101 protein-coding genes, 10 pseudogenes and 1 riboswitch (1 of these 112 running past the window's edge) are annotated in these 115,343 nt (G+C 49.8%); of the genes and pseudogenes, 31 read left to right on the top strand and 80 right to left on the bottom strand.

Going from position 1 to position 115,343, the window contains the following annotated elements; genetic code table 11:
- Both PVOR_RS30140 and PVOR_RS07480 read left to right on the top strand, forming a co-directional pair.
- Positions 1–417 (top strand): annotated as a pseudogene (locus tag PVOR_RS30140) (glycerate kinase family protein) (it extends 775 nt beyond the left edge of the window).
- Positions 414–1,868 carry an SLC13 family permease gene (locus PVOR_RS07480; RefSeq protein ID WP_006208535.1) on the top strand — a complete coding sequence of 485 codons (1,455 nt, stop codon included), beginning with the start codon at positions 414–416 and terminating at the stop codon, positions 1,866–1,868. The pseudogene PVOR_RS30140 and the gene PVOR_RS07480 overlap by 4 nt, the downstream one beginning before the upstream one ends.
- A gap of 121 nt (positions 1,869–1,989) precedes the next feature.
- On the opposite strand, the gene PVOR_RS07475 is transcribed toward PVOR_RS07480, so the two are convergent.
- The 8 genes from PVOR_RS07475 to PVOR_RS07445 form a co-directional block, all read right to left on the bottom strand.
- A complete protein-coding gene (locus PVOR_RS07475; protein WP_006208534.1) occupies positions 1,990–3,948 on the bottom strand; it encodes a copper amine oxidase N-terminal domain-containing protein in 1,959 nt (652 codons plus the stop codon).
- Positions 3,949–4,472: 524 nt separating this feature from the next.
- Complete coding sequence (locus tag PVOR_RS30330) at positions 4,473–4,805, bottom strand: hypothetical protein (protein WP_138917776.1); 333 nt, start codon at positions 4,803–4,805, stop codon at positions 4,473–4,475.
- A gap of 63 nt (positions 4,806–4,868) precedes the next feature.
- Positions 4,869–5,210, bottom strand: coding sequence for a hypothetical protein (locus PVOR_RS07470; protein ID WP_006208531.1), 342 nt, complete (start codon positions 5,208–5,210; stop codon positions 4,869–4,871).
- Positions 5,211–5,262: 52 nt separating this feature from the next.
- The gene (locus tag PVOR_RS07465) at positions 5,263–7,518 is read right to left on the bottom strand and encodes an outer membrane protein assembly factor BamB family protein (RefSeq protein ID WP_234972814.1); all 2,256 of its coding nucleotides are present in this window, start codon (positions 7,516–7,518) and stop codon (positions 5,263–5,265) included.
- Positions 7,519–7,705: 187 nt separating this feature from the next.
- Positions 7,706–8,035: a hypothetical protein gene (locus PVOR_RS07460; RefSeq protein WP_006208529.1), complete on the bottom strand. Its 330-nt coding sequence runs from the start codon at positions 8,033–8,035 to the stop codon at positions 7,706–7,708.
- 217 nt (positions 8,036–8,252) lie between these two features.
- Complete coding sequence (locus tag PVOR_RS07455) at positions 8,253–9,461, bottom strand: sensor histidine kinase (protein WP_006208528.1); 1,209 nt, start codon at positions 9,459–9,461, stop codon at positions 8,253–8,255.
- A 30-nt stretch (positions 9,462–9,491) separates the two neighbouring features.
- Positions 9,492–10,184, bottom strand: a complete 693-nt coding sequence (locus tag PVOR_RS07450) for a response regulator transcription factor (protein ID WP_006208527.1) — start codon at positions 10,182–10,184, stop codon at positions 9,492–9,494.
- Between the two features lie 146 nt (positions 10,185–10,330).
- Entirely contained in the window at positions 10,331–11,515 is a 1,185-nt protein-coding gene (locus PVOR_RS07445) for an acyltransferase (RefSeq protein WP_006208526.1), read from the bottom strand.
- 232 nt (positions 11,516–11,747) lie between these two features.
- Between PVOR_RS07445 and PVOR_RS07440 the strand changes: the two genes are divergently transcribed.
- Entirely contained in the window at positions 11,748–12,494 is a 747-nt protein-coding gene (locus PVOR_RS07440; protein WP_006208525.1) for a class I SAM-dependent methyltransferase, read from the top strand.
- A 126-nt stretch (positions 12,495–12,620) separates the two neighbouring features.
- Here the strand turns inward: PVOR_RS07440 and PVOR_RS07435 are convergent, their stop codons facing one another.
- From PVOR_RS07435 to PVOR_RS07375, 13 genes and pseudogenes are all read right to left on the bottom strand, one after another.
- Positions 12,621–13,370: an SDR family NAD(P)-dependent oxidoreductase gene (locus PVOR_RS07435; RefSeq protein ID WP_006208524.1), complete on the bottom strand. Its 750-nt coding sequence runs from the start codon at positions 13,368–13,370 to the stop codon at positions 12,621–12,623.
- Between the two features lie 206 nt (positions 13,371–13,576).
- Complete coding sequence (locus PVOR_RS07430; RefSeq protein WP_006208523.1) at positions 13,577–14,065, bottom strand: cation:proton antiporter regulatory subunit; 489 nt, start codon at positions 14,063–14,065, stop codon at positions 13,577–13,579.
- Positions 14,066–14,146: 81 nt separating this feature from the next.
- Positions 14,147–15,368, bottom strand: a pseudogene (locus PVOR_RS07425) (cation:proton antiporter).
- A 365-nt stretch (positions 15,369–15,733) separates the two neighbouring features.
- Complete coding sequence (locus PVOR_RS07420; protein ID WP_006208520.1) at positions 15,734–16,336, bottom strand: response regulator transcription factor; 603 nt, start codon at positions 16,334–16,336, stop codon at positions 15,734–15,736.
- On the bottom strand, positions 16,333–17,466 hold the full coding sequence (locus tag PVOR_RS07415; protein WP_006208519.1) for a sensor histidine kinase: 1,134 nt from the start codon (positions 17,464–17,466) through the stop codon (positions 16,333–16,335). The genes PVOR_RS07420 and PVOR_RS07415 overlap by 4 nt, the downstream gene beginning before the upstream one ends.
- A gap of 34 nt (positions 17,467–17,500) precedes the next feature.
- Entirely contained in the window at positions 17,501–18,577 is a 1,077-nt protein-coding gene (locus PVOR_RS07410; RefSeq protein ID WP_006208518.1) for a fatty acid desaturase, read from the bottom strand.
- A gap of 128 nt (positions 18,578–18,705) precedes the next feature.
- Entirely contained in the window at positions 18,706–19,704 is a 999-nt protein-coding gene (locus PVOR_RS07405; RefSeq protein ID WP_006208517.1) for a Gfo/Idh/MocA family protein, read from the bottom strand.
- A 47-nt stretch (positions 19,705–19,751) separates the two neighbouring features.
- Positions 19,752–19,955: an acyl-CoA thioesterase gene (locus PVOR_RS31490; protein WP_006208516.1), complete on the bottom strand. Its 204-nt coding sequence runs from the start codon at positions 19,953–19,955 to the stop codon at positions 19,752–19,754.
- Positions 19,956–20,477: 522 nt separating this feature from the next.
- Positions 20,478–21,473 carry an ABC transporter permease gene (locus PVOR_RS07395; RefSeq protein ID WP_006208514.1) on the bottom strand — a complete coding sequence of 332 codons (996 nt, stop codon included), beginning with the start codon at positions 21,471–21,473 and terminating at the stop codon, positions 20,478–20,480.
- Positions 21,470–22,962 (bottom strand): annotated as a pseudogene (locus PVOR_RS07390) (sugar ABC transporter ATP-binding protein). The gene PVOR_RS07395 and the pseudogene PVOR_RS07390 overlap by 4 nt, the downstream one beginning before the upstream one ends.
- Positions 22,963–23,106: 144 nt before the next feature.
- Positions 23,107–24,228 carry a sugar ABC transporter substrate-binding protein gene (locus PVOR_RS07385; protein ID WP_006208513.1) on the bottom strand — a complete coding sequence of 374 codons (1,122 nt, stop codon included), beginning with the start codon at positions 24,226–24,228 and terminating at the stop codon, positions 23,107–23,109.
- Between the two features lie 340 nt (positions 24,229–24,568).
- Entirely contained in the window at positions 24,569–25,204 is a 636-nt protein-coding gene (locus tag PVOR_RS07380; protein ID WP_006208512.1) for an SGNH/GDSL hydrolase family protein, read from the bottom strand.
- A 583-nt stretch (positions 25,205–25,787) separates the two neighbouring features.
- On the bottom strand, positions 25,788–27,530 hold the full coding sequence (locus PVOR_RS07375) for an ABC transporter ATP-binding protein (RefSeq protein WP_006208511.1): 1,743 nt from the start codon (positions 27,528–27,530) through the stop codon (positions 25,788–25,790).
- Between the two features lie 147 nt (positions 27,531–27,677).
- On the opposite strand from PVOR_RS07375, the gene PVOR_RS07370 reads away from it, so the two are divergent.
- The 4 genes and pseudogenes from PVOR_RS07370 (at position 27,678) to PVOR_RS32470 (ending at position 32,869) form a co-directional block, all read left to right on the top strand.
- Positions 27,678–29,120, top strand: a complete 1,443-nt coding sequence (locus tag PVOR_RS07370) for an ABC transporter permease (protein WP_006208510.1) — start codon at positions 27,678–27,680, stop codon at positions 29,118–29,120.
- Positions 29,121–29,133: 13 nt separating this feature from the next.
- Complete coding sequence (locus PVOR_RS07365; RefSeq protein ID WP_006208509.1) at positions 29,134–30,642, top strand: ABC transporter permease; 1,509 nt, start codon at positions 29,134–29,136, stop codon at positions 30,640–30,642.
- A gap of 80 nt (positions 30,643–30,722) precedes the next feature.
- A pseudogene (locus PVOR_RS07360) lies at positions 30,723–32,548 on the top strand (ABC transporter substrate-binding protein).
- Between the two features lie 186 nt (positions 32,549–32,734).
- Positions 32,735–32,869, top strand: coding sequence for a hypothetical protein (locus PVOR_RS32470; RefSeq protein ID WP_255308628.1), 135 nt, complete (start codon positions 32,735–32,737; stop codon positions 32,867–32,869).
- Positions 32,870–32,959: 90 nt separating this feature from the next.
- Here the strand turns inward: PVOR_RS32470 and PVOR_RS29520 are convergent, their stop codons facing one another.
- The gene (locus tag PVOR_RS29520) at positions 32,960–33,148 is read right to left on the bottom strand and encodes a hypothetical protein (protein WP_083811665.1); all 189 of its coding nucleotides are present in this window, start codon (positions 33,146–33,148) and stop codon (positions 32,960–32,962) included.
- A 66-nt stretch (positions 33,149–33,214) separates the two neighbouring features.
- Here PVOR_RS29520 and PVOR_RS07355 point away from each other — a divergent pair, with 66 nt between their 5' ends.
- Positions 33,215–33,439: a hypothetical protein gene (locus PVOR_RS07355; RefSeq protein ID WP_006208508.1), complete on the top strand. Its 225-nt coding sequence runs from the start codon at positions 33,215–33,217 to the stop codon at positions 33,437–33,439.
- A 106-nt stretch (positions 33,440–33,545) separates the two neighbouring features.
- Here PVOR_RS07355 and PVOR_RS07350 read toward each other — a convergent pair whose 3' ends face one another.
- On the bottom strand, positions 33,546–33,977 hold the full coding sequence (locus tag PVOR_RS07350; protein ID WP_006208507.1) for a VOC family protein: 432 nt from the start codon (positions 33,975–33,977) through the stop codon (positions 33,546–33,548).
- Between the two features lie 92 nt (positions 33,978–34,069).
- Positions 34,070–34,951: a putative RNA methyltransferase gene (locus PVOR_RS07345; RefSeq protein WP_327196521.1), complete on the bottom strand. Its 882-nt coding sequence runs from the start codon at positions 34,949–34,951 to the stop codon at positions 34,070–34,072.
- A gap of 467 nt (positions 34,952–35,418) precedes the next feature.
- Between PVOR_RS07345 and PVOR_RS07340 the strand changes: the two genes are divergently transcribed.
- The 3 genes from PVOR_RS07340 to PVOR_RS07330 all read left to right on the top strand — a co-directional run bounded on the left by PVOR_RS07340 (position 35,419) and on the right by PVOR_RS07330 (position 37,787).
- Positions 35,419–35,928, top strand: a complete 510-nt coding sequence (locus tag PVOR_RS07340; protein WP_228030064.1) for a DUF6773 family protein — start codon at positions 35,419–35,421, stop codon at positions 35,926–35,928.
- 22 nt (positions 35,929–35,950) lie between these two features.
- A complete protein-coding gene (locus PVOR_RS07335; RefSeq protein WP_006208504.1) occupies positions 35,951–36,148 on the top strand; it encodes a helix-turn-helix transcriptional regulator in 198 nt (65 codons plus the stop codon).
- Between the two features lie 187 nt (positions 36,149–36,335).
- Positions 36,336–37,787: an erythromycin esterase family protein gene (locus tag PVOR_RS07330; RefSeq protein WP_006208503.1), complete on the top strand. Its 1,452-nt coding sequence runs from the start codon at positions 36,336–36,338 to the stop codon at positions 37,785–37,787.
- A 142-nt stretch (positions 37,788–37,929) separates the two neighbouring features.
- Here the strand turns inward: PVOR_RS07330 and PVOR_RS07325 are convergent, their stop codons facing one another.
- The 3 genes from PVOR_RS07325 to PVOR_RS07320 all read right to left on the bottom strand — a co-directional run bounded on the left by PVOR_RS07325 (position 37,930) and on the right by PVOR_RS07320 (position 39,250).
- Positions 37,930–38,469, bottom strand: a complete 540-nt coding sequence (locus PVOR_RS07325) for a DUF4097 family beta strand repeat-containing protein (RefSeq protein WP_234972800.1) — start codon at positions 38,467–38,469, stop codon at positions 37,930–37,932.
- A complete protein-coding gene (locus PVOR_RS31480; RefSeq protein WP_006208501.1) occupies positions 38,399–38,599 on the bottom strand; it encodes a hypothetical protein in 201 nt (66 codons plus the stop codon). Before PVOR_RS31480 ends, PVOR_RS07325 begins: the two co-directional genes overlap by 71 nt.
- Before the next feature lie 162 nt (positions 38,600–38,761).
- Positions 38,762–39,250, bottom strand: a complete 489-nt coding sequence (locus PVOR_RS07320) for a DinB family protein (RefSeq protein ID WP_006208500.1) — start codon at positions 39,248–39,250, stop codon at positions 38,762–38,764.
- Between the two features lie 116 nt (positions 39,251–39,366).
- Between PVOR_RS07320 and PVOR_RS07315 the strand changes: the two are divergent.
- Positions 39,367–40,315: pseudogene (locus tag PVOR_RS07315) on the top strand (helix-turn-helix transcriptional regulator).
- 711 nt (positions 40,316–41,026) lie between these two features.
- On the opposite strand, the gene PVOR_RS07310 reads toward PVOR_RS07315, so the two are convergent.
- Genes PVOR_RS07310 through PVOR_RS07275 form a run of 8 tightly spaced genes read right to left on the bottom strand, consistent with a single transcriptional unit; the run spans position 41,027 to position 49,237 of the window.
- Positions 41,027–42,190, bottom strand: coding sequence for an N-acetylglucosamine-6-phosphate deacetylase (locus tag PVOR_RS07310; protein WP_006208499.1), 1,164 nt, complete (start codon positions 42,188–42,190; stop codon positions 41,027–41,029).
- Complete coding sequence (locus PVOR_RS07305; protein ID WP_234972799.1) at positions 42,183–42,986, bottom strand: glucosamine-6-phosphate deaminase; 804 nt, start codon at positions 42,984–42,986, stop codon at positions 42,183–42,185. Before PVOR_RS07305 ends, PVOR_RS07310 begins: the two co-directional genes overlap by 8 nt.
- A gap of 2 nt (positions 42,987–42,988) precedes the next feature.
- Positions 42,989–44,017: a Gfo/Idh/MocA family protein gene (locus PVOR_RS07300; protein ID WP_006208497.1), complete on the bottom strand. Its 1,029-nt coding sequence runs from the start codon at positions 44,015–44,017 to the stop codon at positions 42,989–42,991.
- A 50-nt stretch (positions 44,018–44,067) separates the two neighbouring features.
- A complete protein-coding gene (locus PVOR_RS07295) occupies positions 44,068–45,078 on the bottom strand; it encodes a Gfo/Idh/MocA family protein (RefSeq protein ID WP_006208496.1) in 1,011 nt (336 codons plus the stop codon).
- Entirely contained in the window at positions 45,075–45,941 is an 867-nt protein-coding gene (locus PVOR_RS07290; protein WP_040680324.1) for a sugar phosphate isomerase/epimerase family protein, read from the bottom strand. Before PVOR_RS07290 ends, PVOR_RS07295 begins: the two co-directional genes overlap by 4 nt.
- 57 nt (positions 45,942–45,998) lie before the next feature.
- On the bottom strand, positions 45,999–46,823 hold the full coding sequence (locus tag PVOR_RS07285; protein WP_006208494.1) for a carbohydrate ABC transporter permease: 825 nt from the start codon (positions 46,821–46,823) through the stop codon (positions 45,999–46,001).
- Between the two features lie 57 nt (positions 46,824–46,880).
- Positions 46,881–47,846: a carbohydrate ABC transporter permease gene (locus tag PVOR_RS07280; RefSeq protein WP_006208493.1), complete on the bottom strand. Its 966-nt coding sequence runs from the start codon at positions 47,844–47,846 to the stop codon at positions 46,881–46,883.
- Between the two features lie 29 nt (positions 47,847–47,875).
- Complete coding sequence (locus PVOR_RS07275; protein WP_006208492.1) at positions 47,876–49,237, bottom strand: ABC transporter substrate-binding protein; 1,362 nt, start codon at positions 49,235–49,237, stop codon at positions 47,876–47,878.
- Between the two features lie 194 nt (positions 49,238–49,431).
- Between PVOR_RS07275 and PVOR_RS07270 the strand changes: the two genes are divergently transcribed.
- Complete coding sequence (locus PVOR_RS07270) at positions 49,432–51,300, top strand: sensor histidine kinase (RefSeq protein ID WP_006208491.1); 1,869 nt, start codon at positions 49,432–49,434, stop codon at positions 51,298–51,300.
- Positions 51,278–52,342 (top strand): response regulator transcription factor, encoded by a 1,065-nt coding sequence (locus PVOR_RS07265; RefSeq protein WP_006208490.1) that lies wholly within the window; start codon positions 51,278–51,280, stop codon positions 52,340–52,342. Before PVOR_RS07270 ends, PVOR_RS07265 begins: the two co-directional genes overlap by 23 nt.
- Positions 52,343–52,358: 16 nt before the next feature.
- Here the strand turns inward: PVOR_RS07265 and PVOR_RS07260 are convergent, their stop codons facing one another.
- Together PVOR_RS07260 and PVOR_RS07255 are read right to left on the bottom strand one after the other, a co-directional pair.
- Positions 52,359–52,571, bottom strand: a complete 213-nt coding sequence (locus PVOR_RS07260) for a hypothetical protein (RefSeq protein WP_006208489.1) — start codon at positions 52,569–52,571, stop codon at positions 52,359–52,361.
- A gap of 175 nt (positions 52,572–52,746) precedes the next feature.
- Positions 52,747–53,296: pseudogene (locus tag PVOR_RS07255) on the bottom strand (NAD(P)H-dependent oxidoreductase).
- A 249-nt stretch (positions 53,297–53,545) separates the two neighbouring features.
- Between PVOR_RS07255 and PVOR_RS07250 the strand changes: the two are divergent.
- The 4 genes from PVOR_RS07250 to PVOR_RS07235 all read left to right on the top strand — a co-directional run bounded on the left by PVOR_RS07250 (position 53,546) and on the right by PVOR_RS07235 (position 56,600).
- Positions 53,546–53,932 carry a winged helix-turn-helix transcriptional regulator gene (locus tag PVOR_RS07250; protein ID WP_006208486.1) on the top strand — a complete coding sequence of 129 codons (387 nt, stop codon included), beginning with the start codon at positions 53,546–53,548 and terminating at the stop codon, positions 53,930–53,932.
- 203 nt (positions 53,933–54,135) lie between these two features.
- Complete coding sequence (locus PVOR_RS07245) at positions 54,136–54,681, top strand: PadR family transcriptional regulator (protein ID WP_006208484.1); 546 nt, start codon at positions 54,136–54,138, stop codon at positions 54,679–54,681.
- Between the two features lie 42 nt (positions 54,682–54,723).
- Complete coding sequence (locus tag PVOR_RS07240) at positions 54,724–55,875, top strand: MFS transporter (protein ID WP_006208483.1); 1,152 nt, start codon at positions 54,724–54,726, stop codon at positions 55,873–55,875.
- A 98-nt stretch (positions 55,876–55,973) separates the two neighbouring features.
- Positions 55,974–56,600 carry a DUF3298 and DUF4163 domain-containing protein gene (locus PVOR_RS07235; protein WP_006208482.1) on the top strand — a complete coding sequence of 209 codons (627 nt, stop codon included), beginning with the start codon at positions 55,974–55,976 and terminating at the stop codon, positions 56,598–56,600.
- Positions 56,601–56,721: 121 nt separating this feature from the next.
- Here the strand turns inward: PVOR_RS07235 and htpG are convergent, their stop codons facing one another.
- The 7 genes from htpG to PVOR_RS07200 all read right to left on the bottom strand — a co-directional run bounded on the left by htpG (position 56,722) and on the right by PVOR_RS07200 (position 63,478).
- Positions 56,722–58,599, bottom strand: coding sequence for a molecular chaperone HtpG (gene htpG / locus PVOR_RS07230; RefSeq protein WP_006208481.1), 1,878 nt, complete (start codon positions 58,597–58,599; stop codon positions 56,722–56,724).
- A 254-nt stretch (positions 58,600–58,853) separates the two neighbouring features.
- Entirely contained in the window at positions 58,854–59,276 is a 423-nt protein-coding gene (locus tag PVOR_RS07225; RefSeq protein ID WP_234972798.1) for an MFS transporter, read from the bottom strand.
- A 107-nt stretch (positions 59,277–59,383) separates the two neighbouring features.
- Complete coding sequence (locus PVOR_RS07220; RefSeq protein ID WP_006208479.1) at positions 59,384–59,581, bottom strand: hypothetical protein; 198 nt, start codon at positions 59,579–59,581, stop codon at positions 59,384–59,386.
- Positions 59,582–59,600: 19 nt separating this feature from the next.
- Positions 59,601–60,809 (bottom strand): hypothetical protein, encoded by a 1,209-nt coding sequence (locus PVOR_RS07215; protein ID WP_006208478.1) that lies wholly within the window; start codon positions 60,807–60,809, stop codon positions 59,601–59,603.
- Positions 60,806–61,273, bottom strand: a complete 468-nt coding sequence (locus PVOR_RS07210) for an RNA polymerase sigma factor (RefSeq protein WP_006208477.1) — start codon at positions 61,271–61,273, stop codon at positions 60,806–60,808. The genes PVOR_RS07215 and PVOR_RS07210 overlap by 4 nt, the downstream gene beginning before the upstream one ends.
- A 594-nt stretch (positions 61,274–61,867) precedes the next feature.
- Positions 61,868–62,824 (bottom strand): NAD-dependent epimerase/dehydratase family protein, encoded by a 957-nt coding sequence (locus PVOR_RS07205; RefSeq protein WP_006208475.1) that lies wholly within the window; start codon positions 62,822–62,824, stop codon positions 61,868–61,870.
- A gap of 135 nt (positions 62,825–62,959) precedes the next feature.
- Positions 62,960–63,478 carry a TetR/AcrR family transcriptional regulator gene (locus PVOR_RS07200; protein ID WP_006208474.1) on the bottom strand — a complete coding sequence of 173 codons (519 nt, stop codon included), beginning with the start codon at positions 63,476–63,478 and terminating at the stop codon, positions 62,960–62,962.
- 341 nt (positions 63,479–63,819) lie between these two features.
- Between PVOR_RS07200 and PVOR_RS07195 the strand changes: the two are divergent.
- Both PVOR_RS07195 and PVOR_RS07190 read left to right on the top strand, forming a co-directional pair.
- Positions 63,820–64,107, top strand: a pseudogene (locus tag PVOR_RS07195) (TipAS antibiotic-recognition domain-containing protein); the annotation flags it as partial.
- Positions 64,108–64,264: 157 nt separating this feature from the next.
- On the top strand, positions 64,265–64,735 hold the full coding sequence (locus tag PVOR_RS07190) for a DinB family protein (protein WP_006208472.1): 471 nt from the start codon (positions 64,265–64,267) through the stop codon (positions 64,733–64,735).
- Positions 64,736–64,884: 149 nt separating this feature from the next.
- Here the strand turns inward: PVOR_RS07190 and PVOR_RS07185 are convergent, their stop codons facing one another.
- The 8 genes and pseudogenes from PVOR_RS07185 to PVOR_RS31470 form a co-directional block, all read right to left on the bottom strand.
- Positions 64,885–65,616: a nucleoside phosphorylase gene (locus tag PVOR_RS07185; RefSeq protein ID WP_006208471.1), complete on the bottom strand. Its 732-nt coding sequence runs from the start codon at positions 65,614–65,616 to the stop codon at positions 64,885–64,887.
- Position 65,617: 1 nt separating this feature from the next.
- Positions 65,618–66,292, bottom strand: a complete 675-nt coding sequence (locus PVOR_RS07180; RefSeq protein ID WP_006208470.1) for a sulfite oxidase-like oxidoreductase — start codon at positions 66,290–66,292, stop codon at positions 65,618–65,620.
- A gap of 90 nt (positions 66,293–66,382) precedes the next feature.
- Positions 66,383–67,307, bottom strand: a pseudogene (locus PVOR_RS07175) (ABC transporter permease).
- Positions 67,291–68,358 (bottom strand): ABC transporter permease, encoded by a 1,068-nt coding sequence (locus PVOR_RS07170; protein WP_006208469.1) that lies wholly within the window; start codon positions 68,356–68,358, stop codon positions 67,291–67,293. The pseudogene PVOR_RS07175 and the gene PVOR_RS07170 overlap by 17 nt, the downstream one beginning before the upstream one ends.
- Entirely contained in the window at positions 68,358–69,851 is a 1,494-nt protein-coding gene (locus PVOR_RS07165) for an ABC transporter ATP-binding protein (RefSeq protein ID WP_006208468.1), read from the bottom strand. The genes PVOR_RS07170 and PVOR_RS07165 overlap by 1 nt, the downstream gene beginning before the upstream one ends.
- 71 nt (positions 69,852–69,922) lie before the next feature.
- A pseudogene (locus PVOR_RS07160) lies at positions 69,923–70,967 on the bottom strand (BMP family protein).
- A 337-nt stretch (positions 70,968–71,304) separates the two neighbouring features.
- Positions 71,305–73,113, bottom strand: coding sequence for an S-layer homology domain-containing protein (locus PVOR_RS31475; protein WP_006208467.1), 1,809 nt, complete (start codon positions 73,111–73,113; stop codon positions 71,305–71,307).
- A gap of 99 nt (positions 73,114–73,212) precedes the next feature.
- A complete protein-coding gene (locus tag PVOR_RS31470; protein ID WP_006208466.1) occupies positions 73,213–75,216 on the bottom strand; it encodes an RCC1 domain-containing protein in 2,004 nt (667 codons plus the stop codon).
- A gap of 191 nt (positions 75,217–75,407) precedes the next feature.
- Here PVOR_RS31470 and PVOR_RS07145 point away from each other — a divergent pair, with 191 nt between their 5' ends.
- Positions 75,408–78,029 carry a LuxR C-terminal-related transcriptional regulator gene (locus PVOR_RS07145; RefSeq protein WP_006208465.1) on the top strand — a complete coding sequence of 874 codons (2,622 nt, stop codon included), beginning with the start codon at positions 75,408–75,410 and terminating at the stop codon, positions 78,027–78,029.
- Between the two features lie 87 nt (positions 78,030–78,116).
- Here the strand turns inward: PVOR_RS07145 and PVOR_RS07140 are convergent, their stop codons facing one another.
- The gene (locus PVOR_RS07140) at positions 78,117–79,469 is read right to left on the bottom strand and encodes an MATE family efflux transporter (RefSeq protein WP_006208464.1); all 1,353 of its coding nucleotides are present in this window, start codon (positions 79,467–79,469) and stop codon (positions 78,117–78,119) included.
- 476 nt (positions 79,470–79,945) lie between these two features.
- Between PVOR_RS07140 and PVOR_RS07135 the strand changes: the two genes are divergently transcribed.
- Positions 79,946–81,151, top strand: coding sequence for a chitinase (locus PVOR_RS07135; RefSeq protein ID WP_006208462.1), 1,206 nt, complete (start codon positions 79,946–79,948; stop codon positions 81,149–81,151).
- Between the two features lie 133 nt (positions 81,152–81,284).
- Here PVOR_RS07135 and PVOR_RS07130 read toward each other — a convergent pair whose 3' ends face one another.
- Positions 81,285–81,647 carry an MmcQ/YjbR family DNA-binding protein gene (locus PVOR_RS07130; protein ID WP_006208461.1) on the bottom strand — a complete coding sequence of 121 codons (363 nt, stop codon included), beginning with the start codon at positions 81,645–81,647 and terminating at the stop codon, positions 81,285–81,287.
- Between the two features lie 148 nt (positions 81,648–81,795).
- On the opposite strand from PVOR_RS07130, the gene PVOR_RS07125 reads away from it, so the two are divergent.
- From PVOR_RS07125 to PVOR_RS07115, 3 genes are all read left to right on the top strand, one after another.
- On the top strand, positions 81,796–82,185 hold the full coding sequence (locus PVOR_RS07125) for a hypothetical protein (RefSeq protein WP_006208460.1): 390 nt from the start codon (positions 81,796–81,798) through the stop codon (positions 82,183–82,185).
- 81 nt (positions 82,186–82,266) lie between these two features.
- On the top strand, positions 82,267–83,022 hold the full coding sequence (locus PVOR_RS07120; RefSeq protein ID WP_006208459.1) for a YheC/YheD family protein: 756 nt from the start codon (positions 82,267–82,269) through the stop codon (positions 83,020–83,022).
- A gap of 154 nt (positions 83,023–83,176) precedes the next feature.
- Positions 83,177–84,106, top strand: a complete 930-nt coding sequence (locus PVOR_RS07115) for a CAP domain-containing protein (protein WP_006208457.1) — start codon at positions 83,177–83,179, stop codon at positions 84,104–84,106.
- A 2-nt stretch (positions 84,107–84,108) separates the two neighbouring features.
- On the opposite strand, the gene PVOR_RS07110 is transcribed toward PVOR_RS07115, so the two are convergent.
- The 3 genes from PVOR_RS07110 to PVOR_RS07100 form a co-directional block, all read right to left on the bottom strand.
- A complete protein-coding gene (locus PVOR_RS07110; protein WP_006208456.1) occupies positions 84,109–84,612 on the bottom strand; it encodes a CYTH domain-containing protein in 504 nt (167 codons plus the stop codon).
- 125 nt (positions 84,613–84,737) lie between these two features.
- Positions 84,738–85,202 carry a DinB family protein gene (locus tag PVOR_RS07105; protein WP_006208455.1) on the bottom strand — a complete coding sequence of 155 codons (465 nt, stop codon included), beginning with the start codon at positions 85,200–85,202 and terminating at the stop codon, positions 84,738–84,740.
- A gap of 206 nt (positions 85,203–85,408) precedes the next feature.
- Positions 85,409–85,723: a hypothetical protein gene (locus PVOR_RS07100; protein ID WP_006208454.1), complete on the bottom strand. Its 315-nt coding sequence runs from the start codon at positions 85,721–85,723 to the stop codon at positions 85,409–85,411.
- Positions 85,724–85,990: 267 nt separating this feature from the next.
- Here PVOR_RS07100 and PVOR_RS07095 point away from each other — a divergent pair, with 267 nt between their 5' ends.
- The gene (locus PVOR_RS07095; protein ID WP_006208453.1) at positions 85,991–86,965 is read left to right on the top strand and encodes an aldo/keto reductase; all 975 of its coding nucleotides are present in this window, start codon (positions 85,991–85,993) and stop codon (positions 86,963–86,965) included.
- A gap of 75 nt (positions 86,966–87,040) precedes the next feature.
- Here PVOR_RS07095 and PVOR_RS07090 read toward each other — a convergent pair whose 3' ends face one another.
- Entirely contained in the window at positions 87,041–87,979 is a 939-nt protein-coding gene (locus tag PVOR_RS07090) for an aldo/keto reductase family protein (protein WP_006208452.1), read from the bottom strand.
- 160 nt (positions 87,980–88,139) lie between these two features.
- Here PVOR_RS07090 and PVOR_RS07085 point away from each other — a divergent pair, with 160 nt between their 5' ends.
- Positions 88,140–88,478: a winged helix-turn-helix transcriptional regulator gene (locus tag PVOR_RS07085; protein ID WP_036642884.1), complete on the top strand. Its 339-nt coding sequence runs from the start codon at positions 88,140–88,142 to the stop codon at positions 88,476–88,478.
- A gap of 91 nt (positions 88,479–88,569) precedes the next feature.
- On the opposite strand, the gene PVOR_RS07080 is transcribed toward PVOR_RS07085, so the two are convergent.
- The 9 genes from PVOR_RS07080 to PVOR_RS07040 form a co-directional block, all read right to left on the bottom strand.
- Positions 88,570–89,316: a MerR family transcriptional regulator gene (locus PVOR_RS07080; RefSeq protein WP_006208450.1), complete on the bottom strand. Its 747-nt coding sequence runs from the start codon at positions 89,314–89,316 to the stop codon at positions 88,570–88,572.
- A gap of 173 nt (positions 89,317–89,489) precedes the next feature.
- Positions 89,490–90,161, bottom strand: a complete 672-nt coding sequence (locus PVOR_RS07075) for a ThuA domain-containing protein (protein WP_006208449.1) — start codon at positions 90,159–90,161, stop codon at positions 89,490–89,492.
- A gap of 58 nt (positions 90,162–90,219) precedes the next feature.
- The gene (locus tag PVOR_RS07070) at positions 90,220–90,912 is read right to left on the bottom strand and encodes an SDR family NAD(P)-dependent oxidoreductase (protein WP_231888108.1); all 693 of its coding nucleotides are present in this window, start codon (positions 90,910–90,912) and stop codon (positions 90,220–90,222) included.
- Positions 90,913–90,953: 41 nt separating this feature from the next.
- Positions 90,954–91,487, bottom strand: coding sequence for a VOC family protein (locus PVOR_RS07065; RefSeq protein ID WP_006208447.1), 534 nt, complete (start codon positions 91,485–91,487; stop codon positions 90,954–90,956).
- A gap of 31 nt (positions 91,488–91,518) precedes the next feature.
- Positions 91,519–91,974: a VOC family protein gene (locus PVOR_RS07060; RefSeq protein ID WP_006208446.1), complete on the bottom strand. Its 456-nt coding sequence runs from the start codon at positions 91,972–91,974 to the stop codon at positions 91,519–91,521.
- A 61-nt stretch (positions 91,975–92,035) separates the two neighbouring features.
- Positions 92,036–92,920, bottom strand: a complete 885-nt coding sequence (locus PVOR_RS07055; protein ID WP_006208445.1) for a carbohydrate ABC transporter permease — start codon at positions 92,918–92,920, stop codon at positions 92,036–92,038.
- 18 nt (positions 92,921–92,938) lie between these two features.
- Positions 92,939–93,787 (bottom strand): carbohydrate ABC transporter permease, encoded by an 849-nt coding sequence (locus tag PVOR_RS07050; protein WP_006208444.1) that lies wholly within the window; start codon positions 93,785–93,787, stop codon positions 92,939–92,941.
- A gap of 86 nt (positions 93,788–93,873) precedes the next feature.
- Positions 93,874–95,202 carry an ABC transporter substrate-binding protein gene (locus PVOR_RS07045; protein ID WP_006208443.1) on the bottom strand — a complete coding sequence of 443 codons (1,329 nt, stop codon included), beginning with the start codon at positions 95,200–95,202 and terminating at the stop codon, positions 93,874–93,876.
- 203 nt (positions 95,203–95,405) lie between these two features.
- A complete protein-coding gene (locus PVOR_RS07040) occupies positions 95,406–96,449 on the bottom strand; it encodes a LacI family DNA-binding transcriptional regulator (RefSeq protein WP_006208442.1) in 1,044 nt (347 codons plus the stop codon).
- A 331-nt stretch (positions 96,450–96,780) separates the two neighbouring features.
- Between PVOR_RS07040 and PVOR_RS07035 the strand changes: the two genes are divergently transcribed.
- Positions 96,781–97,728: an LCP family protein gene (locus PVOR_RS07035; RefSeq protein WP_006208441.1), complete on the top strand. Its 948-nt coding sequence runs from the start codon at positions 96,781–96,783 to the stop codon at positions 97,726–97,728.
- A gap of 44 nt (positions 97,729–97,772) precedes the next feature.
- Here the strand turns inward: PVOR_RS07035 and PVOR_RS07030 are convergent, their stop codons facing one another.
- Positions 97,773–98,552, bottom strand: coding sequence for a helix-turn-helix transcriptional regulator (locus PVOR_RS07030; RefSeq protein ID WP_006208440.1), 780 nt, complete (start codon positions 98,550–98,552; stop codon positions 97,773–97,775).
- A gap of 154 nt (positions 98,553–98,706) precedes the next feature.
- On the opposite strand from PVOR_RS07030, the gene pyk reads away from it, so the two are divergent.
- Both pyk and PVOR_RS07020 read left to right on the top strand, forming a co-directional pair.
- Complete coding sequence (gene pyk, locus PVOR_RS07025) at positions 98,707–100,122, top strand: pyruvate kinase (RefSeq protein WP_006208439.1); 1,416 nt, start codon at positions 98,707–98,709, stop codon at positions 100,120–100,122.
- A 144-nt stretch (positions 100,123–100,266) separates the two neighbouring features.
- Entirely contained in the window at positions 100,267–101,481 is a 1,215-nt protein-coding gene (locus PVOR_RS07020; RefSeq protein ID WP_006208438.1) for an L-dopachrome tautomerase-related protein, read from the top strand.
- Between the two features lie 64 nt (positions 101,482–101,545).
- Here the strand turns inward: PVOR_RS07020 and PVOR_RS07015 are convergent, their stop codons facing one another.
- The 3 genes from PVOR_RS07015 to PVOR_RS07005 form a co-directional block, all read right to left on the bottom strand.
- Positions 101,546–103,438: a cyclic nucleotide-binding domain-containing protein gene (locus PVOR_RS07015; protein ID WP_006208437.1), complete on the bottom strand. Its 1,893-nt coding sequence runs from the start codon at positions 103,436–103,438 to the stop codon at positions 101,546–101,548.
- A 73-nt stretch (positions 103,439–103,511) separates the two neighbouring features.
- Positions 103,512–104,108 (bottom strand): hypothetical protein, encoded by a 597-nt coding sequence (locus PVOR_RS07010; RefSeq protein ID WP_006208436.1) that lies wholly within the window; start codon positions 104,106–104,108, stop codon positions 103,512–103,514.
- 976 nt (positions 104,109–105,084) lie between these two features.
- Positions 105,085–106,278, bottom strand: a complete 1,194-nt coding sequence (locus PVOR_RS07005) for a transcriptional regulator (RefSeq protein ID WP_138917775.1) — start codon at positions 106,276–106,278, stop codon at positions 105,085–105,087.
- 375 nt (positions 106,279–106,653) lie between these two features.
- Here PVOR_RS07005 and PVOR_RS07000 point away from each other — a divergent pair, with 375 nt between their 5' ends.
- Complete coding sequence (locus PVOR_RS07000; RefSeq protein WP_006208434.1) at positions 106,654–106,974, top strand: helix-turn-helix domain-containing protein; 321 nt, start codon at positions 106,654–106,656, stop codon at positions 106,972–106,974.
- A gap of 128 nt (positions 106,975–107,102) precedes the next feature.
- Here the strand turns inward: PVOR_RS07000 and PVOR_RS06995 are convergent, their stop codons facing one another.
- The 9 genes and pseudogenes from PVOR_RS06995 to tenA all read right to left on the bottom strand — a co-directional run bounded on the left by PVOR_RS06995 (position 107,103) and on the right by tenA (position 114,372).
- Positions 107,103–107,552 (bottom strand): hypothetical protein, encoded by a 450-nt coding sequence (locus PVOR_RS06995; protein WP_006208433.1) that lies wholly within the window; start codon positions 107,550–107,552, stop codon positions 107,103–107,105.
- 18 nt (positions 107,553–107,570) lie between these two features.
- Positions 107,571–108,767, bottom strand: a complete 1,197-nt coding sequence (locus PVOR_RS29105) for a WXG100 family type VII secretion target (RefSeq protein WP_006208432.1) — start codon at positions 108,765–108,767, stop codon at positions 107,571–107,573.
- 180 nt (positions 108,768–108,947) lie between these two features.
- Positions 108,948–109,253: a hypothetical protein gene (locus PVOR_RS06985; RefSeq protein WP_006208431.1), complete on the bottom strand. Its 306-nt coding sequence runs from the start codon at positions 109,251–109,253 to the stop codon at positions 108,948–108,950.
- 275 nt (positions 109,254–109,528) lie between these two features.
- The gene (locus PVOR_RS06980; RefSeq protein ID WP_006208429.1) at positions 109,529–110,701 is read right to left on the bottom strand and encodes a dicarboxylate/amino acid:cation symporter; all 1,173 of its coding nucleotides are present in this window, start codon (positions 110,699–110,701) and stop codon (positions 109,529–109,531) included.
- 198 nt (positions 110,702–110,899) lie between these two features.
- Positions 110,900–111,559 (bottom strand): thiamine phosphate synthase, encoded by a 660-nt coding sequence (gene thiE / locus PVOR_RS06975; RefSeq protein ID WP_036642871.1) that lies wholly within the window; start codon positions 111,557–111,559, stop codon positions 110,900–110,902.
- A complete protein-coding gene (locus tag PVOR_RS30130) occupies positions 111,556–111,864 on the bottom strand; it encodes a bifunctional hydroxymethylpyrimidine kinase/phosphomethylpyrimidine kinase (protein WP_376167439.1) in 309 nt (102 codons plus the stop codon). Before PVOR_RS30130 ends, thiE begins: the two co-directional genes overlap by 4 nt.
- Positions 111,865–112,251: 387 nt before the next feature.
- A pseudogene (gene thiD, locus PVOR_RS30125) lies at positions 112,252–112,800 on the bottom strand (bifunctional hydroxymethylpyrimidine kinase/phosphomethylpyrimidine kinase); the annotation flags it as partial.
- Positions 112,797–113,636: a hydroxyethylthiazole kinase gene (gene thiM, locus PVOR_RS06965; protein WP_006208426.1), complete on the bottom strand. Its 840-nt coding sequence runs from the start codon at positions 113,634–113,636 to the stop codon at positions 112,797–112,799. The pseudogene thiD and the gene thiM, both read right to left, overlap by 4 nt.
- A 49-nt stretch (positions 113,637–113,685) precedes the next feature.
- Positions 113,686–114,372 (bottom strand): thiaminase II, encoded by a 687-nt coding sequence (gene tenA, locus PVOR_RS06960; RefSeq protein WP_006208425.1) that lies wholly within the window; start codon positions 114,370–114,372, stop codon positions 113,686–113,688.
- Between the two features lie 145 nt (positions 114,373–114,517).
- Positions 114,518–114,621, bottom strand: a riboswitch (TPP riboswitch).
- Between the last annotated feature and the right edge of the window lie 722 nt (positions 114,622–115,343).

Genomic DNA, 115,343 nt, shown 5'->3' with positions numbered 1-115,343 from the left:
GGCGCGGGCTTGGTTGCTTTTGCCAACGCGAAGCTTCATCCCCGTTACGAGGTGATTATGCAATACATAAATATCGAGCAGCATATCCTGGAAGCCGATGTGGTGTTAACGGCCGAGGGCTGCCTGGATTACCAGACCCCCAACGGAAAAATTCCTTCAGAGGTTGCGCGAATAGCCAAATCCAAAGGAATCCCCGTGATTGCCATTACAGGAACCATTGGAGAAAATGCTGCCATTAATTATGAGAATGGAATCGACGCCTATGCAAGCATTATTCAGACGCCGGCCTCACTGGATCAAGCGATCTTAAACGCATCGCCGTGGATCGCAGACAGTACCGAAGCTGCTCTCCGGCATGTGCGTATCGGGTATCAGATCGCCCACCGTACGCTCAACGAAGGATATCGGCCATTATGAAGCCTGAATACATGCCATCCGCAGACCAGCCGCTGAACAAGGCTGGCCCCGGAGCGCCGTCTATCCGGCCTGCAAAAGGGTTATGGATGCTATCCGGTTTTGCAGGCTGCAGCATTTGGATCGCTTCGGTTGAACATTTATCGTACTCCGGTAAAACTGCCTTCATTTTTTTTATCATCGCCATGGCTTTATGGATTTTCACCAAGATGCCGGCAGGATGGATTGCGCTGGGGGCTCTTGTCTGCATCGTTGCCTTGAAGGGCGCCCCTCCTTCATTGCTTTACGAATCCATTGCCGAAGAAATCGTCTGGCTGATGATCGGTTCGTTCATCATCGGCGAAAGCGTCAAGACCAGCGGTCTGGCCGCTCGCTTCACTCGCTTTATGCTGCTGCGCGCACGCAAGCCCGAACATTTTTTATGGTGGCTCGCGTTCGTGATTCAGCCCTTGACTTTCTTTATACCGTCTACCTCCGGACGAGCCGCCCTGACACTTCCCATTGTGAGAGAGCTGCACGCTTTATTGAAGAATGATCAGCAGAAAAAATCGGTTGCCATGCTTCTTCCCGTGATGATATTGCTCGCTTCGTCTGCAACGGTCATCGGGGCCGGTTCTCACATCATTGGGATCGGGCTGTTAAACGGTGCAACAGGGGCAGACATCTCCTATGCAACATGGGTGATATGGGGAGCGCCTTTTGCGCTTGTCATGTGCGGTTTGGCTCTATTATGCGTAAAAATCATGTTTTGGAAGGATGAACCGCAAAGCAATATCATCCCTTCCGGACATCAGTATTCAGAGAAGCTTCCCCTGTCTGGCCGTGAGAAGAAAACCCTCGGCTTGATTGCTGGGATGGTTGTCCTGTGGATGACTGAAGGATGGCATGGTTATGACATTGCGTTCATTACGATGGCTGGTGCCATGCTGCTCATGCTGCCTTCCATCGGGATTATGGAATGGAAGCAGGGAATGAAGAGCGTTTCCTGGAATTTGATCATGTTTGTGGCAGCTGCCACTGCTCTGGGAAAAGCCCTTGTTGAGAATGGCGTGGTGGATTGGCTCCAGCAGATTGTGTTCAGCGAGCTTCGTGTTCTGGAAACCGCCCCTCCCTTCATAACGCTGCTGATCATCATTCTTGTATCCGTTACCTCGCACTTGTACATCACATCCCATACCACAAGGGCCGTGGTGATGATCCCGGCATTTATCGTGCTGGGCCAGACGCTTCAGCTTGATGCTTCCGCCGTCGTTTTCTTGACGCTGGTCGGCATGAATTACTGCATCACATTTCCGGTAAGCTCAAAAGCGTTGCTCTTGTATTACGAGGATGAGTCTGTCTCTTATCCGGCCAAGGACCTGGTCAAGCTCAGCATGGTATGTATGCCTCTATATGTGGGTGTCATGCTGTTGTTTTACTACACGTATTGGCAGTGGACAGGGTTAAGGCTGTGAGGGGTTATGTTTAATAAAGCCTCGAGTTTGGCAGAACAAAGAACGATGCTCCATGAAAAAAACCTCCGGATCAAATGTTTCCATTCGAACCGGAGGTCCTCTAATTCATTATCATTCCAACCTATTCGTACTCAAACACCGCATCCGGCGTCAGCGTTACATTTGGAGCATAACTCGGCATCTGACCGGTCTCCTGCAAGTATTGCTCGACAATCCGGTTAGCATCAACCAGGGAGGTCAGCATCCAATCCTCATAGAGCTTGCCAAATTTCTTGAGGAGCCATTCTGACGTATATTCATTGGACAATGTAAACAGGGAATAGATCTCACGCACGGTATTGGTACGCTTGCGGCCATTATCATCCGTCCAGGTAACCTTTTTATTCAAGTCTACCTTGCGGATATCTTCTGTTTTGGTAGCCAGGATGCCATTCTTGTATTGAAAATAAATCCGCAAGGATTTTTCGTATTCATGGCCTTTAAGCAGTTTCCACCCAGCCATACTCCCGCTTGCATTGACTGCAGACATTTTGCTTTTACCAGAAGTTCCTCCTGAACTGGAGTTCTGCGCCTTCTTCTGCTCGCCCTTCACAACAAATTGTGCTGATCCCAGGGCGACGGTCATTTGCTGTTTGGATGCATCCCACTTTAGCTTTGCACCCAGCGCTGCGGTTAACAGGTCCGCTGACACCAGTGTCTCCCCCTTATTCTGGATCGGAGCTCCTTTCATGTTTACGGTTTTACCGTTGATCTTCGCCTGTTTACTACCGGCCTTAACAGTTATCTCCGTCTCCCCTATGGTAATATCAAAGGTCTTGGAAGCTGCCTGATACTGAACCGTGCCTCCCACCGCTTCAAATACCCGTTTCAGCGGCAAATAAGTAATACCCTTCTCCTGCTTGGCGTTCTCGAGCGGCTTGCCAAGTCCCGAAACGATCTTGACCGATTGCTTCTTGCCGGTAATATCCACCGTCAGAGTGGCTTCACCCACACCTAGGATTTTGTAGGCTCCCTTCTCTACCGCTTTGATGATGTGCGGCTTATCTACAGACAAAGCGATCATATTGCCCGGAATCTTGTGTTTCTCTCCATTACCATACTGAAATTCAACAGTTGGAGTAATGGAGCTTCCTACCTTCGGCTTACTATTCGATACTTTTAGCGTAACGCTGGTAATGCTTGGAACTGGCACATCGTATTGTTGTCCGTTATCATACTCTATCCATGTGCCATCCATTAATTGTGCGAAAAAGCTTTTGGAACCTCCAATTCCCACAATCTGTTGAACCCCGCTGATCCCGTTCAACGGGTTCATTTCGAATGTTTGGGTGAACACATCCAATTTGGCATTCCACACAGTCCCATCCTTTTTCACAATAATCAACTTCTGTTCTTTACCAAAAGAAATGTCAGCTGCATCTTGAATCAGTTTTTGTGACAGGTAGGTTGTGCTGCCATTAATGCGAAGTGTACTGAACAGTACGAGCCTTCCGTCATTATATAAAATTGCGGCATAGTCGCCGGCCACTTTAATTTTGCGAATGGAGTTCACATCCGTCACTTGACCCAGGGCCACGGGCTCCGGCGTATAGGCGCTATTGTGATACAATATTGTCCCCGACTGGGTAACACCACCGATAATACCCTTATTCTCATCAAATATGGAAATCCCCTCAAAGCCCTTTACGGCTTGCGGTTTGGAACTATCCAGGCGGTTAACGTTGCCATCAGAGGTCAGCCAGTAGCCTTGTCCAACCTGCTTTACGTTACTCTGGCCCGCCACATTCTGAAAACCGGATTCTCCCCACATGACCAGTCCACCAGCATTGTTCACACCGAATCCGTACTCGCTTGATCCCGCAATCTGTTTCAGGTCCCCACCCATAGGAAGCGGGATTTTGGTCATTGGAAGACGGGTATAAGTAACCCAAGCTGTACCATCCTCCATTAAGGGTGTGCCATCAGGCAGCAGCATCGCAATCTTAGAGCTTGCCTTGCCCGACTCGCCATAAGCAGCTCCGGCAGCTGTCGGGACTATCATACACACCGCTAACAGCAGCATTAACATTTTTTTTAACATGCATGAACCTCATCTCTCTTAGAATGTATCACTTTCAAATCTAGTAATTTTGAACCAGGAATATTATACCATTCAATAGAATGAAACCATATTAAAATTTGGCAGCGTTGCTGATGGTGGCGGTGGTAACAGGGTCGCATGGCGGTCCTGGGGGCACGGTTGCGTGGCAATGGTGGGGATGGTCGCATGGCGGTCCTGGGGCACGGTTGCGTGGCGGCGGTGGGGGCGATGGTCGCATGCGGTCCTGGGGGCACGGTTGCGTGGCGGTGGTGTGATATGGTAGCGATGTGGCAATGGTGACGTAGTGGTGGTGGTGTGACATGGTAGCGATGTGGCAATGGTGACGTAGTGGTGGTGGTGCTGCCGCTCTTAGGGCTAACGGACAGAGGATTCGTTATTTAGCTGGAAAAGTGTTGTTTTTGAGACTAACGGACATGAGATACGTTATTTGTGATATGAGTCAGCAATTTGTTTGTTTTATGAGGTAATAAGGGATCCTGAGTCCGTTAGATTCAAAAAAGGGACTAAAAGAGGCAAATAACGGATCTGGAGTCCGTTAAGATGTCGGAACAGCGGCAAGAACCAGGGTTACTCGCGTAATAGTGGTGTTGGGGACCAACCCCAGAATCTTTGTACACGGGGCTTGCAATCACCACGGCAGCAGCACCTTCAACAGCCGTGATCCGGATTTCCGCAACCGATACATTCAAAACCTGATGCAGACACCAACCGTTGGGAGGGCGCCCCATCCTTTCATCGGTCTCCACAACTAACAGCCACTCCTTCTCAGGAACGAGCAGCAACTCCCTTGCTGTACCGGTTCTGAGGGCACGGGCAATCCAAGATTGATGTGCCAAATCGCAGAAAAAACGTCCCTAAAGCCTGTCTCCAGACTTTAAGGACGCCTCCCTATACCTCACTCAGTTTATACGCTCAAACACTTTGAAACTCCTGTCTTCTTGCAGAGCTACCAACGTATCATCATTCACGATATAGATCTCCGTGCCTTCTTGAAGTTCATTCGACGATAGGTTCGTATCCGGGTATTGATCCGGCTCGAGCTGCTTCTGAATCCTACCCGCCAAGGTCAAATCTGCATCGGCAAAAACTTCCGCAGATTCGATGCCCTTTCCGATATACTCTTCATCGTTATAATTTAACACAGACGCATAACTCACCGACTGCTTGCTCCCGCAGCCCAAACACAGGATTAACAATAAACTGATGACAGGAATCCCTGCTAACTTTAGCCTGTTGCCCACAAGTCCTCCTCCTTTATAGCCTTTGCATTACCGTTTTTCTATAAAAAAGAGATTACAGCAGCTCATCCAGACGCGCCTCTAATTCTGCCCTATCATAACGAATGAATGCCCCATTCACCGTTCCAACCAGCACCTCATGCTCCGTTATGTTCAGCGCGCCATTTCTTGCATACTGCTCACGCAGGTCAACGTTGCCGGTGATCACATGCTGCAACCTTCCCAAGCTCTTGCCGGTCTCCTTGTTCAGCACCACCAGATCACTGCCAAGGCTTATAAGCAGGTAACGGTCCAATATTCCATAACTGCTGCCAACCAGATGGGATACATCTTCTTTTGCTTGCAACGAATGATCCATCTTCCAAATCACGCTGCCGGTCTTCTGATTCACAGCGGCCGGGATGCCGTTCAAGGTTAGATAGACTCTCTCGCCCTCAATAATTCCGCGGGCTGCCCTTCCCTTCAGCGTCCAGACTTCCTTCCCTTCAACGCTGTCATACAGCACGGTTTCGTAAGCGGTCGCCCCGCTGAAATACTTCCCGTTCAGCGCACGCTGCACCAGCAGATACCGCTCATCCAGCACCTCAAACCGTTCCATTTCGGAGGCTGGATAAACGCCCTCCCGCTCACCGGTCCTCGTATTGAACAGAACCCACTGGCTGCCCAGCAGCATCCATCTTGTCGTAAGGTCCGCTGGCGCTATCGGATCATAACGATGTCCTCCCGTAAAATACGAATCCCGGGTCGGATCGTCCATTGTCCTTTTCCCGACGTTGTCATACCAAACGGCTTTGCCGGTTACAGGATCATACCCTTCAAGCCGCCCATTCTGTTCGATGAGTATGTACGGATCATCGCCCTGGCTTAACAGACGGTGGTCGCCAGTCAGCGTCTTTTTCCAGCGCAGCTTGCCGGTTTCCTGATCCAGCACACTCAGCAGACTCCGGGTTTCATGCAAATTAAGCGGTTCATCCAGAACAATCGCGTCTTGCACAGCCGTCATGGTCAGGCCAAATTCATTCTTCGGCTTAACCTCCCACAGCACTTTACCATCCGATAGCCGGATATGACGCACCCTGGCTTGATAATTTTTGATGACGGGATTGTAGGCCGAGAACATCGTGACATGCTCGCGATCCTTATCTATTACGGCCGTATACCAGCCAAAACCTGCATCCTCCTGCCACAGTTTCTTGCCTGTGCTTCGATCGATGGCATACAGGGATGAATGATCGTGCATGCCGCTATAACCGCCGTCATCTCCCTTGAGGAGCAATACGTCCTCGCTCGCCTCCAGCAGGAACGTATAATTCAGACTGCCCTGATTTCTCCAGGCGGGGTCAGCCTCTATCGTCTTTAGCGGCGGTACAGCGGCAAAATGATAGGTAAACTCGTAGTCATCACCAGCACCTCTACGCTCAAACACTCCCGTCGCAGGCATCGTCCATTCGCTAGCCACCAGCTTTCCGGCAGGTGAGAAGGTGGCTGTATAATGTACATCCCGCAGCTCATACCTCCAGGTTTCACCCAGGATCATCGGTTTACTGGAGCTCTGCTCCTGATTCCGTGAGGTCTCCCTCACCTGCGGCTCTCCGAGCAGTTTTTTCACATAAGGAGAGCTGGTTCCTTTCTTGAAAAGAAACTCCGTCAAGTTGCGCACCACATCGGTCGATAATTCAGACTCCCCATCCAGCAGTCCGTCGGGCAACGTCTGTTTGCTTGCTATGTCCTTTCCTTGCACCCACATCATCGCCGGGCGATAGATCTGGTAATCATCCTTCCACTTGGCAGGAGGGATGATAACACCGTACCAGTCCTTCCACTGTGCGACGGCAACGAGTGACATTCCGGCAGCTGTTACCGGCCATCTGACCCCGCTCCCGGGAGCCAGGTATAGACTGCCGCTACTGCGCAATTGAAGCGAGAGCGGGGAAATTTCTTGGCTTAGTGCTGCTTCCTTGGTCGCATACCACGTCGGGAGCCACAAGTCTCCTCGGGAATCGGATTGGATATAGGACATTTCGTCTTTCACGGAGCTGATCCGGAGCACTTCTCCCTTGGCTCCATAATAACTTGCCTTAAGATCTGTCAGATGGCTGTTCTTGGTAAGCGCACTAGGAAAAAGGGCGGTCTTCTGCCGGATCGTGACCGTTTGACCTGCTTTAATAACGTCTGCGGCACCAGCAACGACAACACGAGCGCTCTCCTCCGTCCGCTGAGCCGGAACCCAAATGAGCGATATACTGACGGCTGTCACTATGCCGATGAACCATCGCTTTCGGATCGATACACGTGAACTCACAGGAACCATCCTCTCCAATACAAGCGTATATATGGTAAACGCTATTATAAGACAATATGTTCCATAATCCAAAGAAAAAGCTCCCTTTCGCGAAGGGAGCTTTTTCTTGTTTCTCTCGTTGTTGCGTAAATAAGGTAATCCTCTCACCGGATACGGCGTGGTATTTTCAACGGAACACGACTTGCCGGCTTTCCCTTCATCGTCGTATTTCCAATCTCTTGCCCGAGTCATATAGTAAACGGCCCTGCGGCACCTGCTCCCCCGTCATTTGCCTTGTACGATGAGTCACCCCATCCCACACTTCACCCCATAACTTCTCTATAAAAGATGCAGAAGAGGCAGGCGAATCCTTATGCATTTCTGCTGTTGATCCCTTAAGGCTTTTGCCGCTTGGAGTTAACGCCTCTCTGTAAGACATCCGGTCCCCTCCGCATCCCGATACAAACAAGACCATAACAATCAGACCCATTGCCAACCATACCATCGTAAATCCAGCGTTCTGCTTCGCATGCTGCAACAAACTCATCTTCGCTGCCTCCTTATGTACTTCCTGAAGGAAAGTATAAGGAACATATCTTATCAACCAGGCTTCCAAATCCTTAACGATTGCTTAAATTAAACTGAACAATTACATCGGGCATGCGATTGCCAGCGTGAAAGCTTTCTTATCTTATTTGTCAACAAAAAACGCTCCCTTCAAAGGGAGCGCTCCGTCAAGTACCCGCCAGCCTGTATAGCATCCGTCATATGACTTTAGGGAAACGCGTTTCGAAGGTCGTTCTCCGCTCATCGCTCCGCACCCGGATTTCGCCGCCCTGGACCTCCACAATGCTCTTCGTAATCGCCAGTCCCAAACCGGTGCCGCCCGTCAGCTTCGAACGAGAGCCTTCCACACGGTAGAAGCGGTCGAATATGAAGGGCAGATCCCGCTCGGGAATCGGATCGCCATAGTTGGTGAAGCTGATGCTCACCTGATCCCGATCGCTTCGGACGGTGATGTCGATGATTTTGCCGGATTCTCCGTACCGGATCGCATTGGATATCAGATTCTCATAGGCACGGACAAGCTGCGCGCCGTCTGCCATGATGATGAGGTCTTCCTCTGCCGTTAGGTTGCATTCCATCCCGGATTTCTCCAGAGTCGGTACCGATTCCTCGATAAGCTGCCTGATGAACCGGACCATATCGATCTTCCGGATATCCAGCGGGAGCCCATTATTAATCCGTGTATATTCAAACAGATCATCAATCAGCCTTTTCAGATTTTGGGCTTTCTCATAAGCGATATTTACGTAATATCGCAGCTCCACCTCATCCTGATATCGATCCTCCTCAATCACCTCAAGGAATCCCAGTATCGAGGTAAGCGGAGTCCGCAGGTCATGAGAAACCCCTGTAATCAGATCATTCTTGGTCTTCTCGGCGTAGCGCTCCTCCAGAATGGATTGATGCAGCTGCCTGCTCATCTGATTGATGCTCTCGGCTACCTCGCCCAGTTGACTGCCGGAATAAACCGGAATTTCGGTATCGAAATTCCCTTTGGCAATTTCACGAAGCCCGTGCGTAATTTCCTCCAGGTAAGCGTTCAACTGCTCGGTCATGTGATTAATGCTGGAAGCAACGCTGCCTAATTCATCCTGGGTTTTGAGCTCGATTTTGGAGTCGAATCGTCCGGCTGTAATTTCCTGAAGTCCTATCTGGATCTTCTGCAGATCTATTACGAACCATCTTGTGGTCATATAATAGCTGGCAAAAAAGAGAATGATGCCCGTGAGCATCATGACTGGCTCCGAGCCAATGTTATTGATGAGCCAGGCAAGCGGCGAATTGATCGCCGGTATGCTGAGGATCAGCGTGCTTAATGAATAGAGAATAATAAGCAGGGCAGCCGTAATGCCGATGCTGCTGAGCAGCATGAGCATCATCTTCAGGCGGATGCTATGGAGCTTCATTACTTTCAAGTCTGTCACCTCTGCTTAAGTTTACTCTATCTTGTACCCGATTCCCCATACGGTTTTTATATACTCCGGCTGCTGCGGATCCTTCTCGATCTTCTCACGCAGCTTGCGAATATGGACCATGACCGTGTTTTTCGATTCCATGAACGGCTCATTCCACACCTCGGTATAAATCTTGTCCATGCTCAGCACCAGCCCGCGGTTAATAGCCAGCATATGCAGCAGGGCAAACTCGCGCGGTGTCAGCTTGATCTCCTCGCCCGCCACCGTGACCCGGTGTGAAGCCACGTTGACAATCAGCTCATCGATCTGAATCTCGTTCTCGTTTCGTACCGATCTGCTGTTCAGGTGTTTGTATCTGCGCAGCTGCGATTTGATTCTGGCAATCAATTCGAGCGGACTGAACGGTTTGGTCACATAATCATCCGCGCCGATGCTGAGTCCTGCGATTTTATCAATCTCCTGGCTCTTGGCGGACAGCATGATGATCGGCGTGTTATTCTCCTCCCGGATCTTCATGCAAGCCTCTATCCCATCCATCTGCGGCATCATGACATCGAGGATGATCAAATCCACCTTCTGCGTTTTCAAAATCTCCAGCGCTTCCAGTCCATGAGAGGCCGTGAGCAGCTTGTAGCCTTCATTTCTCACGTAAATCTCCATTAATTTAATAATTTCGGTTTCATCGTCTACCATTAGTATCGTAACTAAAGACATGGCTCCTCCTTGATATGCAACTGACAGGAGAACGTCTACCAGACGCAAGCCTGTGCAGTCGAACCGCGCTGCGCGGCAGTTTCTATCCTGATGTTAGACACAGCCCTGCTCTCTCTTGGCATACGTCCTGGCTGCTGCGAAGCGAACTATGAACCAGAGAGCGGCACGGCAGGTTGATCGGCAGGCTTGACGAATTTCTTCGATTTCGGAATATTGCCGAATATTACCCAAGAGCCTGGTATATAGCGCACCGTAAGCTCGACAACGATCCATGAGAAGCCTAATGCGGCTGCAAAACCCCCGGCATACCACAGATGGGTAATAATCGAGCTCCCCGTGGCAAGCGGGAATTCACGGTAGATGAGCAGGAAGAACGGATGAATTAAATAGATTCCAAAAGAAATGGCCCCCAGTCTCTCCAGCGCAGGTGTCCAGCCACGAACCCCGATCCGATAAAATAGAATAGCAAGCTGGAGCAGCACCAGCGCCCCCAAATAGGTATGTGCATTCCACATCAACTCGTACAGCGTAGAATTATAACTCGTTCCGTGCAGACGATTGTTGTAATAAATGTAGACATGACCAAGACCCGCAGCAGCCCACATTACCCACAACATCACCCAAGCCGTAACGCGGTATGGCGTAACATTCGCACGGCTGATCACAATCCAGGCTTTCAGTTTCGGATAATAGATGCCGATAAAAGCTCCCAGCATGAAATAGGCCATGTAGGACAACGCCCAGCTTCCCTTATTCGGTACCTGCCAATAATACTTATTCATAAGTATAAACGTCCACTGGATGACCAGTCCAATCGGTATCGCCCATTTCGCAAGCGACGGCAGTTTCTTGAACAACCACAGCGCAAGCGGAAACAGCACGTAAAACTGAATGCTGATAAAGACAAAATATAGATGCGTATAGGCTTTGCCGGTCAGCAGCTTCTGAACAAAACTCTCCATCGTGTCGCCAAACGGTCTGCCTTGATAATACAGGTAGTGAAGCAGCACGAAGTAGAACACCGAAAAGAGCGTGTAAGGAATGATAATATATAACAGTCTTTTTTTGTAAAACCCGCCAATCAGCTTCTTCGTCGTGGGACGATCATAGTAATTGTAGAAGAGGACCAGACTGCTCAAAAATATAAACGTAGGCGTTCCGTACTTCATAAAGATATTCATGAAATTGTAGATAAAAAAATACTTGGACTCCGTCATGGCGGACACCGCATACGACGTAGAGTGAACGGACAGGACGCCGAGAATGGCAAATGCGCGTACCAGCTGCAGTTCGGGAAGACGCTCCCTTGGCAATACATTCGTTTTGTTCATAGAATTACCCTCTCATCTGAAGTCCGGTTATTTTCGTGTGTTAGACGAAACGGATTCATAAAGTATATAGGACAGTTCTTAACGCTATACTTCCAAATCCTTAACAATTACTTAAGATTCTGGTCCCTTCTCCTAACATAATTCTTCTTGATTGCATGAAGTCCTTGGACTTACAATTAAATTATCTTTCCAATCGGGGTAAAAATGGGAATATGGAAGGTGGTTCATATATATGAATTCACAGGAATACAAGCAATTTTATGATACCGTAGGAGCCTTGAACGGCTGGGACTTCAGCCAGATCAGATGTTCTTCAGAAGGCGTGGAATGGGATTTCTATGATCAGGTCAGTCGATTATGCACAGCTTCCGATGTTCTGCTTGATATCGGTACTGGCGGCGGAGAGAGCCTGTTGTCTACCGCCTCCCACGCAGCATTGCTGGTTGGGATCGATCTTTCCCACACCATGGTTGAAACCGCCCGGCGGAATATGCAGCGGACCGCGATTTCCAATGTACGCTTTGCACAGATGGAAGCTGAGTCGCTCTCATTCCCTTCGGAATTTTTCAATATCATCTCATGTCGGCATTCCCCTTTCCACGCATCCGAAACTGCCAGAGTCCTGATGGAGGATGGCGTATTTCTGACGCAGCAGGTTCGCGAGTGTGATAAAGCCAATCTGGTACAGGCCTTTGGAAGAGGACAATCCCTTCGTCCGGACGGCAGCCTGAAGGAACAGTATACGAAGGAACTCCAGCTTGCCGGATTTCGCAATATTCATTATGCCGAGTATGATGCAGTCGAGTACTACGAGCGCGAGGAGGACCTGATCTTTCTGCTAAAGCACACACCCATCATTCCTCGATTCGGTCAGGAGGAAGATGATTTCCGTATCCTTCAGCAGTTTATCAGCGACCATCGCACCGATCGGGGAATTCGGACGAATGCCGCGCGGTTTATGATGATAGCCCGAAGATAAGAGAAGTCGAACCACTATCTTTTATCCTCCGGATATCCATACCCCATATCAGCCTGCCATTAAACACAAAGAGCGCACAAGGGACAAGGCCCTTGTGCGCTCTTTTTTTGAGAGAGAAATTCCCTATTATCTCAGCATGATTGAACCGCCATCTACCATCAGTGTTTGACCCGTCACGTAGTCGGAATCGGAGCTTGCCAAAAAAACGGCCACGCGTCCGATATCCTGCTCGGGATCCCCCATTTTTTTCAGCGGAATTTTATCGACCATGCCTTGGTATTCTTCCGGGAATGCCTTGCTCCACTGCTCAACGCCCGGCGTCAGTGCAATGGGACTGATCAGATTGACGTTGATGCCGTCGGCTCCCCATTCGTTGGCGGCCACGCGGGACAGCCCGCGAATGGCTTCTTTTGCTGCGGCATAGGAGGCTTGGTTCACCATGCCCGACAGACCGGCACCGGATGCAAAATTAATCACTTTGCCCCGAGTTGCCTTCAGATGAGGATAACACGTCTGCATAAAATAAAACGTCGGATAAAAACCGGTATCAAACGACAACGCCATCACGTCATCGGTTGTATCCACGATAGGTACCTGCTTGGATACATGTGCATTGTTAACGAGAACGTCGAGTTTGCCATAAGTTTTCATAACATCATCAACAATACTCTGAATCGAGGATTTATGGGTAATATCACCGTTGATAAACATCGAATCACTGAACTCTTTCAGTCTTTTCTCCGTTTCACGCCCTTTCTCCTCATTCACGTCCACAATCACAACCTTAGCGCCTTCCTTAGCCATGGCAAAAGCCATGCCGCTGCCGATGCCTCCGGCACCACCTGTAATTATAGCTACTTTATCCTTGAGTCTCATGCTGTATGCGCCTTCTTTCATCAAAATGATAGCTTCACTATCAACGATAGAGCATTTCGTGGAGAATTTCAAATTGCACCTATATTATCCCGCTGAAATATGGAAGCATATTTCTTATGCATCAAAAAAAAGCAAGCCTCTCACCAGGAGAAGCTTGCTGTCCATATTCGGATATGGTCATCACCGATCAGTGAATCTTATCGCTATTAACCGTTGACCAGCAGCTCTTTCAACTGCTTGATCTGTTTACGCTCTCCCGCAAGCACCAATGTCGATCCCGCTGTCAGGATATCGTCCGGACCCGGATTGATTCTCTGCTCTTTCTTGTTCACAATCGCTAATACATTAGCACCTGTACGTTGACGAACCTGTAGCCCCGCAATGGATTGTCCCACGCATTTGTAATGCGGCTCAATTCGTGCCCATTCGATGATCAGATCCTCCAGTGTCACCTCAATGGTCTCCAATGCTTTCGGTTTATACGTCATGCCGCCAATAATCCCGGCGATTTGTCTAGCCTCGTCATCTTCTAAGGTAATCTGGGAGATGCTCTCCTCAGGATTGTCATCTTCAAAGTGGTACAGCTCTCTTCGGCCGTCGTCATGTATAACAACAACCAGCTTATCCCCTGATCTCGCCTGAATAAGGAACTTCTTCCCGATACCCGGCAGATCAGATTCGCGAATAATACTCATGTGTAAATCCTCCGTTCTGGGTTAATTCAATCTCTAGATTATATAGATTAGTTGGGAGAAAGTAAATCATCTCGGTCGTCCTTATGCTTTCCTTTTTTTCACTTTCTCCACAGGATCGGTCCATTTGAATAATTGATTCATTCCACGGTACACGCGTTTTGATTCTTTCGCTAGAAGAGGCCCAAGAATCGCGAGAATCAGAACATAGAGCGCAGAGAATGGTTTCAGCATTGCGGACAGTCCGCCCGCGAGTCCCAGATTGGCAACGATAATCGTAAACTCGCCCCGTGCCATAATAGTCAACCCGATGTTAAGCGACGACTTATGCGACAGTCCAGCCTTGCGTCCCGCGATCATACCAGCAACGAGGTTGCCGATAATGGTCAGCACCACGGCGCCAAGTGCCAGCCATAACGCATTTCCCAGGGTGGTCGGATCGATACCAAGACCAAAACTGAAGAAGAATATTGCCCCAAAAAAATCACGGAAAGGAATAACCAGCTGCTCAATCCGCTCGCTATGCTCCGTCTCGGATAGAGCTAGTCCAAACAACAGCGCACCGATCGCTTCGGCTACGTGCAGGGTCTCTGAGAACCCGGCAATAAAGAACATCGTTGAGAAAACAACAATAATGAAAATCTCGCTGGACGTAATATTCAGCAATTTGTTAAGTATAGGCGGGCCTTTTCTCGCAATGACAAAGAACAACAGCATGTAGCCAATGGAAATACAAACCGAGATGATCGTTGCTCCTACCGATGTCGCCCCGCCTAACAGCAGTCCAGACATGATCGACAAGAACACGGCAAGGAAAATATCATCGAACAAAATCATACCGAGAATAAGCTCCGTCTCCGCATTACCGGTGCGTCGCAGATCTACCAGTACCTTAGCCACAATCGCACTGGAAGAAACAGACAACTATTCCTGCGATGATCAACGTCTCATACAGTGGCATATTGATCAGGAATCCGTAAGCAAGACCCAGTACAAAGTTCAATACTACATATACGGTTCCGCCTACCACAATGTTTCGTCCAGATTTGATCAATTTTTGAACGGAGAATTCAAGGCCGAGATAAAATAGCAAAAATAGGATACCCATCTGCCCCAGAAAATCAATGATTCCCTGGCTCTCGATAAACTTAAAATCCAGAATACCTATCGTTGGTGCATGTGGCCCTACAAGCATCCCCAGCACAATCAAGAATGGTATAATTGAGAACTTGAGTTTTCCGGCAATCGCAGAGGCTATAGCAACCAGAATCAGAGCAGTTCCAACCTCAAACATCATATGATCCATAGAAGACCTCCTCCTCCTCAAATTTTATTACTGGCAATCATTTCTATTATACATAAAAATGCATACATTTACAAAAATGCATCCATATTCTTTGGTTGACTCCGATTTAGATCATTATGTTCGAGCTCATAATAAATCTCATTATTTGATTAGTTATTTCATTGTTTCCATTAAATATAAATTCTATCCGAAAATCACAAACAATCCTGCAATAATGAATAAATATACATTATTATGCATGATACAACAGGTAAAAAAATCCATGTATCTACACTTAGCCACGCATCTCTACAACCGATATCCTTTTCGAACAGAAAAAAAAGAGCCTCATGGCTAGTGCCACGGGGCTTCTGTCATTTTCGTATTTATTTAAACCAGCCTTTTTCCTTAAAGCGGGTAATCGCCTCAATCCGGTTGCTGACGCCAAGCTTATCCAGAATAACGGAAATATAATTACGAACCGTCCCTGTTGTAATGAATAGCTGGGTGGCGATTTCTTTGGTGTTCTTGCCGTCTGCAATGAGACTGAGAACTTCCTTTTCCCGTTCCGTCAGCGGATTCTCTTCACCGGAATAGGCTTCGTCCACCAGCTCCGAGGCATATATCCGTCTGCCTGCCATAATGCTGCGAATGGATGCAGCCAATTCCTCGCTCGGGCTGTCTTTAAGCAGATACGCGTTAGCACCTGCCTTCACGGCACGCTCGAAATACCCGGGCCGGGCAAAAGTCGTCAAGATCATAACCTTACAGCCATAACCCTTCAACTCTTCGGCCGCCTCAAGCCCGTTCATCATGGGCATCTCAATGTCCATGATACAGATGTCCGGTCTATGAAGTTTGACGAGCTTTACGGCATCCTTCCCATTGCCCGCCGTTCCAACCACCTGCATATCTTCCTCCAGATCAAGCAGTGAGGCCAGAGCTCCAAGCAGCAGCCGCTGATCTTCGGCAATGACAATTCTGATCATATTCCCGCCTCCTTATCCGGCAGTCTGAGCACAGTAGGTACTCGAAGGACAAGCGTTGTACCCTCGCCAGAAGTGAACTCCATGCTTCCATTCACGAACTCAAGCCGCTCTCTCATGCCTCGCAGCCCATTACCGCGATTCTTCGCATCCGTCACAAATCCCGTTCCATTATCCTTCACCCTCGCAACCAGATCGCTTTCGGTGGATTCAATCGCAATGGAGCAGGTCGTTGCATTGCTATGTTTGACTATATTATTCACGGCCTCTTTCAGGCACATGCTGATTACATTCTCATTCATTAACGAAAGATTATCCGGCTCCAGCGTTCCCTCAAAGGTCAGCTCGATCTGAGCCGCCTTTAATATTTGCCGAATGCGGAAGAACTCATCCGTAAGCCGGGTGCCCCGCATCCGCGTCACCATCTCGCGCACTTCTTTCAGTGCGGTTCTGGCCGTCTGGCGAACATCGTCGATCTCGGCTTGGGCTCTTGCCGTATCTTGTGTCATCAATTTGCCGGCCAAATCACTTTTAAGACCGATGAGAGACAGCTTTTGTCCCAGTGTATCATGCAAATCGCGGGCAATCCGCTGGCGCTCCTCCAGCTTGACGAGTTCAGAGATCCGTTTGTTCGCATCCTCCAATTGGCCCTGGAGTTGATCATTCTTATTTCGGTTATAGTTGGTCACGGGAAGCAGAATTACGCCTACCACACTGACCAGAACAAACGGTAGCTGTGTTATAAAGAACGGATTCCGCGTTAACAATCCATAATTGACCGTAATGACTGTCGTTATCAGATGAACGGTATACAGCGTGAAAAAACCGGCCTTATTCCTGATATTCCCGATAAAAAATGCGAGAAACAACGAGAAATAGATGTAACTGAAAACCACAGACATCGTGATTGATATCAGAATCTGCAGACTCGTCCAGAAATATACAACCCAGCCTTTCGACAGAAAGGACAAGACATAGAAGGCAAAAAACATCACAATCATCAGAATACCGATGACAATCTGATAGGTAGACGTCGACCGGAAGATGAAATAAAACGGAAGGATGTAGAAGACAACCCATACATACGGGCTTAACCCCGTGCTTTTATGAAATATCTGATACCATTTCTGCATGGGGTCCCACCTTCCGTCGGTTCAAGCTGATGAATTACTCGCCCTGCACTCTGGGTCTCGGGCTTGCCAGGTTCTTTTCGGCTTTCTCCAATACTGATTCTTTTGACGTACGCAGCGATCGCCGTGCATCCTTAAATGTTACAAACAGTTTTTTCTCTTCGTCCCATAAACGGAAGCGAATGGACTTCAAGCTGGTTTTCAGCGTAATCGTTGTTGCTTTTTGAAGAGGAGGTGCTGCTTCATGCGCCTTCTCAAGGTTATAGTTAGGAACCTTCGGACTAAGATGATGAACATGATGGAAGCCGATGTTGCCCGTGATCCACTGCAGAACCTTCGGCAGTTTGTAATAAGAGCTGCCTTCAACGGCTGCGTTGATATAACTCCATTCTTCATCATGCTCATAGTACGTCTCCTCGAATTGGTGCTGTACATAGAACAGCCATATCCCCAGCATTCCCGATACCATGAATATCGGAGCTTGAACGAGCAGGAATGCCTGCCATCCAATCGCCCAGCATAGCACTGCATACAAAGCCACAATCGAAATATTCGTTATATAGTTGCTGATCTTCTCCTTACGTCTCGCACCTTTACGGTTAAAACGATAGGAAACCAGAAAAATAGCGATGGGACCAAGGCCAAACATGACGATCGGGTTACGGTAAACCCGGTAGTACAGACGCTGCCAAAAGGATGCCGCTCCATACTCTTCAACGGTTAATACCCACATATCGCCGATTCCCCGCTTATCGAGGTTGCTGCTCGTAGCATGATGAATGGCATGCGTGTTTTTCCACTGCTCATAAGGACACAGCGTAATAACGCCCGTAATCGTGCCAAGGATTCTGTTCGCCCGGCGATTCTTGAAGAAAGACCCGTGAGTGCAGTCATGGAATATGATAAACGTCCGAACAACAAACCCCGAAGCAATAACGGCTATGGGAATGGTAAGCCAGTAAGATACAGATAAGCTTAGATAGGCGGCATACCATAGCAGTATTAAGGGAACCAGTGTATTAAGAAGCTGACCTATACTCGCCTTTGTGTCAATTTCCTCATAAGGGGCAACGTTCTTTTTCAAGCTGGACAGTTTGTTATCGGGCTTAGCCATAGTTGTCTTCCTCCTCGTAATGAAGCGCAAGGACGTTATGATCTCATTACGCACTTGTCTAACCTAATTATAAATAGTTTGTCATGTGCGTCGTAGTCATAAACGTCATTTCGGGAGTATGACAAATATCATATACCTGCCCGGGAGTCCGCCGGGAACCTCAAGCCGATCTGGCGTCTGGCTTCCTGCATGATTTCAGCGGTAATGAGAGAGTTGGCATGCGTATTAGTTGCACTTTCCCGTTCACCGCATTTTAATAAATCAATGAATTCCTGAGCTTCATAATACATGGATTCATGGGTTTGCAGTTGGGTTACGTTCTCAATCGTGCCGTCTCTATAGTGGATCTTCACATCATACGGTTGATTGATCTTATCGATGATCATTGTTCCATTCTCGCCCTGGATCTCGGCAGGAGCATAGGAATCACTGATCTTAGAATGCATGATGACGGCTTCCATTTCCGGATATGATAACAACAGACTCCCCTCCCCATCAACCCCGGTGGATAACATATAGCCTGAAGCTTTCACGGAGTCCGGTTTACCGAACAGGGTAACCAGAGGGTACAGGCAATAGATGCCCAGATCCATCAGTGAGCCGTTGGAATACTCGGGATTGAATGCATTGAGAACCGTGCCCTGCTTATAAGCATCATAACGGGAGGAATATTGGCAGTAGCTTGCGAAGTAACGCCGAATCGGGCCCAGCTTGTACAGGTTGTCCCTTACGATTTTGAAGTTCGGCATTAATGTCGACTTCAAGGCTTCCATAAGCAGCACGTTATTGTTCTTGGCAGCTTCAATCATCGCAGACACTTCAACCGCATTGGAGGCCATCGGCTTCTCACAGAGGACATGCTTCCCATGGTTCATGCATTGTACAGCCTGCTCTGCGTGATAGGCATTCGGACTCGCAATGTACACAGCGTCAATCTCATCATCCTGCAGCATCGTCTCGAGACAAGTGTATACTTTTGGATCTGCATACTTTGCCGCGAATACCTTGCCCTTCTCTTCCGCTCGAGAATACACGGCGGCAAGAATAAATTCCTCGGTCTCCAGAGCCGCTTGAATAAACCGCTCGGTAATCCAGTTTGTGCCGATGATGGCAAAACGGATGGTCATCCTTAATCCCTTCCCCTCTTATCTTCATAATTGATTTCGTTTCTCGTTTACACCCATCCTTCAAATGCAGCAATCTTCTCTCGTGCCGAATCCGGAATCGGCGTGCTCTTGCCTGTCGCCGTATCAATGAGCACAATGGTTCCGCGTCCGGCAGCCTTTAAGGCACCGTCCACCACAATCGCATACTGCACATCCATCGAGGAACGCCCGATCTCTGACACCCGGACATGAAGCTTGAGCGGGTCCTTCAAATACAGCTGTGCCAGATACTAGACACTCCAGATCCGCAACAACCGATACGGTCTTGTCACTGAATAAATCCTCGGTTAATCCCAAATTCTCGAAATACTCAATGCGTCCCTGTTCAAAATACATGAAATAACTGACGTTATTCACATGACCCAGCATGTCGGTCTCGCAGTACCTTATCTTTATCGGAATTTCAAAGTGGAAAGTGTCCAGCCAAGTCTGAGGATCCGGTTGGATAAAGGTTGTTTTTTTCATGATGAGTCCCCTTTCTCTTTATAAGAGGCGAATGTATGTACAATTTAAAATCAGCCTTCTACAAGGATAATGAAAAAAAGTTACGTACGTCAACTAAATAGCCAAATCATGGATAACATACCGGATTTATAGGAAAAAGACCATCCACTCTGGCAGCAGGATCACTGGAGGGAAGGTCTTTAGAAAGTATACATGTGTATGTGATGTAAGTGAAGCCTCAACCTTGCTGTTCCAGCTTCCAAGCGCGGCGGTTGCCTACAATGGCTGTATCAATGCCTCTTCTTATAGTAAGTCAAGGCAAGCGCCAACGCCAAAACGGAGCCCTTCACGATATCCATTGCATAATAAGGAACGGACAGCATGATCAGGCCATTTTGCAAAATACCGATCAGCACCGCGCCCACAAAGGTCCCCAGTGCATTCGGTTTGCCCGCTCCAAACACCGAGTATCCAATGAAGGTCGCAGCGACTGCATCCATCAGATAAGGTCCGCCGGAATTGACCTCGGCTGTCATCACTCGGGCACCGAGTATGATCCCGCCGATCGCAGCGAACAGCGCCGAAACCAGGTACGCAGCCAGACGATATTTACTCACTGGAATTCCGGATAAAGCCGCCGCTTCGCGGTTGCCGCCGATCATGTACATATACCGCCCATGTTTGGTATAGGTCAGGAATAGATGAACCACGATGACAACCAGCACCATAATAACAATGATCCAGGGAACTTGCCCGATCTTCTCGAACACCGCCGGAATTTTGCCGGTAGCAAAGTCCCCGCTGGGCAGAATCATATTCTGGGAGATCGTAGCGCCGCGGGTATACGTAAGAGCAACCCCTTGGAATATAAACATCGTCGCTAAGGTCATCAGCATATCATCGATCTTGAAGTTGATGACCAGGAAGGCATTGATCAGCCCTACAGCGAGACAGAACAGCAGTGTCAGGCCAATGCCGATGCCGATATTTTGCCCATGCCAGACGAACATGGATATGACCAGTGCATTCGCCAGGGAGGCCGTCGAGCCGACGGACAAGTCGAAGCCGCCTACGGCCAGCGAAACCGTCAAGCCCACGGCAATAATCGTAACAATCGAAATCGAACGGAGAATGTTAATGATATTGCTCGTATTCAAAAAGTTGTCGGCCACCGTGCCGAAGACGAGAATAAGCACAAATACCGTAATCAGTGTGCCGTATTTATATAGAAAATCAAATGCGAAGCTAGCCGCCGGCTTCTCCTTAACAGGTCTTGCTGTATTCATGTCAACCCGCCTCCTGTGCAATAAAGCAATATTTCCTCTTCATGGGATGACCGCGTCGTCAGCTCTTTAGTGATACTGCCGTCATACATCACATACACCCGATCAGTGATGCCAACGATTTCGGACAGCTCGCTTGAGGCGTACAGCACGCATTTCCCCCGCTTGGCAAGCTCGGCCACGAGATTGAATATATCTCGCTTCGCGCCAACGTCGACCCCCTTGGTCGGCTCATCAAAAATATACACATCCGCATCGACCAGCAGCCACTTGCCAATCGCCACCTTCTGCTGGTTGCCCCCGGACAGATTTCTCACCCGCGCCTTCTCGCTCGGGGTCTTGATCCCGAGACGCTCAATCATCTCTCGCGCCGCTTGCTTCTCCTTGCCAAAGCTCAGCCAGGACCCCCATTTGGAAAAATGGGACAGCACCGCGGCCGTTAAATTAACGGACACCGGCTCTTCAACGAACACGCCCTCGCGGCGGCGCTCCTCGGGCACCAGGGCAATGCCATGCCGCACAGCGTCATGCGGCGAGCCGACTGCGAAGCTTGCTGCCGCCCAGCCTGATCGTCGCCGGTCGAAGTATCGGATGCTCCGAATATTGCCCGGCACAGCTCCGTTTTCCCGGCGCCCACCAGTCCCGCCAGACCGACAATTTCCCCTTGGCGGATATGGAGATTCACGCCGTTAATTTTGCCGCTGTCCAGCATGTTGTTCACCTCAAACCAGGTGGGACCGATTTCTCGCTCGATGCGGGGGAATTGCTGGTCCATCTTGGCACCCAGCATGTATTCCACCACCTTCGGCTGGTCGATATTCGCGATGCGATCGCTTTTCACCAGCTGGCCATCCCGCATAATGGTAATCTCGTCGCAGATTTCATAAAGCTCCGGCAGCCGGTGTGATATGAAAATAATGCTGACTCCATCCTCCTTCAGCTTGCGCACCAGCTTGAATAGCTGCTCGGTTTCGCTGTGGCTGAGCGGAGCTGTCGGCTCGTCGAGCACCAGAATCCGGCACTGCTTGGAGACGGCTCTTGCGATCAGGACCATCTGCTTCTCAGCCAGCGTCAGCTCCGAAATCAGCTTTTTGCCGGAGACCCGTATATTCATGCGCGCCAGGATGGATTCGGCTTCCTGATAGAGTTCCTTCCAGCGGATCAGGTGCCTTCTTCCCATATCATGAACCGTCCGGTCCAGCATGATGTTCTCCCCGACGGTCAGGTTCGGAATGAGTGCCGTATCCACCTCTTGATACACGATCTGAATGCCGAGATCCTTCGCTTCCTTCGGCGAACGAATCTGTACCTCGCGTCCATCCAGCCAGATTTCTCCCTCGTAGTGGTTGTACGCTCCCGATAGGATCTTCATCAGAGTCGATTTCCCCGCTCCATTCGCACCGATCAACGCATGGGCAGTCCCTGCGGTCGTCTGAAAGTCAACATCGGTCAACGCCTTAACGCCTGGAAAAGAAATCGAGATGTGCTTCATTTGAAGTAAGGGGGCCTCAGTCGACAGAGTGGTCGAAGTGACGGCTGTTGTCTCCATAACGCTTCGCAAGTGTATTCTTCCCTTCAAATAGGATAGGGCGCCCTTATCGATAACCGACAAGAGCGCCTGTAGGAATAATGCTGTTTATTTGCCGTTGGCAGCTTTCAGTGCCTTCATCCAGTCCTCTTCGAACTCGGTGCTCGTTCCCCAGCTAGGGATGATATCAGCCAGGTTCACCATGTTGACCGCTTCGGTTGAACCCTCAAGGCCGGAACGCTCAATCAATACAGGCTCCAGGTTGTAGACAGCAGGTGTTTCCTCGCCAGCAATTTTCTTGGCAAGCAAACGGACATTGATTGCACCGATCATTTTCGGATCTACGGCAGCCGTAGCCACCCATGGGCTGTCCTTCTTCTGAATCAGCTCCAGGTCCGCATTGGACACGTCGATGCCGTAAATCTTAACCTCGGTACGTCCGGCTTCCTCTAGCGCTCTGGCCGCGCCGATCGCAAACGCATCCCACGTTGCAAAGATCGCGTCGAGCTCACCCTTCGGATATTTCGTCAGGATGGCGGATACCGCATTTTGCGTTTCCAGGGAAGTCTGGTCGCTCGCTACGCCGAAGCGCTCCACTTCCTTAATGCCCGGGTTGTTCTTCAACGTTTCCTGATAGACTGCATTACGGCGTACCATCGGCGGGAATCCATCTACCCACAGGTATGCAATGTTAGCATCCGGTCCTTGCTCTTCAACCAGCTTGTCCAGCGCAAGCTTCGCGAGCTGCTCATCGTCTTGCGAGGTCTGCGTAACCCCTGCAATGTCTCCGATCTCCGGCAGGGAGTCGAAGGTGACAACCGGAATCCCTTTATCCGTGATCTTCTTCACATCTTGAACCGATGCAGGATCGTCTCCATGCGATATAATAAATCCATCGTAATCACTGTCAATGGCCTGCGCGATGGCATCATGGAATTTGGCGGAGTCCCCGTTCGCCGAGAAGGTATCTACCTTAAAGCCGAGAGCCTCGCCTTCCTGCTTCGCACCAGCCAAAAATTGTGCCGTATGATCATCGCCCCCGATCTTGCGAACCACCATCAGCTTCACCGGATCCTTCTCGGCAATGCCTGCCGGCAGGTTCTCGACCTTGTCCGCCAGATTGCCTGCTCCCTTACCACTGCCGCTGCCTGATTCGGCACATCCGGTTAAGACAATCATAAACGCGAGCACCAGCGCCGTTAATTTCCTTACATGTTTACTGCCTTTCATGTTCTCTCTCCCCCTGTTTTCCGTAAAAAGGACTATTAATACAAGTAATCCTATAGGATTTAAACAAAGGCGTCAACTATTATTTTTTCGCTTTAATGCATTACACCATGCAGGACAAAAAAAATAGAAAGTTATTTCTAACTCTCGGGCAGGCCTCCTTCGGGAATTTTCTCAACGTCTTTCCTTTGTTTATATATGTATCGGTAGCTGCAAGCCCGCATTTCAGAGCTGTATGTCATTCTTATGAAAAAAGAGAGCTGCGGGCTGCTTTCATTTCATGCCCGAGCTCTTTTTAGTGGACAAGCTGTTTAAGCGCATATTACACCTACAGGGGTATGCCTTAATCCAAACGAACGCCCATCGTTTCGAGCCAAGCCTTCGCAATCAGGCCGTGCCCGGCAGGTGACGGATGCACGCCGTCCGGAGCCCAGAAGGCCGCTTCGCGGCGCACCGACGCTGCAGCGAACAAGCCGTCCAGCGGCACCAGCAGCGCACCGTATTCAACTGCCAATTCGCGCACCGCCGTAATTTTCGGATCCAGATCCTCGCGCCAAACTCTGCGATCCTCCGGATGCGGCAGCACAAACGGTTCTACGAGAACCAGCTTGGCGTCCAGCGCCTCTTTGGTGCGTTCGATCAATTTACGGTACCCGGACTTGAAATCCTCGGTGCTTGTCGGATCTCCGCTATCATACCGGCGCCAGGTGTCATTGATTCCGATATAGATGGATACCCAGTCGGGCCTCAGGTCCAGGCAATCCTCCTGCCATCTGCCATTCAGATCGACGACCCGGTTTCCGCTGATCCCTCTATTCAAAAAGGTTACATTCAACTCCGGAAATTTCATGCCAAACAACGAGTCGATCAATAGCGGATAGCCGTTGCCCAAGCTGCCGGAGAAGTTCCGGTCACGTCCGCAATCCGTAATGCTGTCCCCTTGAAATAATACAACATCCCCTTGCTGCAAACGATTCATTGCATTTCCTCCTCATCCGTGTTGTGCTAATGTACGTACAATTGGAAACTCGTTACGCTCATTTCTCGTGAGAACGCTTCCTAGGATTACATATTTGCCATACAGGGCTCAATTCCTTTTAATGAATCATGCAAATCATCGATTTATGAGTGAATTTTTGGACTGCCCCGTTGAATCAGGAAGACGTCTATCGACGTACCTTCCTCAGAAGACAGACCGCATCTATATAAGTTGAACTACAGATTCTCAGCCCGAGCATCACTACGAATACGGATTATTCTTCCGATCGCTGTTGCCCCCAGATTTCTATCAATCGATTAAAAATGGTTGAAATCCGATTGCAGTATATGCTTCCGATGCGAGCTTTCCTTTGGAAAGCTTTCGGGCGACCGCTACCGCTTCTCCAGAATAATTCTGCCTTCTCCGTTGAGGTTCTTCTTTTCATTAGTTCAATCTATCTAGCGGAAGTTTTCAGCAAAAGTTTTTGTGCGAGATCAAGGTGGTAAACTTCTGAACTTCATACTCCTTATTCAACAAAAAACCTGCCCCGACTCCGGTCGGGACAGGTTCTATTATTGTACGATCAGGCTCCGGTTGGCATGGCCACCCAGTGGCCTTTCGATACCTCCACCAGCTCCGAATGCTCCAGATTATACTTGTCTTCACCGGTGCGTTCATCCAGCAGCACCCGTTTCTTCTGGGACTCAATCTTCGGATCGGGAACCGGAATGGCCGCCAGCAGAGACTTTGTATAATCATGCTGCGGATTGGAGTACAGCTCCTCGCTTTCAGCGAGCTCCACGATTTTGCCCATATACATAACAGCAACGCGGTCACTGATGTGCTTGACCATCGACAGGTCATGCGCAATAAACAGATACGTCAATCCAAGTCGGTGCTGTAGTTCCTCCAGCAGCTTTACGATCTGCGACTGGATCGATACATCGAGCGCGGAGAGCGGCTCATCACACACGATGAATTTCGGCTCTACCGCAAGCGCGCGCGCAATACCGATCCGCTGACGTTGACCGCCGGAGAATTCATGCGGATAGCGTGTGGCATAGGCCGGATCCAATCCGACCATATCGAGCAGCTCCTCGACCCGTTTCTTCCGCTCCTGCTTGCTGCCGGTCAGCTTGTGAACGTCCAGCGCTTCGCCGATGATGTCCACAACCTTCAATCTTGGGTTCAGTGAAGCATACGGATCCTGGAATATCATCTGCATATGGCGACGCATCGCCTTCATTTCCGAAGGAGAGAGACGATTAACGGACATGCCTTGATACAGCACTTCTCCCCCTGTCGGCTGATGAAGGCGAAGAATAGCTCGTCCTGTCGTCGATTTTCCACTGCCGGACTCTCCAACTACCCCGAGGGTCTCGCCGGCCTGAATGTGAAAGCTGATATCATTCACCGCTTTGAGGACATTGCCTTTGCCCATATCAAAATACTGCTTCAAGGATTTAACCTCCAAAAGAGGTCCCTTATAGTCTGTACTCGGCACGATGATCGGCGCCGGCTTCGCTTTCTTCTTCTCGTCCAGACGCGGAAGCGCATTTAACAGCTTCAAGGTGTAGGGATGCTGCGGATTCTCGAAGATTTCCTCCGTCGTTCCCGTTTCAACTATAACGCCGTCCTTCATTACCGCCACGCGGTCACACATGCCCGCTACGACGCCAAGGTCATGCGTGATCAGTATAATGGAAGATCCGAACCTCTCCTGCATATCCTTCATCAGATTGAGGATCTGTGCCTGTATCGTCACATCAAGTGCCGTTGTAGGCTCATCGGCAATCAGCAGTGCAGGTCTGCACGCAAGCGCAATCGCGATCATGACCCGCTGGCGCATGCCGCCCGAGAATTCGTGCGGGTATTGATTGTAGCGCGCTTCGCTGTTCGGAATGCCAACCAGCTTCAGCATATCAAGCGCTTGCTTCTTCGCCTCGTGCTTGGACAGCTTCTGGTGTTTAACCAGACTTTCCGATATTTGTTCGCCGATTCGGATAGTCGGATTAAGCGACGTCATCGGATCCTGAAATATCATCCCGATGTCCCGGCCGCGAATACTCTCCATTTCCTTCTCTGTTTTCTCGGCCAGATTCTGGCCCAGGAACCGGATCTCTCCATCCTTCATATAAGAAGGAGGGGACGGCAGCAGCCGCATGATTGAGCGTGCCGTGACGCTTTTGCCGCTCCCGGATTCACCAACGATTCCGAGCGTTTCGCCCTTTTTCACCTCAAAGCTCACCCCGCGCACTGCGTGGAATTCTGAATCGCGGGATTGAAAGGCTACACTCAAATTTTTAACCTGCAATATCGGTTCCAACTCTGCTCACCTGCCATTATGCGTTTATGTTAAAAAGGTAATATCCTCTGCAACTCTTATAATCTATTGACTTTTAAAATAGGCTAAAATAAAATATACTATATCACTCGGAATAATGCAATTTGGAACAAGGAGGAAAGGCACCTTATGGGGGGGACAGAAGCAGCAAGACCAAACAGACTCATAAGTTCAATAAGCAGCACCTACAGTAAGATCCTTCTGAATCCTTCTTATAGATACTTACTATTATTATTGGGAGCGCCCGTGAATCTCGTGGTCTTCCTATTTTATTTGGTTCAGAGGAAGAAGGATGACTACGCTGCGGCTGAGAACCGCATACGCAGCGAGATGCTGGCTGCCGGATATTTGGAAGCACTACGCACCGAAATTATGGAGCAGCAGAAGCGCAAGCATGGCTTCTTCAAGCAAAAGGTCAATGAAGGGCAGCTTCGGCAGGAAGTTGACAAGATCGTTCAAGCCAGGTTCCAGGAAGTCCTCAAGGAAAGAACCGGCAAGGAACTGAAGCTGAACCAGCAGAAGCGTTTGACCATGGCCGATACATTTGGTTCTCTTATCGAGAATCCGTTGTTTTTCATTATATCACTAATTCCGGGCCTGCTGATGTACATCCTTATTTTTTTGTACAGCAATCCCTACCTGAAATATATTCTGGAGAGACTCGTCATGACGGTCTTCGTGATCTTCGGCGTGGCGGTGCTCGTCTTTACGATCCTCCACTTGTCGCCGTTCAACCCGGCAGCCAACATTTTGGGGGAGACGGCAACACCGGAGCAGATCGCAGCTTTTAACAAAATGCACGGTCTGGACCAAGGGTACCTGACGCAGCTGTGGAACAATATTAAGGGAATCGCCTATTTCGATCTTGGGAAATCCTTCTCTGGCAACGAAGAGATCACCTCAAGCATCGCCAGGAAGTTCCCGATCACGCTGACACTCACGGTTATCTCCCTGATCATTGCGATTGCGATCGCATTGCCAATCGGGATTATCTCGGCTACGAGACCGAATTCGTTTTTTGACTATACCTTTATGTTTGTGGCTCTGCTCGGACTGTCCATTCCGAACTTCTGGCAGGGATTGATCTTTATCCTGAATTTCTCGATCAAGCTGCAATGGCTGCCTGCCACCTTTAATCCGGAGAACTGGCTGTCCATGATTATGCCGGTCATCGTGCTCGGGACGGGACTCACCGCTTCGGTAGCCAGAATGACGCGGTCTTCGACGCTGGAAGTCATTAATGAAGATTATATGATCACAGCCAGGGCGAAGGGGCTCGGCAAGCGCACCATTCTAATGAAGCATGCTGTCCGCAACGCCATTATTCCTATCATTACCGTCATCGGACTTCAGTTCGGCGGGATGCTCGGCGGTTCAGCCGTAACGGAGAAGGTCTTTAACATCAGCGGTATCGGCAGTTACATTGTGGATAAACAGTTTATCCCCGATATCCCGGCCATTATGGGCGGCGTGGTTTACACAGCCATTACCATTTCACTGGTGAATGTCATTATTGATATCTTGTACGCGTTCTTTGATCCACGGATCAGGTCCAAGATGAAACAATACTAAAGCAGGTGTACTCATGATCAAGAAGCTTCTTTCTAAACAAGAAACCAAACACCAGCTGAAATCCTCACACGAGTACAGTCAAGCCAGCTTCACATGGGTTATATCTTTGACCTTAACGGTGATCCTGCTGCTGAACAGCTTTGATTTCACTGGGGGAACCATCAAACCGTGGGTGTTCACCGCCTTTGCAGTGTACGCACTCTTTACCATCATTCAGATTATCATTACGCTGCTGATCCGAAGAGATCTTCGAAGCCAGGGAGAAATCCGGCGCTCCACGAGGATTCTGGGTTACATCCAGCTGCTGAGCATCGTCACAGGAAACCTGTTTACCGTTACTTTCGGTTTCAATCTGATCAAGAAACAGAAGCCGCCTGAATATACGATTGCCGTCTATATGCTGTTAACCCAGCTGTTTGTCATCGCCGTATCGGCGCTGAATCTATTTAAGCCTTATGTCTCAAATACATTCCTGCCAGCGATGGCAACACTTCTGATCATGGCCATCATTCAGCTGGTCGCTCTTATAATGGTTGCCAGATATGTAAAAACGAACTACGCTCATCCCAGAATGACCTGGCTTGCCTTTCCGATCATTCTGACTGCGGTAACGGGCAATATATTTGCCCTGGTGCTCGGCATTAATCTGCTAGCCAAAATCCGCAAGAACGGCAACCCTGCGATGACCCGCTGGGGCGACGTATGGGTGAAGCTTACAGCTAACCAGACGGCCATGTCTGGACTGTTCTTTGTTGTCTTCCTGTTCTGTCTATCGGTAAGCAGCCTGTTCACCTTCGATTACAGCATTGCGATTGATAACAACTACAGTGCCATTCTGCAGCCGCCAAGCCTTGCTTATCCATTCGGTACGGACAACTTCGGCCGGGATTTGTTCTCCCGCATCGTATTCGGAGCCCGGATTTCGCTGATTGTCGGATTTGCCTCGACGGCGATCCCCGTTATCATCGGCGGCGTTCTGGGTGCCATCTCCGGCTATTATGGCCGTCATACCGATAACATTATCATGCGATTGCTGGATGTGCTGTACGCAATACCGGGCATCCTGCTTGCCATTGCGATCATTGCTGCATTCGGAGCCAACACCGTCAATCTCATTCTGGCACTCAGCGTAGGCGCTATACCGACATATGCAAGAACAATGAGGGCGAATGTGCTCCTTGTCTCCACCTTTGAATATGTTGATGCAGCCAGAGCCTTCGGCTCCAGCAATTTTTCGATTATATTCAAGCATATCGTTCCTAACTCGCTCGCTCCCATGATTGTCAAATCCACATTGACTATCGGTGCAGCCGTCATCTCGACGAGCAGCTTGAGTTATCTGGGTCTCGGCGTTGAGCCGCACATTCCGGAATGGGGGAATATCCTCAAGATCGGAAGCACGTACCTTGAGACGCATTCCTACCTGGCCATTTATCCGGGCCTTGCCATCATTGCACTGGTGCTGTCCTTCAACTTCCTTGGGGACGGACTGCGGGATGCGCTTGATCCTAAGCTGGATTAAACCTCCAGCAAGTAAAGCACACTAACTTTGGTTTCAATAATATTTTATATATATTTTTACAACTCAGGAGGGTATCCACAATGAAAAAGAGTTCCTTGCTGTTACTGGTCCTCGTCGTCTAGTCATCGTACTGGTCCGGATGCAACGTAACAACCAAAGATGAGTGCACAGCAAAATCAGCAAGAACCATCCGATACAGCAGCAGATACATCCGCTGTGAATATTGAACTTCTTGGCATGAGCTCCGGTGAATCGGATATCAACATCATTCGCGACCAGCTTACAAAGAACGGCTTCAACGTGAAGCTGAATCTGCAGCCGGACTACGGCAGCTACAAAGCTCAACAGGATGCCGGTAATTATGATGTCGCACTGTCCAGCTGGACGACCGTGACAGGCAACCCTGACTATGCTGTTCGTTCCCTGTTCAAAACCGGCGGCGACTACAGCATTATGTCCGACGAAGAAGTGGACAAGCTGATCGACCAAGCAGCAACACAAACGCCTGAAGACGCTGCTGAGACCTACAAACAACTGGAACAACGTCTTGTTACAGACAAAGCTTACATCGCTCCGCTGTACATTTCCCTGAAGAGCCAAGCGTTCAACAAGGATGTGCTGGACGAAAACTCTGTCCGTCTCTCGAAATCCCGCTCCCTTCCTTGGGAAGCTGTTGATTTCAAAGATCAATCCAAGCGCGCTTCGCAGCCGCTGATTCTGTCCCAATCGATCTCGGAACTGACTTCGCTTGATCCGATCAAGGGTAATGACGGTTCCATCAACATTATCAATACCAATATGAACGTTCGTCTGATCAACCTTACCGATGATGACAAGATCACGTCCGAAGGTTCGCTGTCTTACAACCATGCCATCGGTGAAGGCAATTCGGAGTACTACTTCATTCTTAGAGATGACATTAACTTTGCCAAAATCACGAACAAAAAAGCCGAAGATTCCGGCGAACGCGTAGGCGCAGACGACGTTATCTTCTCCATGAACAGAGCCAAAGACAAAAATTCAGTACCTGATCATCGTACCTACACGCTTCACGAGCACATCAACACCGTTGAAGCTGTAACGGATCTGAGTCGTTCTTGAGAACACTAAAATATCCGGAAGCGGCGACAGTGTTAAGAATGCTCTTGAAGCAGGCTTGGATACCAAAATCACTTCCCTGGTCAATGACAAGAACCAAGCAAGCACGAAAGACGGTAAATACCAGGTTATCAAATTGACTACTACAGAGCCGTTCCCGCAAGTACTGAACTACCTGGCTCACCAATCTGCGGGGATCGTATCGAAGAAACAAGTCGAATCGATCAACACATATGACGTTGAGAAGTTCGATGTGAACAAAGACATCCCATATGGTGACCAGAACACGGTAACCGAAGGCGACAAGTACAACAATACGCTGTATGCAAGCGGTCCTTACATCTTGTCTTCCAAAACGGATTATGAAGCGACCTTCTTCAAAAACCCTGGTTACATGAAGGGTACAGAGCACGAGCCGAAAATCGAGCAAGTGAAAATGCGCTTCATCAAGGATGCGGACAGCACACTCTCCGCTCTGCGCAGCGGCGAAATTCACCTGTACTACGGCGTGCCTGAAACAAAATACGATGTGGTTAAAGGCGACAGCAAGCTGAAACTGCAAACCATTGAGAGCAACGCGGTATCCTACTTGCTGTTCAACACGAAGAACCGTGATGTGGCAACAAGCGATGATCTGAGAAGAGCGGTGCTCTACTCGATCAACCAGGATGAGATTTTGACTTACTACAACAACAACAAAATCAAAGCCTACTCCACCGTCAGCCCGATTGTCAAAACCGGCAACGAACTGGTAGCCGACCCGGCGAAGGTGAAGGAATTCTTGAGCGCATATAAAGCGAGCAAGTAAAAAAGAGGACGACATTAGCGAAAAGCTGATGTCGTTTTTTTTGATGCGAGGTTATATGCGCCCCTTAACTTCTGATTCCCTTAGCATCGCTATATTCGTGGGTAGATCTTTGCATCGCTCCGTCTGTTTTTTTGTATCGCTCCGCATGCGGATGATTCTTCCGATCTCTGTTGCCCCCAGATTTCTATGAATGAATGGGCTGATGTAGAAATCCGGGTGCGGTTTACGCTTACGATGCAGCTTTCTTTCAGAAAGCTTTCAGGAGACCGCTGTCGCTTCTCCAGAATCATTCCGCCTTCTCCGCTGGAGCAATCCTTTTAGGTAGTGCGCCACGGCTCTCTTTTTTGCACCTTAGACAAACTACGAAAGTCGCGTGATTAGCTATGATGCGCCGCTGACGTCGTCCCTTTTTTATATACGCTTGATATCGTCTACAAGCTCGGGCAAGCCTTCAAGGAAATAGTGATCGTCACCCTCGTATGTCCGGGTGACGGGCTGGGAAAGCTGCTTCGCGTAGTGCTGAGCGTGCGTAAACACCACGGGATCGTGGCGGGAGTGGTACAGGTATAAGCTGGATATGCGAGGCAGCAGGGGTGGCAAAGGAATCCGGCCTGGATTGATCCATTTTTGATCTGCGTCATGGGCCGTTATAGAATCTTTTACCTAATGTCCAGCGATAAAACGCAGCGCAGTATGCTGATCGAACTCCTTAATCTGTATGGCTTTCAGGCGGATTCCTCCTTCCTCGTGAAAGTGGACTCTGCCGAGAAGAACAAGAAGGTTATCGAGCTTAAGGTAAGCGGCAAGACACTAGTCATCGACCCGCTCGTGGCAAGTCCTACCGGGCATGTCCAAATCTATTACAAGTGGTGGGATGGGACCCGGGCCTAACCACAACGGGAATATCATAATGGTGGTCACTCCACTGGAATGAGAAGAATCCCTAACGGTTTACCGTTAGGGATTCTTGCATTGTTTCCTTTTGGACGCTCAGCTTCTAGCCTTTTACTTCTACTTCCGTTGAGATATTCCAGTTAATGCCGTATTTGTCCGCAACGATGCCATAGGCCGAGCTCCAGAAGGTCTCCTGAAGAGGCATGACAACCTGTCCGCCCTCCCGGAGTGCTTCATATACTCGTGTCGCCTGTTCCGCTACATCCGTCATAATGCAGATCTGAACCTGATTGCTGGATTGAACCGGTTGTCCAGGAAACGTATCTGATAACATCAGGATCGTATCCCCAACCTGAAGCGTAGCGTGAGATACGCGATCCCGTGTATTCTCCGGCAGCGGAAAGTCCGGGTTAGCCGGCATTTCACCAAAGGTTTGAAGCATAATTACATGGGCATCCAAAGCCTTCTCATAGAATTGAACGGCTTCCTTAGCATTCCCGTCCATATAGAGATACGGATTCATTCGAAGTGTCATACGACTAGTCAACTCCTTTTTCTTATAATAGGCATCTACTCACATTATCTCCCAAAGGAGCACAATAGCAAAACATAAATTCCCGAATCTAACTACCAGAACCTCTGGTTCTTCTTCCAGCCATAGAGAACAGTCAAATCCACGGTTATCCCCATCTCTTCATCCAGCGTCTGCCCAATGACTTCCGGGGAACCCCCCCAGGATAACGGCGTCATGTGGATCAAGTGTCTCATCTGCCCGGAATCCAAATCGACGCGATACTGAATCCGCTCGGAATCCATCCGGTCAAAGTGACGGCCAAACAGCTTCATCGTGCTGTCATTGGAGTAACTCGCTCTGCTCGTCTGTCTGTAGAACATCTCTCGCAGCTCCTGCAAATAACCGCTTCCCGGAATCACCTTCACTACCATTCCATCATCTGCAAGCATTCGACCGAACTCGGCGTAGTTGGAGGGAGACAATATATTTATAATAAAATCGAACTGCTTGTCCGCGAACGGGCTATTCGCCAGATCTGCCGTACACCAGATATGTCCGGGTGCATTTCTTGCGGCCATCATGATGCCTTCTTTGGCAATATCCACGCCAACGCCAAGCACGTGTTGCTCCAGCTGCCGCTTCCCAAGTTTGTTCGTTATACCAGTTAGATGGGAACCCTCTCCACAGCCTGCATCCAGTATCTTCAGCTCCATTCCTTCTGATTTCTCTGCTTGAAGGATCCGATCCGTAATCCGCTCCATCATCGGGTCAAAAAAACCGCTGTTGTTTATCCGTTTTCGGGATTCGAACAGGGCCTTATCATATTTTGTTGTGACTGCATGGGAGAGCAAGTTCACATGCCCTTGCTTGGATATATCATAACAATGGCCCTTCTCGCACACTACACTTGCCAATCGTTCAACTTTCATGGAACAGCCGCAGATCGGGCATTTGAACATCTGCTCATGAATCGACAGCAGTTTCGCTTTTTGCAACAACTTTTCATTTTTGGACACAGCCCAATCATCCTTTCCATTCGTTATGACGAAATGAAAAAGGCACAGATAAATAAACTCTAGCCATCACTCTTTTTAAAAATGGCCGAGCTTATACGATCTGTACCTCACATTAACGTAAACGAATGTAATGGATCATGGCATCGAACACGCTCCTATCATCTATTTTGCGTGGGTGATATGCGCCCAATAACCATTTTAACATGAGGACAAAGGATGTAAACCCGCTGCTCACTGTTACTCTACATAGCAAAATATATCAAGAAAAAGGCCAGCCGCTACGGTAACATGCATGGATAAGATATACTTCGTTTTTTTGTTCATGTTAATTATTTTAATCATAATGACATATATATATTGCAAAATGACGTAAATACCATTACAATTCAGGTATTCAGGAAATTTCAGGTGCTTACTCTTTAGAGAGACGGAAGGGATTGATGGATATGAAATGGTTTAAGAGAAACGCTGTTGAGGATGAGCGCATCGTCAATATGAAGAACAAATTATACAAAGAGGTATACACCTTGATCATGGTCATCTGCAGTATTTCTGTCATTATCAAGTCTTTTATGCTGACCACAACGGAATCCGTTCTGCTGGAAATGTTGATCATTATTGGAGGAAGCTTATATTTCGGCATCCGAAGCGTGACGCTGGGAATCTACTCCGATGAGGTAGAGATTCACGACCAGAAGAGCAAGGTTTCGTTCAGTAAGCGTACTGCGATCTCGGGTCTTGTTATCGGTGTCGTACTCGCTCTTTTTTTCGGTATCCGAAGTGCGGTCTTGTACGGGAATGGCAACAGTTTAACCGAATGGAAGTATTTCTTCATCGTTTTCCTTGTTTCGCTGATCATCTATCTCCCGCTCTTTGTTGTCATGAATTCTGCGATCCACTACGGTGCCAACAAGGTCAGCCGAAGAATGTCACAGAACGATGAGTTTGATTCGTAGAAAGGTATCAAGGTGAATTGGCATGAAAAATATCAAACTGAAAATGGCAAGGGTCGAAAAGGATCTTTCACAGGAAGAATTAGCCCAGATTGTCGGCGTCTCGAGACAGACCATCGGATTGATCGAGCTTGGCAAATATAATCCTTCCCTCAGCTTGTGCGTGGCCATTTGCAAGGCTCTCTCGCGTACTCTCAATGATCTGTTCTGGGATGAAGACTAGACTGGCAAGGCGTTTATTTGGGACCAACAGACCGTATTCGTGACCATGTTAAGGAGGGGATGCCAAGATCAATTACCATACCCAGGGCACAGAAACATCCTGACGAGTTTTTTTTACTATGTATGTTCAACAATTAAGTACCGTTCATTTAATCCAGATCATCCTATAAGGAGTGACTTCATCTATCATGCCATTACATAAAACAAGCAAAGCATTCACCTTGTGCCTGCTCACCGCCTCCATCCTGGGCACATCCCTGATCCCTGACGGAAAAGCGTACGCTTCTCCCCCGGATGCCATCCAAGGACAGGTTACAGAAGTTAAGACTGCCCGAACATCGGATGAAAAAATAGCCGAGTGGGGGAACTGGGCCAAGGACCACGCATACCGCTTGGATACGATACAGCCCGCGGGTACGAACAACGGAACCACTCCGTTCAAGGATCTGGCCATGCTGAAGCCTTTGCTGCACGACAAACGCTTTGTATTCCTGGGGGAGAGTTCCCACGGCGTTGCCGAGTTCAATCTTGCAAAAACCCGATTGATTCAGTTCCTTCATCAAGAGATGGGATACCATGTGCTGGCTTTTGAGAGCGGTCTCGGAAATACCTCTCTCGCATACGGCAAAGCTGGACAACAGAGCGCAGAGCAAACCATGAAAGATTCCATCTTCGGCGTCTGGTGGTCCAAGGAAATCATGCCATTGTTCGAATATATCAAAACCTCCCGAAAGAGCGAGCAGCCGCTCGTATTGACAGGTTTTGATATACAGTTGCAAAATCCTTTGTTTGACGGAGCGTGGCTGAAGGATAAGGTTATGGCTGGGCGTCTTGCGGAAGCGGAGCAGAAACTCTCCGGCTACTCCGCTGGTACAGATCTTGCAGCTTACCGCCAAGAGAAGAAGCAGCTCATTCAAGTTTATAAGGACGCTCTGAAATCTTTGAAAACAGAGGCTAACGAGGCTCATCTGAAGCTGCTTTATCCGGATAACCCTAAGCTGACCACGCTGCTGGAGAGAAGCTTGAACGACCGGATTCGGGTTGCTGAGGAGTATGTGGAAATCTCCATCGAGTCTACGCTTGGCATGGAAAGCGGCGACTATACCCCGTTCCTTAAATCGATGGAATGGCGAGATCAAGCGATGTTGGATAACCTCATGTGGCTGGCTACCGAAGTGTACCCTACCGAGAAATTCATCGTCTGGGGACATAACGATCACATCCGTAAGGCTCAGACCGAAGTGATGGGCTCTCCGTATCCGGTTGCATTAATGGGAGAACAACTATCGGATGAGATGAAAAAATACAGTTATGTCCTTGGACTGTACCCGGCCAGCGGGCAAACCGCGGATAACATGGGCAATGTGCATGACGTTCTGCCGGCAGAGCCTGGTTCCATGGAATCCATTCTGTCAGCTGCAGGCGCACCATATACCTTCATAGATCTGCGTTACAGAAACCATGAGGCCGGAAACTCATGGATGTTCGAACCGCGGTTTGCCTACAGCTGGGGCATGATTCCAGAGAGCTTCGTGCCCCGTGATCAATACGACGGCATTCTGCTTATTGATAACGTGAAGCCGCCGGAGTATATAAGATCATCCGCTTCGTCGAAGTCTTCCGCACCTGCTGAGGATTAATATGCAATCACCCTTATTATTCTAGTTATCTCTGGTGTTAAACCATTGCGTGCAATATCCCCCAACTGTCCTTTTTCCACAGGGTTCAAAGAGATCCATGACTCTGGAAACAGGACAGACAAGGGGATGTTTTTGCGTTATTTTATTGTATCGTAATGTTTCCCGAGCCGGTTTTGATCTTCACTTTATAGGTGCCATCTCCTGATCGGCCCTCGGTCTTGCGATTGCTTTCACTTCTGTCCTCCAAAGGGAGAGAGACAGACCGGCGTCCGCTCCCCGATTGCAAGAGCCATTCGGCATTCGGGGTTTCTTCTCCCAGCTTCAGGTTGACGTTTCCGCTTTTGACCGTCACATCCACATCATGATCGATACTCGTAAAGGCCAGCGAGATGTTACCACTCCTTCCTTTTAATTGCAGGCTCTGGCTTTGCAATCCGGTACCTGTTACATTGCCGGAAGAGCCCTCTATCTGAACTTTACCTGCATAATCCTGCGGAATTCGAACCTTTAGCTGCGGCATCCTGCCGATATTCAACATGCGGGTGATGTCATTGTCTAAATGGATCTTTACTTGGTTGTCGGCCTGATCCACAACGGCCTTCGCGGGTTTGTTATGGCTGACGCAGCAAAACTTCCAATGCTTCCACGTCCGCTGTCTCCACATGCAAGCTTGTGCTGCCATGCTCAATCTCTACTACTTCAATTTGCTGTAGAGATACAATCTGGGTATCTTCACTTGCACCGTTTGAACTGCATGCACTGAGCAGAAACAAACTCAGGACCCCTAATATCGCAACTGTATATCGTTTCATCTCTATCTCCACCCCTTATCAACGTTGATGCCATTATATTAGGTGACGTTACGTCATCTTCAAGCATTTTTTTCTTCCCTTGAAAAAACACAAAAAAAACACCGCCTCATAGCGGTGTCTCCTCCTGTGCAAGAATGGAGCTTATTCGGGTCAGCGGCTTGTCTAATATAAATCGAACATATTCACTTCATAACCCTGGGCCTTGAGATAATTGAACATCTGAGCCCGGTGGTGCTGGGCATGCGTAACGATTTCAATCAGCCACTTGGCTTGCGTGGAGCCATGCTCCAAGTAGAAGGGCTTGGTCTTTTTCTGCATAAACTCTTCATCTGTCAACCCGCTCATATACGACTTTACATCCGCAAGTCCCCTGTTCATCCAAGCCATAAGCTTGTCCTTGTCCCCGCCGTCGGCAGCAATACTCGCTTCAAGCTCTCGAATCTGCTCTTCACTATTCTCCTGCAAAATCAATAAATCGGCAGCAGGCACGGATACGAGATGGTGCACCAGTTCTTGAAGCGACCTCATATTATGAGCCGGCTTGTAATCCCAATCCTCTGCCGAAATTTTGGCAATCAGATTGGAGGTTGTCTTCACGATGTGCTCCAGTTCCTCGAACAGCAGCTGCTTCATTTCCTTTAAATCACTCATTGTCTTCACTCCTCTTTCTTATTTGGGGTTAGGGGAACATCTAGGTTCTAACATGAGTATAGAGTATAATAGTGACAACTATTGTCATAGTTATCAAAGAATACGGAGCTGATATTATGTCCAAATCCAAACGTCTCATGGAACTGATGATGACCGTAAACCGGATGCGGAAATTTACCGTGCGACAGCTGGCTGATCAATTCGATGTGTCTCCCCGTACGATACTGCGAGATCTTCAGGAACTGAGCGAGCTTGGAGTACCGCTGTATTCGGAGGTAGGTCCGCACGGCGGGTACCAGGTGTTGAAGGAGCGGATCCTTCCTCCGATTGCCTTCAGCGAGGAAGAAGCCGTTGCGATGTTTTTTGCCAGTCACGCCTTGCGCCACTATCTATTTCTTCCCTTCGAGGCCGAGTCTTCTACCGCACTTCAGAAATTTTATTATTATATGCCGGGTGACGTCCGGGACCGCATTGACCAGATGAAGAACCGGGTGGATTTTCTAACGCACACAAGACAGCAGAAAGCCGAATATCTTGGAGTTCTGCTGGAAGCATCCGTGGATCAGCGGGTGGTTACGATGCAATATAGAAACGAAAAACGGCTATTCGGAGCGAACCATCCAGCCCGTAGGCATCTATGCCAGCAACGGCTTCTGGTATTGCCCCGCATATTGTTTTCTACGCAGGGACTTTCGTCTGTTCCGTTGTGACCGAATGCAATCCGTCGCTAATGATTCAACCGGAATCGAGCCGCTCGACCACCGTCATATCCACCTTGGAAACTGGGAGGAACATGGGTCAGAGAAGCCTGTGTATATCCGGATGATTGTCGATCTGAGCAGGGAAGGCGTTCGGCGCTGCGAGTCCGAATTATGGCATGTTCCTCATATGGATATAATGCCGGATGGAAGCGGACAGCTTAACCAGAACGTCCCCTGCAGCGAGATTATGTATTTTGCCAAATTTTTTATCGGCTTAGGGAATGAAGCTACCGTGAAGGAGCCGAGTGAACTGGTGGAGTGCATGAAGGGGATATTGAACGAGATTATAGCGAAGTATGACTAGAGGAATGGATGAATGTTGATAAACCAGCCTCATAAATAAAAAAAACGGCAGCAGCTTGTTCACCATCCATCCCAAGGTTCTGCAGAAGCCGCTACCGGCAGAGTCTGCCTATGCTTAGACTGTTGACTGTTCGTCTATTCAACACCGTGAAGCGCAGCAAGCGCGGACTCACGGTCCTTGAGAAAAGTGTTCATTTCTTACGGGCCCATCATTAGATATCCTAAGAAGGTATAGATAAAATAAGATAATAGCGCAAGCACGTTGCAAGCGATTAATAGGAGGTCCCTGTTCGAATCGGTTCTCCCGTAGGAACGTATGGATAATACGATACCGAATGGCGGGATAACGACAGTAGAAACAAGGCCGTAATAGTGAAACCAGTGCCCGTCATGGACAAACAGAACCTCTATGATGAATAAGATAACAGGCAAAATGAATGTACAGGTGGAAACTTTACGTGCAGCGGAAACTTTCCGATTCAGTGTGATAACCTCCTTTTGCTTCGCTGTGATAAGGATCGAACCATGAGAACATCATATAACTCCTATGTTATTCCCTATTCTAAACTATCCCCGCACGGAGGTCATGCATAAACTTTCAAGCGTATATTCGTGCAGAACAACAACAATCCCCGCCAAAGCAAACACCCAAGTGTTCATGTCTGCTTGGCAGGGAATGGTTCAGTTCTTTGTCTCTACTTAATTAAATCCGTCAGCCCTCCGCACGATATACCGAATGACCGCCTTTGACGGTCTCCAGTACGCGAAGGCTCCCCTCGCGCTTCTCGAGCAGCACGAAATCGGCCCTTGCTCCTCTCTTCAACCCATCATAATCCGCCAGCCCCATCGCCTGCGCCGGCAGCATTGAAGCCATATCCCAAGCTTCGGGGAATGAACACAGTCCCGACTCCGCCAGCCTCTGCACCGCTTCGAGAAGCATCATGGCTGAACCGGCCAGCAGTTCAGGCTTGCGGGCAAGATGCAATCGGCCTTCCGGTGTTAAGATGACGTCGCCACCGATATGGGTCTCGTATTCTCCTGGCGGCATCCCGCTTAAATAGACAGCATCACTTACGAGCAGAGTTTTGGTCAACTTGGCGCGGAGAATCACCTTGATGACCGAATCCGGCAGATGATAACCGTCCGCGATCATACCTGCCCATAACTGATCTTGCGCAAGCTGCTCCCATATGTAATTCGGATGGCGCGGCAGCGTCAGATGCGCACCATTGCCGAGATGTGTAGACATGGTTGCTCCCGCAGCCACCGCTTCCCGGATTTGCGCAGGCGTAGCGGCGGTATGACCGATGGATACAACGATTCCCGATGCAACGCACTTTCGGATAAAATCCGCAGCATTCGGCCACTCCGGCGATAACGTGAGGATACGAATCCGGTTCCCCGAAGCTGCCTGCCATCTTGTAAACAGTCCCCAATCGGGAGCCTTGATAAACCGGGAATCATGCGCTCCCCGGGGCCCTTCCTCCGATGAAATGAACGGTCCTTCCACATGAACCCCGCCAATGGTTGAACCGACCCTTTCATCCTCCAGGCAAGCCGCGTCGATAACACGAAGGATTTGTTCGATTTCATCATCGCCGTTGGTAATGACGGTTGGGTAATACAGCGTTACGCCCTTCTCCCATAAACGCCGGGTTACCTGAATGACCGTATCCGTTGTGAGCGGCAGCGAATTCAAATCATATCCATAACCGCCGTTAATCTGAAGATCGATTAATCCGGGCGCGATCCATATCTTCTCTTCGCCTTCCCCAGGCAGCAGGCTGTCTATTCGGCCATCAGGGCTCCATGTTACCTGAATCCGCTCTTCCGATGCATAATGAAGGCCTGTGCGAACACAACGCTGGCTATCCATTCCGGATATCCCCGTACGAATCCCGATCCACGTACAGCGTGCAATCCGGATGCTGCCGAAGTATACTCGCCGGGCAGGCTTCGCTTATTTCGCCGTACAGCGCCCGTTGTACCGCCGCTCGCTTGCTCGCACCGGGAACAACGCAGAACAACTGGGCACCCGACATTAAAGCCGGGATGGTAAGTGTCAGTGCATATTTCGGGACCTCCTCCAGATTGGCAAAGCAGCCATCGTTCACCTGCTGCTGTCGGCAATCCAGATCCAGCTTGACCTGCTTCACCCATAACGGATCGGCAAAATCAGCCACCGGCGGGTCGTTGAAGGCGATATGCCCATTCTCGCCAATACCCAGAACCACCATATCGATCGGTGACTCGCGAATCAACCGGCCATATCTCTCGCATTCTGCTTCAGGATCATTCATGCCGTCTAGTAGATGCACTTCCCCTGGAGATACCCGATCAAACAAGCTCCGGGAGAGGAAGCTTCCGAATCGCTGAGGCGCAGACCGGGGCAGACCGATGTATTCATCCATATGAAAAGCCGTTACCCGGCTCCAGTCCAATCCCTGCGATTGAACCAGCGCTGCCAGGCATTCATTCTGGGAGGGGGCAGCCGCAAATACGATTCGGATACGCTCCTTCTCAGCCAGAAGGCGCTTCATAGCCGCATGGATATCCGCGGCTGCCGCCTTGCCCATCGCTTCGCGGTGATCATGAACACAGACCCTCAGCCGATCTCTAATCTCTTCCTGAACAGGCTTCATGCCGTGCTGGGACATGTAGATTACCTCCATTCTTACAATGCCGGCGTTCCGGTCTGCAGTTCGATTTCCTTGCGCTGCCGGGACGCTTCATAGGTGCCCAGAATAATCTCCAGTGAATGTCTGCCTTCCTCCCCGGTAACTACAGGCTCGCGGCCTTCGCGTACGGCATATGCCATATCCTGAATTTGCAGACGGTGACCGTCAGGTATTACTTTGAACGGCTCGAATTCGGGCAGCTGTACCGGCTCCCCTTCGATCTCCAGGGACACAATCGTATCTTCTTCAATGACGAGCACTCCCTTATCCCCATGGATTACTAGCCGCTGCCCTTTACCGTCGCGGGCCGTTGTTGTTATCTCCAGAACGCCGAGCGCGCCATTCGCAAATTCAAGTGTCGCGATGACCGTATCCTCGACTTCGATATGGCGCAGGACCGCCTTCGCCTTTGCCGATAAGGAGGCAACCGGTCCAACGAGCCATTGCAGCATATCCACGGTGTGAATCCCCTGATTCATCATCGCTCCCCCGCCGTCCATCGCCCAGGTCCCTCTCCAGCCTGCACTGTCATAATAGGCCTGATCACGGTAAAGCATGACATACGCCGAGCATAAACTGAGCTTTCCCAGCCGTCCTTCCGAGATGACCTGCCGGGCATATGCTGCCTGCGGAGACATCCGGCGTGGAAAGACGGTGGCGAGCAGCACGTCGTTCGCTGCGCATACCTCAATCATGCGCTCCACATCGTCTAGCCGGATCGCCATCGGCTTCTCCACCAGCACATGTTTGCCCGCCTGCGCAGCCATCGCTGTCTGCTCTGCATGCATGCCGCTTGGCGTGCAGATGCAGACCACCTCCACATCACCGCGCGCAAGCAGCTCTTCCATACTGCCGCATATATCTCCACCATACTTCTCAGTCAGCTTGACGGCTGACTCCCGTTTCGTATCATATACGGCGGCAAGCACCGCTTCCTCCGTATTTAGGATGCCCTGGGCATGAATATCCGCAATAATGCCGCAGCCAATCAAACCGAATCCTACCGGTGACTTTTTCTCTGTCATGTTGTCCGTTCCTCCTCCATTACGTTCTGGTCTGCAAGACTGCGCCTTCCCTATTCCCGGCAGATGATCTGCGCTCCCTCGTCTGCCGCTACAGTAGCCTCCGAAGCAGTGTAAATATCATGATGAGAGATCAAGCCGCGTTCTCCCTCCACCCGATTCAGGAAATCCTGCGCAAGCGAGAACGGCGGCGCCTCCAGCGGCACAGAACGCAGCTCCTGATTGGTGATAACCAGCACAACCTCGTCTCGCGACAATAACGGATCTCCTTCAAGCCGAATTTCCGCGATGCCTGACGTACCCGTAATGAATATTCGGCCATCTCCCCAGGTCCAGCTGCCTGCCGGCGTGTGCCAGTCTGCGTAGAGCTGTGCCGTTATGCCGCCATCCATAAACACCTGAACGCCTGCCGCATCATAGAAGGTCGGGTATTCCGGCAGGATATGCTTCGCCAGATAACCGGATACCGTCTTCACTTCCCGGCCTGTCAGCCATCGCAGCAGATCAAAATCATGAACGAGGAGATCATTCAGAATGCCGCCGGATTGCGTTCTGTCAAAATGCCATGCCGGGCGGGTAACCGGATTCAGCCGATGCGGCTTGCGCATCGAAATATGAACGATATCCCCCAATTCGCCTGACTGGATCAGCCGATGGACAGTATGCATGGAGGAACGAAAGCGCTCGGTCAGCATCATGCCCACCTCGATCCTGCCGCGTTCCAGGACGCCGTGCAGCCGGCTCAGCCCTGCCCGATCCGTCACTGCAGGCTTGTCGATCATAATATGTTTACCGCGCTGCTCGCACAGCTCGATGACGTCAATCTTCTCACGGTTGATCGCCGCGCAGCCGATGACCATCACTTGATCATCGGCGAGCAGCGACTCCCGATCCCCGATCAGCTCCAAACCATACCGCTCGGCAAGTGAAGAGGCTAATACCGTATGGTCCGGTTCATATAACCCAGCGCATTCCCATCCAAGCGCCTGCATCTCCTCAATAAATATGCCGATATGGGCATGCTGGCAGCCGATAATACCAAATTTCCGTCCGTTCCCCATCATCCCGCCGACACCTCCACAGCTTGCAGCCACTCCCTGATGATCCTCAGATCATAAGCGAGCCGTTCCTTCGGCGGATAAGGCGCTGCGCATTCCAGCGTCAGCCAGCCCTTGTAGCCCTGTTCCCGAAGCCCTCGGAGCACCCCGCTGTGGTCCACTTCTCCTTCACCCAGCCGGCACTGCAGGAAGAATTCTTCCCCGTGACGGGTTACATTCTTGAATGTCCCCGGGGCCCCTCCTTGCCCGATCCGCTTCTCATCCTTGATATGCACATGGAACAGGCGGCTTCCAAGCTGCCGAATCGACTCTTCCCCAAATTCCGTGTCTGTGATGTACATATTCCCCGCGTCATGAATGAGGCCGACATGCTCCTCGCCGATCATATCCAATAATCGCAGGCCGCTATCCGCGGTTTCCACCAGGCTCTGATTGTGAATCTCCAATACGATGCGCTTTCCTGCCGCACGGGCTTCCGCTGCACATCGCCGAATCCAGTAAGCAGCCTTGGCATAATGATAGTCCTCCGCCAGGAATGCATTCGGCCCTCCCTGAAAGATGCGGATCATGTCCGCTTCCAGTTCCACCGCGCGTTCAAGCAATCCCAGAAACTGATCATAGGCCACGGCACATTCCGCATCTCCGCTTGTCGAAAAATGCCCCATATAACCTGCCAATGCCGGAATCTCCAGACCGTGTCCCTCGGCAATGCTTCTCATCTCGCGGACTCGCGGAAGGGAGCTCTCCGGGCTTAGATGCGGCTCGCGGCTCGCGATTTCGATACCGTCAAAACCAAGCCCAGCCGCAACCTTCATCGCTTCATGAATGCTGTAATCAATGAGTGATCCGCTGAATGCCGCTATTTTCATCTTCTCTTTCACCCTTTCCTCTGTGCCAGACCTTCTCGAATCGTTGAACGAACACTATTATTTAATCCCGGCCATGTTGTGGTTCTGTACAAAATATTTCTCGGCAAACAGGAAGACCAGCAGGATCGGAACCAGGCTGACCAGTGCTGCCGCAATCATAAGCTGCTCATTCCCGGTCCACTGTCCGGATAAGGAGAGAATCCCGATGGGAAGCGTATACTTCTCATTAGAGGTCAAATAAATGACAGGTGTCAGAATCTCGTTCCACTTGCCCATGAACGTAAAGATCGCTAGCGTCGCAAGCGTGGGCCTGGCCATCGGAATAAAAATCCGCATATAAATCTGGAACGGATTGCAGCCCTCCATCTTGGCCGCTTCCTCATACTCTTTAGGTATATTCATGAAAGCCTGCCTCATGAGGAAAATACCAAACGGCTGAGCCAGCCATTCGATGATCCACAGCGGCGTGAGGGTATCCAGCATGTTCAGCTTATTAAAAATAATAAAGTGCGGGATGATGATTACGACCGCCGGAATCATCATCGTGCCGAGCACCAGCACGAACAGCGCGCTTTTCAGTGGAAAGCGCAGTCTCGCAAATGCAAAACCGACCATAGAGCAGGAGATCAGGGCGCCGATAACAGACAATAACGCGACAAAGATGCTGTTTAGCGTATATCCGCCAATGTTCCCCAGCTTGAACACGTCCGCGTAATTGGACCACTGGAACACCTCGGGGATCCAGCGAGGCGGAACCGTTGTATATTCCTTATAGGTTTTAAGTGAATTCATGAGCGCCGACAGAAACGGCACGATCATGATCAGGGAGCTGATCCCGATCAGTACATATCCGAAACTCTTTCCCAGCAGCTTTTTTCTCATTCATGTCCCTCCTTCGCTCTGGCGCTGTTCCCCTGATGCGTTCTCTTGTCAACTCGATCAATCATAATGCACCCACTTCTTCTGGGCTCTAAGCTGTACCAGCGTCAACAGGAACAGAATCATGAACAGCACCCAGGCGATGGCGGAAGCATAACCCATACGCATAAATGTGAAGCCTTCCCGGTATAAATACAGCATCATCACCAGACTGGAGTTGTTCGGACCTCCCGCCGAGCTGATGTCCCCTCTGCCAGTCAACACGTAAATCTGCTCAAACGCTTGGAACGTGGAGATCGTACTCATGATGACAACCAGGAAGGTCGTTGGCGAGATCAACGGCACCGTAATATAGCGGAATTTGCGCAAAGCCCCTGCACCATCTATCTCTGCGGCTTCGTACAAATCCCCGGGAACGCTCTGCAGACCTGCCAGATAAATGACCATGATATAACCGATCCCTTTCCAGACCGCGATGAAAACGAGCAGCGGAATGGCGAGTTTCGGGTCCTGCAGCCAGCCTTGCCCCGCCAGCCCCAGCTTGGCAAGCAGTGTGTTCGCCAGACCGAAGCGAGGATTAAATACGGCATCAGCAACGTACAGGATGACGGTCCATGAGGATATGACCGGAATAAAGTGGGCCATTCGAAACCATTTAAGCCCTTTCAAGCGCTGGTTCAGCGCTACGGCCAGCACAAGCGCCAGGAAGGTCTGAAGCGGCACGAACAGGACCGCAAAATACAGTGTGTTCCATAACGAACGCCAGAACATCGAGTCGCCGGCCATGCGCCGGAAATTGTCCAGTCCGCTCCACTCGGGCGGATTCAGCATATCGTAATCGGAAAAGCTGAAGTACAGGGATGCAGCGAGAGGACCCGCCACAAAAATAATAAAGTGGAGGAGATAGGGGGAAGCCATAAGCAGCCCCCATCTCCCCTCATGATCCCATTTCCGTTTTCGGGCGGGCTTTCCTTTCGGCATCGGATCGGCTTTGAGTGCTGCATTGTCGTTTAGCATATTGCCCATTTCACTCCCGCCTTTCTTCCAGCCTTGTTCTATTTTTTATAGAAATCATCGAGGACCGCTTGAACAGCTGCGTCCGCATCACTTAACGCTTGATCGATTCCGGTATCGCCCAGGAAAGCACGCTCCGCATTCTCATTGAATTTGCCGACCCATTCTTCCCACACCGCATTGTTGTCGAGCGTCTGCGCGAACTCCAGACTATCCAGGAATGCCTGGCGGTTAGCCGGCTGTTCTCCGGCCTTCAGGAACACTTCGGATTCCGCTACGGATTTCTTCACCGGCACGGCTTCGCCAAGCTCGGTCCATTGCTTCTGCACCTCGTCCTCCGTAGCCCAGTATTTAATCCATTCCCAGGCAGCCGCCGCTTTTTCCTCACCGGACTTCTGATTAATGACCCACGAGTTCGCAATCACCGGAGATACCCGCTTCCCGTCCGGACCCTTAGGCAGGAGCGCTACATCATAATTCAGGCCCGCTTCATTCGCTGCCTGCACCCGGGCGTAAATGCCGATCCGCATGGCAGCCGATCCACTTGGAAATACGGCGGTATTGCTCTGGAAGCTCTTCAGATCTACCGGATCCGTAATGATTCCGCGCTGCATGCCGTCAACCATCCATTCAAACGCCTGCTTGTTCTCGGGTGAATGGATGATGGAGTTCTCCGCCTTCTCATCAAGAGCACCGCCGCCGTAGGATTTCATCACGGAGAACCAGCCTTCGGTAATGCTGAAGAAGGTAAGTCCGAACTGGTTGACACTTGCGGCGTCAAAACCGCTGTCCTCGGCCGTTTTTCCGCCCGCATCCACCGTCAGCTTGGCAGCCGATGATTTCAGGTCCTCCCAGGTCCACTCATCCGAAGGATACGCGACCCCTGCTTTATCAAACAGATCCTTGTTGTAGAACAGAACGCCAACCTGAATGCCCTGCGGTACGCCCCAATAGCGCCCGTCTGCGTCCTTGTTGAAATCGAGACCGTAATATTCATCCGCCTTCAGATCCTTGGCTATCCAATCGGTCAGATCCTTGGCCGCGCCGCGCTGGGCATATTTCATCACGTATACGCCGTCGGAGAGCCACACATCCGGTGCTTGACCGGCGGCAATCTGCGTATCCAGCTTCTGATAGAACTGGCCATAAGGCGCGCTTTGCGTCTTCACCTTAATGTTCGGATGCTGCTTCTCGAACTGTTCGATCAGCTCCTTCATCTTGGCATCGGAGCTGTCGCTGGAATAATATCCGAGCAGGATTTCGACTTTCTTCCCATCGTCGCCTCCGGTACCGGGAGCCGATGTCCCGCCTTTTCCTTCACTGCCACTGCTGCAACCGCTAGCAATCATGGATATCAGCAATAAGGCCGTTAACCATCTGTAGAACCCTTTTCTCTTTTTCACAAATCCTCGCCCCCTGATTCAATTGAAATGGATTAATGAGATTGTAGTTGATAAGTATCGGCAGCGCCCATGTGCTTTCTTAGCCCACTTGTGATTTCTTGCTGCGGCATCATGTATTTTTATTTACAACTTGTGTTTTTTTGCTACAATGTTCCTTACATTCCCTACTTCAATGCCAGGAAGGCGGAAGAACGATGAACATCCAAGGAATATCCATCGGTAATCTGACCATTAATCAACGCTTGTTCGTTCTGATCATCCTCTTCATCGGCCTTCCTTTCTTTCTGCTGGGCAGCTTCTGGTACCAGTCTTCTACTGAGGCGATTGAACAGTTTGCCGCTGGCGCGAACAAACGCATTATCGAGCAAACGAATGTGTCTCTGGATTCCTACATATCCAATCTGGAGAATTCCACCTATCCCTTTATCCATAACCCGCAGATCCAGCAATTTCTCTCGACCAGCCAGCTCACACCGTATGCCTACTTTCAGCTTGCCACTAAAGTGGAGAACGACTTGTTCGCCCAGATGATTTACGGCCGGTCCGACATCATTGGCATCTCGCTTGTCGCCGATAACAAGCGGCAAATCACCGATTACGAAAGTGCGCCCGGACTGCTTGATATGAGTGAAATCCGCAAACGCAATCTATCCTTCCAGGCACAACTGGACCAATTCAGCGATTTCCAGATCATCGGCCTCAGCCGGGTAGGAAAAACTCCTGCCCTTACCGTAGCACGAAAGCTGTACGACAACTCCTCATTTCTCTATAAAGGCCTGTTGATTGTCGATCTTAACCTGAAGCAAATCGGGGCAATCTGCTCCAACGATTCACTGGGCGGCTTTGACGTCTGGATTATGGGCAGAGGCGGACAGGTCATCTACCATCCAGACTCGAATCTGGTTGGGTCCATCGTCGAACAGGGGCTGTTTGCACGTATTCAGAACCAGAACTCTTCCTTCTTCCGTCATCAAGACGCAGCCTCCAGCACTGAAAAAATGGTTCTGCATGAACGTTCTCAGATCACCGGCTGGACGGTCGTCGCCGATCTGCCGCTGAACAACCTTATCGGCGGCTTGATCACCCAGCGCAATTACTCGCTTGCCGCCGCAGCTATGCTTATGATTATTGCATTGGCGCTTGTGGGCGGTTTCTCCTTATCCTTGACAAGGCCGCTCTCCATGCTGCAAAAATTAATGGCTCGTGTTGAGCGGGGCGATTTTGTTCTTCCTACCAAAATGAACCGGTTCCGCAACCATGAAATGACAGCCGTATTCCAGAGTTTCTACAGCATGACGGGAGAATTGAAGCGGCTCATCCGGGAGGTTCACGATTCCCGGCTGAAGGAACGGGAGCTTATGATCAGGCAGAAGGAATCCGAGCTCCGCTCCATGCAATCCCACATCAATCCGCATTTCTTGTACAATTCACTGGAGATTATTAATTCATATGCCATCGCGGATGATCATATGGATATCAGCCGCATGACGCGGGCGCTTGCCCACATGTTCCGTTACAATATCGGCCACGCCGGATCAGTTGTACCGCTCCGGGAGGAGATGAGGCATGTCCAGTTTTATCTGGATCTTCAAAGTGCCCGGTTCCGCAAACTGCAGATCGATATAGATGTGGATGAACACGACTTGGATCGCGTGAAGGCCGTGAGGCTCACGCTGCAGCCGATCATAGAGAATGTGTTCATCCACGGATACCGCGGTAAGAAACCCCGCTACCTCGGGATTAGCACCCGTGCGGAGGGGCACTATTTTGCCGTCGTGATTCAAGATAAGGGGATTGGGATGAATTCGGAGAAGAAACGGCATATAAGAGGCATCCTGCAAACTCCCGAGAATCCGGAAGACGAATTACGGAGCAACGAGGGGGAGGAACCCACCAGCGGAATCGGTCTCCTGAACGTCCATCAACGACTGCAGCTTACCTTCGGTGCGGAATATGGCTTGCACCTTGTGCAGTCCGTGCCTGATGAAGGCACCCAGTTTGAAGTCAGGCTGCCATATATGACTAGCGAGGAGGCACATCATGTACCGGTTAATGATGATTGACGACGAATATGCCATTCATTTGAGTATGCGAAAGCTTGTCGAAAGGTCCGGTCTCCAGGTTGAGATCACGGGAGAGGCGGAAGACGGGGCTGAGGCGCTTCAGATGCTGGAGGACAGCCGGCCGGATCTGATCGTAACCGACATTTGCATGCCTGAAATGGACGGACTGGAATTTATCCGCCGGGTCAGAGAAACTCATGCACACATGCAATTCATTATTTTGTCCGGTCACGACAATTTCGAATTTGCACGTCAGGCCATGCGCTACGGCGTGTCGGATTTCCTGCTGAAGCCCATCGATCCGGAACAGTTCCATACGACACTTAAACGTGCCTGCAAGGAACTCGATAACCGAAAGGCGAGTTTCTCCCGGCAAACGGAATGGACGCTTGCACAGCAGCGATACAAAACCAGGCTTGCTGAGCTGCTGTGGTCTGTTGAGGAACAGGATGCCTTAGAACTAACCGATGAAATGGTCACCCATTTTGAAACGATGGGACCTATTGGAGTCAGCTTATCACAGTATGCCCCTATGCTGATGCAGGAGTTGCTGTCTGCGCTTGAAGAACGCGGCCTGGTGCTGGGTATGACAATCGGCGAGCACCCGTGGTCGCAGGATGACCGTGCTGCCTGCCGCCGTCAAATGACAGAGAAGATTCAGGAGATGCTTGAGTTAATTAAGGGCTCCAGAAATCTTGGCGCTCACCACAATATTGTGAAAGCCAAGCGGTACATTGAGGAGAACTACGCGATGGAGGATTTGTCCTTGCAGGAGGTGGCAGACTCACTGGGGATGTCGGTGACGTATTTAAGCCGTACCTTCAAGAATGAAACAAATATGAACTTTGTGAAATACCTGGTCCAGATCCGTATGGAAAAAGCGAGGGAACTGCTTGCGGAGCCTGAGCTATCCGCTCAGGAAACGGCCTATCGTGTCGGTTTCTCGGACTATGTCCATTTCAGCAAAACATTTAAAAAATATCATGGCCTTACACCATCCGAATACCGAAAACAATGTAAGGCCATGAATGGAGGAAAATGAGACGGCGGGTGCTTCTTCAGCTTGTTCTCCCGTTCATCCATCTCTCAGCCCTGACAAGAAGCTGCTCAACAAACGCATTCTTCTCGTCGGAATATTGGAGCAGGCTCCGGGCCCCTTGTGAAACGATCCTTCGTTTGATCTCACTGACTAACCCCTGCTGTTCATCGATAAACCATTCCGCCCACTGCTCATCATAGGACTCCAAATGAATGGCTTCATCAATCGTCATTGTGGACCCTCCTGAAAGCGCTGTAAGTGTGTGCCAGGAATTTCGATCCCAAACCGTATGGACTGCTCCAAAAACGTATAACATTGCTTCAGATCAAATCCTGTGACTCTATCATGCCCTTCATCGTTTGAGTTGGCAAGAGCCCATGTTCTATCCGTTATTGTTCACGCGTGTCTTAATATCGACTCTCCACAATGGCCGGTGCAAGTACCTGGTCCGCATACCTGTGAGCCTCTGCCTGAAGTACTTCGTCACTTATCCGATCGACGTTATACGCCACGAATGCAGGCAGATAATTCACTTTGCACCGGTTCAACGTGGCTTGAATCGGACGCAGCAGTTCACTGGCGGTATACCAATTGTCGCCACCTGCACGATACCCTTGTTCCAAGCCTGCCGCCGTGGTCGCCTAGCATAAATTCCTTCCCCCTCAGACTGTTGCCTTCCGGTCCGAACGCCCACCCGAAGGTGAGCACGTCATCGAACCATTTCTTCAGCAGGGGCGGGCAGCTGTACCAGTAAAACGGAAATTGGAACACCACCCGATCATACTGGAGAATAAGCTGCTGCTCCCGCTCGATATCAATATTCCAGTCCGGATACTCCTTATAAAGATCCCGAATATCTACATTTCCATTTGTATTCTGCTTGGCTTGCTGCATCAAGGCGCGATTGGCACGCGAGTTCTCTAGATTCGGATGAGCCACAATCACCATAATTTTCATAATCAGTTCTCCTGTCCGGTTTGGTTTGTTTGACACCCCCATTATGTTTCGGATTGGCAGCTTTGAAAAGTACGCTCTTTTTATGTACTTAGTCCGGTTCATCGTACATATTCATGGCATGCATAGTACGAAAAAACGTACTAAGTATGATAAAGAATAGTACTGGGTTTAAACCGGATACTATGCTAAAGTATCAACCATCAAGCCTATCCAATGATCAAATACGGACTTCCGCTGGGAGATGAGAATATGAGAACAACGAGTCATGAGGAGTTTAAAACCAAAGGCATACTGACCACGCTGCAATTAATAGGCGGCAAGTGGAAGCCGCTGATTCTGTTTATACTGCTGCAGGACGGAACCAAGCGGTTCGGAGAGCTCAGACGTATGCTTCCAGGCGTTACCCAAGGCATGCTTACGAATCAGCTTCGTGAACTGGAACAGGATGGGCTCATTGTACGCAAGGTATATCAGGAGATTCCGCCCAAGGTGGAGTACTCCATCTCCGACCATGGGAAAACCTTGGACAGCGTTCTGGCAGACATGTGCACCTGGGGATTTCAGCATTTGGATTATATCGGCCATGTAAACCGGCAAAGGGATGACAGCCATGAGAAAAATGCGGGCGGACTGTAAACGCAGCCCCCTTACATGCGAGATAGACTCCATTCTGGCATAGGGAGGGAATGGAGAATGGATAAAGCCGGTCCCGAGGGGGAGCGGCTTTATCTGCTGTTTCAAGAGCAGATATTCAAAAAATTTTTTTCTTCCAAGTATTGCTTTATATATCGTCACGATATATATTTATGTCGTAACGATATATAATTGGAGGAACTCAGATGTATGAGCTTTTTGTATTAGGTGAATTGGTGACAGGTGATAAGCACGGATACATGCTTCAGGAAATTCTTAAAAATGCGGGCGGACCCTACCGCCAGATCAGTTCCGGCACGCTGTACCCTCTGCTCTCCCGCTTGGTGGATAACGGATGGATCCATCTTAAGCTCGACGAAACCGGCGGAGGGAAGCGCCCCCGAAAAATCTATCAGATCACCGATGCCGGGCAGCAAAAATTCCTGGAGCTCATGGAGAAGCCGCTGGAATTCAACATGGATACGGAGCACCATTTCCATTTCAAAATGGTGTATTTCCGGTATGTTCCGAAGGAAATCCGATTGGCCTGTCTGGAGCAGTATTTGACTTATCTCGAAACCAATCTGAAACATGTGACGGAATTTGAAGCCGAGATCACGTTTTACAAGCCTGAGCCTGAGAAGCAGCGGCTTCAATTGATGAGAGTACTGGATCATCGGAGGCAAATGGGGCTAACGAATATCGAGTGGATCAGACAAGAAATCGAGGCTGTTAAATCCACCGAAGAATAGGGGTCAGCCTTAGCAGAGATTCAATATGAGGAGGAATAAGGAATGGAACGTTTATGGACGAAGTCGTTCATTCAGATGACAATCGGGATGTTATTTCTGTTTACTGGCTTCTATCTGCTGCTGCCCACGCTTCCCCTCTATATCAAGCACTTGGGCGGCTCGGAATCCCAGGTTGGATTGGCGGCCGGTGCGTTCACGCTGACGGCGGTTGTCTTTCGCCCGATTGTCGGGGGACTAGTGGACCGGTACGGCAGAAGGATATTTTATATTTGGGGCCTTCTATTGTTTGTCCTCTCGATGTATCTCTACGATTGGGTTGGCAGCATCCTGCTGCTGCTTGCGCTGCGAATCCTGCACGGTGCGAGTTGGGCTTTCTCAACAACCGCCATCGGAACGGTCATTACGGATTTAATCCCGGCCTCCCGACGCGGGGAAGGCATGGGGTGGTATGGAATGGCAATGACGGTTGCGATGGCGATCGGCCCCTTGCTGGGCACGTATATCGTGGGTGGATATTCCTTTCGGACCTTGTTCCTGATTGCGGCCGGGCTATCCCTCATCGCGCTCATATTGGCCTATATGACCAGGGTTCCTTATGAAGCTAAACCCAGTGCTGGGCGGATTCAACTGGTCGAGAAATCCGTTCTTCCTGTCACGGCTGCAATCTTTTTCCTGGCTGTCGCATATGGCGGAATCACAACCTTTCTCCCGCTGTTTGCAGATTCCATCCGGGTCAATCCGGGAACTTTTTTCCTCGTATATGCAATCGCACTTACCCTGATTCGGCCCTTTGCCGGGAAGCTGTCAGACCGTTTCGGAGAAGCATTCATCATCATTCCCTCCCTTATTGTCACGGCGGCAGCCCTGGTAGTCTTAAGTTTGTCAAGCGGATTACCTGGACTGGTTACAGCCGCAATCCTGTACGGTATCGGCTTCGGCTCGGCCCAGCCTGCACTTCAAGCAGCCACGCTCCGCAGTGCTCCAGCGCATCGAAGAGGTGCAGCCAACGCCTCTTTCATGACGGCTTTCGATCTTGGTATCGGACTAGGCGCCATCCTCCTGGGCCTGGTATCCGAGCATATAGGCTATACGTATCTGTTCTCCGTAACCGCAGCCTCTGTCGTCGTTTCCTTGGCGATTTTCACAATCTTTGTGAGACGACTGCTCAAGCCTACAGACGTGGAAAAAACCTAAGGGTGCCGCGCCCGTTCATTCTCTCTCGTACCCGTAACCTCCGCACCCGCTTCCGAATAGGCTAACATAACTCATGTTAGATTGGAGCGATTGTACGCATGGCTCAATATGTACCACCGGTGAATATCCATACCCTCACGCATACGGCGCCCGGCCTTGTTATTCAATATCCGCAAGTATACGGCCTCGCGAATCGGCAGGTGGAGGACGTTATCAACCGGACTATACTGCAGCAAATCCAGGATATGCAGCATGCCCAGCAGCAGGTCCAGACGGGAACTCATCCGCAGACTACCGGAACTTTTGAGATTAAAACGAATGAGCGCGGCATTCTTAGCCTTGTTCTGACCAACTACACCTACTCCGAGCCTATGGCCCACGGTTATACGGTGACAAGAGCACTTACCTTCTCCACATTCACGGGAAAATCCTATGCCTTATCCGACCTGTTCCGTCCGGACTCCAATTATCAAGCCGTATTGGCGGCCGAGGTGAACCGTCAGATCAAGGCACGCAGCCTTCCTGTACTGGAGGGCACCCCGATTACCGTGTCCCCGAATCAGGACTTCTATCTGGCCGATAAATCACTGGTCCTCTTCTATCCGCTTTATGCCATCACGCCTTACTACGTCGGCTTTCCGATGTTCCCAATCTCGGTCTACGACCTGTTGGGCATGGCACCTGAGAACGGATTGTTATCGGATCTTGCGGCGGATGTGGTGTAACAATAGCGATCTGCACAGCACAATCGGGAGCAAGTCAAAAAAACAAACCCGAATCCCTGGCACCTTACACCAGAGTCTCGGGTTTGTCTGTTATCATCTCATGGTCGTTAGCTTTCGCTGCTTACACCATGATTTTGCAAATGTCATTCGTGAATTCCACCGGATCGGCAATCGGCAAGCCTTCGATCAGCAGCGCCTGATTATAGAGCAGATTCGTGTACAGCTTCAGCTTGTCCTGATCCCCCTGCAGTGCTTTCAGGGATGTAAACACCTCGTGGTTTATGTTGATCTCCAGCACCTTGTCTGCCTGGATATCCTGTCCGTTCGGCATTGCCTTCAATATTTTCTCCATCTCAATGGATACATCGCCCTCTGTGGACAGGCATACCGGATGGGATTTCAGGCGTTTGGAGGCTTTAACGGATTTCACCTTGCCAGCCAAGAGGCCGCCCATGGCTTCAAAGAGCTCCTTGTTGTCGCTTTCTTCAGCTTCGTTCTCTTGCTTGTCGGCCTCTGAATCAATGCCAAGATCCCCGCTCGATACCGATTTGAATTCCTTCTCCTTGTATTTCATAAGCATCTTGATGGCAAACTCATCCACATCGTCGGTGAAGTACAGAATTTCATAGCCTTTATCCAGCACCATTTCCGTCTGCGGAAGCTTCTCGATCCGGTCAATGGAATCGCCGGACGCATAATAGATATATTTTTGATCCTCCGGCATTCTCGATACATACTCATCCAGCGAGACCAGCTTCTTCTCTTGGGAAGACGTGAACAGCAGCAGATCCTGAAGATCTTCCTTGTTCATGCCGTAGTCATTGTAGACGCCGAATTTCAAGCCTCTGCCAAAAGATTCAAAGAATTTCTCATAATTCTCTCTCTCGTCTTTCAGCATGCTTTGCAGCGCGCCCTTCACCTTGTTCTTGATGTTCTTTGCAATCAGCGTCAGCTGACGATCATGCTGGAGCATCTCGCGGGAGATGTTCAGAGATAGATCCTCCGAATCGACCATCCCCTTCACGAAGCTGAAATAATCCGGCAGCAGGTCGCCGCATTTGTCCATGATCAGGACGCCATTGGAATAGAGCTCAAGCCCCTTCTCGTATTCCTTGGTGTAATAATCGAAAGGCGTATTCTCGGGAATAAACAAAATCGCATTGTATACAACGGCACCGTCCGCTTTAACATGGATGTGCTTCAGCGGTTTATCGAAGCCGTAACGCTTCTCGTTGTAGAAATTCTCGTAATCGGCGTCCGTCAGCTCGCCCTTGTTCTTGCGCCAGATCGGCACCATGCTGTTGATGGTCTGCTCTTCCTGAACTTCCTCGAACTCGTTCTCGGCATCCTCCTTCGGACGCTGCGTTTTCACGTCCATCTTGATCGGATAGCGGATGAAGTCGGAGTACTTCTTAACGATGGCTCTCAGGCGGTATTCTTCCAAATATTCATCATACTGATCGTCTTCCGTATTCTCTTTGATCTTCAGCACGATCTCGGTTCCGATGGATTCCTTCTTAGCCGGTGTTAGGGTATACCCTTCCGCACCTTCGGATTCCCACTTGAACGCTTCGTCGCTGCCGAGGGCTCGGCTTGTCACGGTAACCACATCAGCAACCATGAACGCGGAATAGAAGCCGACACCGAATTGGCCAATGATGTTGTGGCCGTCCTTCGCTTCATTCTCGCTCTTGAACGCAAGGGATCCGCTCTTCGCGATGACGCCGAGGTTGTTCTCCAGGTCTTCCTTCGTCATTCCGATCCCTGTATCGGTAATGGTCAGTGTGCGGCTTGCTTTATCTGCGGTAATCTTAACGTAGTAATCTTCTTTGTTAAAGGTCAAGTTGTCGTCGGTCAGAGCTTTATAATAAATCTTGTCAATCGCGTCGCTGGCATTTGAAATCAGCTCACGCAGAAAAATTTCACGCTGCGTATAGATGGAATTGATCATCATCTCGAGCAGCCGTTTGGACTCAGCTTTAAACTGTTTTTTCGCCATGAAAAAATCTCCCTTCCAATCTGAACGAGGTTTCATTTAGCACTCTAGTCAGAAGAGTGCTAACACTTCTTCTATTTAAACATGTACCAATTTTTGATGTCAATATATTTGGAGACTTTCTGCGGAACAAAATAGGAACACGGCAGCCGATCAGCATAACACCGGACTTCTATGTGAATATCGGGAATAACCCTGTAACCGTAAAAAGGCCGCCTGAAAAGGTCAATTCGACCCTTTAGACAGCCTCTTCATATTCACGGCTCCATGCCGCTGCTTAATCTCTTGGATAGGACCGGACGTATCCACCACACGTAATACAGACCGCATACCAGCAGCACCCCGGCTGTGGCCAGGAAGGGGAGCCGGTAATCCTGCCGGGCCAGGATCAGGCCGGAAACCGGCGTTGCCCCGGACGATCCTAAACTCCGGAATACCGATCTCATGCCGGCATACAGATTCCGCTCCTGTTCATGAAACGCAGACATCAGCAGACTGTCCAGCAAATTGGACAGCATGGTCACACCTCCGCCCCGCAGCAGGAACAGTGCTACAAACAGCCACACGGGCAGGATCATGGATAAAGCGGCAAACAGCAAAATATTGACGATGAATACGAAAGAACACGTAAATAGGTAACCATAATAAACAGCTGCCTCTGGACAGCTGCTCGAACTCACTTTTTTTGCAAAAGGATCCGTTTGCTTCGCAATCAAAAATCGCCGACACGCATCGCATCGACGATTATCCGTATACATAGGTTTCCTGCTCAACCGGTTACACCGGATTAGAGCATTCTTCTTCCCATCATGATGATGGTTTCCAGTAGTGACTTCCATTTTCCATCGGCTTTACGCGCAGCCACTGTTGCGTGGTCTGTCGTCTTCCGTGTAAGACTCCATTTTGTTGCCAGCTGGCATCGTTCCACTTCCTGACGGAGGTCGAGAATATGCTGCTTGGCAATATCTTCATTATTAATATTCATGGTTCATTCCTCTTCTCTTTTATAACGATAACATTCCGACATTACCAATACCTGCAAGCTCCTCTTCCGTCCCCTTCACTATAATACTGCCATTGTTCACTCTAAGGTAAGGGTACAAAATGCCTTTAATTCTTTTTTCCCCGACAACCACATCTCCGAAGAGATCCAGCGATGAGATCGAATGTTTAATATCGTCCTCCGTTACATCGTCATCAAGAATGAATGTTCCATCTACAATAAAGGTTACTGGCTGTTCCAAAGCCAACAGCTGATCCTTCGACCAAGTCTCCTCACCGCTAACGAAAATAAAAGACTGCTCATAACTTAAAATTTCGGTATTCAGATTCGGGCAGCGTTCCCATATCAAATCCTCGATATCCTCGCTGCATATGATGAATGACGTGGACTGTATCTCTGATATAGCACGGCTGAAGGCATCACGTGTCACATCAGCCTCCATAATGATCGGTTGTTTGGTGTAGAACTTGTGGCCGTTGAATCGGCGAATGGTTCTTGCGTTTAGTCTCAATGGCTTGGTTACATATTCGAAGCCTGTCGGGATAACCTCCAAGGAACCATTGATCGCCTTCGCTTTATCATAGAAATATGGGGATTGGCTCTCATGAATAACCGCTTTGCCGTTCATACGAAGACTGTCAATCCCGGCTGCAAAACGCTCCATATCCAGGTCCTTATCCAGCTCCAGCACTCCGCTCATTACCAGACTGATGGGGTCGGTGATGGAGGCCAGATAGGCATTGTTCAATTTCAGTTTTCCCGACTCGAATCTGGGCTCATACTGATAGGCGTAAATCTCCGCGCTGGCTCCTCCCACTTTAAGAAGCGCTGAGGTAACGACACCCGCCAGATGCTGGGGAGTATACACCTCGCCGTTGACCACCAGATGAAGCTTACCGCTCTGGAACGCCTCGAAGGAGACTTCTTTGTCGATGATAACCGTGCCATTAACAAATACACGATCCGGGTGATCCAGCTGCTTAAAATATTCCTCATTCAGTCGCAGCGTCCCGTTGTAATAACGGTGACCTGCCGGAATTTCAAGCGTTTTGCCGATATTGCCTGCATTCTTCAGCATCGTCAGGAGGTGCGCCGTTTCTGCCCGGTATATGACGATGCCCACGTTGCCGATCCGTTCAATGCTTTTTACACTTTCCTCCGTTGCCTGTGTCAAATCCAGCATGCCTACATTTCCAATCATTTTGCTCATTTCATATCTTCCTCCCATATTTTTCTTAATTTCTTGATGGCGGTTTGCAATTTGTAACGAACCGTTGCTGCGGGCATTCCGAGTTGTTCTCCAATTTCCTGGCTGGACATTCCGAGCCAAAAACGTTTAAATACGATGTCGCTTTGTGATTGCGGCAAGCGGGCAAGCCACTCGGTCGTCTCTATATTGCGGCTTGAAACGGGAAGCACCGCTGCATCCAGATCATCCTCCCACGATACAAGCCGCTTCTCCCGTCGGCTAATATCGATCATGCGATTTTTGATGACTCTGAAGAACCAGGCCTTTTGCTTATGAAGGGGCAGGTCCGCCAGATTTGGTTCCTTGAGGGCCTTCATAAAGGCATCCTGAACCAGATCGTCTGCTTCATAAGCGTGCTTGGCGATGGATCTGGCATAACGTGTTACGTCGTCCTTCAGGCTTTCATAGAGATCACATACTTCCATTAGCCAACCTCTCACTTTTCGAATTGTCTTTCTTGTTAATATAACGTTTGGGCAAAAGAAACTGATGGATTTTCTTTAAAAAAAATTAAATTCGGCATTGAGCCGGCTGTGAGTCTTCGTATAAAAAAAGCGCTGACCGTGTTGACGGTCAGCGCTTTTTCAACAAAATTAATCCCACATGGAGAACAGCACCAGCAGAACAGTTGCCATACCCAGCATGAATGAGTATTTAGAAAACCAAATAGAACTCATCTCTTCCTTCACCCTGTATCCCTCCTCTTGTTTACGGATCACCCTAACTTTCCAGCTTGACTACCTCTAGCCCCACCAGCTGAGCGCACACAGCAGCATAACCGCTACAAAAAAACCATCCATAAATTTGAGCTGAAGTTTGGCCACCCGAATCACCTCCTTATAAAGGCACATGAACTTAAACTGAAATAGGTTATTCTATGATTTTGCATAAATTTATTGATTGACCAATTACTTTTTAAAAAATCTGCTCCGCCTGTTATCGCAACACTGTATCTCACACCCCCGTATCCCCTCTGAAAATTCATGCAATTTTCCTTCTTCCTTCTCACTTGTCATTCCTCATGCTCGCTTTTCCATTAAACCACACATCGTTTCCGTGATAGCCAGCTCATGGGGTGTCCAGGAAATCGGGCCGATCTGTCCCTCATACTTATCACCGCTCAGCACCAAGGGCTCCTTCGTCAGATACAGCATCTCTACCACCTCTTTCATCACCGGATTGAACAACCCGATCAGGGACAGCCCGATCCGCCCCAGCGGCATAACCGCCTTCCGCTTCCCGACAGCCCTCTGCGCAATCCGCACCAGCTCATGTCCCGAGATCACGCCTGGTCCGGGAATATGCCAGTTCTGTCCGTAGGATTCTTCCCTCGCCGCCACCTCGACGATCATCCGTGCGGCATCCGGCAAATAAACATATTCACGGGGAACCTTCATATTGCCTACGAACGCAGTTGGCTTGCCTGCGGCAATGGCTTCCATGGTCACGGATAGATAGGATGCCTGGGCTGAGGGACCGTAATAGTCGGGAAGCCGTACGATCAGTGGTCGTGCCTTATGCCACCGCGATGAGAAGATCAATTCCTCATAAGCCAGCCTCACCTTGCCCTTGCGAGTATGAGGTTTCTTGGGGTGTTCTTCTGTTGCCCTTTCCATTAAGCGGCGACCGTAAGGATAGATACCATCCACCACCACAACCTTGGCTCCCGTCTCCTCCGCTGCCTTCATCACCGACTCGCCTAGTGGCAGCAGCCTGGACTCCATCTCATGATAGGGAATATTGGCACTGTGAAAAATAATGTCCGCTTCTCCAGCAGCCCTTATGATATCCTCCGGTTTGAATGCATCCCCCGTCTCCAATGTGAGCAGAGGGGAATGGTTCAGTTGATCAGCCAGCTCATTCAGTTTCTTCATGGAGCGTCCGAAGGCTACCGTCTCGATTCCACGCTCAATCAGCTCTGCTGTCAATGGAGCTCCTACGCCACCTGTTGCACCCAATACAATCGCTTTTTGCATATAAATCTCTCCTTTTATTCAGTTATATTATTGATTGATCAATTACAATTACTGAAAAATATCATGCTCTTCCTGCACCGCGCACACAACTTCCATTATACGCGGTGTGGCACTAAAAAAGCGCCTGAGCATGCTTTATTTTTTGGGCATTAAATCCGGCATATCCATGGCCATGGCTGCATTACACAACATGCCCCGCGCCAGAAAATCGGAGATTTTCTTATCTGCGTCTTCAAAACCTGCTGACACAAAGGCATTTCCAACAAGATCCCGTATCTCATTAATCCCCTGCTGCATCGCTTCGCGGATGGGTGCATCCGGAATCGTCTGTGCCTGCATCTGCAGCAGTATTTCACTGCGATAGGATTGCATGATCCCTTCGTAAGCCCGGATCAATCCCGATTCCAGTTCCTCAGGTGCAGATGAATCAATCACCACTTGAAATGCTTGCACGATGCGCTTCCAGGAGACAGACAACGACTCTACAAGCAGTGACTCCTTGGTGAAGAAGCGATAGACATAAGGCTGGGATATAGCCGCACGCTCGGCTACCTGAGCCGTGGTCGCGCGATAGTACCCGATCTCGGCAAACACCTCAATAGCTGCTGCCACGATATCATTCCGCCGATTGACAGAGGTTGAAGCTCTGGCCATCATACCGACCTCCCTTTCACTTTAACTTTAACTTCTGAACAATCACTTGTATTCATTCATTATTGATTGACCAATTACTATTGAGTTTAGTATATATCGCCGATTTAATTTTCGCAACAACTTTTTCTTGACCATCACGCTACGTCGTAGTTCATCATTCAAACTAATTTAAAACAGAGGTGAAGAAATGAATATACCATCCTTACGCTCAGATCAAGTATTTCGAGAGTTTTGACATGCTCCACAAAAAGAGAAAAGTCGCGTTATTCAGACAAGCCAGTGTGGCTCCATTTATCGGAAAATGGAACATACTGAATATTCCTTTTTAAAGCGGAGGACCCCAAAAAGCGAGCCTGTTATCTGAATTTGAACAGCAGATGGAGAAGATATTCATAAAAATGGCATCCTGTATGAATCAATCCCCTTCTTCCGATGAAGTACAGCAATTGATCATCGAATGGAAAAGCTGTCTCGAACAATCCATTGTATGTGACTCTGAAATGTTAACATGTATTGCAAATACGTATACACGCGATAATCGCTACAAAAATTATATAAATCAATTCAGCGATGGTGACTTGGCCGAATATTTATATACTGCTATCTTGCATCATATTGATCATGGATAGAGGAGTTTTGCTTATCTTGTTCATCCTCCAATTTTGCGTAAGCTGCTCCCGATCGGGAAGGATTCCCGTATCTCTTGACGAACTGTTTACAAGTACTGGCATCATAAATCGCAGTTCCCAAGTTCTATATTCTATCATCGATCAAGGAGGTTAAATCATGAGTCATGAAGGTCAGCAACAATTCGAACGGTGGCGTAAGCATCGCACGGTACTCAATCAACTGCTGGAGGATGTACACACTGAGCATTTAGATTATAAACCTTGGCAGGATGCCTACACTTTGGGTGCATTGGCTGTTCACATTGCCGCCTCCTCCGAGATGTTCCTGCTGTCTATCAAAAATGGCACCTTCTCTCCACCTTCTATCTCTACCCAGTTCGAAACGATTGAGGACATTAGAAATATCGTCCAAGCTTCAACCGATGCTACAACAGCCGCTTATGCGGAGTTGTCGGATGCGGAGCTGGAGAAACCGCTCGACTTTAACGGATTTGCAGCCCCTGGATCAGTATGGCTGGGCAGCATGGTGGACCATGAAATCCACCATAAGGGGCAGCTGTTTACTTATGCACGGGCCGCAGGCGTTGCGAAGGTCCCTTTCTTCACTGTGCAGCCGGCAAAACAGTAACGGCCGCGGGGTTTGGGCTGCAGGCGCCGGGCTTGGGGCTGCAGGCGCCGGGCTTGGGGCTGCAGGCGCCCGGGCCGCCTGCCCTCACGCACAAATAAAAAGCCGATTTCCCTAAGCTCTCTCGGGAAATCGGCTTTTTATCTTACCCACTACCCTTGCTTCGCCAGCTTCACCATAGCTTGCAAGGCCGTGTTAATCTCGCGTTCCACTGCGTCGGCAACTACGTTGGTGTTCGGATCGTACTCGGCCGCCAGATCGGCATCGGCAAAGCCGTCCATCGCCACGATTGCGCCAGCACGAACGCCGCGGATGGCTGCAACGACATACAATGCCGCAATTTCCATCTCCACACCCAGTGCCCCGGCCGCTTTATATTTCTGGTGCGGCACTTCTTCAACGCCGTTAAAGAACACGTCCAGCGTGACCGTAATCCCCTTGCGCACCACGCCTTCGCCGATCGCAAGTGCTGTTTCGTACAGCGCCTCCGCAACCTGGCTGTCCGCGACCGCAGGGAAGCCGTCCGGCACCAGCTGCTTCGTCAGCCCGTCCGTACGGATCGCAGCGGTGCTGACCACAAGGCTTCCCGCAGGGGTATCCGCCCGGTAGGATCCGGCGGTGCCCACGCGAATGAGTGTCTTCGCTCCAGCGCGGATCAGCTCCTCGAAACAAACCGCAGCTCCCGGACATCCAACGCCGTGGCTGGTAACCGCCAGCTCAACGCCTTCGTAGCTCCCCACAAAAGTGCGGTACTCGCGGCTGAATGCCAGCTCGCGCGCACCTGTGAGCTTACGGGAAATCGTCTCCGCACGTTTCGGATCGCCGCAGACGATCACAAATTCAGGTATATCCTCTGAGTTCACTTGCAAAATAGGCATCAACATATTAGTCAAACTCCTTATGTGTCCATTCATCTTCAGGTATATCCAGTGCTTCGCCGCTGAACCGCTCTTCCTTAAACGGATCCGCTTCGTTATGGAAGCCATTGCGTTCCCAGAAGCCCGGGCGGTCTTCCTTCATAAACTCGATGCCGCGCAGCCACTTCGCGCTCTTCCAGAAATAACGATGCGGTACGACCGTGCGAAGCGGCCAGCCATGCTTGTCCGTCAGCGGCTCGCCATTGAAGCGGTAGGCGAGCATCACATTGTCCATAAGCAGATCCTCGATCGGCACATTCGTATCGTAATCGGGATCGGCATGAAACATGACGTATTTGGCTTCCGGCTTCACATTGAGGCCCGCGAGGAAATCCCGGAACAGGATTCCTTCCCAAACCGTATCGAATTTGGACCAACGCGTAACACAGTGAATATCGGTGCTCACTGTTACTGTTGGCATGGCCATTAAATCTTCATAAGTAAACGTCAGTTCCTCTTCGACCTCACCGAATACCTTGAGTCTCCATTCCGACATGTCGTAGCGAGGAACGTCCCCTTCATGCAGGATAGGAAACTTTTCGGTCAGCGTCTGCCCCGGCGGCAGTTTGGCACGCTGTTCATCCGTCAGGTTATTAGCTGCTACCGGCTTCATTTTTTTCAAACGTTCTGCTTTTTTGTGCACCAAGTTCATCTCCTCTATGCTGGATCGTATCCACAACCGCTTAACGTCTGGAGGACTCAATTACAGGTTATCGCGGCGCGGCGTATGCGCCTATCTGGAGCTTGAGCCCTGCTTCAGTGCATCCTGCTGGAAGCTTTTATTCTTAAAGAAGAACATGGCCAGAATCGTGACGACATAAGGCAACATCTGCGTGAAATGTGTAGGCAGTGCGAGGCCCTGGAACCGGATGCTCAGTGCATCCATAAAGCCGAACAGCAGGCTTGCCGCCGTAACGCCAAGCGGACCCGATTGGCCCAGCATCGTTGCCACCAGCGCAATAAAGCCGCGCCCGGCCGTCATGCCTTCCGTAAACATCGTCACCTGTCCAAGAGACAGCTGCGCGCCTGCAAGCGCACATAACACGCCGCTGGCCAGCACGGCGCCATACTGATAACGTCTTACGCGGATTCCCACGCTTTTGGCAGCGAGTGGATTCTCACCTGCAGCCAGGAAACGGAAGCCGCTCTTTGTGCGATAGAAATAATACCACATCAAGCCCGCAATCAAAAAGGACAGATATACAAGAGGTGTCAGACCAGCCAGGATCGGACCCAGCACCGGAATGTCCTCGATAATCGGTATGTTCCATTTCGGCAGTCCCACCATCGTATTATCATAAAATGCGCCTTTTACGTCAAAAATAGCCCGTAAGCTAAATGTCGTCAATCCGGCAGCCAAGGCATTCATCGCGATACCAACCACAATAGACGTTGGCCTGCAGATTGATGCTGAGATAGGCAAATATAAAGGAAAATATCGAGACGATCGCAATCGCGAACAAAATCGCATAAAAGACATTACCGAAAAAGTAATTCCCCACCACGGCGGAAAAAGCACCCAACAGCATAAAGCCTTCCAGACCGACATTGAACAATCCGACACGCGAACACAGGGCGCCGCCGAGAGCTGCAAGCAGGATCGGAGTAAGCACACGCAGAGCCGAGTTGATTAATGCAAGATCAAACAGCTGTTCCATCGGAATTGTTCCCCTTTCTGCGCTTCAGGAAGCTGTATGTGAATCGGGCGGAAATAAACAGAATCAGCACGGCTTGTATAATAGCTCCCACTTCAAGCGGCACTTCCGTATTTCGTTCGACGCCCATGCCGCCTGTCTGCCATGCGGCCAAAAAAATTGATGCAATCAGCGTGCCGATCGGATGCGACCCTGCCAACAATGCAGCCATAATGCCCGTCCAGGCATAGTCAGCCGTGGATAATGCGCCATCAATATAACGATACTGAGAGCCCAGTATTTCAACAGCGCCGCCAAGACCAGCCAAGCCGCCGCTGAAGAACATCGCGCCAAGCATCATGGGACCACGCTTAACCCCGCCGAACAGGGCAAACAATGGATTGCCGCCAAGCATCCGGACCTCGTATCCGATCACGGAACGCTTCAATAATACGAATATAATTAACGCGGCAAGCACAGCCAGCACAAACCCTACGTGCAGCGGCATGCCGGAGATCAGCTTCGGCAGCCAGACACTGTTGTCCAGCATTTCGGACTGTGCCATCGCAGCAGAACCTGAACGGTCCTTCAGCGGATAGGCAACCAGATAACCCGCAAACAGTACAGCCACATAATTCAGCAGCAGCGTGGAGATCAGCAGGTTAACCCGGAATCTGGCGTCAAAATATCCGGCCATCACCGACCACAGACCACCCGCAACGATACCTGCAATGATGGCAACGATGCACACCAGCCAGCCGGGTCCCGGCATATATAAACCGACCAATGCGGCGGAAAGCGCACCAAACACCATCTGTCCTTCAGCACCCAGGTTAAAAAATCCGGCGCGGAATGCAAATGCCGCACCCAGACCAATCAGGATGATCGGCGTCGCCCGGGACAGCGTATTCGTGAAGAAATACATGCCGCCGAAGGCGCCCTTCCACATCTCTGCATAGGTCTCCAGAATGTCGCCTCCGGCAATCATGATGGCAATCGCCCCGGCGAGCAGGCCTACCATGATCGCCGCAATCGGCTGAAGCAGCGGAAGCGTCAATTTTGTCCATTTATTCATTACAATGTTCCTCCCGCCATCAGCAGTCCCAATTTCTCTTCTGTCGCTTCCTTCGCTGACAACTCACCTGCAATCCGACCTTCAAACATAACCAGAACCCGATCGGACAGCTTCAAAATTTCCGTTAATTCAGAAGATACCAGCAGAATACCTGTCCCCTCTTCACGCCGCTTGAGCAGTTCACCATGAATGGTCTCCATGGCGCCGATATCAACGCCGCGCGTCGGTTCGGCAGCGATCAGGAACGGGGTTCCCTGCTCAAGTTCCCGGGCAACGATCAGCTTCTGCAGATTGCCGCCGGATAAATACTGGGTGCTTGTCTCCAGAGACCCCGTCTTGATGGAGAACTTCTGAACCCAACCGGAAACAAGCGAGCGGATGTCCTTCAGTTTAAGGAAGCCGCCCTTCTGCAAACGGCGATGGTGACCCATAAGTCCGGTATCCATCACGGTTGCCGTACGGTTAGCTCCCCATACATAACGATCCTCCGGAATGTGGGCTAACCCATGCTCTCTTATTTCACGCGTAGACATACCGGTAACATCCTTGCCCGATACGGCTATCCGGCCGCTGTCGGGCTGAGCTAGGCCGGAAATCACCTGTAGCAGCTCAGACTGACCGTTGCCGGAAATGCCGGCAACCCCGACAACCTCGCCTGCCCGGACTTGTATATTCACGCCATCCAGCACCGGCTTCCCTTTCGTTCCGCGAATCGAAACCTCCGATACCTCAAGCACCTTCTCACCCGGCGTTATCGTTTTCTTATCCAGCTCCGCTAACTCGCGGCCTACCATAAGGCGGGAGAGCTGACGGGCATCCGTGTTTCCCTTCTCCACAACGCCGGTAACCGCACCGTCGCGGAGCACCGTAATCCGGTCAGCCACATCCAGAACTTCATTCAGCTTGTGGCTAATCAGAATAAAGCTTTTGCCCTGTTTAGAGAGCTGTTTAATGGCCTCAAGGAGTTCCTGCACCTCAAGCGGCGTCAGCACGCCTGTCGGCTCATCCAGAATAATGATTTCGGCACCTTGATACAGCACCTTCAATATTTCAACCCGCTGCTGTACACCCGGTGCGCTGCTGCTCACGATTGCGCGCGGATCAACCTTCATTCCGTATTGCTTACAGAGTCCATCCACCGTTTTCACCGCTTGCTTGCGGTCAAACCTGGCACCGGAGCCCGGCTCATTGCCAATCACGATATTCTCGGCAATTGTAAACGTAGGAAACAGCATAAAGTGCTGGTGAACCATGCCGATGCCGCCGCGAATCGCACCCTCCGGGCTTGCAAACGAAACTTCCTTGCCATTCAGCCGAATCGTACCCGAGGTTGGCTGCTCCATCCCGTACAATATCCGCATCAGCGTTGTTTTGCCTGCACCATTCTCCCCGACAATCGCATGAACCTCACCCGCTCGCAGCGAAAAATCAATGCCGCGGTTTGCGCTAAACTCGCCATACTTTTTTGTAATATTGTCCATCTGGAGTAGCATCGAAGTTATGCCTTCCTTTCGCTTCTGAATGAAAGACCGACTGCTCATGTGGCAGCCGGTCCAGGTGAGAATTAATTTTGTTCCAATGCGTTGGTTACTTTAATCTTCCCGGCGATAATATCGTCGGAGATCACCTTGAGCTGGTCCACGATGTCTTGTCCAATGAATGGATTGAGCGGTGTTTTGCTCTCATGGGTAACGTAAGTGAGACCTACGCCGCCTTCTTTCAGACCATAATCACGAATGTCGAATGAGTAGTTGCCTTCCGAGAAGTCTTTAACTGTTTCGTACACAACAGCGTCTGTGCCTTTCAATTGAGCAAGCACAACGTGCTCAGGATCCGTGCCCGTGTTATCCGTATCTTGTCCGGAAGCGTAGAAGCCTTTTTCCTTTGCGGCTTCAAACACGCCGAGGTCACCGACAGCAGAGAGGCCAGCAACGAAATCGGCACCCTTGGAATTCTGGAGGAGTGCGAGTTCCTTCGCTTTAGCCGGGTCTGTAAATCCGCCGACATAGTTAACAAATATTTCAACGTTAGGGTTTACCGATTTTGCGCCTTCGGCAAAGCCGGTCATATATTTATGCATAATAGGAATGTCGTCTGCAACCACGTTGCCAACCTTGTTTGTCTTCGTAGCCAGTCCAGCTGCTGCACCCAGCAGATAAGCTGCTTCATGTTCACGGAATACAACGCTGCGGACATTCGGCAAATCTACCACTGTATCGATAATGGCGAAAGGCACATCCGGATTCTCCGGTGCAACCTTCTTCAGTGCATCTTCCATCTGGAAGGTAGAAGTAATGATCAGATCATATTTCTCGGCAACGGCCGTACGCTAGGTTTTGCTCGATCGAGGCCGGGTCAGTCGATTCAATCGTCTTCACTTCAACGTTGAAATCGGTAGCCGCTTTTTTCAACCCTTCATCCATTAATGCAAAGAAAGGATTAACACCGATCTTCTCAGGAAGTACAAGTGCAATGCGTTTCTTATCTTGAGATCCTTCTGAACCGCCATTCGCTGCACCAGTGTCAGTAGACTTATCATCGTTGCCGCAAGCTGCAAGCAATCCAACGGATAATACGAGTGTTAATAGAATTGACCATGTCTTTTTCATTTCCTGACCTTATCCTCCTAAGTTGAGCACTTTTTATACTATTATCCTATGGTATAGACAAGCAGATGTCAAAACAAAAATTTTAGCGTTTTATGTAGTTTAATGTGTTTTTTAGCAAAAATTTGGTGGAAAACTGCGTATATCACAGAACATTACCTTATCAAAATGTCGAGAATGTTCGGAAATTGCCAACATTTGATCAACACTTTCTGGCGGAAATTCCAGATGAAAACGCAATATTTTCTAATTATGTCATGTTATATGATGCTGCACACAAAAATCCATAGGGACAGAAAAAAGGACGCCTCACGGCATCCCCTTCAAACATGATTCCAGCCTATCCATCAATCAACCCTGCCGCCTTCAGTAACCGCTGCAGCATCACCGCCGCTTCACCCCGGGACAACTTCTGCAATGGCATTAACCTTGCGGCATCTCCTTGCACAATCCCTTGTTTCACTAGTGCAGCAGCTGCTGGCTTTACTCTTGCGGATAGTTCGTCATGATCCTGATATGATGACAGAACGAATACGGCTTCGTTTTCATCCACAACACGATTTAAACCAGTCAACTCCATAACCCTCGCCATCACCACCATGGCCTCCTGACGTGTGATGGCTTGATCCGGACGGAAACTGCCGTCCTCATATCCTTGAAGCAGGTCATATCGTGAAGCTAATGCAAGCACACCGCTATACCAGGCGTCTGAGCTGACATCCTTAAAGGCGGAAAGCTCCTGCCCCTCCTGCAAACCGAGTGCTCTCACCATCATGGCTGCAAACTCCGCACGGCTTACTTGGGCATTCGGGGCGAAGGACTGTACGACCACTTCAGTCTGATCCATGCTCGTGGTGTCCTTGCCGCTCCCCCGTCCGTTAAGGATCATGCGCGAGGCAAGGTCATTCACCGCATCACCGGACCAATGATGCTGAACATCAGCGAAACGGATTTCATTGAATATGAAGGCAAACGTTCCAGTTACGAAACTGTGCAGAACGACCTCAAGACTTCCATCCTTCTTCATTTCCAATCTTGTCGGAATAGGGATAAATTCTCCACTTTCACTCACCCTAACAGCCGTTGTTATAGGATTCTGCATCCCTAACGGCAAAGAAATCCGATGCTCCATATATTGCTTATGCTGCTCTAACCGCAAGGGAAAATCATTGGCTGTAGCAGTTATGTCAAAATCAACAGGGGAACCGACAAGTCTAGTGCCAGCTTGCTCAGCAGTCTGTTGAATAAACCTTAATTTCGCAGCATCGCTGGCCGCTATCGTTACATAAACCAAGATTTGATCAGCTGCAAGTGTTCTGTCAAATCCCCTCGGAGCTCTCCAGCGGGTTGAAGATACCTCCTCAGCAGGAAGATGGAAGGTTCCTAGAGATGAACGGATTTCAATCGCTCCCTGCTTAGCTTTAAGCTGGTCCATTGCCGTTCCGCTTAATTCCAGGGAGATATGATCCGCTGGTTGTGCAAGAGCGATGATGATCACCGGATTGTATTCCACAGTCTTTAAACGGGCTTCCAGCTTGGCCGTATCCAGCTTCATCGATACGACGGTATGTCCTTCTGCCTCATGGAACAAGCCTGTAACCATCCCTTCCTGAATTTTATTGTTCAGTGTAACCCTGACATTCACTCGGTTAGATTCAACAGGAACGGATGAACCTGTGGAAGCAGCCCCTGATCCTGTGCTTCCCGGTGATGAACCTCCCCCCGGAGTTCCCGGACCGCCTCCTTCACCAGGTTCGATAGGTGTACCCCCGCCACCAGGCTCCTCGGGTGTAGTCCCTCCTCCCGAGGAAGGTGCGCGCGTTACATGTATAACGTATTTATGATGTTGACCCGAAGGTGCCGTCACGGCAAGTTCGATCCGGCTGTTCCCTACGGCAAGAGGAATATCCTGGCTCTCTTGACCGGAGATGATATCGATCGGTCCTGCTTCCAATCCTCCAGTTTCTCCATAAACACTCGCCGTTACCACTACGTTGGCATCATAGACCAGTGCAGTCACCGTGAGGCGATCTGTCTTGTTGCCTACCTGAGCCGTGTAGTCATTGTGAAATCTGCTAAACGCAGGGCTCAAATTCACTGCTTCCACGGAAGAATTCAGCGTTAATTCTTGCAGCGTGGTATCGTACACCGGAGTTGTCAGCTCCTTGGCCGTGAAGCTCCATGTATCCTCTCCTTGAATCCCCCCATAACTACCTTCCCGAGTCGGCTGCCTGTAAAAGCCCCTGGCTCAATCTCGACGTAATAACTTCTGCCATAATCGAAGTTCAGTCAACGGATTGATGACCACCGTGTTTCCAATAACCGAAACCCTGTCCGTATCGCCAACATCGATACGTTCTGCAATATGCTGATCAGAGGTGTCTCTAAGCAGAATCGATCTACCGGATACCGCCGTTACTTCTTCATTGAATGTAACCGTCAAGGTTTCATTCATCTCAACCCCTGCAGATTGATGAGCCGGTGCATACGACACGGCCTCAAGTTTCACAGGATCGGGATTCTTATTCCATTTGGCATAGAGCCTGATGTTCTCTGTACCAAATACGAGCTTGCTGCCGACAGGATAATCGATTCCGTTTCCGTCAGCCTGCGTATTCCAACCATCAAACGAATAACCGTCCTTCGTCAGCTGACCAGTATTATCCTGTATGTCAGCTTCGTCTCCTCTGGCAAACAGCTCTCCGCTTATCGGAACATTCCCTGCCATGTTTTCGTTGCCATCGTAGGTTAGTGTATATATTTGCGGCCATTTCGTGGCAACCTTCAGCATATTGTAGGCGCTTTTATTCCCTACAGCGTCCTTCACAATTACGTTAAAATAATAGTCCGAACCTTCGTTAAGACGGTCTGCCACTACTTTGAGCTGACCAGCGGCATAACTCCCTATCGGTATTCCATTCCGCTCGATTTGGCTGACAGTTCCGATATTCGGACTGTGGGATGCATATAATAAATACTGCAATTCATCCTGCTCGGTTAAATTATCCGAGGCTCCTAGCCACTCGATCCCGATGGAATCCACCGTTATAAGATAAGGACTTAACATTCCCCTGCCTGTATCCGGCGCCGTTGTATCCAGCACGGCCTTTGTTAATGCAGGTGCATTTCTGTCGTTCCTTGTCCCATCTCCGATTTGACCCGAGCTGTTCAGACCCCATCCCCAAACTCTGCCGTCCTTTTTTAAGGCTGCGCTATGAAAGCCACCCCCCGCAATATCAAGAACATGTTCGATGCCCGTTAGTTGTTCCGGAGTTGTCCTGGAAGAGTTATGACCTAGGCCAAGCTGTCCCCGACTGTTGTCCCCCCAGCCCCATACGTTGCCCTCTTGGTCCAGCGCCAGGCTGTGGTGCCCGCCCCCGGCTATTGCCTTAATATGTTGGAGGTTTCTGACTTTCACCGGAATGGTTCGATTCGTCCGGGTACCATCCCCAAGCGTGCCATACATATTGATTCCCCATGCCCATACCGTTCCATCCTGTTTAATGGCTAAGCTATGGGAACCTCCTGCCGTGATGGCAATGACATCGCTCAAGCCGGAAACCTGAACCGGAGTATGCTTATCAACAATCGTGCCATCACCCAACTCGCCGTTTCCATTCGCTCCCCATGCCCATATGGTGCCATCCGATTTTAACGCAAGACTGTAGTACCCTCCCGCTGCAATCGCTGTAACATCGCTTAATCCGATAACAAGGACCGGCGAGTTTTGTTGGACTGTCGTTCCGTTTCCGAGCTCACCGTTGTCATTTTTTCCCCAAGTCCACACTGTCCCGTTCTCCGTGAGAGCCATGCTGTGATAGCCCAGGCCTCCCGAGATTGCCTTTATTCCGCTTAACCCGCTTACTGGCGTCGGAACATTCTTATCCGCTGTCGTTCCGATCCCGAGCTGCCCATTCTCATTCGATCCCCAAGTCCATACCGTCCCATCGCTCCGGAGCGCCATGGTACTGCGAACTCCGGTGTGAATATCCATTACATCATTCAAACCTCTTGCCTGCACCGGTGTATTCCGAGCATTCCATGCAGCATCCCCTATCTGCCCTCTGTCACCCTGCCCCCATACATACACATCACCGCTGCTAACGAGCGAAGCCGTATGATAGTACCCGGCAACCAGCTTTGGAGCTGCAGCAGATGCAGCTGCAAAAGCTGGTGGGGACCCATACATCAGGTTCAACTGCATCAGCAGCAGTGCTATACATAGCAGGATTTTTCCTGAACGTCTTCTCATAATCTCCTCCTTCATTTAATCGGCACCTATCAGCCATACTCTCAAGTGGGACCTCGGCACCAAGTATGCTATCAAATAAATGGAAGCGAAACGATTGACAAACGTTAACTTTTCATCATTTTTTTCTATATAATCTAGTTATCTCGACTCAATTCCCTAATAAAAGAGTTCGTATATTGCGAGGGTATCCTATGAATCTACCGATCAATTCACCTATTCTGAAAATGAAAATCAGCGTTCCCGGACTTAGGGAGCATCTGGTTCCCCGAGATCGGCTGCTGCATAATATGACGGCCGGCCAGCAAGGACATCTGACCACCGTTATCGCGCCGGCCGGATATGGCAAATCCACACTTCTGGCGCAGTGGGCTCATGCAGTAAGCGAACGGTGCGCCTGGATGTCACTGGATGAACGGGATAACGATCCCGTCCGCTTTTGGAGGTACGTTACGGCCTCCATTGCTTCGGTTCTTCCGGAGCAGCAAGGGGAACGGCTTATGAACCATACGCAAATGCTGCCCGGCGTGTCGATTACAGCTTATCTGGATACGCTGATCAGCGACTTGTATGAGTGGAGTGAAACTCTTCATCTCATTCTGGAAGATTTGCACAGCATTTACTATACGCCAATCCATGAAGGGCTTTCGTACTTGATTGATTACCTCCCTGGGCATATTCATTTATTGATTTCATCCCGTACGGATCTGCCGTTCTCCACCGTTAAGCGGTGGGCTGATCACAAGATCAACCACATCGGAACGGATCAGCTGCAATTCACCTCCGATGAGACAAAGCGCTTTTTCCGCCATGCCTCAGACAGCAGTTATCCCAAGCCAAATTCGATGCAATTGCAAACGTTGCTGGACCGAACCGAGGGCTGGATTACCGGGCTACAGCTCGTTGCTCTTTCCCTTCGCTCAGGCAGCAGGTTAGAACCTTTCATGGAGGAGATCAAAGGCGATCAATTTCATGTCTCGAGTTATTTATTTCAGGAAGTGGTAGGGAAATTGCCTTCCGAGGTGTTTCGCTTTCTGCTCCAGACCGCCGTCCTTTCCCGATTGAACGTCCAAGTCTGCGATGCCGTAACCGATTCGGATAACAGCCGATCTATGCTGGAAGAATTGCGGAAGCAGAATCTGTTCCTTGTGCCACTGGATGAACAACATACCTGGTTTCGCTATCATCATCTGTTCTCGCAATTTTTGCAGGACCTGCTACAGCGTGAGTGTGACGGGGAATATGTTAAACGTCATCGACTCGCAGGCCAATATTACGCCTCCATCGGCTCCACAGATGAAGCCATCGACCATATGTTTGCAGCGCAGGATATCGAGTCTGCGGTGGGCTTGCTGGAGCAGCATGCGCAAACCGTGCTTGAGCGAGGGGAGCTTACCACCTTGCAGCAATGGTTTGATCGCGTCCCGACAAGCTTCCCAGTCACGCTGGAAACGTCATTATTGCATACCTTTGTTGTCGTTCTGATGGGGGATCTTGAACGCTCTGGGCGTATGCTCGCGAACATCGAGGAAGCGTGCAGCAACCTCCCATCATCTAGCCGGCGAGAGCAGCTCCGAAGCAGCATGCTGTTTGTGCGGTCCAATCTTGTTTTTTTGAACGGGGATTTTGCCGAATGGTTTGCTTTCAGTGAGGGCATCCTTGACAATCTTACGCCCGACAATCCGATCTACTATCAGTTTGATTATAATCGGCAGGAGCCTTACGTAAGGCGCACCTCGCTTGGTATGAAGGGCGCTCTTTCCGCGGATACAGAAAAGATTGCGCATTTGTTTACCGGGGTACTGGAAGCCCATGGCTGGGATCATTCGCTCATGAATTTATATGTAAAGATGTCATTATGTGAAGGTTACTATGAGTGGAATCGCCTAGCGGAATGTCGCCAGCTGCTGATGCAGCTCCGAAAAGCCCCTCCTTCCCAAAAAACAATGGGTTTGTTCATACCTCTGCATATTACCGAAGCAAGACTGTATGCTGCCGAGGGTAAACTTCATCTTGCCCATCATGTTTTGGATGAAGCATGGGACGCAGCCAGCTGCAGAAAGGAGAGCTCGTGGCTATCTTCACTGAGAACCGTGCGCAGCTTGATTTATGTTCGGGAAGGACGTATAACCGATGCCCGAAAAGAACTCGCCGTTCTCCCCATTTCAATCAAAGATCGACCGACCTACAGCCGGGAACCTGAATATTTGGCGCTTGTCCGCCTGTTAGGCAAACAGCGCAAAGAAACTGAGGCGCTGCACCTTCTGGAGCTGTTAAAGCCCCAGGCAGAGCGTGAGTTGCAAATATCCAGCATCATGGAAATCACATGCCTGCAAGCCTTGCTGGAGTACCAGCGTGGTCAACGCAAGCAGTCTCTTCAACTTCTTCGTGAAGCACTGCGTTTAGGTGCACAGAACGGTTATGTCCGCACCTTCCTTGACGAAGGAGCGGACATGTATCAACTGTTGATGCGTTATACTTCCCACCCAGCGCAAGAAGAGGACGTGGATATGGGGCTCATTCAGACACATCATTATGCGAGAATGCTTATGGAACGTTTTCCCAATCATGTCAAGGCAGATCCCCCCCATATTACCTCGTCTCAATCGGCTCTACCAGAACAGCTGAATCGAAATGAGAAGAATTTACTGCGGCTTATTATGCAAGGTGCTGCCAACAAGCAGATGGCCGCTGCACTCGGCCTGTCCGAAGGGACGATCCGGGTATATTTATCCAGATTATACGATAAGCTCGGTGTTACCTCCCGTACACAGGCACTGGTAAGAGCCCAGTCATTAAACCTGCTGGACGATTAAATCGGACTGTAACAAAAAAGGAATCCCCCTCAGTCGAACCGGGGATTCCTTTTTTGGTCTATGCAAATCAATCAGCAAATGATCTCCTCACGAACTGAAGGATCGTATCCATTTGAAACGATTGACCTTCACGATAGCCACAAAGCATTTCAGGATCTGATCAGACTTCAGACAGATGAATATGGCGAGTGGCGACAGATTGAACACAAACGCGCACAGTGCCGAAGATGGCAGTACAATGAGCCACATAAAGATTAAATCGTTGTACAGCACAAAGCGGGTGTCTCCGCCGCTTCGCACAATGCCTGTCAAAGCCGGCATCTGATAGGCCGTTCCGACTACGGTGATGGACAATACCGTCATGAAATGCAGTGCGAGTGTTTGGGCTTCATCGGAAATGGAGTACAGACCCAGCACGAGATCCTTGATGATAAACAGCACAGCTCCCGTCACTAAACCCAGGAGGATATACAGGATCTGCAGCGTTTTGGCATAGGATATGATTTTGTCCATCCTGCCTTCGCCGATCGTTTTTCCAATGATTACAGCCGTTGCACTGGCGGAAGCGTAGATGATGACGGTCACCATCTGAAAGATCGTTGTGGCGATACTGTTTGCTGCGATGGCCGATTCCCCCATATGCCCGAGAATGGCCGTCTGTGCCGCCATCGCAAGGCCCCAGATCGTGTTGGACATCAGGATTGGGGATCCGACCCGGATATACTGTTTGAAGAGTCCCATATCGAACTGCAGGAAATCCTGCAGCTTCAACCAAATTTTACGGTCAAATCGCTTAATATAAATGATGACGATGATGCATTCAATGATTCGCGCTGTCAGCGTTGCAATGGCCGATCCGGCCACACCAAGCTCCGGAAATCCCAAATATCCGTATATGAGGATATAGTTCAGGCAAATGTTGATGATCAGCGTGGATAAGGATACCACGAAACCGATTTTTACCGTCTCCACGCTCCGCAAGGAGGCCAGCAGGGAGCTGGTAATGGCAAAGAAGATATACGAGAAACAGATGATTTTTAAATATTCCACGCCGGCAGCAATCACATTCTCTTCCTTCGTAAACAAGGACAGCACCTCATGCGGGAAAAAGAAAACAATCACCCATAACACAACGCTGAGGAGTATGGCCATGCGCATTCCGATGCTTGCCGCTTTTTTGATCAAGCCTAAATCCTTGGCTCCCCAGAATCTGGACGACATGATGACCAGCCCCTCACATACCCCCATAACCAGCATGTGCAGCAGGAATTGGATCTGATTTGCGAGGGCAACACCCGATAAAGCCGATTCACTATACCCTCCCAGCATGACGTTGTCTGACAAGTTCACACCGACTGATATCAGGTTCTGCATCCCGATCACAAGCGTCAGCCAGAAAAAGCTTTTGTAAAATCCCTTCTCGCGAACAAATAAACTCATGTCAGCTAACCCTTCTTCGTCTATAAGATGATTATCCTCTAATATATATGAATCTACGGAAATGAACAGAACAAATTGAAACACACCACCATTTCCATAGAATAACAGATTAATAGGATCAAAAACATAATAACATTATAATGTTTTTGGCATGGAAAACTAGTCTTCAAGTCGGAGTACACTATGAATCCGCGTATCGGTGGTTCGACGGTATCCCCATTCATTCCACAGCAAATCCCCTGCCAATCGATACATCTCCCTCCGCCCGATTGAGCACGTCAGCATCTTAAGTGTTCATTGATCGTAAACTCGTGGGATTTCCTGACTATGTACAAAACGACATACCGTATATATGATGGCAATGTAATCCATCCCAATGATAAAGAGGAGAATGTGTATGACCCTGTGGAAGTATCCGTTATCCGGCAAAACCATCCAGCGAAGTATGATTGCAGCCCTGAGTCGCAACACTCCTCATGACGCCGCTTCATGCCTTTGCAGCCGATGAAACGCCTCAGGCCGCAGCATCACCCGCGACTCTGAACGTCAGCCTCGAATCCAGCACATCTGGCACCTCAGCTCCTGCACAAGTCAGTCAGTCTCAGAGCAGCTCTCTTGCAGTCGGCGAGCACCGACTGATCAGCCGCAAGGAAATCGTTCAGAACTGGGATGATCTCGACCCGGATTATACCCCGGAGAAAGCTATCGAAGCGGTTAAAGCGCTCCTCTCGAAAGAAGATTTCGAAGCGCTGTTCCCATACCGGCTCGGCTCAGAGGAATGGTATAAGATCGCCAAGGGCAAAGAATACTACAAAGCCGATCAGAAGGATTATTTCTCATACGACAATCTCATACATGCGGTAGCGGAAGTGTCCAATCTGAAGATCAAGATCCGCACGCGGCAAGGAACACCTTCTGCCCAAGAGATTTATAGATTGGACAAGGACGGCCGGGTAGAAACACTTGTGGTGCGTTCAGCAGATTTTAACTCAGCCAGCAACCGGAACAAAACAATTGAAACCGTTATCATTGACGGCGGAACGTTCCTGAAGGAAGGATTCAAGAAGGACCGCAAGCGTGAACTTGCCGCCTTCCTCGCTAACCTGTCCCACGAGACAGGCGGAGGCTGGGCGACCGCTCCGGGAGGTCCTCTGCGTTGGGGGCTGTTCTGGAATGAAAACATCGCCGGCCGGACAGGTGTCAACCAGGATGCCTTCGTTGATCCGGCAAGCGCTGAGCTGTACCCCGGAACACCGGACAAGCGTTATTACGGCCGCGGACCGATCATGCTGAGCTGGAACTTCAACTATGGCCTGTTCAGCTCTATTATTTACGGAGACAAAAGCGTGCTTCTGGACAATCCGGAGATCGTTGCCGCCGATGGCAAAATTGGCTACATGACTGCTATCCTGTTCTGGATGACACCGCAGAACCCGAAGCCATCTGCTCATGATGTCATGGTCGGCAGATGGAAGCCTTCCCCGCTGGAGAAGTTCAGGGGCTTGGGAGATCCGGGCTTCGGCACAACGGTTATGGTCTTGAACGGTCTGGAAGCGAACCTTGGAGAAACCGAAGGAAGTCCGGTACAGCGGCGGGCCGGCCATTACCGCGACATTACAAACCGCATGGGCGTAGATATTACAGGAGAGAAAGTAGACACGTTAGGCATGAAACCATTCTAATGAAGAAACGGGTGCAATGGATGGGGCCGGGCTAAGCTAACTCATGTTAAATAATCGCCCTCTGGCTAGCGGATGACAGACCCTATCTGTTTCCATTCTGCCAAGAGGGCGATTATGGCTGTTTCAGATGATATCATACCAGCCGCTGGGAGATGGCTAAACGCTGTGTTTTGGGCAGGCTCTTCAACACCAAATCATACGAATGATCAATCATATCGTGTACATCCGCTTCCGTGAGGGAGCCATCGATGGCTACCGTGTTCCAATGTTTCTTGTTCAGGTGATATCCAGGTTGTACTGCTTCATGCTGTTCACGCAAATTCTCAGCGATCACGGGATCACATTTCAGGGAGATATGACTGACCTTCTCTTCCGTTATCGTAATCAGGGCAAACATTTTGCCGCCGACCTTCATCACAAGCGGAAGCGGTCCAAACGGATAGTCCTCGGCTGCAGCTTTCTTCGAAAGACAATAGGTTATAAGCGGGTCTCGCACGGAACATTCACTCCTTCATGACAGATCTACCTGATTATAGTAGATGATGTTCCCCTATTCAATTCCGAATCCTATTTTGTTCATGCTCCGTTCATATAACTCTTGTATACTTGGGACTGATTCTTTATGCAAGGGGGAATATCTCATATTGAACTACGGCAAATGGCTGATGCGAATTGCGGCCATCTATACACTCATCGGCGCTTTAATCGGAGCGGATATGGCAGGAAGAAGCAGCTACAGCATGGTTGCAGGCCATGCCCACATCCTGGTGGTAGGCTGGTTGACCTTGTTTGCCTACGGCATGTTTTACTACGTGTTTCGGGAGAAACTCAGTATGAAAAAAACGGCTGCACTGCACTTCTGGACCAGCCTCCTGGGAGGCGGGATCATGCCCCTGGGCATGTTGATGTATTATCAGATGCAGAATACGGCTACACTGCTGGCTTTTATCATTCCAGCTTCCATACTGCTTGTCGCAGCAGTTTTATTTATCATCTTGTTGTTTTTCGATAAAAAATTGTTCTCAGGCAGATAGCTTGATTCAAGGCCATCGTGGAGGCTCGCTCTACTTTTTCGGCATATGCTGAACAAAAAAAGAGAGGTGAGCCTCTTAACTATGAAATATAAAAGCAGCACCATCAAGAGCAAATGGAAGAAAACGCAATGGTTGCTTGAAGATTCCTATTTCCGAAAATATGTACCGGTCACTCTGACGTTTAACAAAAAAAACCTGTCCACCATGCTGGGCGACTATTCCAACGTCTACTTCAAGCCAACCGGCGGATCAGGCGGCAATAACATTATTCGGATCCGCAAAACCGACGGAGGCTACCAAACTCAGCTTAACACCAAAAAAACCACGTATTCGAGTTCTTCCGAATTGTATCGGGAGTTGAACCGCTTTGCCGGTAAACGTCCCTATCTGCTCCAAAAAGGAATTCGGTTAGCCAAAAGCAAAGGCAAGCCATTCGATATCCGGGTCATGGTACAGAAGACAAGTCAGGGAAAATGGGTCAGCACCGTCCTGTTCACGAAAATCGGCAGCCCGGGCAAGGTAGCCACCAATTATAACCAGGGAGGCAGCATTGGCACCTTCCATAAAACGATGAGTGGTGCAGGATTTAATTCTGCCTTTATCCAGAAGGCAGAATCTGAGCTGAAGGAGATAGGCGTTGCCACTGGTTATAACTTTGACCGGCATTACCGCGGTTTCAAAGAACTGGGTCTCGATGTGGCCATCGATTCCAGCGGCAGACCTTGGATTCTGGAGGTTAATACCCGCCCCCAAGTGTATCCGCTCAAGAATTTAAAGGACCGAAGCTTGTACAAACGCGTCTTGTCTTACGGTAAGCAGTATGGGCGGTTTAAGTAGCATTTGATCTACACATTAAAAAAACGCGAGCCGCAGGATGGGCTTGCGTTTTTTTTGCACATAAATGGTATACAGGAAACGGCGAGCAGGAGAAATGAAGAAGTCCATCGAATCCCTTCTCTTGAAACTATGCTTGAGAGGAGAATTTCCATCCATGCTGCATCCCCCCCGTCGATGTGGATCTGTGATTGCACGTATCGCAGCTGCTGTGATGCTGATCACAAGCCTTGCACTAACCGGCGCTTGGCCAGGAAACGTTGAACTATCCGCCAGCACAATCGAAACTTCCAGCCTCACTTCATATTCCCGGGATCAATACGAAGCGCTCGCCTACTTGAATGAGGTTCGAGCTAAAGCCGGACTGCCTGCTGTCACCTTAAATGACCGGATCACCGAAGCTGCTGAGCTTCATGCCCGTTACTTCAATATAAATAAGGTGGCACCCAATCTGAGCGCCCATAACGAAAAGACTGGACTTCCCGGCTATCGCGGAACCCGTATCCGAGATAGACTAGCGGCCGCAGGTTATGTGTCCCCCTCGAAGCAGGGGTATGCATCAGGCGAAGTCATGCATTTTCGCCAGAAGAGCAGTCTGAACGCCATGAAGGGCTGGCTGGATACCGCATACCACCGTCAAATGGTTCTGAGTCCAAACTTTCAGGAGATCGGGATCGCTCTCGTTGGCGGCACGGCTGTCGTGAACCTGGCAGGCAGCACAACATCGCCCATCGCTGGCGGCCTCGCCATCTATCCTTACGACGGTATGCAGAATACCGGAATTGGATTTTACGGGTTTGAGACGCCTAATCCCTTGGTCCAATTTGACGTGGAACATTCAGGCTATATCATTTCAGCGACGGCTGCAGGTCCGATCGATAAGTTTGAGGCCGCCATTACGGATGAGGAGGGTGCCCTCCTTCATTTTTACGAAGAGATATCCAGAGACACCCTGTTCCTGTTCCCCAAGGAAATATTGCGAGGACTCCACACCTATACAGTTTCGGTAAAATATCGGTTAGAAGGCACACAAGCGTGGCACAGCCGCACTTGGTCTTTTACAACGGGAACGGGCAGCGGATCGTAAAGCTACGCTTCCTTGCTCACTTGCAGATCACGCCATACTTTCTTGTTGCTGTATTGTTTCTCCATACTGATATCTTGTCCGAACCACGCCGGAGGCACAAAGCCGTCTGCCGCTTCCATAGAAGGAAACTCCACTTCAAGCACAAGCATCTGGATCTGTGCGTAATCATCGATTTCAATTAAGGTATTGTCCCATCTGGCGGTTACTCTTCGCTTGGTCAGTGGAACCGCTCCAAACGCCTGCACCACCTGCTCATACAGCCCCTCCGAAATGGCGTATTCTATCTCTTCGCGGGCAATGCCCCAGCCCTTCTTGAACGTATGGGTGAACTCTAGCCGGCCGGACTTCAAATCTTGTATTTTGCGTACCCTGAGCTCCTGATCACCGTCCAGTGCCAAATACGTCTGCTCGATGAACTGCTCTTTCTCAACCACGAGTATTCCTTCCTGAATCAAGGCATCGGGATATGCCGGCAAAAGGTATTTGCGTTCTATTTCTATAGCCATAATCGTAATATCCTCCAATCGTTATTCCAATCAGCTAATTTCATTATAAGGATCGATCATCCCAGGGGGCAAACCAAAAACGATAGAAGGCATCCGCAAGGATACCATTCTATCGCTTCTCATGATTAACGTATCATTTTCTTATAAGACTTGATGGTCTGCGTATGCATGCCTTCATGATACATGCTGAACGCAAGGAGCTCGCCCACGGTTTGGAACGTCAGTGGACCGATGGTCAGCGGATGTGCTGGAGACTGGTCCAGACGATTCGAGAAGGTTTCGCGAATACGCGCGGTTTGTTCTTGCAAAAGCGCTACCAGTTCGGATAACGCAGGCGGCTCAGTGGTCCAATCCGCAGGCTTGGTACCGGTTGCGAACCATGCCTCGAAGCCTTCCGGCATTTGTACAGGCTCACCAGCCGTTGCAAAAGCGAACTGTTCATGCACGGTGTAGATATGTCCGAGGTTCCAGCGAATATTGTTCGTGAATCCCTCCGGAATGATATTGGCCTCTTGCTCCGTTACATTTTCTACCGTTTTGATCGTTCCGCCTCTAGCAAAATCCAATTGATTGAAAATAGCTTCATTCATATTATAATAACCCCTTCCTATTGGTACGTAACTATACTAACGTAGTATTCTCCCTATCGCAAGGAGCCTCAGGAGATTTCCCGCAGCCTTTTGAAGGTAGACACAAAACAGTGCCGTGCTGTACATGATTAGACGTAATAAAGCCTGGAGCTTGAATGATCAATTCATTCAAAATCCAGGCTTGGGATAACTTAACAAAGATAAAATTAGGCTACTCTGGCGATAATGCGATGACTCTCGAGAACTACTCTTGCATCCTCCGTGGCAGGACGATAGCCCTTCTCCAGCATTTCTTTAATATAAATTTTGTTGTACACAAAGGAGAATACGATTCCACTGATCCAAGCTCCGATTCCCAACGTAAAAGAACCGAAAACGGCGGAAAGAATAAACATGATAACAGCCCACTTCAGATCGCCGCGAAACAAAGCCGGGAAAAAGGCAAAAAACAGAGTTGTCCAGCTAAAACCAACCTTCACTTGCTTGGTAACTCCAGCATCATTTTTCAAATAGATCTTCATGATTCACACCCCAACGATTAGTGAAAAAAGAAGTCGTTCTCCAAATCTATGTAGTTCTTATGTAGTATCCCCCATGGCGCAACCGAATCTTTTTTCCTATGACTATATTACCATTTGATGGTATGGAAGTTAATCATTTTTTTGATAATGTCGAAAAAAGATGTAGAATCTTACATAAATATCATTCTTCCACACCTGATCCATTTGGACCGCTCCCGTGAAAATGTTTATACTATAGTAAATCTGTACATAAAGGAGTCGATCAAGATGAACTACTGCCGTCTCGGAAGCAGCGGACTCAAGGTTTCGAAGCTCGGCCTGGGCACGAATGCTTTTGGCAAAAGGGCCGATCAAGAGACTTCGACACGCATTATCGACCATGCACTGGACCATGGCATCAATTTCATCGATACCGCCAACATTTATGCGGGCTCTGAATCGGAACGAATCATCGGACAAGCACTGTCCGGCAAGCGTCATAACGTCGTATTGGCTACGAAGGCAGGACTTGTGAATGGCCAGGGACCCAATGAGCGGGGCTCCTCCCGTTATCATCTGCTGCAAGAGCTTGAGAACAGCCTTAAGCGGCTGAAGACGGATTATGTGGACCTGTATCAGATTCATACCTTTGACCCCCATACTCCTCTTGAGGAAACCTTGCGCACGCTGGATGACCTGATGTCGTCGGGAAAAGTGAGATATATCGGCGCCTCCAACTATGCAGCTTGGGAAATTATGAAGGCGCTTGGCATCAGCGAGCTTAAAGGATATGCCCGGTATGTGTCCACCCAGACGAGTTACTCTCTCGCGGACCGAACACCGGAACTGGAGCTGGTCCCCCTCTGTCTGGATCAGGGCGTTGGCATCATTCCGTATTTCCCTCTGGCTGGCGGTATTCTTACCGGCAAATACAGCCAAGGCAGCAGCACGCCTTCCGGCTCCCGTGCCGAGACCGATCCGAACTTCAATCGCTTCCTGGAAGATCACAATCTAAAGCTCGGTCAGCAAGTCAGTCAGCTCGCCGCAGAGCACGGTCAATCCCCAAGCGCTCTTTCCCTTGCCTGGCTGATGAATCGCCCTGCGGTGTCCACGGTCATTGTCGGCGCTACGAAAACCGAGCAGCTGGATGATAATCTGAAGAGTCTGGAAATCGAGATCGATGAGACACTAGGTTCGAGCCTGGACGAAGTCAGCAACGGCTTTGTGTATGCCAAGCCATTTGCAACGTATCGACTGGGTTAAACTAAACCACGCCAAAAAAAAGCCGCTCAACGAATGGTTGAGCGGCTTTCCATTTCAAGCTGGCCTGCTGTTTTTCTATTTCAGGATCTCTTCAATACGAGTTTGAACCTCTTCGCTGAGTTCAATGCCGGATGCCTTCGCATTCTCGGTTACCTGTTCCGGACGGCTTGCGCCGACAAGCGCACTGGCAACGTTTGGTTGACGCAGAATCCAGGCAAGCGCCAGATTGCCTACGGACACCTCAAGCTCTGCCGCAATCTTCTCAAGCTCATGAACCTTCGCGATTTTTTCCTCGGTAATGCCTTTGCGCATCCAATCCAGCTTCGCAGCGCGGCTGTCAGCTGGAATATCCGAAGCGGAGGTGTATTTCCCTGTGAGCAGTCCTTGGGCCAGCGGGGAGAATACCACCTGACCGATGCCCGAGCGCTCGCTGAGCGGAATGATTTCTTTCTCGATATAACGTTCAAACATGTTGTAGATCGGTTGGTTTACCACGATACGGTCCAGCAAATAACGATCCGCTACGGTCAATGCTTCCGCGATTTGCGAAGCCTGCCATTCACTGACGCCAACATACAGCACTTTTCCTTGGCGAACGAGATCATCAAGCGCGCGAAGAGTTTCATCAAGCGGTGTTTCCGGATCATGACGGTGGCAGTAGAAAATATCAACATAATCATGGCCCAGACGCTTCAAGCTGGCATGCGCCTGCTCCATAATGTGCTTGCGGGACAAGCCGCGATCGTTCGGACCATCACCCATCGGCCAGAAAGCCTTGGTCGCCAGCACATACGATTCACGCGGATACGCTTTCAGCGTTTCGCCAACCAACACTTCAGCCGCACCCTTTTCATAGACGTTCGCTGTATCAAAAAAGTTAATACCCAGGTCATAAGCCGTCTTGATGGCGTTCACCGCATTCTCGCGCTCAACATAACCGCCGTAAGTAAGCCAGCTTCCCAAGCTGATCTCACTGACCTTGAGACCTGTGCGGCCCAATTTTCTATATTTCATTGCAATTCCTCCTTCAATAAGATAACGATAGTGGTACATCTGTTATTCTAAATTAGTTCCTATTCTTAGGGAAGAAGTGAAATGTTCTTCACTATATTATAGAGAGGATAGCTGATATACTTGAGTATAGTTAGTAGAATATCGGAGGGAGCCTTTCATGATGGGGAATAAATCGAGCAGCTACATACCCAAAACACCCGAACATATCGAATGCAATATCGAAAAAACGCTACTGGTCTTAGGCGGAAAATGGGCATTTCTTGTCATCCGCGAGCTCTTCGGCGGCACGAAACGGTTTGGCGAACTCCAGCGAAAGATCCCGAACGTCAGTCCGCGGGCACTGACCACAACGCTTCGTCATCTGGAAGAGCAGGGCGTGCTTGAACGCGAGGTATTCCCTACCGTTCCGGTTACGGTCGAGTACACCTTGACCCCCAAGGGCATGGATCTGCACGTCATCTGCAAGGAAATGAAGCTGTGGGCGGCGCGGTGGACCTGACCCTCTCATATAAGCCATATAAAACAAGACACCTTTCACTATAGAGAAGGTGTCTTGTTTGGCATTCGGCTGACCGTTTCACCCGGCCTCATCACACTTCCGCGTACGCCTCCGCAGCAGCATGCAGATAATAAGCCAATCCCGTCTGCTGCTCCTCCAGCATTCGAAGATGAAATTCATCGCGCAGGAAGAACTTCGTCTGCCCCGCAAAATCGGCAGCCGAGAAGGTGTGACCCTGCTCGTTCATAAACTGCAGATGATTCCGAATCGAAAGCTGAACACGCTCATCATCGTGCTTGATCCCGGTTATGAGAGCATTCGCTATGGCGGACATAAAAGCGGCTGCTTCCCTCGCCTGCTCGTTCATACTGGAAACATCGATTGGCTCCCCCTCCAACAAATCCACGTCATACTGCTCTTTCAGATGCTGATTCTGCTCCGCTAACGCATCCTCCCATTCTTCTGCACTGCCGAAGCCATTAAACAGATCTTGAGGTTCCATCGCCAGACCCTCCTTCGTGTAATGAATGGAACGCCGTAAGGTCTGAAGGATGCTCTCCAGCCGATCCTGCCTCTCCTGGAGCAGCTGCTCCTGCTCTGACAAGATGGAGAGCCGCTCCGGCGTCTCCGTTAGCAGCTCTTTAACTTGCTCCAAGGAGAAATCCAGCTCCCGGTAAAACCGGATTTGCTGCAGCCGTTCCAGCTCCTTCGTCCCGTACAACCGGTAACCGGCATCACTTATTTCGGCAGGCAAGAGCAAGCCGAGTTTATGATAATGATGCAGTGTCTTGATGGTCACCTTGGACAGAATCGACACTTCTTTTACCGTATATAACATAGGTGTTCCCTCCTTCGACCTTCAGTCTAAGGCCTCCTCTTAGAGGAGAGTCAAACCGAAAAAACCTAAAAATAAGACGAGTGCTTCTGCACCCGCCTCATCTAGTTCTTACCGTATACTATATCGCATATAAGACGCCTCATGTTCTCTTGGTTTCAGGTCATGCAATTCCATTATGGCTGTTCCAGTTCCAATCCCCAAGCAACCCCTTGTCTCATTACGCTTGCAAACGCCTCGTTCATCAGTCCTTCCTCCCGGTGGGCAGGCGTGATGCAGACCACTTTCCCGCTTCCGTAAGGATGAGCCCAGCCCGCGACGGACTCCCCGTCCACAGACTCCGAACGAAGGAACACTTCCGTCTCTTCTTCCCGGCAATGCACAAAGTAATGCTCATCCAGAAAGCCGAAGCGATCGCCCGCTCCTCCCAGAGCTGTCCCGGCTACAGGCGTATAGATCACCTCGCGGTGCACATCCGGATGATAGTCAAAGCTGCCGCGCAGCATGTTAACGTACTCTCCATCCTCCGCATATGACGCGAGCCCCGAGTGCCAGGCTATCCATACGCCACCGGCGGCAACATAAGCCTGAATCTGATGCTCCGCCTCGCTGGTCATCCAGCGCTTGTCAGGGCTCCCTTGAGGATCAATCCGATCCTCGGCAAAGAGCACCACCGCATCCGGCTGTTCCTTCAGCCTATCGGCTAATTCGGTCACGGCCCCATAACGAAGCTGAACCAGGCCTTGTTCCACAAAGGGCTTCACGATTCGGTTCAGGGAATCCGTGGCGAGCTGTCTGTCATGATAAAAATCGCCAACGATGGCCAGTATGTGTTTGGGTTGTGCCATTATAAACTCCTCCTTTCCTTGGTGCAGCACTAATAGGATCGAAACGCAGGCCCCTATTCTAAAAAGGCATCGTCTCGCCCTTATGATTGATCATCCAGCCGTCCTGCTCCGGCACCATGCGGCGTTCCACCAGATCCAGCAGGCCCTTGGCGGTATCCACGGGATCACCCGGTGCCTGATCTCCGCCCATCGGGGTACGAATCCAACCGGGATGCACGGCGTACACCATGAAATTATCGGCAGCAAGCGCCTTGCGGAGCTGGGCCGTGAAGAAGATCAGTCCGCTCTTCGATATCGCATACGGATAATCGCCGCCATAGGCGCCCGTGAAGCAGCCCGCCTCCGACGATACGTTGATAATGGCGGGTGCCGAACTCCTGCGGAGCTGTGGCAGCAGATGTTTTACCATTTTCATGGGCCCATAGAGATTGGTCTGCATGCTCTTCTCGACATCGTCAAAGTTTAAGTTCTCGATGACTTGATCCCGGCCATTCAGAATGCCGGCATTGTTAATGACCGCATCCACTTGATCCCACATCTCATGGATCTCTTCTGCCGCGGACGCAATGACGGCTTCCTGATCCACATCAAGATTCATGATCTGTAATTGCGCCGGGTAGTCGGATCGCAATGCTCGAAGCTCTGGATGACTGCTCTCTGTGTTCCGTACACCCGCCACGATCTGATGCCCGCGGCCAAGCGCCTCCCTCGTCAGTTCGAGGCCCAGCCCCTTATTGGCTCCGGTGATCACGATGTTCAATATGGTTCACCCCTTTGATTGTTGACTTCATTCTATTCCTTCTCTGCGAATGGGATCATTCTTCTCGTTCCCGTTGTGCATACCTCTCTAATCCTGCTTCGGACCGAGCTCCTGCAATCCAAGCGTAACGCCAAGTTTATCTTCGGAGTCAAAATAGCCGTAACGGTCCGTGCCCCATACTCGCCTTTATGGTTCAACGGATACCCTTTCCCTTCCAGGAAATCAATATGCTGATTAAAACCGTTTACGGTGAACATTACAAAATGCACGCCCTGCCCGCGGGATTGCTTGTATTCATTCCACGGACTCGGCTCATCATAAGGCTCCAGCAATTCCAGCACCATCGGTCCCATCTTCAGGACACACATCTTCGTCCGGGTCGGGCGAAGCTCCCCCCGCTGCCACGTATACGAATCCTCCGTCGGTTCCGGTGCGGCATACGGATCGGGTATCGATATAGGCGGCATCTCCATGCCGAATAATTCACAATAGTGCCGGGCCGCCGCTTCTATATCATGGACGACGATTCCCATTTTGAGCAAGTGATTGTTCTCCATATGATTCATTCGGCTCTCTCCTTCATCATGAAGATAATTCTTATTTGTCGTTCTCCAGCAGCTCGATCAGTACCTTCAGCTCACTAAACGTATCCACGTAGGCGTAACGGCCGCCCGTATATTCCCCCTTCTGGATTAGAGGCATGCCGCTGCCATTCAGAATCTCAAGCTTCTCCTTCATCCCCTCAATGACAAATGCAATGTGGTGGACCCCTTCGCCATGCGTATCCAGAAATTCGCGCCAAGTCGATGGCTGCTCATCCGGCTCAATCAGTTCCACCTGCAGCTGGCCGCAGTCAATGAAAGCCAGCTTCGAACGGGCTTCCGAAGGACCGCCGTTGTATTCGGTCTGTGCGACTTCCCGAGTATCGGTCCAGAACCATGTCGGAGGCTGGATGCCGAAAAATTTAGCATAACTCGCTCCCACCTTCTCGATATCCTTCACGATAATTCCGATCTGTGTAATGACTTTGGTTCCCAGCATACTTTGCTCCATAATTTCCATATCTCCTTCTAAGATCAAGTTTGATGGCTTGGTATATTAACGCGGAGCAGAATTACTCCTCCGCTTTAAACCCGTTGGATAGCTTGAATAAAAATAAAGTGATCAGCAGCGCAATGACGAGCAGGATCCAGGCCATGGCCGAAGCGTAGCCCATCTTGGCATACTGGAAGGCATTTTGATACAGGTACAGGGAATAGAACATCGTGGAGCCGTCCGGACCGCCGTTTGTAATGATGAAGGATTCCGCAAAAGACTGCAGCGTCCCGATCATGCCCGTAATGACATTGAATACAATCGCCGGTTTCAGCATCGGAATTGTAATATGAAACACCTGTCTCCATGAGCTGGCCCCATCGATTGAAGCCGCTTCGTAGAGGGAATCCGAAATGCCCTGAAGCCCTGCCAGATAAATAATGATCATCTGTCCCGAGCCCCAGAGTGCCATCAGCACAAAAGCCGGTTTTGCCCAAAAAGGACTGGAAAACCAACCGGGTCCCTCGATCCCGATGAACCCGAGAATCGTATTAAGCACGCCGTTGTCCGGCTGCAGCACCCAAATCCAGAGAATCGACAGCACAACAAGCGGAACCAGCGTTGGCAGGAAGAACACCACCCGGAAGAAAGCCAAGCCCCGAATGCGCCGGTTATTCAGCAGAATCGCGATGAATACCGACCCGACCGTTGTCACCGAGATGCCAACCACAATCATGAACAGCGTGTTGTACAGCACCTTGTAGAATAAGGAATCCCCCGTAAACAGCTTGACGTAATTGTCCAGACCCACCCACACCGGCTCATTGATGATGTTGTAATCAGTCAACGAGTAATACAATGAACTGAACAATGGATATGCCGTAAATAGCAGGAACCCGATGATCCAGGGTGAAATGAACAGCAGCCCATTCCTCAGATTTTTACGGTCTGTCTTGGAAGACATGATGCCCCCATCTCCCCTCTATCCTTTAATTCCCGAGAAGGTAATCCCCTGGATGAAATATTTTTGAAGCAGGAAAAAGATGACGAGTACCGGCAGGGTCATACTCACGCCGACAGCCATCAGCAGCGTCCAGCGCGGATCGTTGACGGACATAATCTGCTGGATGCCAAGCGACAGCGTATACAGCTTGTTATCGCTCAGGAAGACGAGCGGACCGATAAAGTCTCCCCAGGCTCCTGTGAAGGCGAAGATCGCCACCGTTATAATGACGGGCAGGGATAGCGGCAGAGTTAACTGCCAGTAAATACGAAACTCCGATGCACCGTCCACCTTGGCCGATTGGGACAGCTCTTTGGGGATGCCTATGAAAAACTGCCGCAGCAAAAAGATAAAGTACGCATTGCCAAGGAAGGCCGGAACCACCAGCGGCTTGAACGTTCCGATCCAGCCGAACTTCTGGAACAGGACAAACAGCGGTATCATCGTCACCTGAAACGGCAGCATCATCGTCATGAGCACTACGATAAACAAGGCATCGCGGCCCTTCCATTCAATGCGGGAGAAGCCGTAAGCAACCAGCGTATTAGCTAATACTCCGCCAAGGATCGCCATTGCGCAGATGTAGAGCGTATTCTTGAAGTACAGCCAGAACGGAAACTGCTGAAATGCGGTTACATAGTTGGACCATACCGGCTCGGACGGAATCCAAACCGGCGGGTCCGCGAAGAGCTCCGTATTGCTCTTGAGCGATCCGGATATCAGCCACAGAAACGGGATGATATAAGCAAGTGCGGCCAAAATCAGAATGATATAGATGACATAGGTTTCAATAGACTGTCCCTTGAATTTGGTGCGGATAGAAACCACCTCACACTTCTTCTAACCGGAAGGTCCGGCTGACTAGTGCCTACAACTGATAACAGCTTGATCAAGCCGCCCTTACTTCTTCTTGTCTACTTCTTCTTGTCTACTTCCTCCTGGAGCTTCTTCTGGGCAGCCTGAAGCAATGGCTGCGGATCATGGTTGTTATAGATCACGCTGTCGCGCAGCAGCATAAGCTCGTTGGACATCTCCTTGGCAACCGCCGTCAGCGCCGGATGGCCGGAATCCGGGGAGCTTGCGACTTCACGCACGATTTTATAGATCTCATCGCCCTCTTTATCCCACTTGATTGCGTCGTTTTGCTCCTTGTATATGGACAGCGAACGCCACTGGTTGATGTTGTCGGCCATAATTTCCGGTTTCACCCCGAACAGAATGAATTTCATGGCGGCTTCGGGATTCTTCGCGCCTTTGGGAATCATGAAGATATTCGTGCCGAAGTTGGACGAGTTCTTCCGCCCTCCATCCGGTGCCGGAATCGCAGCTACCTTATAATTCACATTCGGAGCATACTGCTTCAATGCGTTGCTGAACCAATTGCCGTTGATGGTCATCGCAACCTTGCCCGAGAAGAATGGATGATCCGGGGAGAACGCCCCGCCAAAACCGGAAGAGAACGATTTGATTTTCTCGGGATTATATTTCTGTGCGTACGTGTTCATCCAGTTGTACATCTCTACCAGGTGCGGATCATCGAGCTTCACTTGTTTGGAAGCGGTGTCATAATAATCTGCGCCAAAGATATAACCCCACATGTATGACTCGTCCCCGGCGTCCAGCCAAGGGATGAAGCCCAGTCGATCGATTTTATCGCCATTCAGCTTCGTTAATTGCTCAGCCGCAGCATCCAGCTCCTCAATCGTTTGTGGTGGCTGATCGGGATCGAGACCGGCTTCCTTGAACAGGTCCACATTGTAGTACAGCAAGTTGACGTTGGAATCCTCAGGGAACAGGTACGTTGTGCCCTCCACCTTCATTAGATCCCGGTAAGCATCCAGAATTTCATCCTCTTTAAAATCCGTAGCTGCAAGCAGATCGTCGATCGGCATCAATGCCCCCTGGGCAGCCAGTGCGTATGCGCTTGCATATTCATTCGTAATGACAACATCCGGCGGGTTGCCCCCGGAAATCGCTGCAAGCAGCTTGCCATTCGAAATGCCGCCATCTGGCGGAACATAAGTAGCATTAAACTCAATATCCGGATACTCCTTCGTAAATTCGTCCATTCGCCATTGATCCCATTTCTCCGAATCGCCGCCCCATGGATACCAATACGTTAATTTCCCTCCATTCGATGAGTTTCCGCCTGCATTCTGCTCTTCTGAGGCACCTGTGCAAGCAGTAAAAACGAGACTGAAGCATAAGACAGTCAACAGCAAGACCCATCCCCTGTTCTTCATTGGCCAATCCCTCTTTTCGTTTAGGATAAGTTTCTCGTCTCCTTATTTCTCTATTGATTTGGATGCAAATTACGCGAATGGCTGCCCTCCTTTTTTGTGAACACGTGTTTATTTTGAATCAAGAAGCAGCTTACCTAAGTAAGCCAACCTCCTGGATCAAACTGAACTTGATGGTTAACCAATCTAATACGCTGTCGTATGCATCACCGCAACGGCTGGCAGGAATCCCGGATCACCAGCTCGGTTGTTCCCACATAACGCTTCGAATCCGTCGAACTGACTTCAATCGTTTCAATCAATTTGCCGGTCAAAGCATCCATCATATCGGAAAAATCCACATGAATGGACGTCAGCGCAGGATGAATCCTCGCACTTAACAAATGATCGTCAAAGCCCATTAATGAAATATCGCCGGGCACGTTGATGTCTGCCTCGTTCAATGCACGCAGCGCTCCGAAGGCAACGCTGTCGTTGCAAGCAAAGATCGCTGTCGGTAAATCCTTTGTCACTTTGAGCCAATGCTGCACGGATTGATAGCCGCTTCGCTCCGAGAAGTTGGATGGAATGATCCAGTCGGACCGGACCTGCAAGCCATGGGCCTCCATTGCCTGCCTGAAGCCCTCCAGCTTCTCCGGTCCCGACCAGCGCAAGGGGTCTCCGGCAATATGCGCAATCTGGCGGTGTCCCAGACTGTAGAGATAGTCGACACCCTGCCGCATACCCTCCAGGTTGTTGAAATTGCTGATCACCCGGTTAGGCTCAGAACGCCCTTCCAAATGCTGATCGACCACACCGACCACAAAGCCATCCGCAATCAGCTCCTCAATGAACGGCTCGTGATTCGCTGCACCGATAAAGATGCCTCCGTCGATCCGCTGCTGGTAGAACGTATTCTTCACATTCCGCATGATGTCATCGTCTTTCGTATTGCGGATAATGTAGGTCAGCACGTAATATCCTCTCTTGGATGCGCTCTCAATTACGCGGGTAATGAGTGCGTTGGTGAGCGAATCGTTAAACACTTCCTCGCGGGAAACCATGAACAAACCGATCGTCGACGTTCTCTTCCCCGACATAATCCGCGCAGAGAAATTGGGTGCGTAATTATACTGCTCGATCACCTGCATGACCTTCTCCCGCGTAGCCTGGGGAACATTCGGGTAGTTATTGATGACTCTGCTTACCGTGCTGCGAGAAACACCGGCCATTCTGGCGATCTCCGTGCTGTTAATTTCAGACTTTTTCAATCGAGTCCCACCTCATTAACACGTGTTCATAAACGGGCGTGTATATAATATGTACTGTGTCGTCCATAGAAGGTTGTAGACAAGGTTCTATGCAGATTTCTCCGTGACATATCAATCGGATACTATCACTGAATCGTGGACACGTGTTTACATTTACAATGTAATCGCTTCAAAATGTTTTGTCAATATAAATAATCAAATCACGATGGCTCCAAACTGCCGTAATTCCTTACGCCTGCCCGGTCTCTATTAGAAAAAATGATTTTTCCTCAGTAGTTTGCTAGAATGGTCAAATATGCAAACGTATAACAGAAAGGATGTTCAACGAACTATGAAAAGAAAATGGTTGAAATACACCATGCTCCTGTTATCCATTGGAGTCTTGGGGATCGTCTCCTACTACACCTACTCTATCATCCAATTCTCAAACCATATTTCCACGGCTGTGAAGCCAGCCGAAGAAACCGATACGGCTCACAACGAAGTTGTTGAAATTCCTAAATGGGAAGGAAAAGAGCGCATCAATATCCTCCTCATCGGTGGGGATTCCCGCGGTGATGACGCTGGCAGATCGGACACCATGCTGGTTGCCTCCATCGATCCGGTTACGAAGAGAGCCCATCTATTCTCGTTATTGCGCGATACTTATGTAGAAATTCCCGGGCATGGCAAAGGACGGCTGAATTCGGCATTTGCTTATGGAGGGATCGAGCTGACCAGACAAACCATCGGCGATTTGTTAGACTTGCCCATACATAAATATATATATACGGATTTTGTCGGGTTCATAGCGCTTGTCGATTCATTAGGCGGAGTCGATATCGAAGTAGAGAAAGACATGTACTATACCAGCAAAGCCGACAAGCACATGTACGACATTGATTTGAAGCAGGGACTGCAGCATCTGGACGGTAAAATGGCCCTGCAATACGTGCGATTCCGGCATGATGCCAAATCTGATTTTGCTCGGACGGAACGACAGCGCATCCTGATGACGGAAGTCGCCAAAAAAATGCAGACCACGAACTCTCTTATCAAACTTCCGGGCATCCTGGATTCGATTGCGCCCTACATCGAGACTGATTTAAGCCCCAAAGAAATGCTGAAGCTGATGGCTCTCGGCTTTGACGTGAATCTGGACAAAATCGACCAGCAGCAGCTTCCCCCGTTCTCGCTGTTGTCCAACGAGAAGGTCGGACGAGCACAGGTGCTCGGCGTAGACAAGAATAAATTGCAAGCGTATGTGAAGCAGCTATTCGAAAATGATACGTTTCAATAAATAACACGTGTTGGGAGGGCTTAGCCCTCTTTTTTTTCACTTTTCTATACCGTCCGAGGACGCTCCTGCAGCAAATCCGACGGGGCGCTGCCCGTCACTCGTCTGTAAATCCTGTAGAAATAGGAGAGATCCTGGTAGCCGAGAAATTCGGCAATCTCCTGGACCGTCAGCTGCGATTCCGTTAACAAATAGACCGCACGCTTCATCCGCTGAGCATGCACGTATTGGCTGATCGTCTGCCCTGTGACACTCTTGAACAGCACGGCAGCGTAATTGGGTGTTTTGGCAATGGCATCACCGAGCTCCTCTTTTGTTATTTTCTCGCGGTAATGCCGCTCGATATACGACTTCATCCGCTCCACATGCAGGTGTTTCTCCGGCGTAATTGCGCCTCTGTCGAGCTCCCGGCTGATATAAATCAGCACTTCTGTCAATAATGCTTCTATCAAGATAACATAATAAGAGGGGCGCTCGTGCCACTGCTGATGAATTACCTTCAAACGCTCGTGAATCAACTCATAACAGCCGGGTTTATGTTTCAGTGCTTCTGCTCGTTCAAGCACTGACAATCCCGTCGACACCGCTTCGGTCCATTGAACCATGATTTGAGTATGCGTTACGGTGGGGATGCTCTTCCCATAATACGGAACACCGGCTGGAATAAGCAGCAACTCTCCCTTCTCCATAATCAGCTTATCTCCATTCACCCAATATACACATTTTCCATATGTCACAAGGCTTAAGCGCCACGTTCCCTGCTCTGGATCAGCTTCTTCATACCAATCGACACCGCTAACTTGCCGTACTTCCACCGGGGTACCCATGATTCACCTCATCTCCATACTATATTCCAATCATTGTACTATAGTTCATATCATGATTCGACAAGACAGGCTACAATGTGATCATTAAGGATGATTTAATTCAATCGAATGCTGCAAAAAAATGCTGGAGGATACAATTAAAGGAGGAGCAACCATGCAAAAAACAAAAATGATCTGTACAATGGGACCTGCGTGCGATTCCGTTGACATCTTGAGGGACATGATCCAGGAGGGAATGACCGTTGCCCGCTTAAATATGGCACATGGAGAGCTGGAGGATCATGCAACCCGTATCCGGAATATTCGCCGGACAGCTGCCGAATTAAATACGTATGTGCCCATCATGATGGACATTAAAGGCCCCGAGGTGCGCATCGGCAAGCTCAAGGAGGCTTCCTGCCTTCTGCAGGCAGGTCAGGAGCTGATCCTGACAACAGAGGAAATTCTGGGGGACGCACAACGCATCTCGGTCAATTATGCCGAACTGCATCTAGTGGTTAAACCCGGTGACCGTATACTGATTGATGACGGGCTTGTGGACCTGAACGTACTTCATGTTGACGGCAAGGATATTCATTGCAAAATCATTAGCGGCGGTACTCTCAAACCGCGCAAAGGCGTCAACCTGCCAGGAATCAAGACGACGCTGCCCGGTGTGACGGAACGTGATATCATGCATATCGGCTTTGGTCTGGAGAATGGCGTCGAGATCATCGCCGCTTCATTCGTGCGCAGTGGCGATAACATCCGTGAAATCCGCAGTATCCTGAAGGAACGCGGTGCAGAGCATGTGTTAATCATCTCCAAAATCGAGAACGGTGAAGGCATGGAGAACCTGGATGACATCATCGAAGCTTCAGACGGAATCATGGTCGCCCGCGGAGACCTCGGCGTGGAAGTGCCAATCGAAGAGGTACCTATGATGCAAAAAGAAATGATTGATAAATGCAACCTCGCCGGTAAGCCGGTTATCGTGGCAACCCACATGCTGGAATCGATGCAGGTTAATCCACGACCAACCCGCTCCGAGGTGAGTGACGTGGCTAACGCGGTGATTCAAGGTGCCGACGTTGTCATGCTGTCCGGAGAATCTGCCGCAGGCAAGTATCCGGTTGAGTCTGTGCGCACGATGGCTGCAGTTGCCCGCCGTGCCGAGACGATGATCGACTACAAGGAGCAGTTTGCATTCAAATCCAGACAACAAGTGGCGGATATTACCGAAGTCATCAGTCAAGGGGCTGTCAGCTCTTCCCTCGTCCTGAATGCCAAAGCCATCATTACGGCAACAGAGAGCGGATTTACCGCGCGAATGATATCGAAATATCGGCCGCAGGCACCGATTATTGCCGTTACGCAGCACGAAGAAGTGTTGGCTAAAATCTGCTTGCTGTCCGGCGTCATTCCGGTCAAAGGCGACAAGGTTACGACTACGGACGAAATGTTCGAATCCGCTACCCGCAATGCAATCAAGACGGGCTACATCGAAAAAGGCGACATTATTGTATTGTCGGCCGGTGTGCCGATCGGTCAATCCGGCAACACAAATCTCATTAAGGTTCAGCAAGTGTAATATGTAATCTATAAGGCCTCCAATCGATTTATTCGGTGCCAATCCGTCCCTCTGGGCATATAACTAACTCAGAGGAATCAGCGCAAGGGTGATGTGCGCTGTTTCGTATCGGATAAACCGAACATTGTATCGGAGGTCTTAAACATGTATATACCGCATCAGATGGGGAAGCCGTGGCAGCCGTCTGCAAACCCTCATCCCAAGCAAGCTCACCGTTATTCAAGTCCGTACCAGATGCTCTTCCACTGGAACCGCCTGGACTGGAATTTCCCGAATCCTTCGATGAAGCAGCGATTCGAGGAGCATCAGTATTGGAAGCACTGCATGCCCGCAGGCATCAAAGTGGACCATCAAGGACGCTTCTACGTATCGGTTCCGCGCTGGGCGGAAGGGATTCCCGCTACGCTGAACACCATTGTGATGGTGAACGGCAAGCCGGTGCTCGACGCTTTTCCAAGCTGGGAGTGGAATACGCCGGGGGATGTGCGGATGCTGCAATCCGTCCTTGGCTACGAGATCGATGAACATAACCGGATGTGGATTCTGGATCAGGGAAAGATCGCTTACGACACTTCACCCGAAGGCTCGCAAAAGCTGGTCATCTGGGATCTCGGCACAAACCGCCTGATCGATTCCATTGTCATCCCGGACGATATCGCTCCGCCCCGTACATCGTTCCTGAACGATATCGTAGTGGATAACCGGAACGGTTATGCCTATATCACCGATTCGGGCTCCGGCTTTCCGGACCACCCGGTGTATGGCGGGATCATCGTCTATCATATGAGAACCAGGAAGTTCCGGCGGGTGCTGGACAGTCATTACAGCACGCAGGACGTGCCCCGTTTCCGGTTTGAGATCGACACCGAGCCGGTCTACCGGAACAAGCCGGTCCGAATCGGTGCGGACGGCATCGCTTTATCTGCTGACAGAAGCACGCTGTTCTACTGCGCGGTTACAGGACGCAATCTGTACGCTATCGATACAGGACTGCTGCGGAATTTCAATATTCCCGATTCGATCATCCGGAATTCCGTTCAGACCCTGGGCAGCAAAGGAACGACGACCGACGGAATGCATGCGGACAATAAAGGCAATGTATTCTACACCATGCTGGAAGGCAAGGGCATCGGTTATTATTCACCCTACACCCGCTCCTTCAACAAGCTGCTGTCCGACGATAGAATGCTGTGGGTAGACGGGGTGGCTTTTGATCAGTTCGGCTCTATCATCTTCAACAATAACCGCCTGCACCGCATGTTCGAGGAGCCGCAAAATATCGACTGGGACGATCCCTACAATCTGATCATCTGGAGAGCCTATATCGGGCCCGATGTGAAGTCGTACTTGTATGGTTAATGGTCCATGAAAAAAAGGGATAGGCAGACCGGGCTCTCAAGCCTTTTGCCTATCCCTTTATGTATTAGAGCTGCAAAGCCTGGCCGCAGCGGCCGCAGTAACGCGTCCCCGCAGGTGACACGGTGCCGCAAGCCGCGCAGGTCAACGGCTGCGCGGAGCCGGATGCCTTGACGCCCGCCCTGGCAGCGTTCGGGCCGACCGCATGCCGGATTCGGTCCTCCACCTGCTGGGCAGGGTTGACGGCACGGTGCATCTCCCGCTCCTCCTTCGTGCCTTGGCGAATGAGCATGATGAGCAGCCAGATCCCGACACCTCCGACCAGTACCATGCCGGCCATCTTCCATAAGCCGGCGGCATAAGGATAATCCCATGCCGCGTGCAGCAGGATGCTGAGCAGCAGCAAGGATATCATCATCAGGATTGGCTTCAACGCACGATTCGCGCGGGCAGAACGCTTCGATGCGCCTCTGAGCCCATACCACAAACCGGCAGCGGCAATAGCCGTCCAGGTTCCATGTCCGAATGGGGACAGCAGGGCTCTGACCCACAGAACAGCCAGCATGCCCGAAGTTGCATGCTGCTGCAAGTACATGTATCCGTACAGAATGCTCTCTATCGCGGCAAAGCCCATGCCTGCTGCTGCCCCGAACACCACAGCATCCATCAGGAACCGCTGTCTGCGGCCGCGGAGGAACAGGAAACACACCAGCAGCTTCGCAATTTCCTCAATGACGCCGATCATAAGAGCTGCTTGAATATGCTCCGACGTCGTGGTCTCCAGTCCACTGCCAACCGACCATAAGCGTTCCAGCATCCAGGCAATCGGCACGGCAATGATACCCGAGGCCACGAATACCGAGGCCAGCCTGATCGGCTTGAAGCCGAGCAATTGGGAGCTTCTCATATAAGCGACAAAGGACACCGGTCCCACCAATCCGCCGGAGATCATCGCAGCATATATCCACAGAGGCTGCTTCAGCCAGATGGCAAGCACAGTCAATACAACGAAGATACCGCCAAGCGCCAGCAGCACATCCATCCAGCGTTCCTTTTTCGGCGGAGCCAGGTTCACGGCCTCCACCGCAGCCGCTGCTTCCTTCGGAGCATTCGGAGCGACGGTATCCGCTGCCGTGTGGTGCAATTTAGCCAGCACCTCATCCGACAGCAGATCGGGCCTGCGAATCCGCAGCACTTCATGGAACTGCCGCCGGACCGGCTCATACTGCTGCAGAACAAAATGAAATTCATCCCGGCCCATCACCATCAGCTCGCCGTTCTCCAGGGCCGTCACCGTTCCCGTATGCGCATCGCCGCTCAGCAGATCCATCTCGCCAAAATAATCCCCGGGCTTATAAATCGCTTTCTTCCGCCGACCGCTGCGCACTTCGAAGCGGCCTTCGGCGATCATGTAGAAACGGTCCGCAAGGGCGCCTTCCGCTACAATGACGTCGCCCTTGTAGACTTTCCGTCTGACCGTAACTTCCGCAAGCCCGCGCAGCTCCGCGTTCGGGATCGCGGCCCAGATCGTCGCTTTGCTCAGCATCGCATGCATCGTGCGAATCCGGGCGGAGAAGGACAAGCTTTCATGGAACATCGGACTAGCCGCGGCCAGACGGCTGAACGCGTTCTGCTCCAGCTTTAGCGCCGTCACTTCACCGATGGCCTGGGCACCCGAGGTCCTTTTTTCCTCAAGGAACAGAGAAACCTCGCCGATCAATGCCCCTTCGCCCAAGACATCCAGCGTCACTGTATGGCCGATCAAATTCCGGGACACGATCTGAACCTGTCCGCTCATGATAAAATAACAGGAATTGCCGTAGCTCCCCTCAACGATCAAGTCATCGCCGTCATGAAAATGCTCTTCATGCATCGATTGGACGGCACCTTCCAGCTCATGCAGCGGCACACCGCGAAACAGCGTATGATTACGCAAAAAATCAATTGCCAGCATCGTCATTTACATTCTCTCCATAGACGAAAAGAATCCGCCCGACGGCAGATTCCTCTCTATTCATTATGTAACGACTCTATTATCGCATATTTCCAATGATGCTGCTGCGCGAATCTTCCATTTTTTTAATGAAATTCGACATTACGTCAAAGGCTTCGTTGCGCTTGTTTGTCATCGACTGCAATTGGAGCATGTCCATCTGCTGGGAATTCGAAAGATTGTCGATGGACCCCTTAAGCTTCTCGGTTGCTTGTATAAGCTCTTCTGCCGTGTATTCCTTCTTGGATGCGTCCGCGATTCCTTCCGCTGCAAGCTTGGCGGCGAGATCATCCGGAATCAAATACTGGCCATTTACCGATTCACCGGCCAAGGCACCGTTAATCTCCGCCATCGTATCGTTCTTCTTGGCGATTTCCTCGTTGCGCTTCTGCACGTCTTGAATCTGGTTGTTAAGCTGTGTATCCAGCAATTGAGTCCGCTGCTGCTGTACAGCCATCAATGCGGTCTCAATATCCATACTGGTGATATCGATCTGACCAATCGAGTTATTTGTTGCGCTTCCGCCTACTGCCTGCTTCACCGACTGGTAAGCCTGATCATTCATCATAATGCCTGTGCCTGCAACCACACCGACTAACAAAGAAGCGGCTGTGGTTACTATCATTTTACGGTTCATCGATCTTCAACCCCAATTCTCTGATTCTTTATACCTAATACAAAATCATAGCAGATGAAATATTCATGAACAATACATGATCTCCCATATTTCGGCAATGTATATTCAATTTCAAATAATTTATTTCGCGGCTGTGCACGGCCTATGGCTCATTATAGCGGGTTAACCCTTTCTTGAAATCCCCCTCCGGGGGGATAGACAAGTGGATGCATCCCATACGTGGCGAAGAGCAACCCTGCCTGAGGCAGAGCAACCCGTTTGGATGGAAAGCGACCTATCGCCTGATCACCACGGCTCATGATGATATACGTGGGAGACAACAGGATCCCAGCCAAGTAAAACAATTTGTACGAGAATCGTCATTCTCACAGGTTCACCTCTGCCATTAAATTTAGTTTCAACTTCAATTCACTCACCCATGTAGGGTGCGACAAGGAGTCGGAGGCACCTCGCGTTTGGGCCTCGAATTTCAATCTACGCACCTTCGAAGGGTGCGACATCTTACCGTCGTATTTAGTTGCATGGGTTCGCGTATTTCAATCCACGCACCCCTCGAAGGGTGCGACCTCTAGAATCTCCGCGTGGTACAATTTACCTTTATTTCAATCCACGCACCCACGAAGGGTGCGACTGCAATAGCAAGGCCAAGCAATACGAAAGCCGCTACAATTTCAATCCACGCACCCTTATAGGGTGCGACTCCGTTTTTCGGTCAAATCAAACTATAAATAACGAAATTATAGAGAAAAAACAGATATTAATCCATATAGACATAAATAAAAAATATATATTTTTCATATTAATGTATTATAAGGATATAACATGGTGCGAATCTGCCTGGTATTTTATGTTCGCTTTACATTCGCACTAAACTCGCTACTACCACTAATAAAATCATATCATATCCCTTAATTTGTTATGTCAGAAACCACTTATAATTACTTACTAAATAACGTATGCTTCAAGGATTTCCTTCTCATCCTTTGCTAGTGAATTTGTGATTATTCAACATATAAATAACCTTCTCAACTATTGAGTTCTTTGGAATAGCAATACTATGTATTTCACTAGCTGAAGCCAAACAATCTAACAAGCTGTTTATACCGCTATCATATCGTTGACTACGCAAGTAATAAAGAGATAACTCGCTTAAAAAACGAGTATATTGATCGGCCACCACTTGATAAGTATATGTTCCAATATCGGCTTGCTTCAGTGCGTATGAAGAAATTTGACCTTCGAATTTTTCCAGAACAAAATCAATGTTGAAATTATACTTATTAGCAGCTTGAATAATTTTGATTAGTGCCGGAAGGATCTCAGCTTCTCTCGATTCAACATAAGCTACATATTGCGGCAGTACTTCAACTTGTCCCATCATAAGCTGATATAAACATGTATTTACTAGAGCCAGTATTTTAAATTCTTCTTTGATACGAAGTGCTTCTGCTGTATCCTCTTTGACCCAACTCAAATCCGAATATAGTGAAACATACTTTAATGCTAGCTCGTAATTACCCATTTCGTCACAAACTGCTGAACGTAGTAAGTGCGAGTATATGATATACAAAAACAACGGTCGCTTAGGTTTTTTAAGTAAATTATATTTAAATCTACTGTTTTGATTATATTTATGATGATATTGAATAGTTGCCTTTCTGCCCATTTCTTTTGACATCTCATCTACTTTGCCCCATTGACGAAGTGATAGATATGTATTAGCTAAGTCTTTCAACGCATCCAATTGATCTATTTCATCTAACCGCTCGACGAATCCCTCAAATTTGGTGGCTGCCCGAAGATTTTTTTCCTGGTCATGCCCTATGGATATTGTAAATAATCGGTAGTGACATAGTGCTAATCGCTCTGAATGTTGATACTTCTCGCTTTCGGCTACAGATTCGTATATGATTGCTGCTGCTGAACGCTTTTCTTGGTTTAATAAAACTTCAGCTGTATCAAAGAGTAACGGCACATAAGATAGGTTATCTGTCATGTATCGTACAACCTTCTGAATTAACTCCAGCTTATCCAGTTCGGCACAACGATATAAAAATGGCTTCAGCCTTCTCCAATTGAGTGGATAACTGAAACATTCCTCCAGATATAACTCATAAAAGCTGCCCTCAGGCAATCCCATAGCTGCAACAATACGATCCAACTGCTGCATGGCAATGGGTCGAACCCCCTTAATGATAGTACTTAATGTTCCTGAGTTAATTTTGGATAGCTCTCCAAATTGATTTATCGTTAATCCCGTCTTCTTGAGGTAAGTCTCCAGTTCTGACCGTATCGTGGTTGTATGTATCAATTCAAACAACCTCCAATAAGAATATTCCCTCTCTGAAACATCCATAATTTAGTTAATCTATATAATAATAGCGAATGACCCACCAAAATTATACATATTTTCAACCTATCAAAAAATCCTCTCAAGCACCATATCTTTTAAGGACAATTTTCAGTATAAAATAAATCTTTTAGTGACTCCAATAATAACTGCCTTTCGTCTACACTTCTTGTATAAGAGGAGTCGATACATATTATGGATAAATCGGTTGCAATAACATTGGGCATTGCGATACGAGAAATACGAAAAAACCAAAACTTAACTCAAGAGGAGCTTGCCGAGAAAATCGGGTCCTCATTTAGCTATATAGGCAGGCTGGAAAGAGGAGAAGGCAATTTCACTGTTCAAACCCTCGAAAAAATTACAACAGCGCTAAATATCGACTTCTTTGACTTTATGTCACTAGGTAAAAAAGATAATGACATCATCCTTGAAATTAACTCGCTGCTATTGCAGCAGGATGAGGAAAACCAATTAAAAGGATTGAACATCCTTAAGGAGTTATATCGGAACTAGATATCATACATAAAAAAGAGATTTCTCAATTCATGAGTATCTCTTTTCTTCTTATAACACCAGTCAGGATCAAAAGGGAGCGACTATAACCTTCCCATATCCCCCAACTGTAAACCTAACACATTATTTTAACGATCTTGCCTATTCGTCTTTTTTTTCCAGTATCCTTCTATTTCGTTTATAGCATTCAAAGCATCTGCTCTAACCCCAGCGTTTTCATGATTCGCGTACTTAACTAGATACGGTAAATATTTTTTCCTGAAAGTGAAACTTAAAGTCGTTAACGCGTAGTGAAGACATGATTCTGGCAAATCATCAAGTTGAATCGCTAAGATATCAAAATTAATGTTATCTATTTCCTTATAAGTTGCTGCTGTAAGTATTGTATTAAATGCTTCCTCTTTGATCTCATTATTCTTTTCTTTGATGCCAAAATCCAGCAACCATTCAATTAAACCTTCAATATTATCAATTGAATTGTTGTAGGACTCAAAAATATCACGAAGGTGACTTAGAATTTCTATCTTTTCTTCATGATCAGAGCCTGAGAGTGTCTCTTTCAGATCTTCTATATTCAAATTTCTCTCCTCACTTTATTATGGGGTAAATGGAATATGCGTATCATTAGCAATTGACTCATCATAATGAGGACTGTTTGCTCTGAGGACATTTTCTTTATGGAAGTTCCCATTTGAATCCATGGTCCATTTCCATTTGGGGTCGAATTGCTTGATCTCTACTCGATATATCCAGCCATTCGCGGCATTACTTCCAGATGGTGCTGATAGGTCGACACTGTGTGCACGTATATCCCATGTCTTCCCTGATTCATCAAGCCATCTAAATTTCACGCCTTCCTTTGCTCCTCCAGGTACTTCCCGCCATGGAATTTGCTTTGCATCCGGAGGTATTCTTGAAATCAGATCATTAACGTCTGTAACGCCTTGAAAGTCTCCTATATTTCCAGTCCCTATCTTACTTAGATCGATATTCTTCGAATGGTTCTTGCCCGCATTCCCCTGCTCCTTGCTGCCATCTCCACCCGCATCATGCCTAAGATTAGGCGTCTTCTTCACCCCAACCCGGTTAAGAGCAACGCCGCCAAGGATTAGGGCACCCTGCTGCCCAAGATAGGTCGACATCCCCATCTCATTCATTCGCTCTTGCTCAGTCTGTATCCTCTCATCGAATTTTTCTCGGGTATCCCCGACATCAAATGCCATTTTGGCACCCCATACAGTCGTATTCACGATCTCCTCAGCCGTTCCGACCGTAGCATCGTACGCCATCTGCTTACCGGTGCCAATTGGGGCCTCAATCAAGGAGTTTGCCGTATCTTTAACCGAGCTCCAAAGCGCAGTTGCCCCTGATTTGGCTCCCTCCGCGAAGGCTTTGGCTTCATCGCCCAGATCCTTCAGTTGATCTCCAAACGACTTTTCCTCCATCCCCTTCCCAGAATGGACTTCGCTCATCCCGTCTGGGATCACTAGTTGTGGAGCCAAACATCTGTGATCTGTATGGTCTGCCTCATTATCCACCTGCATGAATCTATAGGCGATTCTCTTCAATTCCTGACTGGTCACCTGCATGTGCTCAATCGTCAACTTCATGTCTCGGTAAGCTTGCTGGAAATCATAATAAAAACGAGAACACGTCGTGCCATCCCAACAGGATACCAGCATCTGGATCTGTTGATTCAAAGTATTTTTATTGGTTTCCAGTTGATCGGAGGCTCTATCAAATTGATCCGACACTGCGAGCAGCACCTCAGGAGGCACAAGTATCTTGGTCATAAGTCAACCTCTTCGTCATTTGTTAACTAGTAATTTTACTTCATTTCAAATAACTGGAAAAGGTTCTGAGGTCCTTCATATGTCCATGATACACATACACCATATCGTGATATAGTCATTTCTTCCTATTATTAAGTCTATTAGATTCTGCTTGGAAGTTATAGCGCGATAATCCTTAAGTCAATGCACAGTCCCCAAAAACGAAACGAAAAACTTGCCGTTCGTTTTCTCCATTTCTCCGTTCGTTGTTGGAGATAGACCGCAAGCAAATGCCAACTCCACGTTCCGGCCAAACATCACCTTCTTGGAACTTAAAAACCCGCAGCCCGAGCAATTAAATCCACAACCGTCCGAGGTACTTTCCCATTTCTTCTCAAAGTCTGTCATGGCTCTTGTCTTTGCGAAAGACTCCGTGATCCAAGGGGAAAATGCCAGCATCGCTACTAACAAAATAACGGATAAAGACAGAGATATTTTCTTTTTCATAATAGGTTGTTCTCCTCTTCATAAAAACACTGCTTGCAACCGCTCTATGATTTAGTGAAATTATTTGATGCTAGATGGGATGCATTGCTTTCTTCTTTCGTAATTTTACAAGTTAACTGTCAGCGAGATTATCCATAAAATTTTCCCCTCCAACATCCTCAACCCCTCTAATTTTACCGAGAAAAAATCCAACGTCCGCAATAAGCCATCGATGCCACAAAAAAACCAGCCCAACACACGAATAGGTGTTGAACTGGCTCTTAACGTACAGCATGCTACGCAGGTTCCGACCTGCTCACGCCGTCCGTGATCACGGCAATCGCTCCATCTCCTGTTACGTTACAGGCTGTGCCGAAGCTGTCTTGCGCAATATAAAGGGCAATCATGAGCGAGGTCAGCGTTGTATCGAAACCCAGCATCGACTCGAGCAAACCCAAAGCTGCCATAACAGCACCTCCAGGAACGCCGGGAGCGGCGACCATCGTAATTCCGAGCATCAGGATGAACGGGAACATCGTCCCGATGGAAGCTGGCATACCCGTGAGCAGCATAACCGCCATGGAGCAGCTTACCAGCGTAATCGTACTGCCGGAGAGGTGAATGGTTGCACACAATGGGATAACAAAATCAGCCACCTTCCCACGGACCCCGTTCAGCTTGGTTTGACGCAGCGTAACCGGAATGGCCGCAGCCGAGGATTGAGTACCTATAGCCGTAAAATAGGCCGGCACCATGTTCTTCAGCAGGGTAAACGGATTCTTGCGCGCGACTTGACCTGCAACGAAATATTGTATGACCAGGAAAAGCACGTGCAGCGCAATGATCATAATGAATACTTTTGCGAATACCGACAGGATCATAGTCACTTGCCCGCCATAGGTCAAATTGGCAAACACGCAGAGGATATGATACGGCAGCAGCGGAATGATGACCGAGGCGATCAGCTTCTCAACAATCTCCCGGAAATCCACCATCACCTTCTGCAAAGCTTGTCCCTTGATAACAGCCGCTCCCAGCCCAAGCGTGAAGGCCAGCAGCAGAGCCGTCATGACGCCGAATACGGGAGGCATCTCCACCTTGAAAAAAGGTTCCAGCAGCGCCTCTTCCGGATTGGTATAGGAATTGATCAGGCCGCCAACCTCCAGCACATGCGGATACAATAATGTCGCTGCTACAAACGCTAACAGACCGGCTAGAACCGTGGAGATATACGCAAGCCCGGTAGTGACACCTAACAGACGACCTGCTCCTTTTCCGAGCTCTCCGATTCCGGGAGCAATGAATCCGATAATAATTAATGGAATAGCAAAACCAAGGAAGTTCCCGAACAACCCGCTAAACGTAGCCAGGGATGCAACCAGCCATTCCGGCGATAATGAGCCGATCACAATACCTAGGATAATGGCAATCAGGATTTTCGGCAGTAAGCCGAGTTTTTTCTTCTTCATGTCACGATCACCTACAGATGTTTTTTCGTTTATTGTCCACTCCGAACGGACGATATTCCGTCGGAGACGGAATAAACAAACTTTATCATATTTTGGATATCATTGTCATTAGTCAAAATATGACATCTGCATCTTTCGGTGGATTGTGCCGACCCACACTACGCTTTAATAATGGAATGCCTCGTCTCCGATTCAATTCTAGATAACGTCAGCCTTGGCTCTGATGCTGGCAGCTGCATCCCGAACAGACCCTGCAGCAGTCACGGCGGATATCACGGCAACACCATCGGCTCCCGCTCCAACCACTTCTTCCGCCTTCTCTGCCGTTATCCCGCCGATCCCAACGATCGGCATATCGATTCCGGCTGCGCGCATGGCCCGCAGAAGTCCCGGGCCCTGCACCGGTTTGGCATCCTCCTTCGAGACGGTCGGATAGATCGGACCGACACCGATATAATCGGCGCCGTGGAGGATCGCCCGGCGAGCTTCTTCTATTGTATGCGCGGAGACGCCAAGAATCCGCTTACCGATCCGCTCACGGACGGAAGCCGCGGATTCGTCGTCCTGGCCGATGTGCACGCCGTCGGCGTTCAGCTTGAGAGCCAGCCCCACATCGTCATTGACGATGAACGGAACACCGGCCTGGCGGCACAGATTCCGGATTCGGCGTGCCAGCTGAATCCTTGGCTCGCCGGTAAGCGCAGCTCGCCCTTTTTCCCGGAACTGGACCATGGTCGCACCGCCGACTATGGCTTCCTGCACAACCCATTCCGGTTCAGCGATGCAGTTCACACTGCCGAGTACGAGGTACATTCGCAGATGCTGTCTCATCATCTCGGGTGCGATCCTCCCCGTCATCGGAGCACCCCCAGACGACGTTGATACGCCCAATGATTTGTCGGCCCATGTCCTTGCCCCAAGTTCAAGCCGTCTTCAATGGCCGCCTGAATGAATGAGCGCCCGCTTCGAATGGCATCGAATGCGCTCATGCCCTGAGCCAAGCCTGCAGCGATTGCTGCTGAGAAGGTGCAGCCGGTCCCGTGTGTATGAACGGTATTCACCCGCTTCCCGCTGAGTTCCGTGAAGGCAGCACCATCATATATAAGATCGATGACTTGAGGATCTCTATCATTTCCTACAGCTTTGAAAATGGGGGAGTTCATGTGACTATACTTCTCCGGGTGCATGGCTGTTCTTGTTTGATCATCGGGATGATTCACAACATCCAGATGCACTTCCATGTGCTTTTCCGTGTTCTCTTTCAAAATATCTTCCATGTGATCGTTTATGTGATCGTTTATGTGATTGTTTTTGTGATTGTTTTTGTGATTGTTTGTGTGATCCTCCTGGTGTTTGTCCATGTGTTTTTCCATCTGCTCTTCTGTGTGTTCTGCCAAAATCTCTTTCATGTATTTGTCCGAATGTTCTTCCGAATGTTCTTCCGAATGTTCTTCCGAATGTTTTTCCAAATTCTCTTCCCGATCCGCCCCTGCGCTGATGCCATATATCCGGGCTTCTTCGTGATCCCTATCTTCTCGGTCAGGTCCTCCCTCATCATGGCCGCCCTTAATAACAACGATCTTCGGACCGAGCGCATGAATACGCCTTGCAGCCTCTCGCCGGTCCTCCATCGTCCGAATGCGCATCCCTGCCAATACTTCCGCCTCCGGGATGTTAGGGGTAACCACCAACGCCAGTGGCAGGAGGTGCTCTTTCATTGCAAGCACCGCTTCGTTCTGCAGCAGCTCGGCGCCTCCCTTGGCAATCATCACCGGATCGACAACAACCTTCTCCCAGCCAAATTTATGGATCTGATCAGCAACAAGACGGATGATCTCAGCGTTAAACAGCATCCCGGTCTTCAATGCGTCTACCCCAAGGTCCGAGCCTACCGCTTCGATCTGCTCCGCCGCAGCTTCCGGGGGCAGCGGATAGACGCCGTGAACCCCCAAAGTATTCTGTACGGTAATGGCGGTTATAGCCGACATGCCGTACACGCCGAGCTCCTGGAAGGTTTTTAGGTCCGCCTGGATTCCGGCACCGCCTCCGCTGTCCGATCCGGCAATGGTCAACACCCGAGGTACGCGAACCTCTGTCATCGCGCACCACCTGCAGCAGCAGCTTCACGGATGGCCGCGTAACCCTGCAGCGAACCTGGATGAAGCTTGGACAGCTCATCCAGAAAAGCGTTCTGGAAGCTCCCCGGCCCAAGATCAGCCGTACGCTCCGCTGCCCGGGAGGCGGCTGCGCCATAGAAGGCCAGGCCCGCTGTGCCTGCAAGCAGCATGTTGGATTCAACTGCGGCAAAAGCACCCAGGACCGAGGTCAGCAGGCAACCTGCTCCGGTGACCTTTGTGAGCAGCGCATGGCCGCCGGTAATGATGCGAACATCAGTCCCGTCGGTGATCACGTCTTCTTTACCTGTGATCACCACCATGGTGTCCAGCTCCCGCGCAGCCCGAACCGCAAGCTCGGCATTGCCGAGGTCCCCGCTGCTTCCTGCGTCAACACCCTTGATCTCGCGGGCCTCCCCAACAAGGTGAGCCACTTCAGCCGCATTCCCGCGCACCAGCGAAACCTTCACTTCGCGACAGGTATCCGCTGCGCCGACTCCGTCCGAAAGTCGGGTCGCGCCCGCACCGACCGGGTCCAATAGAATCGGTACGCCATGGGCATTCGCCGATTGCCCGGCGGTAATCATCGCGTCTACCAGCTCGCGGTTCAGCGTGCCGATGTTTAGCACCACGGCACCCGCGATGGCAGCCATATCCGCCACTTCCTCCGGCGCATATGCCATTACCGGCGACGCGCCCAGCGCGTACAAGCCGTTAGCCGTAAAATTCGTAACCACCACGTTTGTCATATTGTGAACGAGGGGGCCTGTCTGCTGTACCTTGCTCAAAAGCGCCGAAACCTCTTTTTCCCATATCATCATATGAATTCAGCCTCTCTTATCTATGCTAGATCGTTACAGACACTACTCTTTACAGCACCGCAGCCTGCATCTGCACCGGCCACTCCTCCTGCTTGTAAGCCATGTCCCAGAACATGTACTCCAACTGGCAGCTCAGCATAAAATGCTCCGTCATCCGCTCCCGCTCCGCCGCTGTGGCGCTTTCCGCCCACAGGTCGACACCGTTACAAAACTTCGCCGTCGCCTCTTCCCCGCGGTTGCCGTAAAAATAAATCCAGTCATAGAACGGGTGAGATTCATCCGGCTTCACTTCATCCAGCAGCTTGCGGCCAATCTCCAGATACGTCCAGGGACATGGCAGCAGCACTGCCATAATCTCGCCAAGACTGCCCTCATGCGCCACCGTCAACATGTGACGGATATAATGATGCGCGGACGGCGCAAGCGGATACCCCTGAAGCTCCTCGTAGGTCACCCCTGCGGCAGCGCAAAAGTTCTGATGCGGATGAATCTCGCTGTTCAGAATAAAAGAAATCTGTTCATTAAAAGTCGCAATCTCATTCCTGCTGGTAGATTTGGATATGGCGATGCCATAAATCCGCATGTAGGCGTTCAAATACTCAAAATCCTGCTTCACATAGTGAATCAGTTGTTCCCTCGATAATGTTCCTGCAGCAATCCCTCTCACAAAGGGATGATAAAAAATCGCTTGAAAAATGCCATCCGACTGCCTGCGAAGCAATTGCGTGAAACTCATACTTATCCCCACCTCTCATGAATTGAAAAGCAGGAAGTCCGGTTACGCACACAGCCTTCAAGGCAACGCTAAAAAGCCGCCCCCGAAAACTGGAGCGGCTTCGTCAACAAGCCCGGGTACGATAGAAAAACGTACCGAGGCCTTATATACGAAGGCTCCACTTTCCTACGCTAGTACGAACTAGATCAGGTTCAAAGGGTCCAAGATACACTCTTGTCTCAGCCGCCAACGGCTCCCCTAGTGGACTTCCTATTCTTTTGTCTATTACTGTACATAGGTTTTTGGATGGTGTCAAACGTTAACCGTTGGTTAACGAAATTCTTATGCACGAACCTGTGCAATATCAGGTGAGCTCGTTGTTGTGTGATTGAGCGAAGGATTTTAGGCTGAGATAAGGTGTACTAGGGCCAACGGAAGGAACGGCGGAGTCAACGTTAGGACACCGCACTTACCGGAATAGCCATATTCGCATAAAAACTGATCTCGATACACTGAAACACTGGCGCTTCAAAGGCATATCCCCATAATGAGTACATCCGAGCAATTCAAATAAATACATGATTTGAAGAGGAGCCTATTGATGACGAACCAATCGAAAGCTGTTAAACCCATTCCGGATGGCTGCACCTTCGTAACGCAGTCTCAAGAAATTCAGCTGTGCTGAAATGGTGGTAGTCGTGATGGTTATGGGTGTGGGTGTGGGCACATTCAACTCACCTGGATCTACGATAATACTCCGGGGGTTTGTGATGGTTATGATGGTTATGGGCACAATCAACTCACCTGGATCTACGATAATACCGGGGGTTTGTGATGGTTATGATGGTTATGATTGTTGTGGGCATGCTGCTCTTGGGGCTAACGGACAGAGGATACGTTATTTTGCTAAAAAAGTGTTACTTTTGAGATTAACGGACATGAGATGCGTTATTTGTGATATGAGTCGGTAAATTAGCTGTTTTATGAGGAAA

The sequence above is a fragment of the Paenibacillus vortex V453 genome, from assembly GCF_000193415.1.
Lineage (GTDB): Bacteria > Bacillota > Bacilli > Paenibacillales > Paenibacillaceae > Paenibacillus_AQ > Paenibacillus_AQ glucanolyticus.
Note: the sequence above shows the minus strand (reverse complement) of the source record. Positions and strands in the feature narration are given on the sequence as shown.

What these genes read in the sequence shown, in the direction of transcription:
- PVOR_RS07480 (WP_006208535.1), top strand. Translation starts at nt 414, where the DNA reads ATGAAGCCTGAATACATGCCATCCGCAGACCAGCCGCTGAACAAGGCT.
- PVOR_RS07475 (WP_006208534.1), bottom strand. Translation starts at nt 3,948, where the DNA reads ATGTTAAAAAAAATGTTAATGCTGCTGTTAGCGGTGTGTATGATAGTC.
- PVOR_RS07465 (WP_234972814.1), bottom strand. Translation starts at nt 7,518, where the DNA reads ATGGTTCCTGTGAGTTCACGTGTATCGATCCGAAAGCGATGGTTCATC.
- PVOR_RS07460 (WP_006208529.1), bottom strand. Translation starts at nt 8,035, where the DNA reads ATGAGTTTGTTGCAGCATGCGAAGCAGAACGCTGGATTTACGATGGTA.
- PVOR_RS07455 (WP_006208528.1), bottom strand. Translation starts at nt 9,461, where the DNA reads ATGAAGCTCCATAGCATCCGCCTGAAGATGATGCTCATGCTGCTCAGC.
- PVOR_RS07450 (WP_006208527.1), bottom strand. Translation starts at nt 10,184, where the DNA reads ATGTCTTTAGTTACGATACTAATGGTAGACGATGAAACCGAAATTATT.
- PVOR_RS07445 (WP_006208526.1), bottom strand. Translation starts at nt 11,515, where the DNA reads ATGAACAAAACGAATGTATTGCCAAGGGAGCGTCTTCCCGAACTGCAG.
- PVOR_RS07440 (WP_006208525.1), top strand. Translation starts at nt 11,748, where the DNA reads ATGAATTCACAGGAATACAAGCAATTTTATGATACCGTAGGAGCCTTG.
- PVOR_RS07435 (WP_006208524.1), bottom strand. Translation starts at nt 13,370, where the DNA reads ATGAGACTCAAGGATAAAGTAGCTATAATTACAGGTGGTGCCGGAGGC.
- PVOR_RS07430 (WP_006208523.1), bottom strand. Translation starts at nt 14,065, where the DNA reads ATGAGTATTATTCGCGAATCTGATCTGCCGGGTATCGGGAAGAAGTTC.
- PVOR_RS07420 (WP_006208520.1), bottom strand. Translation starts at nt 16,336, where the DNA reads ATGATCAGAATTGTCATTGCCGAAGATCAGCGGCTGCTGCTTGGAGCT.
- PVOR_RS07415 (WP_006208519.1), bottom strand. Translation starts at nt 17,466, where the DNA reads ATGCAGAAATGGTATCAGATATTTCATAAAAGCACGGGGTTAAGCCCG.
- PVOR_RS07410 (WP_006208518.1), bottom strand. Translation starts at nt 18,577, where the DNA reads ATGGCTAAGCCCGATAACAAACTGTCCAGCTTGAAAAAGAACGTTGCC.
- PVOR_RS07405 (WP_006208517.1), bottom strand. Translation starts at nt 19,704, where the DNA reads ATGACCATCCGTTTTGCCATCATCGGCACAAACTGGATTACCGAGCGG.
- PVOR_RS07395 (WP_006208514.1), bottom strand. Translation starts at nt 21,473, where the DNA reads ATGAATACAGCAAGACCTGTTAAGGAGAAGCCGGCGGCTAGCTTCGCA.
- PVOR_RS07385 (WP_006208513.1), bottom strand. Translation starts at nt 24,228, where the DNA reads ATGAAAGGCAGTAAACATGTAAGGAAATTAACGGCGCTGGTGCTCGCG.
- PVOR_RS07380 (WP_006208512.1), bottom strand. Translation starts at nt 25,204, where the DNA reads ATGAATCGTTTGCAGCAAGGGGATGTTGTATTATTTCAAGGGGACAGC.
- PVOR_RS07370 (WP_006208510.1), top strand. Translation starts at nt 27,678, where the DNA reads ATGGGGGGGACAGAAGCAGCAAGACCAAACAGACTCATAAGTTCAATA.
- PVOR_RS07365 (WP_006208509.1), top strand. Translation starts at nt 29,134, where the DNA reads ATGATCAAGAAGCTTCTTTCTAAACAAGAAACCAAACACCAGCTGAAA.
- PVOR_RS32470 (WP_255308628.1), top strand. Translation starts at nt 32,735, where the DNA reads ATGAATGAATGGGCTGATGTAGAAATCCGGGTGCGGTTTACGCTTACG.
- PVOR_RS07355 (WP_006208508.1), top strand. Translation starts at nt 33,215, where the DNA reads ATGTCCAGCGATAAAACGCAGCGCAGTATGCTGATCGAACTCCTTAAT.
- PVOR_RS07350 (WP_006208507.1), bottom strand. Translation starts at nt 33,977, where the DNA reads ATGACACTTCGAATGAATCCGTATCTCTATATGGACGGGAATGCTAAG.
- PVOR_RS07340 (WP_228030064.1), top strand. Translation starts at nt 35,419, where the DNA reads ATGAAATGGTTTAAGAGAAACGCTGTTGAGGATGAGCGCATCGTCAAT.
- PVOR_RS07335 (WP_006208504.1), top strand. Translation starts at nt 35,951, where the DNA reads ATGAAAAATATCAAACTGAAAATGGCAAGGGTCGAAAAGGATCTTTCA.
- PVOR_RS07330 (WP_006208503.1), top strand. Translation starts at nt 36,336, where the DNA reads ATGCCATTACATAAAACAAGCAAAGCATTCACCTTGTGCCTGCTCACC.
- PVOR_RS07325 (WP_234972800.1), bottom strand. Translation starts at nt 38,469, where the DNA reads ATGGCAGCACAAGCTTGCATGTGGAGACAGCGGACGTGGAAGCATTGG.
- PVOR_RS31480 (WP_006208501.1), bottom strand. Translation starts at nt 38,599, where the DNA reads ATGAAACGATATACAGTTGCGATATTAGGGGTCCTGAGTTTGTTTCTG.
- PVOR_RS07320 (WP_006208500.1), bottom strand. Translation starts at nt 39,250, where the DNA reads ATGAGTGATTTAAAGGAAATGAAGCAGCTGCTGTTCGAGGAACTGGAG.
- PVOR_RS07310 (WP_006208499.1), bottom strand. Translation starts at nt 42,190, where the DNA reads ATGGATAGCCAGCGTTGTGTTCGCACAGGCCTTCATTATGCATCGGAA.
- PVOR_RS07305 (WP_234972799.1), bottom strand. Translation starts at nt 42,986, where the DNA reads ATGGAGGTAATCTACATGTCCCAGCACGGCATGAAGCCTGTTCAGGAA.
- PVOR_RS07300 (WP_006208497.1), bottom strand. Translation starts at nt 44,017, where the DNA reads ATGACAGAGAAAAAGTCACCGGTAGGATTCGGTTTGATTGGCTGCGGC.
- PVOR_RS07295 (WP_006208496.1), bottom strand. Translation starts at nt 45,078, where the DNA reads ATGATGGGGAACGGACGGAAATTTGGTATTATCGGCTGCCAGCATGCC.
- PVOR_RS07290 (WP_040680324.1), bottom strand. Translation starts at nt 45,941, where the DNA reads ATGAAAATAGCGGCATTCAGCGGATCACTCATTGATTACAGCATTCAT.
- PVOR_RS07285 (WP_006208494.1), bottom strand. Translation starts at nt 46,823, where the DNA reads ATGAGAAAAAAGCTGCTGGGAAAGAGTTTCGGATATGTACTGATCGGG.
- PVOR_RS07280 (WP_006208493.1), bottom strand. Translation starts at nt 47,846, where the DNA reads ATGGGCAATATGCTAAACGACAATGCAGCACTCAAAGCCGATCCGATG.
- PVOR_RS07270 (WP_006208491.1), top strand. Translation starts at nt 49,432, where the DNA reads ATGAACATCCAAGGAATATCCATCGGTAATCTGACCATTAATCAACGC.
- PVOR_RS07265 (WP_006208490.1), top strand. Translation starts at nt 51,278, where the DNA reads ATGTACCGGTTAATGATGATTGACGACGAATATGCCATTCATTTGAGT.
- PVOR_RS07260 (WP_006208489.1), bottom strand. Translation starts at nt 52,571, where the DNA reads ATGACGATTGATGAAGCCATTCATTTGGAGTCCTATGATGAGCAGTGG.
- PVOR_RS07250 (WP_006208486.1), top strand. Translation starts at nt 53,546, where the DNA reads ATGAGAACAACGAGTCATGAGGAGTTTAAAACCAAAGGCATACTGACC.
- PVOR_RS07245 (WP_006208484.1), top strand. Translation starts at nt 54,136, where the DNA reads ATGTATGAGCTTTTTGTATTAGGTGAATTGGTGACAGGTGATAAGCAC.
- PVOR_RS07240 (WP_006208483.1), top strand. Translation starts at nt 54,724, where the DNA reads ATGGAACGTTTATGGACGAAGTCGTTCATTCAGATGACAATCGGGATG.
- PVOR_RS07235 (WP_006208482.1), top strand. Translation starts at nt 55,974, where the DNA reads ATGGCTCAATATGTACCACCGGTGAATATCCATACCCTCACGCATACG.
- htpG (WP_006208481.1), bottom strand. Translation starts at nt 58,599, where the DNA reads ATGGCGAAAAAACAGTTTAAAGCTGAGTCCAAACGGCTGCTCGAGATG.
- PVOR_RS07220 (WP_006208479.1), bottom strand. Translation starts at nt 59,581, where the DNA reads ATGAATATTAATAATGAAGATATTGCCAAGCAGCATATTCTCGACCTC.
- PVOR_RS07215 (WP_006208478.1), bottom strand. Translation starts at nt 60,809, where the DNA reads ATGAGCAAAATGATTGGAAATGTAGGCATGCTGGATTTGACACAGGCA.
- PVOR_RS07210 (WP_006208477.1), bottom strand. Translation starts at nt 61,273, where the DNA reads ATGGAAGTATGTGATCTCTATGAAAGCCTGAAGGACGACGTAACACGT.
- PVOR_RS07205 (WP_006208475.1), bottom strand. Translation starts at nt 62,824, where the DNA reads ATGCAAAAAGCGATTGTATTGGGTGCAACAGGTGGCGTAGGAGCTCCA.
- PVOR_RS07200 (WP_006208474.1), bottom strand. Translation starts at nt 63,478, where the DNA reads ATGGCCAGAGCTTCAACCTCTGTCAATCGGCGGAATGATATCGTGGCA.
- PVOR_RS07190 (WP_006208472.1), top strand. Translation starts at nt 64,265, where the DNA reads ATGAGTCATGAAGGTCAGCAACAATTCGAACGGTGGCGTAAGCATCGC.
- PVOR_RS07185 (WP_006208471.1), bottom strand. Translation starts at nt 65,616, where the DNA reads ATGTTGATGCCTATTTTGCAAGTGAACTCAGAGGATATACCTGAATTT.
- PVOR_RS07170 (WP_006208469.1), bottom strand. Translation starts at nt 68,358, where the DNA reads ATGAATAAATGGACAAAATTGACGCTTCCGCTGCTTCAGCCGATTGCG.
- PVOR_RS07165 (WP_006208468.1), bottom strand. Translation starts at nt 69,851, where the DNA reads ATGCTACTCCAGATGGACAATATTACAAAAAAGTATGGCGAGTTTAGC.
- PVOR_RS31470 (WP_006208466.1), bottom strand. Translation starts at nt 75,216, where the DNA reads ATGAGAAGACGTTCAGGAAAAATCCTGCTATGTATAGCACTGCTGCTG.
- PVOR_RS07145 (WP_006208465.1), top strand. Translation starts at nt 75,408, where the DNA reads ATGAATCTACCGATCAATTCACCTATTCTGAAAATGAAAATCAGCGTT.
- PVOR_RS07140 (WP_006208464.1), bottom strand. Translation starts at nt 79,469, where the DNA reads ATGAGTTTATTTGTTCGCGAGAAGGGATTTTACAAAAGCTTTTTCTGG.
- PVOR_RS07135 (WP_006208462.1), top strand. Translation starts at nt 79,946, where the DNA reads ATGACGCCGCTTCATGCCTTTGCAGCCGATGAAACGCCTCAGGCCGCA.
- PVOR_RS07120 (WP_006208459.1), top strand. Translation starts at nt 82,267, where the DNA reads ATGAAATATAAAAGCAGCACCATCAAGAGCAAATGGAAGAAAACGCAA.
- PVOR_RS07115 (WP_006208457.1), top strand. Translation starts at nt 83,177, where the DNA reads ATGCTGCATCCCCCCCGTCGATGTGGATCTGTGATTGCACGTATCGCA.
- PVOR_RS07110 (WP_006208456.1), bottom strand. Translation starts at nt 84,612, where the DNA reads ATGGCTATAGAAATAGAACGCAAATACCTTTTGCCGGCATATCCCGAT.
- PVOR_RS07105 (WP_006208455.1), bottom strand. Translation starts at nt 85,202, where the DNA reads ATGAATGAAGCTATTTTCAATCAATTGGATTTTGCTAGAGGCGGAACG.
- PVOR_RS07100 (WP_006208454.1), bottom strand. Translation starts at nt 85,723, where the DNA reads ATGAAGATCTATTTGAAAAATGATGCTGGAGTTACCAAGCAAGTGAAG.
- PVOR_RS07095 (WP_006208453.1), top strand. Translation starts at nt 85,991, where the DNA reads ATGAACTACTGCCGTCTCGGAAGCAGCGGACTCAAGGTTTCGAAGCTC.
- PVOR_RS07090 (WP_006208452.1), bottom strand. Translation starts at nt 87,979, where the DNA reads ATGAAATATAGAAAATTGGGCCGCACAGGTCTCAAGGTCAGTGAGATC.
- PVOR_RS07085 (WP_036642884.1), top strand. Translation starts at nt 88,140, where the DNA reads ATGGGGAATAAATCGAGCAGCTACATACCCAAAACACCCGAACATATC.
- PVOR_RS07080 (WP_006208450.1), bottom strand. Translation starts at nt 89,316, where the DNA reads ATGTTATATACGGTAAAAGAAGTGTCGATTCTGTCCAAGGTGACCATC.
- PVOR_RS07075 (WP_006208449.1), bottom strand. Translation starts at nt 90,161, where the DNA reads ATGGCACAACCCAAACACATACTGGCCATCGTTGGCGATTTTTATCAT.
- PVOR_RS07065 (WP_006208447.1), bottom strand. Translation starts at nt 91,487, where the DNA reads ATGAATCATATGGAGAACAATCACTTGCTCAAAATGGGAATCGTCGTC.
- PVOR_RS07060 (WP_006208446.1), bottom strand. Translation starts at nt 91,974, where the DNA reads ATGGAGCAAAGTATGCTGGGAACCAAAGTCATTACACAGATCGGAATT.
- PVOR_RS07055 (WP_006208445.1), bottom strand. Translation starts at nt 92,920, where the DNA reads ATGTCTTCCAAGACAGACCGTAAAAATCTGAGGAATGGGCTGCTGTTC.
- PVOR_RS07045 (WP_006208443.1), bottom strand. Translation starts at nt 95,202, where the DNA reads ATGAAGAACAGGGGATGGGTCTTGCTGTTGACTGTCTTATGCTTCAGT.
- PVOR_RS07035 (WP_006208441.1), top strand. Translation starts at nt 96,781, where the DNA reads ATGAAAAGAAAATGGTTGAAATACACCATGCTCCTGTTATCCATTGGA.
- PVOR_RS07030 (WP_006208440.1), bottom strand. Translation starts at nt 98,552, where the DNA reads ATGGGTACCCCGGTGGAAGTACGGCAAGTTAGCGGTGTCGATTGGTAT.
- pyk (WP_006208439.1), top strand. Translation starts at nt 98,707, where the DNA reads ATGCAAAAAACAAAAATGATCTGTACAATGGGACCTGCGTGCGATTCC.
- PVOR_RS07020 (WP_006208438.1), top strand. Translation starts at nt 100,267, where the DNA reads ATGTATATACCGCATCAGATGGGGAAGCCGTGGCAGCCGTCTGCAAAC.
- PVOR_RS07015 (WP_006208437.1), bottom strand. Translation starts at nt 103,438, where the DNA reads ATGACGATGCTGGCAATTGATTTTTTGCGTAATCATACGCTGTTTCGC.
- PVOR_RS07010 (WP_006208436.1), bottom strand. Translation starts at nt 104,108, where the DNA reads ATGAACCGTAAAATGATAGTAACCACAGCCGCTTCTTTGTTAGTCGGT.
- PVOR_RS07005 (WP_138917775.1), bottom strand. Translation starts at nt 106,278, where the DNA reads ATGCAGCAGTTGGATCGTATTGTTGCAGCTATGGGATTGCCTGAGGGC.
- PVOR_RS07000 (WP_006208434.1), top strand. Translation starts at nt 106,654, where the DNA reads ATGGATAAATCGGTTGCAATAACATTGGGCATTGCGATACGAGAAATA.
- PVOR_RS29105 (WP_006208432.1), bottom strand. Translation starts at nt 108,767, where the DNA reads ATGACCAAGATACTTGTGCCTCCTGAGGTGCTGCTCGCAGTGTCGGAT.
- PVOR_RS06985 (WP_006208431.1), bottom strand. Translation starts at nt 109,253, where the DNA reads ATGAAAAAGAAAATATCTCTGTCTTTATCCGTTATTTTGTTAGTAGCG.
- PVOR_RS06980 (WP_006208429.1), bottom strand. Translation starts at nt 110,701, where the DNA reads ATGAAGAAGAAAAAACTCGGCTTACTGCCGAAAATCCTGATTGCCATT.
- thiE (WP_036642871.1), bottom strand. Translation starts at nt 111,559, where the DNA reads ATGACGGGGAGGATCGCACCCGAGATGATGAGACAGCATCTGCGAATG.
- PVOR_RS30130 (WP_376167439.1), bottom strand. Translation starts at nt 111,864, where the DNA reads ATGAACTCCCCCATTTTCAAAGCTGTAGGAAATGATAGAGATCCTCAA.
- thiM (WP_006208426.1), bottom strand. Translation starts at nt 113,636, where the DNA reads ATGATGATATGGGAAAAAGAGGTTTCGGCGCTTTTGAGCAAGGTACAG.
- tenA (WP_006208425.1), bottom strand. Translation starts at nt 114,372, where the DNA reads ATGAGTTTCACGCAATTGCTTCGCAGGCAGTCGGATGGCATTTTTCAA.